The sequence below is a fragment of the Ralstonia sp. 22086 genome, assembly GCF_052045975.1.
Taxonomy (GTDB): domain Bacteria; phylum Pseudomonadota; class Gammaproteobacteria; order Burkholderiales; family Burkholderiaceae; genus Ralstonia; species Ralstonia wenshanensis.
In genome coordinates this window covers 569743-681758 of record NZ_JBQEPZ010000001.1, presented here as the reverse complement: position 1 = coordinate 681758, position 112016 = coordinate 569743, and the positions used below count along the sequence as shown (strand labels likewise).

Annotated in this window: 111 protein-coding genes and 1 tRNA gene (1 of these 112 running past the window's edge); 68 read left to right on the top strand and 44 right to left on the bottom strand. The window is 63.9% G+C overall.

Annotated elements, in window-relative coordinates; translation table 11 throughout:
- The 4 genes from ACTJK6_RS03185 to ACTJK6_RS03170 form a co-directional block, all read right to left on the bottom strand.
- A protein-coding gene (locus ACTJK6_RS03185; RefSeq protein WP_440838335.1) for a DHA2 family efflux MFS transporter permease subunit crosses the window boundary here: on the bottom strand, positions 1 to 1054 show its 5' portion. Its footprint begins 503 nt before the window's first position; the window shows 1054 of its 1557 coding nt (coding positions 1–1054); it begins with the start codon at positions 1052 to 1054; the stop codon falls past the left edge of the window.
- Between the two features lie 3 nt (positions 1055 to 1057).
- On the bottom strand, positions 1058 to 2347 hold the full coding sequence (locus tag ACTJK6_RS03180; RefSeq protein ID WP_440838334.1) for an HlyD family secretion protein: 1290 nt from the start codon (positions 2345 to 2347) through the stop codon (positions 1058 to 1060).
- Positions 2348 to 2408: 61 nt separating this feature from the next.
- Positions 2409 to 3938 (bottom strand): AdeC/AdeK/OprM family multidrug efflux complex outer membrane factor, encoded by a 1530-nt coding sequence (locus ACTJK6_RS03175; RefSeq protein WP_440838333.1) that lies wholly within the window; start codon positions 3936 to 3938, stop codon positions 2409 to 2411.
- 74 nt (positions 3939 to 4012) lie between these two features.
- On the bottom strand, positions 4013 to 4531 hold the full coding sequence (locus ACTJK6_RS03170) for a MarR family winged helix-turn-helix transcriptional regulator (protein ID WP_232042559.1): 519 nt from the start codon (positions 4529 to 4531) through the stop codon (positions 4013 to 4015).
- Between the two features lie 250 nt (positions 4532 to 4781).
- On the opposite strand from ACTJK6_RS03170, the gene typA reads away from it, so the two are divergent.
- Positions 4782 to 6602: a translational GTPase TypA gene (typA, locus tag ACTJK6_RS03165; RefSeq protein WP_004626434.1), complete on the top strand. Its 1821-nt coding sequence runs from the start codon at positions 4782 to 4784 to the stop codon at positions 6600 to 6602.
- A gap of 72 nt (positions 6603 to 6674) precedes the next feature.
- Here the strand turns inward: typA and metC are convergent, their stop codons facing one another.
- The 7 genes from metC to ACTJK6_RS03130 form a co-directional block, all read right to left on the bottom strand.
- Complete coding sequence (metC, locus tag ACTJK6_RS03160) at positions 6675 to 7874, bottom strand: cystathionine beta-lyase (protein ID WP_440838332.1); 1200 nt, start codon at positions 7872 to 7874, stop codon at positions 6675 to 6677.
- 26 nt (positions 7875 to 7900) lie between these two features.
- Positions 7901 to 9490 carry a rhodanese-like domain-containing protein gene (locus ACTJK6_RS03155; protein ID WP_260802609.1) on the bottom strand — a complete coding sequence of 530 codons (1590 nt, stop codon included), beginning with the start codon at positions 9488 to 9490 and terminating at the stop codon, positions 7901 to 7903.
- A gap of 91 nt (positions 9491 to 9581) precedes the next feature.
- Positions 9582 to 10175 (bottom strand): hypothetical protein, encoded by a 594-nt coding sequence (locus ACTJK6_RS03150; RefSeq protein WP_440838331.1) that lies wholly within the window; start codon positions 10173 to 10175, stop codon positions 9582 to 9584.
- A 78-nt stretch (positions 10176 to 10253) separates the two neighbouring features.
- Positions 10254 to 11009 carry an amino acid ABC transporter ATP-binding protein gene (locus tag ACTJK6_RS03145; protein ID WP_440838330.1) on the bottom strand — a complete coding sequence of 252 codons (756 nt, stop codon included), beginning with the start codon at positions 11007 to 11009 and terminating at the stop codon, positions 10254 to 10256.
- A 29-nt stretch (positions 11010 to 11038) separates the two neighbouring features.
- Positions 11039 to 11731, bottom strand: a complete 693-nt coding sequence (locus tag ACTJK6_RS03140; protein WP_260802606.1) for an amino acid ABC transporter permease — start codon at positions 11729 to 11731, stop codon at positions 11039 to 11041.
- Positions 11732 to 11735: 4 nt separating this feature from the next.
- Positions 11736 to 12428: an amino acid ABC transporter permease gene (locus ACTJK6_RS03135; protein WP_440476675.1), complete on the bottom strand. Its 693-nt coding sequence runs from the start codon at positions 12426 to 12428 to the stop codon at positions 11736 to 11738.
- A gap of 16 nt (positions 12429 to 12444) precedes the next feature.
- On the bottom strand, positions 12445 to 13281 hold the full coding sequence (locus ACTJK6_RS03130; protein WP_440838329.1) for a transporter substrate-binding domain-containing protein: 837 nt from the start codon (positions 13279 to 13281) through the stop codon (positions 12445 to 12447).
- A 186-nt stretch (positions 13282 to 13467) separates the two neighbouring features.
- Here ACTJK6_RS03130 and ACTJK6_RS03125 point away from each other — a divergent pair, with 186 nt between their 5' ends.
- Entirely contained in the window at positions 13468 to 14337 is an 870-nt protein-coding gene (locus ACTJK6_RS03125; RefSeq protein WP_012435357.1) for a LysR substrate-binding domain-containing protein, read from the top strand.
- Here the strand turns inward: ACTJK6_RS03125 and ACTJK6_RS03120 are convergent.
- Positions 14330 to 15235: a sterol desaturase family protein gene (locus ACTJK6_RS03120; protein ID WP_433866897.1), complete on the bottom strand. Its 906-nt coding sequence runs from the start codon at positions 15233 to 15235 to the stop codon at positions 14330 to 14332. The two genes, ACTJK6_RS03125 and ACTJK6_RS03120, sit on opposite strands and share 8 nt — an antisense overlap.
- Positions 15236 to 15381: 146 nt before the next feature.
- Between ACTJK6_RS03120 and ACTJK6_RS03115 the strand changes: the two genes are divergently transcribed.
- From ACTJK6_RS03115 to ACTJK6_RS03105, 3 genes are all read left to right on the top strand, one after another.
- Entirely contained in the window at positions 15382 to 16491 is a 1110-nt protein-coding gene (locus ACTJK6_RS03115) for an enoyl-CoA hydratase/isomerase family protein (RefSeq protein ID WP_440838328.1), read from the top strand.
- Positions 16492 to 16534: 43 nt separating this feature from the next.
- A complete protein-coding gene (gene dusA, locus ACTJK6_RS03110; RefSeq protein WP_440838327.1) occupies positions 16535 to 17569 on the top strand; it encodes a tRNA dihydrouridine(20/20a) synthase DusA in 1035 nt (344 codons plus the stop codon).
- A gap of 88 nt (positions 17570 to 17657) precedes the next feature.
- Positions 17658 to 17733, top strand: a tRNA-His gene (locus tag ACTJK6_RS03105).
- A gap of 36 nt (positions 17734 to 17769) precedes the next feature.
- Here ACTJK6_RS03105 and ACTJK6_RS03100 read toward each other — a convergent pair.
- On the bottom strand, positions 17770 to 18168 hold the full coding sequence (locus ACTJK6_RS03100) for a nuclear transport factor 2 family protein (RefSeq protein ID WP_232042627.1): 399 nt from the start codon (positions 18166 to 18168) through the stop codon (positions 17770 to 17772).
- Positions 18169 to 18300: 132 nt separating this feature from the next.
- Between ACTJK6_RS03100 and ACTJK6_RS03095 the strand changes: the two genes are divergently transcribed.
- A complete protein-coding gene (locus ACTJK6_RS03095; protein ID WP_440838326.1) occupies positions 18301 to 20031 on the top strand; it encodes a dipeptidase in 1731 nt (576 codons plus the stop codon).
- A gap of 15 nt (positions 20032 to 20046) precedes the next feature.
- Positions 20047 to 20358 (top strand): cupin, encoded by a 312-nt coding sequence (locus ACTJK6_RS03090; RefSeq protein ID WP_232042629.1) that lies wholly within the window; start codon positions 20047 to 20049, stop codon positions 20356 to 20358.
- 340 nt (positions 20359 to 20698) lie between these two features.
- On the opposite strand, the gene ACTJK6_RS03085 is transcribed toward ACTJK6_RS03090, so the two are convergent.
- Both ACTJK6_RS03085 and lexA read right to left on the bottom strand, forming a co-directional pair.
- On the bottom strand, positions 20699 to 20884 hold the full coding sequence (locus tag ACTJK6_RS03085) for a hypothetical protein (RefSeq protein ID WP_232042630.1): 186 nt from the start codon (positions 20882 to 20884) through the stop codon (positions 20699 to 20701).
- A gap of 119 nt (positions 20885 to 21003) precedes the next feature.
- Positions 21004 to 21654, bottom strand: coding sequence for a transcriptional repressor LexA (gene lexA, locus ACTJK6_RS03080; RefSeq protein ID WP_232042631.1), 651 nt, complete (start codon positions 21652 to 21654; stop codon positions 21004 to 21006).
- Positions 21655 to 21907: 253 nt separating this feature from the next.
- On the opposite strand from lexA, the gene ACTJK6_RS03075 reads away from it, so the two are divergent.
- The 9 genes from ACTJK6_RS03075 (at position 21908) to ACTJK6_RS03035 (ending at position 28743) form a co-directional block, all read left to right on the top strand.
- Positions 21908 to 22684 carry a ferredoxin--NADP reductase gene (locus tag ACTJK6_RS03075; protein WP_045204191.1) on the top strand — a complete coding sequence of 259 codons (777 nt, stop codon included), beginning with the start codon at positions 21908 to 21910 and terminating at the stop codon, positions 22682 to 22684.
- Between the two features lie 136 nt (positions 22685 to 22820).
- Positions 22821 to 23813, top strand: a complete 993-nt coding sequence (locus ACTJK6_RS03070) for an asparaginase (protein ID WP_260802599.1) — start codon at positions 22821 to 22823, stop codon at positions 23811 to 23813.
- A 93-nt stretch (positions 23814 to 23906) separates the two neighbouring features.
- Complete coding sequence (gene rpsF / locus ACTJK6_RS03065) at positions 23907 to 24275, top strand: 30S ribosomal protein S6 (RefSeq protein WP_027677553.1); 369 nt, start codon at positions 23907 to 23909, stop codon at positions 24273 to 24275.
- A gap of 41 nt (positions 24276 to 24316) precedes the next feature.
- The gene (gene priB, locus ACTJK6_RS03060; RefSeq protein ID WP_260802598.1) at positions 24317 to 24643 is read left to right on the top strand and encodes a primosomal replication protein N; all 327 of its coding nucleotides are present in this window, start codon (positions 24317 to 24319) and stop codon (positions 24641 to 24643) included.
- A 12-nt stretch (positions 24644 to 24655) separates the two neighbouring features.
- Positions 24656 to 24934: a 30S ribosomal protein S18 gene (rpsR, locus tag ACTJK6_RS03055; protein WP_037022304.1), complete on the top strand. Its 279-nt coding sequence runs from the start codon at positions 24656 to 24658 to the stop codon at positions 24932 to 24934.
- A gap of 24 nt (positions 24935 to 24958) precedes the next feature.
- Positions 24959 to 25411, top strand: a complete 453-nt coding sequence (gene rplI, locus ACTJK6_RS03050) for a 50S ribosomal protein L9 (RefSeq protein WP_232042635.1) — start codon at positions 24959 to 24961, stop codon at positions 25409 to 25411.
- A 142-nt stretch (positions 25412 to 25553) separates the two neighbouring features.
- Positions 25554 to 26942 carry a replicative DNA helicase gene (locus ACTJK6_RS03045; RefSeq protein WP_027677550.1) on the top strand — a complete coding sequence of 463 codons (1389 nt, stop codon included), beginning with the start codon at positions 25554 to 25556 and terminating at the stop codon, positions 26940 to 26942.
- 149 nt (positions 26943 to 27091) lie between these two features.
- Positions 27092 to 27718 (top strand): DUF47 domain-containing protein, encoded by a 627-nt coding sequence (locus ACTJK6_RS03040; protein ID WP_232042636.1) that lies wholly within the window; start codon positions 27092 to 27094, stop codon positions 27716 to 27718.
- 14 nt (positions 27719 to 27732) lie between these two features.
- Complete coding sequence (locus ACTJK6_RS03035) at positions 27733 to 28743, top strand: inorganic phosphate transporter (protein WP_232042637.1); 1011 nt, start codon at positions 27733 to 27735, stop codon at positions 28741 to 28743.
- Positions 28744 to 28820: 77 nt separating this feature from the next.
- Here the strand turns inward: ACTJK6_RS03035 and ACTJK6_RS03030 are convergent, their stop codons facing one another.
- From ACTJK6_RS03030 to ACTJK6_RS02975, 12 genes are all read right to left on the bottom strand, one after another.
- A complete protein-coding gene (locus ACTJK6_RS03030; protein WP_440838325.1) occupies positions 28821 to 29570 on the bottom strand; it encodes a C40 family peptidase in 750 nt (249 codons plus the stop codon).
- A 141-nt stretch (positions 29571 to 29711) separates the two neighbouring features.
- Positions 29712 to 30137 carry a hypothetical protein gene (locus tag ACTJK6_RS03025; RefSeq protein WP_322016904.1) on the bottom strand — a complete coding sequence of 142 codons (426 nt, stop codon included), beginning with the start codon at positions 30135 to 30137 and terminating at the stop codon, positions 29712 to 29714.
- A 119-nt stretch (positions 30138 to 30256) separates the two neighbouring features.
- A complete protein-coding gene (locus ACTJK6_RS03020; RefSeq protein WP_232042639.1) occupies positions 30257 to 31984 on the bottom strand; it encodes a PhoH family protein in 1728 nt (575 codons plus the stop codon).
- A gap of 467 nt (positions 31985 to 32451) precedes the next feature.
- Complete coding sequence (locus tag ACTJK6_RS03015; RefSeq protein WP_232042640.1) at positions 32452 to 32916, bottom strand: peroxiredoxin; 465 nt, start codon at positions 32914 to 32916, stop codon at positions 32452 to 32454.
- A 96-nt stretch (positions 32917 to 33012) separates the two neighbouring features.
- Positions 33013 to 33906, bottom strand: a complete 894-nt coding sequence (locus tag ACTJK6_RS03010) for a 4-deoxy-4-formamido-L-arabinose-phosphoundecaprenol deformylase (protein ID WP_440838324.1) — start codon at positions 33904 to 33906, stop codon at positions 33013 to 33015.
- A 35-nt stretch (positions 33907 to 33941) separates the two neighbouring features.
- Positions 33942 to 35000 carry a bifunctional UDP-4-keto-pentose/UDP-xylose synthase gene (locus ACTJK6_RS03005; RefSeq protein WP_102067067.1) on the bottom strand — a complete coding sequence of 353 codons (1059 nt, stop codon included), beginning with the start codon at positions 34998 to 35000 and terminating at the stop codon, positions 33942 to 33944.
- A 16-nt stretch (positions 35001 to 35016) separates the two neighbouring features.
- Positions 35017 to 35958, bottom strand: coding sequence for a formyltransferase (locus tag ACTJK6_RS03000; RefSeq protein ID WP_440838323.1), 942 nt, complete (start codon positions 35956 to 35958; stop codon positions 35017 to 35019).
- The gene (locus tag ACTJK6_RS02995) at positions 35955 to 36950 is read right to left on the bottom strand and encodes a glycosyltransferase (RefSeq protein WP_232042643.1); all 996 of its coding nucleotides are present in this window, start codon (positions 36948 to 36950) and stop codon (positions 35955 to 35957) included. Before ACTJK6_RS02995 ends, ACTJK6_RS03000 begins: the two co-directional genes overlap by 4 nt.
- A 7-nt stretch (positions 36951 to 36957) precedes the next feature.
- A complete protein-coding gene (locus ACTJK6_RS02990) occupies positions 36958 to 38118 on the bottom strand; it encodes a DegT/DnrJ/EryC1/StrS family aminotransferase (RefSeq protein ID WP_232042644.1) in 1161 nt (386 codons plus the stop codon).
- 40 nt (positions 38119 to 38158) lie between these two features.
- Complete coding sequence (locus ACTJK6_RS02985) at positions 38159 to 38530, bottom strand: SMR family transporter (protein WP_440838322.1); 372 nt, start codon at positions 38528 to 38530, stop codon at positions 38159 to 38161.
- A gap of 126 nt (positions 38531 to 38656) precedes the next feature.
- The gene (locus tag ACTJK6_RS02980) at positions 38657 to 40327 is read right to left on the bottom strand and encodes a glycosyltransferase family 39 protein (protein ID WP_440838321.1); all 1671 of its coding nucleotides are present in this window, start codon (positions 40325 to 40327) and stop codon (positions 38657 to 38659) included.
- Positions 40328 to 40331: 4 nt separating this feature from the next.
- Positions 40332 to 40712 (bottom strand): Mth938-like domain-containing protein, encoded by a 381-nt coding sequence (locus ACTJK6_RS02975; RefSeq protein WP_232042647.1) that lies wholly within the window; start codon positions 40710 to 40712, stop codon positions 40332 to 40334.
- 296 nt (positions 40713 to 41008) lie between these two features.
- Here ACTJK6_RS02975 and ACTJK6_RS02970 point away from each other — a divergent pair, with 296 nt between their 5' ends.
- From ACTJK6_RS02970 to aceA, 32 genes are all read left to right on the top strand, one after another.
- The gene (locus tag ACTJK6_RS02970) at positions 41009 to 42250 is read left to right on the top strand and encodes a pyridoxal phosphate-dependent aminotransferase (protein WP_045204177.1); all 1242 of its coding nucleotides are present in this window, start codon (positions 41009 to 41011) and stop codon (positions 42248 to 42250) included.
- A gap of 100 nt (positions 42251 to 42350) precedes the next feature.
- Entirely contained in the window at positions 42351 to 43670 is a 1320-nt protein-coding gene (locus ACTJK6_RS02965; protein WP_440838320.1) for a homoserine dehydrogenase, read from the top strand.
- Between the two features lie 15 nt (positions 43671 to 43685).
- Entirely contained in the window at positions 43686 to 45131 is a 1446-nt protein-coding gene (gene thrC, locus ACTJK6_RS02960) for a threonine synthase (protein WP_440838319.1), read from the top strand.
- Positions 45132 to 45135: 4 nt separating this feature from the next.
- On the top strand, positions 45136 to 45753 hold the full coding sequence (locus ACTJK6_RS02955) for a uracil-DNA glycosylase family protein (RefSeq protein ID WP_440838318.1): 618 nt from the start codon (positions 45136 to 45138) through the stop codon (positions 45751 to 45753).
- Positions 45754 to 45834: 81 nt separating this feature from the next.
- Positions 45835 to 47094 (top strand): molybdopterin molybdotransferase MoeA, encoded by a 1260-nt coding sequence (locus ACTJK6_RS02950; RefSeq protein WP_440838317.1) that lies wholly within the window; start codon positions 45835 to 45837, stop codon positions 47092 to 47094.
- Between the two features lie 12 nt (positions 47095 to 47106).
- Positions 47107 to 47364 (top strand): molybdopterin converting factor subunit 1, encoded by a 258-nt coding sequence (moaD, locus tag ACTJK6_RS02945; RefSeq protein ID WP_009238308.1) that lies wholly within the window; start codon positions 47107 to 47109, stop codon positions 47362 to 47364.
- A gap of 16 nt (positions 47365 to 47380) precedes the next feature.
- The gene (locus tag ACTJK6_RS02940; protein WP_316672412.1) at positions 47381 to 47902 is read left to right on the top strand and encodes a molybdenum cofactor biosynthesis protein MoaE; all 522 of its coding nucleotides are present in this window, start codon (positions 47381 to 47383) and stop codon (positions 47900 to 47902) included.
- A gap of 15 nt (positions 47903 to 47917) precedes the next feature.
- Positions 47918 to 48298 carry a fluoride efflux transporter CrcB gene (gene crcB, locus ACTJK6_RS02935; protein ID WP_440838316.1) on the top strand — a complete coding sequence of 127 codons (381 nt, stop codon included), beginning with the start codon at positions 47918 to 47920 and terminating at the stop codon, positions 48296 to 48298.
- A 167-nt stretch (positions 48299 to 48465) separates the two neighbouring features.
- Positions 48466 to 50643, top strand: coding sequence for a 3-hydroxybutyrate oligomer hydrolase family protein (locus ACTJK6_RS02930; RefSeq protein WP_440838315.1), 2178 nt, complete (start codon positions 48466 to 48468; stop codon positions 50641 to 50643).
- 170 nt (positions 50644 to 50813) lie between these two features.
- A complete protein-coding gene (gene clpB, locus ACTJK6_RS02925; protein WP_440838314.1) occupies positions 50814 to 53402 on the top strand; it encodes an ATP-dependent chaperone ClpB in 2589 nt (862 codons plus the stop codon).
- Positions 53403 to 54558: 1156 nt separating this feature from the next.
- Positions 54559 to 55578: a sulfate ABC transporter substrate-binding protein gene (locus ACTJK6_RS02920; RefSeq protein WP_440838313.1), complete on the top strand. Its 1020-nt coding sequence runs from the start codon at positions 54559 to 54561 to the stop codon at positions 55576 to 55578.
- A gap of 37 nt (positions 55579 to 55615) precedes the next feature.
- Positions 55616 to 56260 (top strand): NADPH-dependent FMN reductase, encoded by a 645-nt coding sequence (gene ssuE, locus ACTJK6_RS02915; protein ID WP_440838312.1) that lies wholly within the window; start codon positions 55616 to 55618, stop codon positions 56258 to 56260.
- 115 nt (positions 56261 to 56375) lie between these two features.
- Positions 56376 to 57368, top strand: coding sequence for a sulfonate ABC transporter substrate-binding protein (locus ACTJK6_RS02910; RefSeq protein ID WP_440838311.1), 993 nt, complete (start codon positions 56376 to 56378; stop codon positions 57366 to 57368).
- Positions 57369 to 57373: 5 nt separating this feature from the next.
- Complete coding sequence (locus ACTJK6_RS02905) at positions 57374 to 58405, top strand: aliphatic sulfonate ABC transporter substrate-binding protein (RefSeq protein ID WP_440838310.1); 1032 nt, start codon at positions 57374 to 57376, stop codon at positions 58403 to 58405.
- Between the two features lie 43 nt (positions 58406 to 58448).
- Positions 58449 to 59612 carry an FMNH2-dependent alkanesulfonate monooxygenase gene (ssuD, locus tag ACTJK6_RS02900; RefSeq protein ID WP_440838309.1) on the top strand — a complete coding sequence of 388 codons (1164 nt, stop codon included), beginning with the start codon at positions 58449 to 58451 and terminating at the stop codon, positions 59610 to 59612.
- 17 nt (positions 59613 to 59629) lie between these two features.
- A complete protein-coding gene (gene ssuC, locus ACTJK6_RS02895) occupies positions 59630 to 60436 on the top strand; it encodes an aliphatic sulfonate ABC transporter permease SsuC (protein WP_440838308.1) in 807 nt (268 codons plus the stop codon).
- 19 nt (positions 60437 to 60455) lie between these two features.
- Complete coding sequence (locus ACTJK6_RS02890) at positions 60456 to 61295, top strand: ATP-binding cassette domain-containing protein (RefSeq protein WP_232042663.1); 840 nt, start codon at positions 60456 to 60458, stop codon at positions 61293 to 61295.
- A 70-nt stretch (positions 61296 to 61365) separates the two neighbouring features.
- Positions 61366 to 61581 carry a TOBE domain-containing protein gene (locus ACTJK6_RS02885; protein WP_024975856.1) on the top strand — a complete coding sequence of 72 codons (216 nt, stop codon included), beginning with the start codon at positions 61366 to 61368 and terminating at the stop codon, positions 61579 to 61581.
- A gap of 40 nt (positions 61582 to 61621) precedes the next feature.
- On the top strand, positions 61622 to 62506 hold the full coding sequence (locus ACTJK6_RS02880; protein ID WP_414560567.1) for an EAL domain-containing protein: 885 nt from the start codon (positions 61622 to 61624) through the stop codon (positions 62504 to 62506).
- Positions 62507 to 62513: 7 nt separating this feature from the next.
- Positions 62514 to 63188 carry an RBBP9/YdeN family alpha/beta hydrolase gene (locus ACTJK6_RS02875; RefSeq protein ID WP_440838307.1) on the top strand — a complete coding sequence of 225 codons (675 nt, stop codon included), beginning with the start codon at positions 62514 to 62516 and terminating at the stop codon, positions 63186 to 63188.
- A 117-nt stretch (positions 63189 to 63305) separates the two neighbouring features.
- Complete coding sequence (cysT, locus tag ACTJK6_RS02870; protein WP_440838306.1) at positions 63306 to 64220, top strand: sulfate ABC transporter permease subunit CysT; 915 nt, start codon at positions 63306 to 63308, stop codon at positions 64218 to 64220.
- 1 nt (position 64221) lies between these two features.
- Entirely contained in the window at positions 64222 to 65202 is a 981-nt protein-coding gene (cysW, locus tag ACTJK6_RS02865; protein ID WP_440838305.1) for a sulfate ABC transporter permease subunit CysW, read from the top strand.
- Positions 65199 to 66308 (top strand): sulfate/molybdate ABC transporter ATP-binding protein, encoded by a 1110-nt coding sequence (locus ACTJK6_RS02860; RefSeq protein ID WP_440838304.1) that lies wholly within the window; start codon positions 65199 to 65201, stop codon positions 66306 to 66308. The genes cysW and ACTJK6_RS02860 overlap by 4 nt, the downstream gene beginning before the upstream one ends.
- 41 nt (positions 66309 to 66349) lie before the next feature.
- On the top strand, positions 66350 to 67309 hold the full coding sequence (locus ACTJK6_RS02855; protein ID WP_232042669.1) for a CysB family HTH-type transcriptional regulator: 960 nt from the start codon (positions 66350 to 66352) through the stop codon (positions 67307 to 67309).
- 126 nt (positions 67310 to 67435) lie between these two features.
- Positions 67436 to 67747 carry a 2TM domain-containing protein gene (locus tag ACTJK6_RS02850; protein ID WP_440838303.1) on the top strand — a complete coding sequence of 104 codons (312 nt, stop codon included), beginning with the start codon at positions 67436 to 67438 and terminating at the stop codon, positions 67745 to 67747.
- Entirely contained in the window at positions 67747 to 69009 is a 1263-nt protein-coding gene (locus ACTJK6_RS02845; protein ID WP_440838302.1) for a sensor histidine kinase, read from the top strand. The genes ACTJK6_RS02850 and ACTJK6_RS02845 overlap by 1 nt, the downstream gene beginning before the upstream one ends.
- 3 nt (positions 69010 to 69012) lie before the next feature.
- On the top strand, positions 69013 to 69849 hold the full coding sequence (locus ACTJK6_RS02840) for a LytR/AlgR family response regulator transcription factor (protein ID WP_260802569.1): 837 nt from the start codon (positions 69013 to 69015) through the stop codon (positions 69847 to 69849).
- A 69-nt stretch (positions 69850 to 69918) separates the two neighbouring features.
- Positions 69919 to 71634 carry a thiamine pyrophosphate-binding protein gene (locus tag ACTJK6_RS02835; protein ID WP_440838301.1) on the top strand — a complete coding sequence of 572 codons (1716 nt, stop codon included), beginning with the start codon at positions 69919 to 69921 and terminating at the stop codon, positions 71632 to 71634.
- A gap of 49 nt (positions 71635 to 71683) precedes the next feature.
- Entirely contained in the window at positions 71684 to 72181 is a 498-nt protein-coding gene (gene rraA / locus ACTJK6_RS02830; RefSeq protein WP_027677514.1) for a ribonuclease E activity regulator RraA, read from the top strand.
- Positions 72178 to 72597, top strand: a complete 420-nt coding sequence (locus ACTJK6_RS02825) for a gamma-glutamylcyclotransferase family protein (RefSeq protein WP_316881254.1) — start codon at positions 72178 to 72180, stop codon at positions 72595 to 72597. Before rraA ends, ACTJK6_RS02825 begins: the two co-directional genes overlap by 4 nt.
- A 344-nt stretch (positions 72598 to 72941) precedes the next feature.
- Positions 72942 to 73145: a hypothetical protein gene (locus tag ACTJK6_RS02820; RefSeq protein WP_440838300.1), complete on the top strand. Its 204-nt coding sequence runs from the start codon at positions 72942 to 72944 to the stop codon at positions 73143 to 73145.
- A gap of 458 nt (positions 73146 to 73603) precedes the next feature.
- Complete coding sequence (gene aceA, locus ACTJK6_RS02815) at positions 73604 to 74908, top strand: isocitrate lyase (protein ID WP_004626576.1); 1305 nt, start codon at positions 73604 to 73606, stop codon at positions 74906 to 74908.
- Positions 74909 to 75058: 150 nt separating this feature from the next.
- Here the strand turns inward: aceA and ACTJK6_RS02810 are convergent, their stop codons facing one another.
- From ACTJK6_RS02810 to ACTJK6_RS02790, 5 genes are all read right to left on the bottom strand, one after another.
- Entirely contained in the window at positions 75059 to 75799 is a 741-nt protein-coding gene (locus tag ACTJK6_RS02810) for a GntR family transcriptional regulator (RefSeq protein WP_433867198.1), read from the bottom strand.
- A gap of 28 nt (positions 75800 to 75827) precedes the next feature.
- Complete coding sequence (locus ACTJK6_RS02805) at positions 75828 to 76562, bottom strand: aspartate/glutamate racemase family protein (RefSeq protein WP_260802565.1); 735 nt, start codon at positions 76560 to 76562, stop codon at positions 75828 to 75830.
- 25 nt (positions 76563 to 76587) lie between these two features.
- Positions 76588 to 78078, bottom strand: a complete 1491-nt coding sequence (locus ACTJK6_RS02800) for an NCS1 family nucleobase:cation symporter-1 (protein WP_232042678.1) — start codon at positions 78076 to 78078, stop codon at positions 76588 to 76590.
- A 174-nt stretch (positions 78079 to 78252) separates the two neighbouring features.
- Complete coding sequence (locus ACTJK6_RS02795) at positions 78253 to 78687, bottom strand: universal stress protein (protein WP_048932252.1); 435 nt, start codon at positions 78685 to 78687, stop codon at positions 78253 to 78255.
- A gap of 82 nt (positions 78688 to 78769) precedes the next feature.
- Positions 78770 to 79699: a LysR family transcriptional regulator gene (locus tag ACTJK6_RS02790; RefSeq protein WP_232042679.1), complete on the bottom strand. Its 930-nt coding sequence runs from the start codon at positions 79697 to 79699 to the stop codon at positions 78770 to 78772.
- A gap of 218 nt (positions 79700 to 79917) precedes the next feature.
- Between ACTJK6_RS02790 and ACTJK6_RS02785 the strand changes: the two genes are divergently transcribed.
- From ACTJK6_RS02785 to ACTJK6_RS02770, 4 genes are all read left to right on the top strand, one after another.
- Positions 79918 to 80616, top strand: a complete 699-nt coding sequence (locus ACTJK6_RS02785) for a haloacid dehalogenase type II (RefSeq protein ID WP_004626582.1) — start codon at positions 79918 to 79920, stop codon at positions 80614 to 80616.
- Positions 80617 to 80701: 85 nt separating this feature from the next.
- The gene (gene aceB / locus ACTJK6_RS02780) at positions 80702 to 82282 is read left to right on the top strand and encodes a malate synthase A (protein ID WP_440838299.1); all 1581 of its coding nucleotides are present in this window, start codon (positions 80702 to 80704) and stop codon (positions 82280 to 82282) included.
- 122 nt (positions 82283 to 82404) lie between these two features.
- Positions 82405 to 82875: an SRPBCC family protein gene (locus ACTJK6_RS02775; protein ID WP_232042998.1), complete on the top strand. Its 471-nt coding sequence runs from the start codon at positions 82405 to 82407 to the stop codon at positions 82873 to 82875.
- Positions 82876 to 82963: 88 nt separating this feature from the next.
- On the top strand, positions 82964 to 84421 hold the full coding sequence (locus ACTJK6_RS02770; RefSeq protein ID WP_440838298.1) for a DHA2 family efflux MFS transporter permease subunit: 1458 nt from the start codon (positions 82964 to 82966) through the stop codon (positions 84419 to 84421).
- Positions 84422 to 84465: 44 nt separating this feature from the next.
- Here the strand turns inward: ACTJK6_RS02770 and ACTJK6_RS02765 are convergent, their stop codons facing one another.
- Entirely contained in the window at positions 84466 to 84735 is a 270-nt protein-coding gene (locus tag ACTJK6_RS02765; RefSeq protein WP_004626591.1) for an acyl-CoA-binding protein, read from the bottom strand.
- 173 nt (positions 84736 to 84908) lie between these two features.
- Here ACTJK6_RS02765 and tsaB point away from each other — a divergent pair, with 173 nt between their 5' ends.
- Genes tsaB through ACTJK6_RS02750 form a run of 3 tightly spaced genes read left to right on the top strand, consistent with a single transcriptional unit; the run spans position 84909 to position 86964 of the window.
- Entirely contained in the window at positions 84909 to 85649 is a 741-nt protein-coding gene (tsaB, locus tag ACTJK6_RS02760; protein WP_232042682.1) for a tRNA (adenosine(37)-N6)-threonylcarbamoyltransferase complex dimerization subunit type 1 TsaB, read from the top strand.
- Positions 85646 to 86173, top strand: a complete 528-nt coding sequence (gene rimI, locus ACTJK6_RS02755) for a ribosomal protein S18-alanine N-acetyltransferase (RefSeq protein ID WP_322016621.1) — start codon at positions 85646 to 85648, stop codon at positions 86171 to 86173. Before tsaB ends, rimI begins: the two co-directional genes overlap by 4 nt.
- Positions 86170 to 86964, top strand: a complete 795-nt coding sequence (locus ACTJK6_RS02750; protein WP_440818313.1) for a uracil-DNA glycosylase — start codon at positions 86170 to 86172, stop codon at positions 86962 to 86964. The genes rimI and ACTJK6_RS02750 overlap by 4 nt, the downstream gene beginning before the upstream one ends.
- Before the next feature lie 27 nt (positions 86965 to 86991).
- Here the strand turns inward: ACTJK6_RS02750 and lplT are convergent, their stop codons facing one another.
- Positions 86992 to 88308: a lysophospholipid transporter LplT gene (gene lplT / locus ACTJK6_RS02745; protein WP_440476702.1), complete on the bottom strand. Its 1317-nt coding sequence runs from the start codon at positions 88306 to 88308 to the stop codon at positions 86992 to 86994.
- Positions 88309 to 88952: 644 nt separating this feature from the next.
- On the opposite strand from lplT, the gene alr reads away from it, so the two are divergent.
- The 4 genes from alr (at position 88953) to ACTJK6_RS02725 (ending at position 92642) form a co-directional block, all read left to right on the top strand.
- The gene (gene alr / locus ACTJK6_RS02740) at positions 88953 to 90077 is read left to right on the top strand and encodes an alanine racemase (protein ID WP_440838297.1); all 1125 of its coding nucleotides are present in this window, start codon (positions 88953 to 88955) and stop codon (positions 90075 to 90077) included.
- Between the two features lie 68 nt (positions 90078 to 90145).
- Entirely contained in the window at positions 90146 to 91516 is a 1371-nt protein-coding gene (gene radA / locus ACTJK6_RS02735) for a DNA repair protein RadA (RefSeq protein WP_024975828.1), read from the top strand.
- Between the two features lie 111 nt (positions 91517 to 91627).
- On the top strand, positions 91628 to 92107 hold the full coding sequence (locus ACTJK6_RS02730; protein ID WP_232042687.1) for a disulfide bond formation protein B: 480 nt from the start codon (positions 91628 to 91630) through the stop codon (positions 92105 to 92107).
- 16 nt (positions 92108 to 92123) lie between these two features.
- Positions 92124 to 92642, top strand: coding sequence for a DUF523 domain-containing protein (locus tag ACTJK6_RS02725; protein ID WP_316868904.1), 519 nt, complete (start codon positions 92124 to 92126; stop codon positions 92640 to 92642).
- On the opposite strand, the gene ACTJK6_RS02720 is transcribed toward ACTJK6_RS02725, so the two are convergent.
- Both ACTJK6_RS02720 and ACTJK6_RS02715 read right to left on the bottom strand, forming a co-directional pair.
- Complete coding sequence (locus tag ACTJK6_RS02720; protein WP_440838296.1) at positions 92625 to 93731, bottom strand: CaiB/BaiF CoA transferase family protein; 1107 nt, start codon at positions 93729 to 93731, stop codon at positions 92625 to 92627. The genes ACTJK6_RS02725 and ACTJK6_RS02720 overlap by 18 nt on opposite strands.
- A gap of 31 nt (positions 93732 to 93762) precedes the next feature.
- A complete protein-coding gene (locus tag ACTJK6_RS02715) occupies positions 93763 to 95700 on the bottom strand; it encodes an ATP-binding cassette domain-containing protein (protein ID WP_440838295.1) in 1938 nt (645 codons plus the stop codon).
- 240 nt (positions 95701 to 95940) lie between these two features.
- Here ACTJK6_RS02715 and ACTJK6_RS02710 point away from each other — a divergent pair, with 240 nt between their 5' ends.
- From ACTJK6_RS02710 to ACTJK6_RS02670, 9 genes are all read left to right on the top strand, one after another.
- Positions 95941 to 96930: a MurR/RpiR family transcriptional regulator gene (locus ACTJK6_RS02710; protein ID WP_322016625.1), complete on the top strand. Its 990-nt coding sequence runs from the start codon at positions 95941 to 95943 to the stop codon at positions 96928 to 96930.
- Positions 96931 to 96947: 17 nt separating this feature from the next.
- Positions 96948 to 97910: an isoaspartyl peptidase/L-asparaginase family protein gene (locus tag ACTJK6_RS02705; RefSeq protein WP_440838294.1), complete on the top strand. Its 963-nt coding sequence runs from the start codon at positions 96948 to 96950 to the stop codon at positions 97908 to 97910.
- A gap of 81 nt (positions 97911 to 97991) precedes the next feature.
- Positions 97992 to 99839, top strand: coding sequence for a dipeptide ABC transporter ATP-binding protein (locus ACTJK6_RS02700; RefSeq protein WP_440838772.1), 1848 nt, complete (start codon positions 97992 to 97994; stop codon positions 99837 to 99839).
- Between the two features lie 37 nt (positions 99840 to 99876).
- Entirely contained in the window at positions 99877 to 101442 is a 1566-nt protein-coding gene (gene gsiB, locus ACTJK6_RS02695; RefSeq protein ID WP_260802555.1) for a glutathione ABC transporter substrate-binding protein GsiB, read from the top strand.
- A gap of 70 nt (positions 101443 to 101512) precedes the next feature.
- The gene (gsiC, locus tag ACTJK6_RS02690) at positions 101513 to 102436 is read left to right on the top strand and encodes a glutathione ABC transporter permease GsiC (protein WP_440838293.1); all 924 of its coding nucleotides are present in this window, start codon (positions 101513 to 101515) and stop codon (positions 102434 to 102436) included.
- A 10-nt stretch (positions 102437 to 102446) separates the two neighbouring features.
- A complete protein-coding gene (gsiD, locus tag ACTJK6_RS02685) occupies positions 102447 to 103346 on the top strand; it encodes a glutathione ABC transporter permease GsiD (protein WP_232042696.1) in 900 nt (299 codons plus the stop codon).
- A gap of 1 nt (position 103347) precedes the next feature.
- Complete coding sequence (locus ACTJK6_RS02680; protein ID WP_440838292.1) at positions 103348 to 104376, top strand: DmpA family aminopeptidase; 1029 nt, start codon at positions 103348 to 103350, stop codon at positions 104374 to 104376.
- 9 nt (positions 104377 to 104385) lie between these two features.
- Positions 104386 to 105201, top strand: a complete 816-nt coding sequence (locus ACTJK6_RS02675; protein WP_232042698.1) for a M55 family metallopeptidase — start codon at positions 104386 to 104388, stop codon at positions 105199 to 105201.
- A gap of 319 nt (positions 105202 to 105520) precedes the next feature.
- Entirely contained in the window at positions 105521 to 105880 is a 360-nt protein-coding gene (locus tag ACTJK6_RS02670; protein WP_232042699.1) for a chitin-binding domain-containing protein, read from the top strand.
- Between the two features lie 50 nt (positions 105881 to 105930).
- On the opposite strand, the gene ACTJK6_RS02665 is transcribed toward ACTJK6_RS02670, so the two are convergent.
- From ACTJK6_RS02665 to dapD, 8 genes are all read right to left on the bottom strand, one after another.
- The gene (locus tag ACTJK6_RS02665) at positions 105931 to 106722 is read right to left on the bottom strand and encodes a DUF2182 domain-containing protein (protein WP_440838291.1); all 792 of its coding nucleotides are present in this window, start codon (positions 106720 to 106722) and stop codon (positions 105931 to 105933) included.
- Positions 106719 to 107363: a DUF1326 domain-containing protein gene (locus tag ACTJK6_RS02660; protein ID WP_232042701.1), complete on the bottom strand. Its 645-nt coding sequence runs from the start codon at positions 107361 to 107363 to the stop codon at positions 106719 to 106721. The genes ACTJK6_RS02665 and ACTJK6_RS02660 overlap by 4 nt, the downstream gene beginning before the upstream one ends.
- Before the next feature lie 328 nt (positions 107364 to 107691).
- Complete coding sequence (prmB, locus tag ACTJK6_RS02655) at positions 107692 to 108594, bottom strand: 50S ribosomal protein L3 N(5)-glutamine methyltransferase (protein WP_440838290.1); 903 nt, start codon at positions 108592 to 108594, stop codon at positions 107692 to 107694.
- A gap of 16 nt (positions 108595 to 108610) precedes the next feature.
- The gene (locus ACTJK6_RS02650; protein WP_322016632.1) at positions 108611 to 109129 is read right to left on the bottom strand and encodes a class IV adenylate cyclase; all 519 of its coding nucleotides are present in this window, start codon (positions 109127 to 109129) and stop codon (positions 108611 to 108613) included.
- A 10-nt stretch (positions 109130 to 109139) separates the two neighbouring features.
- Entirely contained in the window at positions 109140 to 110291 is a 1152-nt protein-coding gene (gene dapE / locus ACTJK6_RS02645; RefSeq protein WP_322016905.1) for a succinyl-diaminopimelate desuccinylase, read from the bottom strand.
- 37 nt (positions 110292 to 110328) lie between these two features.
- Positions 110329 to 110673: an arsenate reductase gene (locus ACTJK6_RS02640; protein ID WP_232042704.1), complete on the bottom strand. Its 345-nt coding sequence runs from the start codon at positions 110671 to 110673 to the stop codon at positions 110329 to 110331.
- A gap of 14 nt (positions 110674 to 110687) precedes the next feature.
- On the bottom strand, positions 110688 to 111101 hold the full coding sequence (locus ACTJK6_RS02635; protein ID WP_440838289.1) for a hypothetical protein: 414 nt from the start codon (positions 111099 to 111101) through the stop codon (positions 110688 to 110690).
- Between the two features lie 60 nt (positions 111102 to 111161).
- Positions 111162 to 111989 carry a 2,3,4,5-tetrahydropyridine-2,6-dicarboxylate N-succinyltransferase gene (gene dapD, locus ACTJK6_RS02630; protein ID WP_024975807.1) on the bottom strand — a complete coding sequence of 276 codons (828 nt, stop codon included), beginning with the start codon at positions 111987 to 111989 and terminating at the stop codon, positions 111162 to 111164.
- Positions 111990 to 112016 lie beyond the last annotated feature (27 nt).

Below are 112016 nucleotides of genomic sequence, written 5' to 3'. Positions count from 1 at the left end.
CAAGTGCGAAGGTCATGAACGCCGTGGTCGCGACCCAGCGTGCGTCCATCTTGGGCAGGTTCTTGCCGATGACGGGCGAGAGGATGATGGCGAAGATGCCCACTGGCGCCATGATCAGGCCCGCATCCGTGGCGGTGTAGCCGACGATGGTCTGCAGCCACAGCGGCAGGATCACGAGGTTGCCGAAGAACAACCCGTATGCCACCGAGATGGCCACGACCCCGGCGCTGAAGTTGCGGCCCTTGAACAGCGTCAGGTCCACGACGGGGTGATCTTCGGTCAGCTCCCACACCAGGAAGAACGCGAAGCCCACGATTGCAATGACCGTCAGCACCACGACCTCGGTCGAGTTGAACCAGTCGAGTTCCTTGCCGCGATCGAGCATCAACTGAAGCGAGCCCACCCACAGGATCAATAGCGCCAGGCCGATCTTGTCGATCGGGAGTGCGCGTGTCGGCGATTCACGATCCTTGTAGATGACCCATGTCGCGTACGCTGCGAGGACGCCCACCGGGATATTGATGTAGAAAATCCACGGCCAGCTCATGTTGTCAGAGATCCAGCCGCCGAAGATCGGCCCCATGATTGGCGCGACCAGCGTTGTCATGCCCCATAGGGCCAACGCCATTGAGCTTTTGGCGGGCGGATATGTCGACAGCAGCAGCGATTGCGACAGTGGAATCATCGGACCTGCGACAGCGCCCTGGATGATCCGGGCCGCGATCAGCATGCCCATATTGGGCGCCAGCCCGCACGCCCACGACGACAGCACGAACAGCAGAATGGACGTGACGAACAGGCGCACCTGCCCGAAACGCTGCGTCAGCCACCCCGTGAGCGGCACCGAGATGGCGTTGGCTACCGCAAACGAGGTGATGACCCACGTGCCCTGGTTTGGGGCCACGCCCAGGTCGCCCGAAATTGCCGGGATCGACACGTTGGCGATGGACGAATCCAGCACGTTCATGAAGGTGGCCAGCGACAGCGCGACCGTACCGATCGCCAGTTTGGCGCCGGTCAGTGGCTGTAGCGGCTTGGGCGCGGCGGTTGCCATGCGTCAGACCTTGGGTGCGGGTTGCGAAGTGCGCGGAGCCGTTGCAGCCGGCACGTTGGTGGCGGCCGGTGCCGAAGCGCCGCCGCGGCCGGCGTTGGCCGTGATGATGCTGGCAATGACCTGATCGGCGTCTTTTCCGGCCTGGTCGTACACCGTCGTTTGCAGCGGCGAGGCTGTCGGGGCGGTGGCCAGGCTTTGGCCGCCTTCATCGTGGATGTCGACCTTGGCTTCCATCGACAGGCCCACGCGCAGCGGGTGGTCCTTCAGGTCCTTCGGGTCGAGCGACACGCGTACCGGCAGGCGTTGCACCACCTTGATCCAGTTGCCCGTGGCGTTCTGTGCCGGCAGCAGCGAGAACGCCGAGCCCGTGCCCGCCGAGAAACCGACCACCTTGCCGTGATACGTCACGCTGCTGCCATATACGTCGGCCACCAGTTCAACCGGCTGGCCCACGCGCATATGGCGCACCTGGACTTCCTTGAAGTTGGCGTCCACCCAGAGCTGGTCCAGCGGCACGATGGCCATCAGCGGCGTGCCCGGAGCGACGCGCTGGCCGACCTGCACCGAACGCTTGGCCACATAGCCCGTCACCGAAGCCGGCAGGCTCGTACGCGCATAGGCCAGGTAAGCCTCACGCACCTTGGCAGCAGCCTGCAATACGTTCGGGTGACGCTCCAGCGTGGTCTGCTCGGTCAGCACACGGTTGCCTTGCAACTGTTCCTTGGCGGCTTCCAGTGCGGATTGCGCAGCCTGAACAGCGGTTTGTGCGTGCGAGATTTCTTCTTGCGACACGGCACCCGTGCCGGCGATCTGCTTGCGCCGTGCCAGGTCGTCCTTCGCTTTGGCGAGATCGCTTTCGCGCATGGCCAACGTGGCGGTGAACGCGCTGGTGTTCGAATACAGCGTGCGCACTTGGCGCACCGTCTGCGCGAGCGCCGCTTCGGCCTGCTCCAGAGCGACGCGTGCATCGGCACGGTCCAGTTCGATCAGAGGCTGGCCTGAGGTGACGAGCTGCGTGTCATCGGCGCGAATGGCGACCACGGTGCCCGCCACCTGCGGCGTCACCTGGACCACGTTGCCTTGCACGTATGCATCGTCGGTCGACTCGAACCAGCGGCCGTACAGGCCCCAGTAGAGGCCGTAGCCGACGCCGGCAACCACCAGTGCGGCGGCCAGCGTGGTCAGCATGCGCTTGCGCTTTCCGTTGGCATTGCCGTTGCCGGCGGGCGTTGCCGCGGGGGCTGAGGGTGCGGGGGCAGCGGACGGTGCGGCTTGGGGCTTGTTGTCACTCATGATGTTGGCTCGAAAGAATGCGGTGGAACGGTCGGTTCAGTTCAGTTCAATTCAGTACAGCTCAGCCATGCGAGGCGGTGGCCTCGGGCTTGGCGCCCGGCAGGTCTTCTGTTGTATAGCCACCGCCGAGGGCCTTGATGAGGGCCATCTGCGCGTCGAGCCGGCGTGCCTGCAGATCGGTCGCGAGCTTGCGTTGCTGCAGCACGGTCGTCTCGGCGTTCAGCACAACCAGTTGTGTGCCAAGGCCGGCGCTGTAGCGGGTGCGGGCGAGGCTGTAGGCGCGCTCAGCTTCGCTCAAGGCGGTGCGCTGGATGGTGATCTGCGAGTCAATGCTGTGCAGCGTGGTGATCTGGTCAGCGGTGTCGTGCAGGGCTTCGGTGAGCGTCTGGTTGTAGCTCGCGACAGCGGCGTCATAGTTGGCGTACTTGCCGCGCAGGTTGGCGCGCAGCTTGCCGCCCTGGAAGATCGGCAGCTTGAGCGCCGGGCCGATACCGAGCTGACGCGATGCGCCAAGCAGCAGGTTTTCCGGCGCAATCGAGGCCAGCCCCAGGAATGCAGTCAGGCTGATATCCGGCAGGAACTGCGCCTTGGCGACGTCGATATCCTTCGACGCGGCTTCTACGCGCCAGCGCGCAGCCACGAGATCCGGGCGACGGCCGATCAGGTCGATGGTCAGGTTGTTCGGCAGCTTGGGCGTGGTTTGCGCGAGCAGCGTCGGGCGTGTGATTGCGAGTCCGCGGTCGGGGCCCTTGCCCAGCAGCGCGGCCAACTGGTTGCGTGCCAGCGCGATCTGCTCGTCGACTTGTTCAAGTTCCGTTTGTGCAGCGGCCACATTGGCGCGGGCCTGCGTGGTTTCAACTTGCGTATCAAGACCCGCACGCACGCGTTGGCCTGCAAGGTTGGTCAGATCCTTGCGCTGCACGATCGCACGTTCGGCCACGTCGCGCTGCGCGTAGAGCGCCGCGAGCTTGGCGTAGGTGCGTGCCACCGTGGTCGACAGCATCAGACGCGAAGCCTGGCTTTCCGCTTCCATCGATTTGTCATCGGACAGCGCAGCTTCCAGCGCGGAGCGATTCTTGCCCCAGAAATCCAGGTCGTAACTCACGCCCAGCTGGATCTTCGATTCCGTGAACCACCGGCCAGCCAGCGGCGTGCCTTCAAACATGTCGTATTCCGACAGGCGCTGGCGCGTCATGTCGGCATCGAGCCCCACGCTCGGATACAGGTTGCCGCGCACCACATCGGCCATCGCACGCGACGCGCGCACGCGGGCAAAGGCGACTTGCAGGTTCGGGTTGTCCTTGATGGCCTCATCTACCAGTGCGCGCAGTTGCGGATCGTTGAACTGATCGACCCAGTTCTGCGACGGCCACTGGCCGCCTTGCGAGGGCAACGATTGCGTGCTCGCCAACTGGCTCGGCGTGGTCAGAGTCTGTGTGCTGTGCGAATTGCCGAGGTTCGCGCAACCGGCCAGCACGGCCAGCGTCACGGCGGAAAGCGCCACACCCAGGCGTGCCGGCCATTGCGCGCGCGTACTGCCGGCGCGGCTTAGGGGCGAAAGTGCCTGAGGGGCGGAGTTCAAGGCGTTCATGTTGTTTGATGGGTCAAGCGATCAAGGGGGCGGGAAGCGTCCGGTGCTGCGTGTGCAATTCGGGCAAAGCGGCGTCAGTGACCGGCGGGGCGCACGCGATGCGCCTCCGTTGCGGCGCCGTTGTCGAGAATGCGCTTGAGAAGTCCGCGCAGCGTATCGACGTCGCCCGGCGTGAAGCCAGCAAAGAAACGGTTCAGCACGTGCGTATAGATGGCCGGCATGCGGTCGGCCAAGTCGCGGCCGGCCTGGGTCACCTCCAGATGCACGACACGGCGGTCGGACTCGCTGCGCACGCGCTCGATCAGGCCACGCTTTTCCATGCGGCTGAGCATGCGCGTGAGTGAGCCGATGTCGGTATTCAGCTCGCGGCCGAGATCGGTAGCGGTTTGGCATCGGCCGTTGGCGAGCAGCACCAGGCAGCTGGCCTGCGAGTGCGTCACATCCATCGCGGCAACCTCCTGCTCGATGGCCATGGACAGCGCCGTCTTGGCGCGCCCCACGAGGTAGCCCACGCTTTCGCACATGCGGTAGTCCTCCACCCGGAAGAGGGTTCCGGCAGCAATTTCGGTGGCGGGTCTTGTTTGTTCGGACATCTTATGTATGCACAATCATTGTCCGGACAAATATACGAATCGGCGCAGCAAACAGCAAGGTACTGAATGCGCGATTCCACTTTTAGAAATAATTGGTGATCTAGTGCGCACGCAATCTGTGCTCCTTCATCGATTCGTCAAGGAGTGTCATGTCTTGCGCATCGCAGCATGCTAGAATGTCAGGTTATTCCGCGAGCTGAATTTGGGTACTGTCCCGGGCTCGTGTCACGTCTTTTCGAGTTCACATCCCATGCGCGCGCTTCGCAACATCGCCATCATTGCCCACGTTGACCACGGCAAAACCACGCTGGTCGACCAGCTCCTTCGCCAAGCCGGCACGTTCCGCGAGAACGAGCAGATCGCCGAGCGCGTGATGGATTCGAACGACATCGAAAAAGAACGTGGCATCACGATCCTGGCCAAAAACTGCGCGGTCGAATACAACGGCACGCACATCAACATCGTCGACACGCCGGGGCACGCCGACTTCGGCGGTGAAGTGGAGCGTGTGCTGTCGATGGTCGATGGCGTGCTGCTGCTGGTCGATGCCGTGGAAGGCCCGATGCCGCAAACGCGTTTTGTGACGCGCAAGGCGCTGGCCCTGGGCCTGAAGCCGATCGTCGTGATCAACAAGGTGGACCGTCCGGGCGCGCGTCCGGAGTGGGTGATCAACCAGACCTTCGATTTGTTCGACAAGCTGGGCGCCAACGACGACCAGCTCGACTTCCCGGTCGTGTACGCCTCGGGCCTGAACGGTTACGCCGGCCTGACTGACGACGTGCGCGAAGGCGACATGAAGCCGCTGTTCGAGACCATTCTCGACAAGGTGCCGCAGCGTAACGACGACCCGAACGGCCCGTTCCAGCTGCAGATCATCTCGCTGGACTATTCCAGCTACGTCGGCAAGATCGGCGTGGGCCGCATCACGCGTGGCCGCGTGCGTCCGCTGCAGGACGTGGTGGTCAAGTTCGGCCCGGAAGGCAACCCGATCAAGGGCCGTATCAACCAGGTGCTGAAGTTCCGCGGCCTGGAGCGCGAGCTGGTGCAGGAAGCCGAAGCCGGCGACATCGTGCTGATCAACGGTATTGAAGAACTGGGCATCGGCTGCACCGTGTGCGCCCCGGACGCTCAGGAAGCGCTGCCGATGCTGAAGGTGGACGAGCCGACGCTGACGATGAACTTCTGCGTCAACACCTCGCCCCTGGCTGGCCGCGAAGGCAAGTTCGTGACGAGCCGCCAACTGCGCGATCGTCTGGACCGCGAGCTGAAGTCCAACGTGGCCCTGCGCGTGAAGGACACCGGCGACGACACGATCTTCGAAGTGTCGGGCCGTGGCGAATTGCATCTGACGATTCTGGTGGAAAACATGCGCCGTGAAGGCTACGAGCTGGCCGTGTCGCGCCCGCGCGTGGTGTTCAAGGAAATCGACGGCGTGAAGTGCGAGCCGTTCGAGCGCCTGACCGTGGACGTGGAAGACGGCCACCAGGGCGGCGTGATGGAAGAGCTGGGCCGCCGTAAGGGCGAACTGCTCGACATGGCGTCGGACGGCAAGGGCCGTACGCGTCTGGAATACCGCATTCCGGCCCGTGGCCTGATCGGCTTCCAAGGTGAATTCCTGACGCTGACGCGCGGCACCGGCCTGATCAGCCACATCTTCGACGATTACTCGCCGGTCAAGGAAGGCGACCTGGGCGAGCGCCACAACGGCGTGCTGATATCGCAGGACGACGGCGCCGCCGTGGCCTACGCGCTGTGGAAACTGCAGGATCGCGGCCGCATGTTCGTGTCGCCTGGCGATGCGCTGTACGAAGGCATGATCATCGGGATCCATAGCCGCGACAACGACTTGGTCGTCAACCCGATCAAGGGCAAGCAGCTGACCAACGTGCGTGCGTCGGGCACCGATGAAGCCGTTCGCCTGGTGCCGCCGATCCAGATGTCGCTGGAATACGCGGTCGAATTCATCGCCGACGACGAACTGGTGGAAGTCACGCCGAAGAGCATCCGCCTGCGCAAGCGTCACCTGAAGGAACATGAGCGCAAGCGCGCCTCGCGTGAAGAAGCAGTCTGATCGCCAGTCGATCTGCCAGAAAAGCGCCCCGAGATTTCGGGGCGTTTTTTTCGTCTGGCGATCCCGGTGGCGTTATGCCTCGATGCGCACAAAGGCTTGTGCCAGATCCTCGATCAAGTCTTGCGGGTCTTCCAGTCCGATATGCAGGCGCACGATCGGGCCCGCTCTGGACCAATCCGTGCAGGTGCGTGTGCCCGCTACATTGCTGACCGTCGCAAGACTCTCGAACCCGCCCCACGAGGCGCCGATGCCGAACAGCATGAGGGCATCGACGAAGCGCCCGGCGGTTTGCGCATCTGCTTGGGCGAATTCGAACGAGAGTAGTCCGTTGGTGCCGCTGCAGTCGCGTTGCCACAATGCGTGGCCGCGGTCTTCGGGAAGCGCGGGGCAAAAGACACGTGCCACTTCCGGGCGCGACACAAGCCAGTGCGCAATCTCCAGCGCGTTACGTTCATGCATGGCGAGGCGCGCGGCCAGCGTGCGGGTGCCGCGCAGCACGAGATAGGCGTCGTCGGGGCTGACGGCCACGCCTTGCGCGTCGCACATCGTGGCGAGCGTTTGCCAGCACGCTTGTGTGGTGGTCACCGTGCCCATCATCACGTCGGAGTGGCCGCTTAGGTACTTGGTTGCTGCCATGATCGATACGTCGGCGCCCAGTGTGAGCGGGCGGTATTGCATACCCGAGCCCCATGTGTTGTCGGCGACGACAAGCGCCCCATGGCGATGCGCGATCTCGGCCAGCGCAGGCAGGTCGCACATTTCGTAGACGAGCGAGCCCGGGCATTCCACGTAGACGATCTTGGTGGTCGGCCTGAGTTGCTGTGCGACATCAGTGCCGTCGGCGCGGAAGTACGTCACCTCCACGCCCCAGGGGCGCAGAAACGTATCGACGAAATGGCGCAGCGGCTGGTAGACGCAATCGGCAATCAATACGTGATCCCCTGGGCGGGCGAAGGCCAGGAAGATCATCGAAATGGCGGCCAGGCCGGTTGGGAAGAGCCGCGTACGATGACCGCCTTCGAGTTGCGCGACAACGTCTTCCAGCGCAAAGCCCGTCGGGTTGCCGCGCGCACCGTAGGTGAACATGCGTTCGGTGCCGCGACGGCGGCGCGCGTCGTTCATCTCGTCCATCGAATCGAACAGCACGGTGGAGGCGCGCACGACGGGCGGGTTGACTGCTCGGCCGCCTTCAAAGGTGGGTGAGGTGCCGCCCTTAACGAGGCGAGTCGCGAGCCGGGTCGCCTGTCGTGGATCGGTTTTCTGCGATGACATGGTGCGTGGGCCTTGATGGTTGAGCGTCATGACTGCGCGGAACCAGCGCCCACGCGAAAGGCGCCAAGCTCCTGCGCGTCGAGCAGGGCGAGCAGGCCGGTTTCCCAGGCCAGGTATTGCCTTGCCGCAGCCTTGTTGCCGTCATGCCGATCATGCACGAAGAAGAGATAGTCGATGCAATCGGCGTCGGGCGGGACGTTCTCGGAAGCTTCGGTGGCGTAGCCGGCAGCGGTCCACGCGGCGACGCCTCCGGCAAGCTGTTTCAGGTGTGATGCGGCCTGCGGTGCGCCCATGCCCCAATCTGCCGCCGCGAGTGCTGCGATGCGCGGATCGTCGGCAACCAGCACGGTATCGCAATCAGCCACCAGGGTCGGCAAGCGCGGACGTATGGCCCATGTGGCGCCAGGCACGTGGGCGTGGCGGAAGCTCATGCTGGGGCGCAGGTCGATCACTTGTGCGGTGCCGGCCGCGAGCGCGGTGGAGAGCGCTTGCGGGCTGATCTCGGGTAACGGTTGCGGCAACGCGGTTGTGGGCACCGGCAGGCTCGCATTGCTGTTCAACCCGTCGCGCAGCACATAGGCATCGTGGCCGAGTTGCCGCAGCCAGCTGGCAACGATTGGCGCCCGCACACCGTCGGCGTCGAAGAGCACCAGGCGGGCATGACGCACGCCGACGTACTGATCGGTTGCCTGGATCAACTGCCCCCCCGGCGCATGCTGCGCTCCCGGCAGGCTGCCGCTGGCGAATTCCTCGGGGGTGCGGACATCGCACAGGAAGAGGCTGTGTTCGCCTTGTGCAACCCAGCGTGCGAGCGTTGCCGCATCCACCTCGGGCACGGCAAAGCGTGTGGCGAGTTGCTGGCTGGCCTCGCGCATGTCTTTCACGGTAGCGGGCGCAACGACATCGGGATAACGGCGCGTGCTGCCGTGCTCCAGCGGAAGGTCTTCGAGGTACCAGCCTTGCGTTCCGTTTTCAAGCGCCATCACCGGGTTCGGGATGCCCAGGTTGATCAGCGTCTGCGCACCGATGATGCTGCGTGTGCGGCCCGCGCAGTTGACGACGATCGGCGTGGTCGCATCGGGTACAAGCTCGCGGATGCGCAGCCCCAGTTCGCCGTTCGGGCAGCAGATCGATGATGGGATCGTCATCTTCAGATATTCACTGACGGGGCGACCGTCGACGATGACGACGTTGTCGCCGCGTTCGCGCATGGCCGCAAGTTCACGCGCCGTGACGCGTGGCGTGTGGTACGCCATCTCGACGAGTTCACCGAAAGTTTTGGATGGCACGTTGACGCCGGCAAACAGCGTGAAGCCTGCGTGCGTCCAGCCTTGTGCGCCGCCTTGCAGCACGTGCACGTTGGTGTAGCCGATGGCGCTCAGGCGTTTGGCCGCGCGGTCGGCAACGCCATCGTTGTCGTCATAGACGACCATCCGCACCGCGCGGCGTGGCGCGAGGCGCGAGACATCGATCTCAAGACGGCTGTACGGCAGCGGGATGGCGTAGAAGAGGTGGGCTTCGCCGTACTGGCCGTGCTCGCGCACGTCGAACAGTGCGATTTCGGCGCCGTCGTGCAGCCACGCTTTCAGGGTCTGGGCGGTAACGAACGATGTCATATCGATGCGAAACGAATCAAAAGGGTGAGCGCGCCCCTCCGCGCACGCGGCGCGGATTGCAGGCAACGCGATTCGGGTTGCAGCTGGCCGGTTAGCGGCGCGTCTTCACGCCGATGCCCATGGTCTGGTAGCGGCCGGTCGCCAGGTCGAACGTGATGCGCTCGGTCAGCGTTTCGAGCGCGCGTCCGTACATGTGCAGATGGCGGATGGGTGCCTCGCCCTTGATCTCGACGGCGTGGATGTCTTCGGCGGCCAGCGCGATGCCGGTACCGGGTTCGACGACGACCGTGTCGGTCATTTCCAGCGTCCCGACGCCGGGCGAGGCGCGGTCGTCGGTGCGGCGGTAGACGTAGTTGTATTCCGTGCCGTCCACGGCGGCGATGCAGGCCCACGTGGTGTGGTTGTGCGGCATGATCTTCTTGCCCGGGCGCATGACGTTCAGGTACAGCGCGTAGGTCTGGTCAGCATCTTCGTGGATCAGGTAGCGGGCTTGCAGCTCACCGTCGCCGGGGGGAGGGAAGTCGGTTTCTTGCCAAAACTCCGTGCGCGCGGCGAGGCCTTTGACCTGTTCGAGCACGTCCGCTAGTGCGGGGCGCGTTTCACCTTCGGTCGCGAGTGCGGCTTTCATGGCGGCAATCGCATCGTTTACCGCCGCTTGGCGTTGCTGAGGAAGAGATGTAGACATGGATGGATTCTCCTGAGGTATTGGGGCGCCTTGTTGTATTGCGTGGCGTTGTTGTCGTTGTCGTTGTCGTTGTCGGTGTCAGGCGACGAGTTCGGCAATGCGCGGGGCAGGGCGCAAGACGTCTTGCAGAAAGCGCTGCGCACGTGCGTGCTTCGGTCGGCTGAAGAACTGGTCAGGCTGCGAGTCCTCCAGCAACTCGCCCTGGTCCATGAACCAGACACGGCTGGACACATCGCGCGCGAAGCCCATCTCGTGGGTGACGATCATCATCGTGAGGCCGTCGTCTGCCAGCTCGCGCATCACGTGCAGCACCTCTTGCACCATCTCGGGGTCGAGCGCGCTGGTTGGCTCGTCGAACAGCATCAGCGGCGGCTTCATCGCCAGCGCCCGCGCAATGGCCACGCGCTGCTGCTGGCCGCCCGAGAGGTTCGCGGGCATCGCGTCGATCTTGTGGGCAAGGCCGACCTTGGCAAGCAGCGCTTCGGCCTGCGCCGTCGCTTCGTCGCGCGACAGACCGAGCACCTTGGTCGGCCCGAGAATCAGGTTCTGCCGCACCGACAGGTTCTGGAACAGGTTGAAGTTCTGGAACACGAAGCCGATGCGCGCACGTAATTGGTTGACGCGCACATCGCGTGCCTGGACATCGCGCCCTTCAAAGCGGATGCATCCGCCGTGGATGCCCTCCAGCCGCGTGACCGTGCGGATCAGCGTGGATTTGCCTGAGCCCGAGGGCCCGCACACCACGACGACTTCACCGCGTTCGATGGTGGCGTTAATGCCTTTGAGCGCGTGGTAGTCGTCGTAGTACTTGTCGACGTTTTCAAATGCCAGCATGGGACGTTGTCTCCGGCAAGGGTTTGTTCCTAGGCAAGCCCAGCGCGATGGCGGGCAATGCGGCGCTCCAGCTGCCCGGCAAAGCGTGAGATCGCGAAGCAGAGAGCGAAGTAGAAGGCTGCCAGCACGAGAAAGGTCTCCAGTGGCTTGGTCAGCGTGATGGTGTTGACCTGCGCGGCCGAGTACGTCAGCTCCGGCACGCCAATCACATAGGCCAGCGACGTTGCCTTGATAATCGACACGAACTGGTTGACGATCGACGGCAGCATGTTGGTCAGCGCTTGCGGCAGTTGCACGTAGCGCATGCTCTGCAGCCATGACAGGCCATTCGAGCGCGCGGCTTCCATCTGCCCGCGCGGCAGGCCTTCGAGCCCGGCGCGCACGATCTGCGAGAGGAATGCGCTTTCGTAGACGATGATTGCGCAGACCGCCGTGGTGAACGCCGACACCTCCTTGCCCACCAGCAGCGGCACCGCAAAGTACGCCCAGAAGATGATCATCAGCAGCGGAATGCCGCGCACCAGACGCGACCACACACCGGCAACACGACGCAGCCAGCGCCAAGGGCTCACGTGTGCCAGGCCGATCAGCACAGCAATCGGGAACGACATCACCAAGCCCAGCACCGATAGCACCAGCGTCACCGCCACGCCGCCGAGCGGTCCGTTGGGCCACGAACCGACCAGGAACAACGCCAGATAGTCATGCAGGATTTCAAGCATGGCGTCAGACTCCCAGTGGCGCCGTACGACGCTTAGCAACGTGATCCGACAGTGCCATCAACGCGAGCGTGCCGAGCAGGTACAGCAGCGTGGCGACGAGGAAAACGTCAAACGTGCGGAAGGTCAGGTTGTCGATCTGCCGCGTGCGGTAAAGCAATTCGTGCACGCCGATGGCCATTGCGAGCGAGCTGTTCTTGAACAACAGCAGCGCCTGGTTAAGCAGCGCGGGCAGCGCCACGCGAATCCCTTGCGGCAGGATCACGTAACGCAGCGCCTGCAGATGCGTCAGCCCGATCGACCACGCCGCCTCCTGCTGCGTATGCGGGATCGCACGCAGGCCCGAGCGCAGGTCTTCCGAGATGAACGCGCCGGAGTTCAGCGCCAGGGCAATCGCCGCGAAGAAGAACTCGGTGTTGCCGGCGTTGATCCAGGTTTTGAGCGACTCCGGCAGCAACTGCGGCACGCCGAAATACCACACCAGGATCTGCACCAGCATCGGCACGTTGCGGTGGTATTCGACAACCACGATGACGAACGCCTTGAACACGCGCACCGGCAGCGCCCGCAGCGTTGCCAGCGACACCCCGACGGCGATGGCCAGCAGGCCAGAGACGACAAACAGACGCAGCGTGGTCAGGATGCCGTCTCGGAAGAGGCGCAGGTAGCCGTCTTCGAGCAGGAACGAGAGATCGAACATGTCGGCCGCCCCGGGCTTACTGGGGCTTGATCGGTTCGACCTTGTAGTCGCGCGCGAACTTGTAGACCGACTTGGCACCGAGCCACTTGTCGAAGCTCGTCTGCAGTCCGCTGGACTGGTCGTAATCCGCCAGCACCTTGTTGACTGCCGCCATGAGCGCGGGCTCGTTCTTGTTCATCACCACGCCCCAGCGCTCTTCATAAACCGGCGCGCTCAGCAGGCGATATTGCTGGCCGCCTTTCTGCGCCGCCTCGTTGGCAAAGCGGGCCAGCACCAGTTGCCCCGCCACCAGCCCATCGACCTTGCCTTGCTGCAACGCCAGATACGCCGACGAAATATCATGAAAGGTCAGCAGACGCGAATCCGGCAGGCGCGTGACCGACACCGCCGCCGAGCTGGAACCTTCCGAGGCGGCGATCTTCTTGTTGGCGAGCTGATCGAGCGTCTGGATGGGCGAGTCCGCGCGCACCAGCACGCGGATCGGCGCAACAAAATATTGGTTGCTGAAATCGACCTGCGCCGCGCGCGCCGGCATCCACGCCACGGCGGCGGCCAGCACATCCACGCGATGCGTCTTCAGTTCTGGAATGCGGGCATCGGTCGACAGCGCGCGGTGCTCCAGCTTGACGCCCAGGCCCTTGGCCAACGCGCTGCACACATCCACGTCAAAGCCGACGATCTGCCGTGTCGCGGCGTCGGGAAAGGCGTAAGGCTCGCTGGCGTTCTGGGTGCCGCAGACGAGCGTGCCGCGCGACTTGATGTCCGTCAGCGCGTCGGCGTGCGCCGCACCTGCCACGCCCAGCGTGCCCAAGGCGAGGGTCGCCGCGGCTTGTGCCCATTTCCATACCCACATGGTGTTCCTCCTTTGTATGAAACCGATTCACTGTCGGACCGCGCTTCCCCGCGGCTCGGGTGTCTGCCTGAACGTATTGTTCGTTCAGTGTTATTTGTATTTCCGGCAGGTTATCGGCCAGAATTGCGCAGAACAATTTAATTTTTGGCCGGAACTAATTAGGATTTCTGAAGTATCGGGATTGAGATGCGAAATCTGGACATCGATTTGCTGCGCACGTTCGTGGCGATTGCACAGCACGAAACGTTTGCCGCGGCAGCGGCACGGGTGGGGCGCACGCAGTCTGCGGTCACGCAGCAAATGCAGCGACTGGAGGAGGAAATGGGCTGCGCGCTGTTCGAAAAGCGCGGCCGCCACAAGATGATGACGCCCGATGGCGTGCGGCTTGTCGCCTATGCGCACAAGATCCTGGCGCTGAATGACCAGGCCGTGCAGGTGATCCAGACGGGCGGCCCGATCGAGAAAATCCGCATCGGCTCACCGCATGACGTTGCCGATTCGATCCTGCCGAATCTGCTGCGGCGGCTGTCCAAGCTGTCGCCGGAATTGCAGATGGAAATCAACGTTGGTCGCAGCCCGTTCCTGATGGACGCGTTGCGCGACAAGACGCTCGATCTGGCGATTTCTACGCGCTATGACGATGCGTTTCCCGGCATCAAGCTGCGCACGTCGCCGATGGTATGGATCTGCGCGGAAGATTTCATCTTCAACCCCGCCGCGCCGGTGCCACTGGTCATGGCCGACGAACTGAGCCTGTTCCGTCAGTTGTCGATTGAATGCCTGGATGCGCACCACATTCCGTGGCGCACGAGTTATCTGTCGCCCACGCTGACGGGCATCAAGGCTGCGATCAGCGCGGGGCTGGGCGTGACGGCGCGCACGACGGAATTGCTCGACGCAAACATGCGCGTGCTTACCGAAGCAGATGGCTTGCCGCGACTGCCGGAGGTAGCCTTCTACCTGTATGTGCAGCCGACGTGCACGAGCGCCGTGCTGCGCGATCTGTTCGACTCCACCGACCGCGTCGCCACGCGCTTCGGGCCGCCGTTCATGTGAGGGGCATCGCCTCGGCCGTTCCCGCAGCACGCGGGCTGCGCCACTCGGGTGGTTTCCACAGGTAGCGAATATCCCGATCGCGGAACACGTCGGCCCACATGTCGCGCCATTCGTGGAAGGTGAGGGTGATCGGGTTGTGCGTGTGGATCTGCCGCGTGATGCCAAAGACGGGCGCGTCTTTCTCGGGCACGAAGCTGCCGAACATGCGATCCCAGATGGTCAGCACACCGGCGTAGTTTCGGTCGATGTACTGGGGGTTCTTGGCGTGGTGCACGCGGTGCACCGACGGCGTATTCACGTATTGCCCGAGCCACCGCCAGAAGCCGGCGTAGCGTGAATCCAGCGCACCCAGCCGCGTATGGACGAAGAACTGGAATGCCAGGTTCAGACCCACGGCCAGGATCACCCAGTCCGGCGTAAAGCCGATCCACGCAAGCGGAATCCAGAACAGCCACATGCCAGAAATCGGATAGGTCAGGCTCTGGCGGAACGCCGTCGAAAAATTCATGCCTTCCGACGAATGGTGCGTCACATGCGAGGCCCACATCCAGCGCACGCGGTGGCTGGCGCGATGGAAGAAGTAGTACAGAAAATCCTGCAACAGCAGGAGCAGCACGAACGACCACCATGTCTCCGGCACCGCGCGCAGACCGTGGCTGTACGTCCACGCGTACACGGTCTTGATCATCAGCCACAGGAAGAACGCGTCCGACGCCTGGTGCATGAGCGCGAGGCACGCGTTTGAAACGGTGTCCTTGAGGCTGTAGACGGACGGATCGCGCTTGCGCCAGTACCACGCCTCCGCGCCGATGGTCAGCAGGAAGACCGGCGCAAAGGCCAGCAGAATCAGGCCTGGGTCGAAACCGGACGCGCCCGGGGTGGCGTTGGCAGGGTTCATTGGATTGTTGTGATGTGTGTCGTCTCCAACTGGCAGGTATACGCCCAACACCCGCGCTGCGAAAGGGGGCAGGCTAGAGCCATTCCTCGCTTCAATACGCTGTCGTGTACAGTGCGAGCCGTTATTCCCACAACAACATCCGAGACATGCAATCCACCGTTTCCATCGCGCCGCAGGCTGAAGTTCAACCCAACGTGATCGCTGAAGTCCGCGGCGGCATCGGCTGGCTGACGCTGAACCGGCCGCAGGCGCTCAACGCGCTGTCGCTGGAGATGATCCGCGCGATGTCGCATGCGCTGCTGGCCTGGCAGCACGATCCGGAAGTCCACGCCGTCATCCTGCGCGGCGAAGGCGGCAAGGCCCTGTGCGCAGGCGGCGACATCCGCTTCTTCCACCGCGCAGCCACGGCCAACGACCCGCAACTCATCACCTTTTTCACCGAGGAATACCGTCTCAATCACCTGATTTTCAGCTATGCCAAGCCCTACATCGCGCTGATGGACGGTGTGGTCATGGGCGGTGGCATGGGCATCTCGCAAGGCGCATCGCTGCGCGTGGTGACCGAGCGCACCAAGATGGCCATGCCCGAAACCAATATCGGCCTGTTCCCAGACGTGGGCGGTGGCTGGTTCTTGGCGCGCGTGCCCGGCAATGTGGGCGAATATCTGGGTGTGACGGGGCAGATGATCGAAGCGGCGGACGCGTTGTCGGTGGGCCTTGCCGATTGCCACGTCACCACCGAGGCGCTGTCGGCCATCGCCCAGCGCCTGCACGACGGCAACTGGAGCAGCGCCGAGCAGATCGCCGCGTGTTTTACCGAAGCCGCTTCGGCGCCCGATGATGCCAAGGCCATCATCGCACCGCACCGCGAGGCCATCGATGACTGCTTCAGCCAAGGCAGCGTGCAAGGCATCTTCGCCGATCTGGCCGGCAGCACGGACACCGAATGGGCCGCACAGACCGCCGCGCACATGGCCAAGCGCTCGCCGTTGATGATGGCGGTGACACTGGAGCTGATCCGCCGTGGCCGCCATACCACCTTGGCCGACGAGCTGCGCCGCGAACTCGACATGATGACGCACGTGTTTGCCGAAGGCGACGGTATCGAGGGCATTCGCGCGCTCGCGGTCGACAAGGACCATGCGCCCAAGTGGAAGCACACCAGCATCGACGCCGTGCGTGACGATGAAGTGACTGCGTTCTTTGTCTCGCCGTGGCGCCATGAGCAGCATCCGCTGCTGGGGCTGTCGGACTAGAACCGGTAAACTGCGCGCCTGGATTTTGAATCGTTGACTTGCTGTGACCGCTGAACGCCCCACGCCGAACCCCCGCCGCTTGTCGGTCGCGCCCATGATGGATTGGACGGACCGCCATTGCCGCTTTTTCCATCGCCAGATCTCGCGCCACACCTGGCTCTACACGGAAATGGTGACCACCGGCGCGCTGCTGCACGGCGACGTCCCGCGTCACCTCGATTTCGATGAGGTCGAGCATCCCGTGGCGCTCCAGCTGGGGGGCAGCGAACCTGATGATCTGGCACAGGCCGCGCGCCTCGGCCAGCAATGGGGCTACAAAGAGATCAACCTCAACTGCGGCTGCCCGTCTGAGCGCGTGCAACGTGGAGCATTCGGCGCATGTCTCATGGCCGAGCCCAAGCTGGTGGCGCAGGGCGTCAAGGCGATGCGCGATGCGGTGTCGATTCCGGTCACGGTCAAGCACCGCATCGGCATCGACGCCATCGAGACCTACGATTTCGTGCGCGATTTCGTCGGCACCATCGCCGAGGCGGGTTGCGAGACCTTCATCGTCCACGCGCGCAACGCCATCCTGAAAGGCCTGAGCCCCAAGGAAAACCGCGAGATTCCGCCGCTGCGGTATGAAGTCGTCTACCAGCTCAAGCGCGATTTTCCGCATCTGGAAATCCTCCTCAACGGCGGGGTGCAGACGCTGGAGCAGGTCGACGCGCATCTTGCGCATGTGGATGGCGTCATGACCGGCCGCGAGGCGTATCACCATCCGCACCTGATGGCTGCGTTCGATGCGCGGTACTACGGCGCAGCTACGGAGGCCCCCACGCGCGCAGCGGTGGAAGAGGCGATGATCGGCTACGTGGGCCGCTGGGTGGAGCGCGGCGGCTACGCGGGGGCGGCGGTGCGGCACATGCTCGGACTGTATCGCGGTGTGGCGGGTGCCCGCGGCTGGCGGCGCGTGCTGTCGGATTCCAAGGCGCTGGGTCGCGTCAAGACGCTGGCCGACGCCCACGCGCTCTTCGACGAGGCGCGGGCGCACCTGCGGCGCGGCGAAGAATCAGGCGAGGAGGCGGTCGCCGCATAAATTGCGCGACCCCCTAGGCACGCAGAAAGAATGTTTGTATAATTTCGTTTTTCGCCGAGCAGTTGTCAGTTTTGCTGTTCGCACGATGGTGGCTGTAGCTCAGTTGGTAGAGTCCCAGATTGTGATTCTGGTTGTCGTGGGTTCGAATCCCATCAGTCACCCCAAAGCTTCAATAAAAAAGCCCGCTTCTGCGGGCTTTTTTACGTCTGCGCGTCGGCTACCACCGTACCCTGGTGATACACCACCTTCCAGCCATCGGCCGTCCGCCGCCATAATGTCGCCCGGCGCGTCGTCCGGTTCGATTGCACCAAGGTGTACGTCAGCAAGTAGTTGTCGGGCGCGATCTCCTGGCAGCGGAAATCGCGCGTTTGCCAGAAATCCTCGCCGATATGGCCGTGCCGGGCATCGAGAACGCCGAGCACATAGCTGCGGCTATAACGTTGGCCTGACGCACCGGTTTCCCAGAAATCTTCCGTAGTCATGCGCTCGAAGTCTTCGCGGCGCGTGCCCAATTCGGGGCGATGGAAGATGGGTTCGCGCCGGCGCAGTTCTTCCAGCACGCTCAGCAGAGCTGGGGCGGTATCCAGAGACGGTTCCATGTGGCAAGCCTCCTTGGAAAACTCCAAGCATACTGCGCAGCGTGCGTAGCTCAGCGTTTTTCGCGCCGCACAATGCGGGGCCTGCGCTTCGCCCCTATGATGGCGCCTTCGCCTTTTCCGGAAACCACTTCGATGCAACGCACTGCCCGTATTGGCCTGTCTTCGCTGACGATCGCACTGTCGCTGGCTTGCGGCACCGGCGCCTTTGCCGCCACGCTTCAGAAACCCCAGCTCGATGCGTTGCTCGCCGCTGAACAATCCTCGGCGTCGGCTGACCTGAACAGCTTTCTCGCGGCAGTCGCCAAGGCAGATCCGCAAGTTGCAGGCAGTGTCGCCGCATATCAGAAGAAGGCCGTGCTCACTGGCGACGACCTCGTCAACATTGGGCGTCTGCTGGGTCTGTACAATCGCCTGCACAATCAGCAGGCCGTGATCGCCTCGATCGAGAGGATGGTCGCGCTGCCGACGGTGCGTGACGACAAAATTCCGCAATACGAGAACCCCGCCATCGTGGCGTTCGGCAAGCTGGTCGAGGGCATGGCGCGCGACTTCGGCCTGAAATACCGCAACGTCGACAATCGCGTCTTCGAAGTCACGCTGCCGGGCACAGGCTCTGACGAATTCGGCATCCTGACCCACGCCGACGTTGTGCCCGCCAAGGCGGAAGAATGGGTGCTCGGCGACGGCACCAAGCTCGATCCGTTCAAGGTCACGCGCGTCGGCAATCTGCTGTACGGCCGCGGCACGATTGACGACAAGGGGTCCATTGCTACCGCGATGTACGCCATGAAAACGGTCAAGGACAGCGGCGTGCCGCTCGCGCGCACGATCCGCCTGATGATCGAAACCACCGAAGAAACCGGTGGCGATGGCATGAAGTACTACCGTGAACACACGCAATTGCCGGCGTACAACATCGTGCTCGACAGCAAGTACCCGGCCGTCGTTGCGGAGAAAGGCACCGGCGCATTGAAGGTGTTTTTCCCTGCGCAGGCCGGTGATGCGACGCACACGGCCATCGTTTCGATGACGGGCGCGGCGTCGGCCAGCTCCATCCCACAAACGGCCACCGCTACCCTCAAGGGCGGGGATCTGGGCGTGGCGGCCGCCGCGCTCGAAGCCAAACGCGATGCGTTTGTGAGTAGCTTGGCCGCACAGGGCAAGTTTGCAATTGACATCACGCACACCGCGGACAGCATCGTCGTGAAGGTGACCGGCACCTCCGCACACGGTTCGCGCCCGGAAGAGGGCGTGAACCCGCTGCCGCGCTTGGCGCTCTTCCTGCGTGCAACTGATCTCGGCTTGGCAGACAACGCCTACGCCCACGCCGTGCGGTATCTGGCCGACGTTTACGGCACCGATTACCTCGGCAACACCATGGGCGTGGCCTACAAGGATGACTTCATGGGCCCGCTCACCATCTCGCCTACGGTGATCGGCGACAAGAACGGCCGCGTGGAGGTGACCGCCAACGTGCGCATGCCGCGCGGCAAAACGCCCGATGCGCTGCGTGGCGAGATCGCCGGCAAGATCAACGCATGGGCCACCGCCAACCATGTCGCCCTGGAGATCAATCATGACCAGGGCAACTGGATGGCGCGCGATCCGAAGGGCGCGTGGTTGTCGACGCTGCTCAAGATCTACGGCGACACGACGGGCCTCGATGCCAAGCCTGTCCCGACGGCCGGCAGCACGACCGCCAAGCTGATGCCGAATGCCATCAACTTCGGCCCGGCGATGCCCGGCAAGAAGTACACCGCGCACAACGCCAACGAGTACAAGGAAGTGCCGGACCTGGACCTCGATATGCAGATGTTCACCGAGATGCTGGTGCGCATTGGCAATCTGCCTTACATGCAGTAACCGCCGGGAACCGCCATGAACATCATCCGCGCCAAGTCGTTTACTGCTGAGCATGCCTGGGGCGCGCTCGACATTGCCAACATGAGCGGCATTACCACGCGCTTGCATTGGACCGACCAGCCTTATCGCTGGCATGTGAACGATGGCGAGGAGGTGTTCGTGGTGCTCGACGGCACGGTCGACATGCATTACCGCGAAGCCGGCGAAGAGAAGGTCGCAGTGCTGGAGCCCGGTGACATCTTCTTCGCCGGTGTCGGCTGCGAGCACGTGGCGCACCCGCGCGGCGAGGCAAGAATTCTCGTTGTCGAGAAAGCGGGGAGCGTGTAGCGGATCGCCAGCCGGTTGCGGCGAAAAAAAAGCCCGCAATGTGCGGGCTTCGAATTCAGCGATCTCATTGCCCCTGAGGGCATTGGCAATACTACTGTCACGTACGCCAAACAACATCGGGGTAAACGTCCGTTTTGCTGAGGGAACATCGTTGAATGTGCCGCTGCAGTAACTTGCGAACAAAAAAACAGCCCGCTCAAGCGGCGGGCCGAAAATCAGTTGAAGAAAGCCCTGTCCTCAGGGCAGGGCAAGTGTATGAAATCAGTTGCGGCGGCAGCATTGGGGTATGCCCTGATCGGCTGCGGTAGCGCCATGCAAAGCCCTTCATCGTCGTCTTCCCTTAGCAGCTTTCGGCGCCAGCAGCACGTGAACCCGCCGGAATCGCATCCAGCATGCGGCAGATGGCGGCCATGCTGCCGACCATCGTACGGCGCTGCTCCCCCTGATAAATGCGCACGCCCTGGGTTTGGCGGAAGGGCACCGGCTGTACCGGACGGCGGCGGGAAGACATCGATCCGAGTCGCATGGCAGACCTCGTGAGTTCGGGTGGAAAAGCGAGTGGCAAGACTCCGCCCTGGCGGGCCGATGGCTCACCTCCAGGTTGGATCAAACGGCGAAGGTTTGGCGCTGAGATGCGTCGGAGACTTACGGAGCAGCGGGCCGGATCAGACCGACGGCCAGGCCCTCCAGGTGGAACTCATCACGATCCAGATCAACGTGGATCGGTTCGAAATCCGGATTCTCTGCAATCAGTTCGACATGGCGGCCTTTGCGCTGGAAGCGCTTGACCGTGACGTCGTCGCCCAATCGAGCAACAACGATCTTGCCGTTGGTGGCTTCGGCAGCGCGCTGCACGGCCAGCAGATCACCGTCCAGAATGCCGGCGTCGCGCATGCTCATGCCACGCACCTTCAGCAGAAAATCGGGCTGCGCAGAAAACAGCGACGGATCGACCTGATACTGGCGATCAATGTGCTCTGCAGCCAGGATCGGACTGCCGGCAGCCACACGGCCCACCAACGGCAGCGTCAATTGCATCAACCCCATCGACGGCAGCGAGAACTGATGCTGCGCCGTGTCGCCGGCCGCCCGCAGCCGAATGCCGCGCGAGGCGCCAGGCGTCAGTTCGATCACGCCCTTGCGTGCCAGCGCGCGCAGGTGTTCCTCGGCCGCATTGGGCGATGAAAAACCGAACTCTGCGGCAATCTCGGCGCGTGTGGGCGGGAAGCCCGTGCGCTGGATCGCCTGACGGATCAAGTCGTAAATCTGCTGTTGGCGAGGGGTGAGGGCGGCCATTGGCGTACTGTATATTTGAACAGGTGCTGTGATTTTATACAGTGACGCGGGAAGCGCAAGTGATTTTGTTGTGTTGTGTTGCGTGAGCACCCGGCCCTTATGACCGGCGTCAAAACCTATGCGACTGGTTAGAAGCTTATGCGCAATCCATGCAGGCGCGGCCGCGGCGAATCGCATAAAATCAAGGCCTTGACCGATTTTTGCATCGCCACATAGCCCGATTGAGCCTCGTTGGGCTGGCCCGAACGTCACCATGTCCGCCTTCAATCAAGAGACCGTTCTGAGCGTCCATCACTGGAACGACTCGCTGTTCAGCTTCAAGACCACGCGCGATCAGGCGCTGCGCTTCCATAACGGCCACTTCGTCATGATTGGGCTGGAGGTCGAGGGCAAGCCGCTGATGCGCGCCTACAGCATCGCCAGCCCGAACTATGAAGAGCACCTCGAGTTCTTCAGCATCAAGGTGCAGAACGGCCCGCTGACGTCGCGTCTGCAGCATCTGAAGGTGGGCGACAAGCTGCTGGTGAGCAAGAAGCCGGTCGGCACGCTCGTGCTGGATGACCTGCTGCCCGGCAAGAACCTGTATCTGTTCGGTACTGGCACCGGCCTCGCGCCCTTCATGAGCATCATCCAAGACCCGGACACTTACGAGCGCTTCGAGAAGGTCGTGCTGCTGCACGGCGTGCGCCAAGTGAGCGAGCTGGCCTATGCCGACTTCATCACCCGCGAATTGCCGAATAACGAGTTCTTCGGCGATCAGGTGCGCGAGAAGCTGATCTACTACCCGACCGTCACGCGCGAGCCGTTCCGCAACATGGGCCGCCTGACCGACCTCGTCGATAACGGCAAGCTTTCTGCCGACATCGGCCTGCCCCCGATGGACCCGGCTGTCGATCGGGCGATGATTTGCGGCAGCCCGGCCATGCTGGAAGACACCTGCAAGCTGCTTGATGCCCGCGGTTTCAAGATTTCGCCGCGTATGGGCGAAGCCGGTGACTACGTGATCGAGCGCGCCTTCGTCGAGAAATAATCGACACGGCTCCTGCTGCAAACGCCGGCCTGTGTGCCGGCGTTTTGTTTTCTGGGCGCACAGGGCAATCCCGCGTCGGCAAAGGCGGGGCGGGCGGATACAATGCGCGCCTTGCCCACAACGCATGTCTGCAACGATGTCCTTGCCTACCATCGCCATCCTCGCCACCGGCGGCACAATCGCCGGCTCTGCTGACGACGCTGGCTCCGCCGCACGCTATCGCGCTGGCGCCGTCCCCATCGATCAACTGCTTGCGGCCAGCAAGCTCGGTTTGGAGCGCCTTGCCAATGTGCGCGCCGAACAGGTCGCCCAGATCGATAGCAAGGACCTGACGTTTGACGTGTGGGAAAAACTGGTGGCGCGGATCCGTCACTGGATCGATGTCGAGCGTGTGGACGGCGTGGTCATCACGCACGGCACCGACACGCTGGAAGAAACCGCGATGCTGCTGCACCTGACGCAGCAGACCGATACGCCGATCGTCCTGACGGCAGCGATGCGGCCGTCGACGTCGCTGTCGGCGGATGGGCCGTTGAATCTGCTGAATGCGGTGCGGCTGGCCGCCAGTCCATCGGCGCGCGGGCGCGGCGTGCTGGTCGCGCTCAACCAGCGCGTGCATGCCGCTCGCGATGTGCAGAAGGGACACACTTACGCGGTCGAGGCGTTTGTCTCGCCGGACACGGGCCCGCTGGGTTTTGTGCTCGACGCGCAAGTACAGTTTCAGCGTGCAGCTCAGCGTGTAGCCGCAACCGACGTGCTGCCGATGCCGCCCGCAGGCCAGTGGCCGTGGGTTGAGGTTGTGGCGAGCTATGCGCAGCCCGATGCGCGCTTGGTTGATGCCCTGGTCGCCGCTGGCGTGAAGGGGCTGGTCGTTGCCGCAACCGGCGCGGGCTCCATCCATGCGAATCTTGAGGCGGCGCTGAACCGAGCGAGTCAGCAGGGCGTTTTCGTGCTGCGTTCCACGCGTACCGGTGCCGGCGTGGTGCCCGCGCAGCCGGGCGGAGAGCGCTGGGCATCGAGCGGCTCGCTGAACCCCTATAAGGCGCGTGTGCTGCTGACGTTGCTTCTGGCCTCGGGCCGCGCCCAGGCAGAAGTTGCCTCCCTGCAGCAAGTCATTGATCGATATTGAAAAAATCACCAAGGCCTGCGTATAATGGCAGGCTAACCAACCTTGCTGCACCGGAGTGTGACGCCCGGGCGGCTTAATCCACAAGGAGCGTCAATGCGTCATTACGAAATCGTATTCATCGTCCATCCGGACCAGAGCGAGCAAGTGCCCGCGATGATCGAGCGCTACAAGAGCACGGTCACCACGCAAGGCGGCCAAGTGCACCGCGTCGAGGACTGGGGCCGTCGTCAACTGGCCTACATGATCCAGAAGCTCGCGAAGGCTCACTACGTGTGCCTGAACATCGAGTGCGGCAAGGAAACCCTGGCTGAGCTCGAGCACGCGTTCAAGTTCAACGACGCCGTGCTGCGTCACCTCATCGTTCAGACCAAGAAGGCTGAAACGGCGCCGTCGCCGATGATGAAGGAAGTCGCACGCGAAGAGGCCAAGAAGGCCGCCGCTCAGACCGAACAGGCCGCCTGATGCCGCGTGGTGCTGCGCAAGCCTGATCGCGCATCGCCAGCATGAACGAAACCTACGGGGACAACGCCATCAACCGCCTGCAGCTCGTTGCCACTCTGGTCGAGCGCGAGGTGATGCGATACACCCCGGCCGGCGTGCCGATCGTCAACTGTCTGCTGGCATACAGCGGGCAGGCGGTCGAAGCGCAGACAGTGCGGCAGATCGAGTTTTCGATGGAAGCACTGGCAGCCGGCAAGATGGCTTCCGTTCTGGATCGCATCGCTCCGGGCACCGTCCTGGATTGCGTAGGATTCCTGGCTCGCAAGCACCGCAGCAGTAAGGCACTGGTCTTTCACATCTCCGGATGTAACGTATTCGTAAAGGATTGAATCATGGCATTCATGAACAAGAAGCAGCGCGACGCGAAGAACAAGAAGCGCTTCCAGCAGCAAAACCCGTTGTTCAAGCGCAAGAAGTTCTGCCGCTTCACCGTGGCCGGCGTTGAGCAGATCGACTACAAGGATCTGGACACGCTCAAGGACTTCATCGGCGAGAACGGCAAGATCACCCCGGCCCGCCTGACCGGCACGCGCGCGATCTATCAGCGCCAGCTGGACACGGCCATCAAGCGCGCACGTTTCCTCGCGCTGATGCCGTACACCGATCAGCACAAGCACTAATCAGCGGGATAAGGAGAACTCACAATGCAAATTATTCTGCTCGAGAAGGTCGTCAACCTGGGTAACCTGGGCGACGTGGTGCGTGTGAAGGACGGTTACGCTCGTAACTTCCTGATCCCGAACAAGCAAGCCCGCCGCGCCACGGATTCCGCCATCAAGGAATTCGAAGCCCGCCGCGCTGAGCTGGAAAAGCTGGCAGCTGAAAAGCTGGCTGCTGCGCAAGCCGAAGGCGAGAAGCTGAATGGCCTGACGCTGCAACTGTCGCAAAAGGCTGGTGTGGACGGCCGCCTGTTTGGCTCCGTCACCAACCACGACATCGCTGATGCACTGGTTGCTCAAGGGTTCAAGGTCGAGAAGGCGCAAGTGCGTCTGCCGAACGGCCCGCTGAAGACCGTGGGCGACCACCCGGTCGTCGTGTCGCTTCACACCGATGTGGCAGTTGACGTGAACGTGTCGGTGCTGGGCGAATCGGCCTAAGCGCGCATGCAGTACCTCGCGGCGCACGGGTCACCGAGCGACGCGAGTCAAGAAGGCAGGGACGAAAGTCTCTGCCTTTTTTTGTTGTCCTTTGTGTCAGGGGTTCAGATTGAAGACCGAGCAGCGCCGCTATAATCCCGCCATGAACGCGCCCTCCGATCCCCAGCTCGATTCCCTCAAGGTACCCCCGCATTCCATCGAGGCCGAACAGTCGGTGCTCGGCGGGTTGCTACTGGATAACGCCGCTTGGGATCGCATTGCCGATTTCATCAACGAGCACGATTTCTATCGCTACGACCACCGGCTGATCTTCCACAACATCGGCAAGCTGATCTCGCAGGCCAAGCCTGCGGACGTGATCACGGTGTACGAGCAGTTGCAGGCCGCTGGCAAGGCGGAAGAGGTGGGTGGCCTGGCCTACCTGAACGCGCTGGCGCAGAACACGCCGAGCGCTGCCAACATCCGTCGCTATGCGGAAATCGTGCGCGACCGCGGCGTGCTGCGCCAACTCGTGACGATCGCCGACGAGATTTCCGCCGGAGCCTTCAACCCGCAGGGCCGCGATGTGCGCCAGCTGCTGGACGAGGCTGAATCCAAGGTGTTCGCGATTGCCGAAGAAGGCTCGCGCGGGCAGAAGGGCTTCCTGGAAATCCAGCCGCTGCTGACGCAGGTGGTCGAGCGCATCGACGAGCTGTACCACCGCGATAACCAGAGCGACATTACGGGCGTACCGACCGGCTTCGTTGATCTCGACCGCATGACGAGCGGTATGCAGGGCGGTGATCTGATCATCGTGGCCGGCCGCCCATCGATGGGTAAGACGGCATTCTCGCTGAACATCGGCGAACACGTAGCGGTGGAACAGGGCCTGCCGGTGGCCGTATTCTCGATGGAAATGGCGGGCACGCAGCTCGCCATGCGTATGCTGGGTTCGGTTGGGCGATTGGATCAGCACCGGCTGCGTACCGGCCGTCTGCTCGACGAGGACTGGCCGCGCCTGACGCACGCCATCCAGAAGATGAATGACGCGCAGCTCTTCATTGACGAAACGCCCGCGCTGAACCCGATGGAGCTGCGTGCGCGTTCGCGCCGGCTTGCACGGCAGTGCGGGCAGCTCGGTCTGATCGTCATCGATTACCTGCAGCTGATGTCGGGCTCGGGCGGCGGTGAGAACCGCGCGACCGAAATTTCGGAAATCTCGCGATCGCTGAAGGGCTTGGCGAAAGAACTCAACTGCCCGGTGATTGCGTTGTCGCAGTTGAACCGAAGCCTGGAACAGCGTCCGAACAAGCGTCCTGTGATGTCGGACTTGCGTGAATCCGGCGCTATCGAACAGGATGCCGACGTGATCCTGTTCATCTATCGCGATCAGGTCTACAACCCCGATTCTCCGGACAAGGGTACGGCCGAAATTATCATCGGTAAGCAGCGTAACGGCCCGATTGGTACGGTTCGTCTCACGTTCCTGGGCGAATACACGAAGTTCGACAACTTCACCGGAGGCAATGCCTTCTTCGACAACGACACGTAACGTGTAATTCGTGTCGGCCCGCCACAACGTGCCACGTATGTCGCGAGGCGGGTTCCGGTAAAATATTGCGTTTTAATGACAGCGCCGGCGGTGATCCCGTCCGGCGTTGTTTTTACGACTCCTGCTTTTTTCCGTTCCCAAGGATCATCATGTTCGGTCGCTTCATGCCCACCGAAGGCAAGTTTTTTGAGTACTTCAACCAGCACGCCGAGTGCGCCGTCAAGGCGGCCCATGCACTCAAGGAGTTGGTCAATGACTTGCCCAATGCCGAAATGCATGCACGCAACGTGCAGAACTTTGAAAAGAAGGCCGATCGCATCACGCATGACACGATCGAGCTGCTGCACAAGACCTTCATCACCCCGCTCGATCGCGACGAGATCCACAAGCTGATCACGACGATGGACGACATCCTCGACCTGATGGAAGACGTGTCGCTCACCATCTCGTTGTATGACGTGACCAACCTGACGGACGAATCGCGCCAGCTCGCGATGATCTGCGTGGCTTGCTGCGAGGAAGTCCGCAAGGCTGTAGCGCTGCTCAACGACATGAACAACGGCCGCCAGATCCTCACCATCGCCCAGGAAATCGACCGACTTGAGTCGGAAGCCGATCGCGTGATGCGCGCAGCCATGGCCAAGCTGTTCCGCACCGAGAACGATATCAAGCTGCTGATCAAGCTCAAGGCGATCTACGAGCAACTGGAGAGCGTCACCGACCGTTGCGAGGATGTTGCCAACATCATCGAAGGCATCGTGCTCGAAAACGCCTGACGAGACGACGCCTCATGCATACGCTTCAGATCAGTCTCTGGGTGGTCGTTCTGCTGGTGGCACTGGCCATCGTGTTCGACTTCATGAATGGCTTCCACGACGCGGCCAACTCCATTGCGACGGTGGTGTCGACGGGCGTGCTCAAGCCGCAGCAGGCAGTGGCGATGGCCGCAGCCTGCAACGTGATCGCCATTTTCATCTTCCACCTCAAGGTGGCCACCACGGTGGGGCGGGACACGATCGATCCGTCCATCGTCGATCACTATGTCATCTTTGGGGCGTTGGTCGGCGCCATCGCGTGGAACATCATCACGTGGTACTACGGCATTCCGTCGAGCTCTTCGCATGCGCTGATCGGTGGTTTGGTGGGGGCAGCTGTGGCCAAGTCTGGCACGGGCTCGCTGGTGGCGAGTGGCTTGCTCAAGACCGTGGCGTTCATTCTGATTTCGCCGTTGCTTGGCTTTATCCTCGGCTCGCTGCTGATGGTGGCGGTGTCCTGGCTGTTCTTCCGAACGCCGCCATCCAAGGTGGACCGATGGTTCCGGCGCCTGCAGCTGCTATCGGCCTCGCTGTACAGTCTGGGCCACGGCGGCAACGATGCGCAGAAGACCATCGGTATCATCTGGATGCTGCTGATCGCGGGCGGCTACGCGTCGGCCACGTCAACTGAACCGCCGATCTGGGTCATCGTCTGCTGCTATGTGGCGATCGGTCTGGGTACGCTGCTGGGCGGCTGGCGGATCGTGCGGACGATGGGTCAGAAGATCACCAAGCTCAAGCCGGTTGGCGGTTTCTGCGCTGAAACCGGTGGGGCCATGACGCTGTTCTTGGCGTCGGCGTTGGGTGTGCCGGTCTCGACCACGCATACCATCACGGGCGCCATCGTCGGAGTGGGATCTGCGCAGAAGGCGTCCGCAGTGCGCTGGGGTGTGGCCGGCAACATCGTTTGGGCGTGGGTTCTGACGATTCCCGCATCAGCGTTCATGGCAGCGATTGCTTGGTGGATTGGCCGACACGTGCTGTAAGTCGACCGCCGGTCGACTCCGAAAAAACGAAACGCCCACCAAATCGGTGGGCGTTTTGCATTGGGGTGAGCGATGTGTTACTGCGTGGCAAATCGGGCAATGGGGTCGTCATCCGCCGACGGGATTGCCGCCGCAGGTGCACGCGTCGACATCAGGCTGTCGGCTTGAGCGTCGCGTGAGCGGGCGAGGGTTCCCAGTGGATCATCGTCGATCGGATGGGCTGGGCTGGCGGGTGCCGGAGCCGTCGGTGCAATGGTCGGCGCTGGCATATCGGGCAGATTGCTCACGGCCACCACGCGGCGCGCGCCCATGTAGCGGCTTGCCCAGTAAGACTTGGTCATGTCTTCCAGACGCACGGTGCCACCCGTGGCGGGTGCATGGACAAACCGGTTCTGGCCCACATAGATGCCGACGTGCGAATTCGGCTGGCCGGTCGTGTTGAAGAAGACGAGGTCGCCCGATGCAACGTCGCGGCGGTCCAATGACGTGCCGCGGCGGCCCATTTCGGCAGCGGTGCGTGGCAGGTTCACAGACGCAGCGCGCTGCACGACGTAGCGCACAAGCCCGCTGCAATCGAAGCCACTATCGGGAGTATTGCCGCCGTAGCGGTATGGCGTGCCGACCAGCGCCATCGCCTCGATGGAGATTTCTTCCAGGCCAGCGCTTGGATCGTGGATTGGGGCACCGCGCGTGCGCAGACCCGCGTCGCGCGAGGCGGTGGAGCGGGTGGGTGTCGACGAGCAGGCAGACAGCAAGCACGCCAGCGCCAACAGGCCGGCGCCTGCCAGTCGCGTATTTCCGTGGAGAAAGCTGTGCTGCGCGAGCATGCGCCATCAGGAGAGTCCGGATAGCAAGCATGCTATGCGCGCCGCGTCAGAAAGCCAAACTGCGTGTTGGCGAGGCGCAACGCCAAGCGGGGCGCGGGTCTGCGGATTTTGCCCAGATGGCGCCGCGCTTTGCGGGCAGTTTTACCAGCGCAGTTGGACGCTGCGTGTGCTGCCGGTCTGCACCGTCGCGCGCTTGGTGGTGCCCTGGTACGTGGCGATGACGTTATAGCTTGCCGGCGGGGCTTTGATCAGACAGCGCGGGCCGTCAGCGCGAAAGCTTGCGACCTCCTTGCCGTGCCGTGTGAGTTGTACGTCGACGTCGGCCAGATATTCGCCACGTGCGCCTTGGGTGAATAGCAAAGACAGGTTGTAGTTGCGTGCCTCGCTGTTCAGCGCCTGCTGCTCGTCTTGTGCAACGCCGCCGCAGACGTAGCTGATTTGGCCGGCGGTCTTCGGCGTGAGGTTGTCGGCGAGCGCAATGGAGGCGCTGGCGGACAGCATCATCGCCAGCGCAGCCGACGTCAGGGTCAAGAGCGATCGGGTCTGCAGGTTCTGCTGCATGGGCATCATTGGCCTCCATCAAGGAAAAAGAGAGGTGCCCGACAAGCAGCAAAAAAAAGGCCACGCAACTGCGTGGCCTGATGGAACAACGGTTTGCGGCAGACAAATATGTTGCTGCGTGATTTCTACAGCACGTCTGACGCGTGATCTGCGAGCCGCGAGCGCTCGCCGCGCGCCAGCGTGATGTGCCCGCTGTGGCTCCATCCCTTGAATCGATCCACCACATAAGTCAGGCCCGACGAGCCTTCCGTCAGGTACGGCGTGTCGATCTGCGCGATGTTCCCCAGACAGACGATCTTGGTGCCCGGGCCCGCCCGCGTGACGAGCGTCTTCATCTGCTTGGGCGTCAGGTTCTGCGCCTCGTCGATGATCAGGAACTTGTTGACGAAGGTGCGGCCGCGCATGAAGTTCATGCTCTTGACCTTGATGCGCGAACGGATCAGCTCCTGCGTGGCAGCGCGGCCCCATTCACCGGCATTGTCGTCGGACTTTTGCAGCACTTCGAGATTGTCGTCGAAGGCGCCCATCCACGGCTGCATCTTTTCTTCCTCCGTGCCGGGCAGGAAGCCGATGTCTTCACCCACGGGCACCGTGGCCCGCGTGATGATGATCTCGTTGTAGAGCTTCTGATCCAGCACTTGCTCCAGGCCTGCCGCCAGTGCCAGCAGCGTCTTGCCCGTGCCGGCCTGACCGAGCAGCGACACGAAATCGACTTCCGGATGCATCAGCAGGTTCAGCGCGAAGTTCTGCTCGCGGTTGCGCGCGGTCACGCCCCAGACGTTGTTCTTCTGGTGCGTGTAGTCCTTGAGCGTCTGCAGCACGGCAGTCTTGCCATTCAGCTCCTTGACCTGCGCATACAGCGGCAAGCTACCGTCATTCGGCTCCAGGAAGACAAACTGGTTGACGAGGAACGATGGCACCAGCGGGCCGGACAGGCGGTAGAACGTCGTGCCCGTCTTGGGGTCCTGCCAACTCTCGATGTTCTTGCCGTGCTTCTGCCAGAAGTCTGCCGGCAGGGCCATGATGCCGCTGTAGAGCAGGTCGGTGTCTTCCAGCACGCGGTCGTTGAAGTAGTCCTCCGCCGGCAGGCCGAGGGCGCGCGCCTTGATCCGCATGTTGATGTCCTTGGACACCAGCACGACCGATCGGTCTGGACGCTGCTGCTGCAACGCGGCCACCACGCCAAGGATCTGATTGTCAGCCTTGCCCTGCGGCAGCCCATCAGGCAGCTTGATGTCGTTCAGACGCGTCTGGAAGAAGAGGCGCCCCTGCGCATCGCGGTTGCCGAGCTTGGCAAGCGGCAGGCCGTCATCCATTGCTCCATCGGTGCCGGCCACAAGCTGGTCGAGCGTGCGGCTGACCGTGCGCGCATTGCGCGCGACTTCGCTCATGCCCTTCTTGTGATTGTCCAGCTCTTCCAACGTCATCATCGGCAGATAGACGTCGTGTTCTTCAAAACGGAAGAGCGATGTCGGATCGTGCATCAGCACGTTGGTGTCGAGCACGAACAGCTTGGCGGGGCCTTCGTCGCGGCGGGTGCGGCGGCGGGCGGCAGTTTCGGTCGATTTGCCCGTCGCGCTTACTTTGTCGACGGCCTTGGCCAGAATGCCCGCATGTTCGCGCGAACTGTCTTTCGCCATGGGAGACGCTTCGCCCGAGCGGGCGCGGGCCGTGCTGGCTGCATTGCGTTTGGGTTGTGCACGGCCGGTTTCTGACAACGCCTCGCGCTCGAGCGCTGGCACCGGTTTTCGAGGTTCCTGACCCGCCTTCGGCTTTCCGGCTTTGCCGAAAGGCTTGAATTCAGCCGGGTCAAGCAATTGGGCTGGCTGGGTGGGCATGGTCGGCAGCGGCATGCTTCGATTACCTCTCTGGGTGGAACAACGACGAAACACCGTCCGCGCACATGGCGAGGCGGTGCTGGCGGGAAACGCTGGAAAACGGACGGGCGCGTCGCAGCAGTTGATGCATGGACGACGGCCACAAAAAAGCCGCCATGACCTGCGAGAGGTGGGGCGGCCTAGGTGAACGCCACGACAAGCTGCACGTTTCGGACGTTCTGCCCGGCCTGCTTGCCGGGAAAAACGCAGAAGCGGTATCAGGCCAACTTGGCCGCCGGTACCGTCGTGGGCTATCGGAATGGCATCCGGATTTCGTACTCATCGGTTCCGACTGTATCGGAAGCTTTTGTGATTTGCAATCGCTCACATGTGACCTGTGGTGCGTCGCAAACTGGCCACGACAGACGATGCGAAATCGACGGGAGAATCAGCCGCCAGGATGTCCTGCACGGCACTTTCCCGACCGCTGGCTCCCCGTGCGGTTACAGCGCGCGTACCGCCGCGAGGACATCATCCACATGGTTGGGCACTTTCACGCCGCGCCATTCCTTGCGCAGCACGCCCTTGCTGTCGATCAGGAATGTGCTGCGCTCGATGCCACGCACGTCCTTGCCGTACATCTTCTTCATCTTGATCGTGTCAAAGATGTTGCACACGGCTTCGTCGGCGTCGGAAATCAGCTCGAACGGCATCTCCAGTTTCGCCTTGAAGTTTTCGTGCGATTTCAGGCTGTCGCGCGAGATGCCGAACACCACGGCGCCGGCGGCTTCAAAGGCCTCATACTGGTCGCGGAAGTTCATCGCCTCCGTGGTGCAGCCAGGGGTGTTGTCCTTCGGATAGAAATACAGCACGACGATCTTGCCGCGCTGCGATGCCGGCGAGAACGTAATACCGCTGGTTGCCGGTGCGGAGAAATCGGGAAGAGGCTGGTCGATCGTGACGGGCATGGTGTGTTCCGGAAAACCGCGAGGAGAGAGATGGAGAAGCTCGTGGACGGGCAAATCTGAGATACCGCGCCCGACGCCAACCGGAGATCGGAAAGATCAGGCCGGCTGAACGATCAGGCTGCCGCTGCGGCCGGCAACTTCGCCCCATGTGACGGGCTGCACGGGCAGGGTACTGCGATCGAGCGTCGCGTAGTAATCGCCCATCGACCCTAGCCGATGGCCTTGGGCGCGCCAGCCTCGCAGCAACTCCCGGAAGATCGGGGCGAGTTTCTGCCCTTCAAGTTCTGCATGCAAGGTAAATACCTGGTCGCGGTCGGACTCCGTCATCTTCAGGATATGCCGGGCGACGTTATCGAGAGTGATGTTTTCCACGCCGATCAGTTCGTCCAGCGTGGGCAGCGTCGTCGGCAATTGCACGTGGTTCAGCGCTTTGCCATCAATGCTCGGGATGTACGGATGCGTGCCCCGGCCGTCGGAGGCGTAGGCCATGCCCCAGTTGTCGATCTGGCGGAACGCGTGGTCGTTCATCTGCCAGCCGGCGGCGCCGTGCGTCACGGGTGGCCGGCCGAACACCTGGATGAAACGTGCGTGTGCGGCGGTCATCTGGCGGGCCGTCCAGCTGGCATCGCGCTGGCGAACATTGTCTTGCCAGAGCACGTGGTCCCACGTGTGGATGCCGGTCTCGAAACCTGCCTCGGCGATGGCGCGCATTTCGGCAGCGGCTTTGCGGCCGATGTCGGGGCCTGGCAGCAACACGCCGTACATCAGCGTGCGAAGGCCGTAATGCTCGACGACTGACGTGCGGGAAACCTTTTTGAGGAAGCCGGGGCGGAAGGCGCGGCGCAGCGCCCAGCCGGTGTGATCGGGGCCGAGGCTGAAGAGGAAGGTCGCGCCAGCGTCGTGCTCGCGCAGCATGCGCGCGAGGTTGGGCACGCCTTCGCGGGTGCCGCGCAGGGTGTCGACGTCGATCTTGAGAACGATGAGAGCCATGAACCTGCGCGGAAGGTGCGACTGAGATGCGGCTTTTACTTGTTGCCGTTGCCGTCTTCGACCAGGCTGCGGGCTTCAGCCACGTGCGTGCGATACGCTTCGAAGATGTTCGCCAGCGCGTCCTTCATCACCGTGGTCGGCTTCCAGCCGAGGTCTTCCATGGTGTTGGCGATCTTCGGTACGCGGTTCTGCACGTCCTGGTAGCCGGTGCCGTAGTAGGCGCCGGAGGTCGTTTCCACCAGTTGGACCTGCTTGGCAGTGTCTTTGTACTCGTCGATCTGGGCGGCCTGTTCCAACATCATGTTGGCCAGTTCACGCACCGAGTAGTTGTTCGACGGGTTACCGATGTTGTAGATCTTGCCCGAGGCCACGCCGTCCTTGTTGGCAATGATGCGTACCAGCGCGTCGATGCCGTCATCGATATACGTGAAGGCGCGCTTCTGGCTGCCGCCGTCGACGAGCTTGATGTTCTCGCCGCGCACGATATGGCCGAGGAACTGCGTCACAACGCGCGACGAACCTTCCTTCGGGGTGTAGATCGAGTCGAGGCCCGGGCCGATCCAGTTGAACGGACGGAACAGCGTGAAGTTCAGGCCTTCCATGCCGTAACCCCAGATCACGCGGTCCATCAACTGCTTCGAGCACGCGTAGATCCAGCGCGGCTTGTTGATCGGGCCGTAGATCAGCGGCGAGGCTTCCGGATCGAATTCGGAATCGCTGCACATGCCGTAGACCTCGGAGGTCGACGGGAAGACCAGGTGCTTGCCGTACTTGGCAGCCGAGCGAACGATCGGCAGGTTGGCTTCAAAGTCCAGCTCGAACACACGCAGCGGGTCTTTGACGTAGGTCGACGGCGTGGCAATGGCCACCAGCGGCAGGATCACGTCGCACTTCTTCACGTGATACTCGACCCACTCCTTGTTGATGGTGATGTCACCCTCGAAGAAGTGCATGCGCGGGTGGTTGACCAGGTCGCCCAGACGCTCGGTCTGCATGTCCATGCCATAGACCTCCCAATCGGTGGTCTCCAGGATGCGCTTGGACAGGTGGTGGCCGATGAAGCCGTTGACGCCGAGGATCAGTACTTTTTTCATGAAGGCAAACTCAAGATCAGGAGAGGGCGAGCTGGCTGGCGAGCTGCTGCGCGGTCACGACAGATGTTCCGCTGGCAGCTTGGGGATCGACGCGCCAGAGCTCGTGAATGGCGATGGCTCCCCCATCGCCGCACACGCCGAACATCGCATTATCCACGACGTGCAAGCCCGGCGGCAAATTCGTAAAGGTTTGGTGCGCCAGACGGGCCCGCGCGACAACGTAGCGTTCGCTGCCCGCGTCCGTAAAGGCACCGGGGTAGGGCGGCGCCACTGCACGGATCAGGTTATAGACCTGCTGGGCCGGTTTGGACCAGTCGATGCGGCCGTCTTCGGGTTTGCGGCCGCCGAAATAGCTACCGTTGGCCAGCACGTTCGGGTGCTGCGGAATGTGCCCGGCAATCATCGCGGGAAGCGCACGCCACAGGGTTTGCTCTGCCGCAACAGTGGCCTTTTCGAACACTTCGTGCGAGGTGTCGTCTGGCAGGATCGGCACGATAGTCTGGTCGACGATGTAGCCCGCATCCGGCTTTTCGACCATTTCGTGCAGGGTGGCGCCGGTTTCGGTCTCGCCGTGCAGCACCGCCCAGTTGATGGGCACGCGGCCGCGGTACTTGGGGAGCAGCGAACCGTGCATGTTGAACGCGCCGAATTTGGCGAGGCTCAACAGGCGCATCGGGATCATGTGCCGGTAATAGAACGAAAAGATGAAGTCCGGCGCAATCGCGGCGATCCGGGCGTGCAGATCTTCGCCGTTTGCATTGTCCGGCGTGATGTACGGGATACCCAGTTCCTGTGCGGTGGCGCGCACGCTGCCGAACCAGATGTTCTCGGCGGCGTTGTCCTCGTGCGTGACAACGAGTTCGACCTGAATGCCACGCGCTGCCAGCACGCGCAGGCAGCGTACGCCGACGTTGTGATACGCGAAAACGACGGCGCGCCGCTTGAGCTGCGAACTCATGCAACACCCCGCTGCGAGCCAGTCTTCATATCGGCGGCGCCGGCTTCATGCAGGTGGGGCGTTTCTTCCAGCACACCCTGCACCAGATAGCGCGGGCGCTCACGCACCTGTTGATAGATGCGGCCAATGTATTCGCCCAGCAGGCCAATGCCAAACAACAGCACGCCCATCAGGAAGAACGTGATGGCGAACAGGGTGAACACGCCCTGGACTTCCGCGCCCAGGATGAAGCGCCGCACCACCAGCAGGATGAACAAAACCGCCGACGCCAGCGACAGCAGCATCCCGATCGCCGAGAACCATTGCAGCGGCACGACCGAGAAGCCCGTCACCAGGTCGAAGTTCAAGCGCACTAGCTTGTACAGCGAGTACTTCGACTCGCCGGCGAAGCGCTCTTCGTGGTCGACTTCGATTTCGGTCGGGTTCTTGCTGAACGTGTAGGCCAGTGCCGGGATGAAGGTGTTGACTTCGCGGCAGCGGTTGATGGTATCAACGATGGTCCGGCTGTAGGCCCGCAGCATGCAGCCTTGGTCGGTCATCTTGATGTGCGTGATGCGTTCGCGCAGCGAATTCATGGCACGCGACGCGGTGCGGCGGAACCAGCTGTCCTGGCGCACGCGCCGGATGGTGCCGACGTAGTCGTAGCCTTCGTCGAGCTTTTCGACCAGGCGGCCGATTTCTTCCGGCGGGTTCTGCAGGTCGGCATCTAGCGTAACGACGCGTTCGCCACGCGCATGTTCGAAGCCGGCCAGGATGGCCATGTGCTGGCCGTAGTTGCCGTTGAACAGCACGACGCGCGTGCTGTCCGGGCGCGCCCGGAATTGCTCGGCCAGCATGGCGGCGGAGCGGTCGCGGCTGCCGTCATTGACGAACACGACTTCATACGAAATGCCGAGCGCGTCGAGTGCGGGATACAGGCGCGCAAACAGCGCGGCGAGCCCGTCTTCTTCGTTGTAAACCGGAATGACGACCGAGAGAGCGGGTGTCTTCATTATTGGATTATTGGTACTGGGCGCAAAGTTGGCGGACCGCGCTGACCACGCGATCCACATCGGAATCTTCCATGCCGGCAAACATCGGCAGCGTAACGATGGCACGGCCAATGCGTTCGGCCACCGGAAACATGCCCGGCTTCCAGCCGAGTTCGCGATAGAGCTTGAACAGGTGGATGGGCGGGTAGTGCACGCCCGCGCCAATGCCTAGCGCCTTCAGGCCAGCCATGAACCCGGCGCGATCGACCTTCAGGCGATCCAGTGGCAGCACGATCTGGAACATGTGCCAGTTGGTGTGCGTGAAGTCCTCTACCGGCAGTTCAACGCCGAACGACTCGATGTCTGCGGCGCGCATGCCGGCAAAGTAACGGCGGGCCAGGGCAGCGCGGCGTGCAGTCACGGCTTCAAGCTGAGCGAACTGGCCCAGGCCAATCGCGGCATTCACGTCGGTCAGGTTGAACTTGCCGCCCACCAAGTCGACTTCCATGCCGTCGAAGCCAGTGCGCACGACGCCTTGCAGGCGATATTTCTCGGCCAGCACGGCTTCTTCTGGCGTATTGAGCACCAGCGCGCCGCCTTCAATGGTCGTGATGTTCTTGTTGGCTTGGAAGCTGAAGCTGACGAGGTCGCCGATCTCGCCGATGCGCTTGTCGCCCCAGCGCGAACCAATGGCCTGTGCGGCGTCTTCCACTACGCGCAGCTTGTGGCGGCGGGCGATGTCGTACAGACGGTCCATGTCGACGGGCAGCCCCGACAGATAGACTGGAATGATCGCCTTGGTGCGCGGCGTGATGGCGGCCTCGACCTTGTCCAGATCGATGTTGCGTGTCACTGGGTCGATGTCGACGAAGACCGGCTTGGCGCCGACGGTCAGGACCACGTTGGATGTGGCGACCCACGAGATCGGCGTGGTGATCACCTCATCGCCTGGGCCGATGCCGGCAATGCGCAGCGCGACTTCCATCGTGGCCGTGCCGTTGGCGAATGTGCGGACGATGCGGCCACCGAAGTACTCCGACAGCGCGGCTTCGAATGCGGCGACCTTGGGGCCCGAGGTGATCCAACCCGAGCGCAGCACGTCGGCCACGGCGGCGATGGTCGCCTCGTCAATGGTCGGGCGTACGAAGGGCAGAAACGGCAATTCGGCAGTGGCGGTGGTTTGCGTCATGACTTGAATGAAGTTGGGTGCTGGGCGCGGGCACATCGGCTCACGAGCGGGCCAGCACAAGTACGCCGACGAGGATGATGGCGATGCCGATCAGGCGCTGTACAGACAGCACTTCGCCAAACAGATACCACGCCAGGAAGGCGTTGACCACGTAGCCCAGGGAGAGCATCGGATACGCGATGGTCACATCCACGCGCGACAGGCCGAGAATCCACACCACCACCGAGATGACGTAGCACGACAGCCCGCCAATGATGGGCCACTGCGTTGCAAGCTTGATGCCGATCGGCAGAATGTTGTCGGCCGAAAACGCAAAGCGGCCGATGTTGTTGACGCCCGCCTTGAGTAGCAACTGAGCGCTGGCATTGAGCATGACGCCCGTCAGGATCAGCCCGAAAGTGACCAGATTCATGTGTTCTTTTGATGTTTTGCAGACTGCGGCGGTTTCCCCGTGCGAATGTTCTCAATCCCGCCGCCGGGGCGCATGTTACGACAATTCCGCTTGCACGCCCCTTTCGGCAATCCGTAGCGGTGAAACCTAGTGGCGCCGGACGATCACACGGCGGGCATCGCGGGCGATCACGATCATCGGTACGCCCTCGGCTGCCAGCCGGTCATAGGTGCCCGGACCCATCATGGCGACGGCCTGACCGCCGGCTTTCCAGCGCGCCACGAAGGCTTCGGTGGTCGGCACCCACTTGGCCGGCTCCTGTTTGACGCCAAATGCCAGTTCATCGGGCTCCTGCACCATGATGGTGGGCCGGCCGAGGTAAAACGGCATTGTATGGTCCAGGCGCTCCACCGCATAGAACGGCACGTCGGGCTTGAGCCACGGCCTGACCGCGGCCACGAGATCGATACCCGACATGGAGCGCCCGAAGGCTTCGTGACCCAGCGTGGCCGCTGTAAACGTCAAGAACCACGCGCAAGCAAACGCGGCCACGCTTTCGAAGCGCCTGCCTGCCAAGCGAAGTGCCAGCCACGTGAAGCCTGCTCCAGCCGCGAACGCCACGGCCAGGAACATCGCAAATCGAGAAAACACGGCGTTCGGGTACATGTCCGACGACATGGTTGCCACGTAACCGCTGGCCGCGAGACCGACCACCGCCAGCGCCAGGAAGGCCTTGAGCTGCCAGCGCCATGCGCGCTCGCTGGTGTGCTCCAGCACCAGGGCTGCCAGAATCGCCAGCGCGGGGATGATCGGGAAGATATAGCCCGGCAGCTTCGAATCCGAAATGCTGAAAAACGCGAAGATGAGGATGGCCCACAGGCCTAGCATGAGCGTGGGGCGGAAACCATTCCTGGCGGTTTCACCACGTGCAAGGGTCAGGCGTGCGGCACCGGGCAATTGAGCAAGCCACGGCAGGAAGCCGGCCATCAGCAATGGCACGAAGTACCAAAGCGGCGCATTTCGGTTATGCACGGTCGACGTGAAACGCTGGAAATGCTCGTGCACGAAGAAAAACCACGCGAATTCCGGGTTGCGTATGGAGATCAGGACGAACCACGGCGCACCGACGGCAAAGAAGATGATCAGCCCGCTCACCAGATGCAATCGTTTCCACAGAGCCCAGTCGCGCGCGACCAACGTGTATACCACCAGCACAAAACCCGGCAGGACCACGCCGATGAGGCCCTTGCTCAGCACAGCCAGCGCCATGGATGCCCAGCAGGCCCACATCCAGCCGCGTTGTTGAGCGCGTGTGGCATCCGGATGCTGCGCGAGCAGTAGCGCACCCAACGCCATCGTCATACAGCCGGCCACGCCCATGTCGAGCGAATTGAAGTGCGAGCCTACGTTCCACAGAGGCGCGCTCACGAGCACTAGCCCGCTGATGACGGCCGTCCGTTTGCCCCACCAACGCGCCGCCGCCAGCATCGTGAAAACAATGCCGACGATGCCGGAGAACGCCGTGAACAGCCGCGCCTGCCAGTCGCCGATGCCGAAGAGCGTGTAGGCGAGTGCGGTGCCCCACATCTGCAGTGGCGGCTTCTCAAAATATTTCAGGGCGTTGTACCGGATGGTCACCCAGTCACCGGAGACGAACATCTCGCGCGCGATTTCAGCGTAGCGGCCTTCGTCGGTGGGGATCAGGTGCCGGTAGCCCAGCGTGCCGAGCCAGACGGCCAGGAACGCAGCAGCCAGGAGCCAAAGGGAGGCGTCGCGCCAGGGCAGGGTGGGCGCTTGAGCGGTGCGGTCGATCGGCATGCGGTCAGGCGCGCTCGATCAGTAGGGCGGCGGCCACTTTACGGCCTTCCAGCATCAGGATGTTGTACGTGCGGCCGGCGGCCTGCAGGTCCATGGCGTCCACGCCGATGCGCTTTTCGGTAAGCGGCACCGTCAGCCGCGGGTGCGGGAAGCGCAGCTTGTTGCCCGTCCCGAAGATCACCACTTCGGCCCCCAGTTCGAGCACGCGCGCGAAATGCTCGGGCGTCAGATCCTCAAAGCGCGACACATCCCACGGCACCACGGCGCCCTCGGGCATCACCAGCACGGAGTGCTCGTAGCGCACCTTGTTGATTTCGATATAGCCGTCGCCATAGCCGGTAACGGTATTGAGAATGGTCGACGAATCGGATGAATGGAGCTTCAAGGCGGGAATCCCATCGGGCGCCATGGCGGCGGCGCATGGTGCGGCACGCTGGCTAGGGCGCTAGGTTTCAGACTGCGGGCAGGTTTCGCTGCGTTGCAAAAATGCCCGCCTAAGTCTGTCATAATGGGCTAAATTATATCTTTTTCTCTCCTTCGCCCGCCGCGCCATAAGCGATGTCCGGCAAGGAATAGCGTAGCGGCGCCTGCCGCTGTGTGGCGTTACCGTCGCCGCTTTGCTGCGCCACAGAATGCCCCGTAGTTCCAGCCCGTTCAACGTCGCCCATCGCCACCTTGCCCGTGAAAACGATCCAGAAATCCGCCAAGCTCAACAACGTCTGCTATGACATTCGGGGCCCCGTGCTCGAGAAGGCCAAGCAGATGGAAGAAGAGGGCCACAAGATCATCAAGCTGAATATCGGCAACCTGGCCGTGTTCGGTTTCGATGCGCCTGAAGAGATCCAGCAGGACATGATCCGCAACCTGCCGAATTCGGCGGCGTATTCGGATTCCAAGGGCATCTTCGCGGCGCGCAAGGCGGTGATGCACTACACGCAAGAGCAGGGCATCAAGAACGTCACGCTGGAAGACATCTATCTGGGCAATGGCGCGTCGGAGCTGATTTCGCTGGCCACCAACGCGCTGCTCGACGCTGGCGACGAGCTGCTGCTGCCGGCGCCCGACTACCCGTTGTGGACCGCCGTGACCAGCCTCTCGGGCGGCACGCCGGTGCACTACATCTGCGACGAAGCCAACGGCTGGATGCCAGACCTGGACGACATCCGCGCCAAGATCACGCCCAATACCAAGGGCATCGTCGTCATCAACCCGAACAACCCGACCGGCGCGCTGTATTCGGACGAACTGCTGCTGGGCATTGTTGCCATTGCGCGCGAACACGGCCTGGTGATCTTCGCCGATGAGGTGTACGACAAGGTTCTGTTCGACGACAACAAGCACACCGCGATCGGCTCGCTGTCGGAAGACGTGCTGACCGTGACGTTCAACAGCCTGTCGAAGAGCTACCGTTCGTGCGGTTACCGCGCGGGCTGGATGGTCGTATCCGGCGACAAGCGCCCGGCCAAGGACTACATCGAAGGCCTGAACATGCTGTCTTCGATGCGCCTGTGCGCCAACGTGCCGGGGCAGTGGGCCATTCAAACCGCGCTGGGCGGCTATCAAAGCATTAAAGACCTGGTGGCGCCGGGCGGCCGCATGCGTCGCCAGCGCGACCTAGCGCATGAGTTGATCACAGCGATCCCCGGCGTGACCTGCGTCAAGCCCAAGGCTGCGCTCTATATGTTCCCGCGCCTGGACCCGGCGGTGTATCCCATCGAAGACGACCAGACCTTCATCCGCCAACTGCTGGAAGAGGAGCGTGTGCTGCTGGTGCAGGGCACAGGCTTCAACTGGCACTCGCCGGACCACTTCCGCATCGTCTTCCTGCCCCACGAAGACGATCTTCGCGAAGCGATTGGCCGAATTTCGCGCTTCCTGGAGCGGTACCGTCAGCGTCACGGTACTGGCATCCGGGCCGCATAAACTCGGTCTTCCGCCAGATCAGTAATTGCGGGGCAGACCGAAGTGTCTGCCCTGTGTGTTTTTTGCTTCTCCGCTTTTTCGTTTCTTTACGACACGTCTCATGAATCCCATCAAGATCGGCCTGCTCGGGCTCGGTACCGTCGGTGGCGGTACCCTCAAGGTTCTGCAACGGAACCAGGAAGAAATCCGCCGTCGCGCGGGTCGCGGCATTGAAGTCGCCATGATTGCCGTGCGCAATGTCGACCGTGCCCGCGCCATCGTGCAGGAAGCCGGTGCGACCGTGCCGGTGGTGAACGACCCGTTTGCGATTGTGGATTCGCCCGAGATCGACATCGTCGTGGAGCTGATTGGCGGTTACGACCTGACGCGCGAGCTGGTGCTGCGCGCCATCGCCAATGGCAAGCACGTGGTCACCGCCAACAAGGCGCTGCTGGCGGTGCATGGCAACGAGATCTTCAAGGCCGCGCAGGACAAGGGTGTGATGGTGGCGTTCGAGGCGGCCGTGGCCGGCGGCATTCCGATCATCAAGGCGCTGCGCGAGGGCCTGACGGCCAACCGCATCGAGTGGATCGCCGGCATCATCAACGGCACCACGAACTTCATCCTGACCGAGATGCGCGACAAGGGCCTGGACTTCGACACAGTCCTGAAAGAAGCCCAACGCCTGGGCTACGCCGAGGCCGATCCGACATTCGACATCGAAGGCTTTGACGCCGCGCACAAGCTCACGCTCATGAGCGCCATCGCCTTTGGCGTGCCAGTGCAGTTCGAGCGCGCCTACGTGGAAGGCATCACGAAGCTGGAAGCCGTCGACATCCGCTACGCAGAAGAACTTGGCTACCGCATCAAGCTGCTGGGCATCACGCGCCGTGTCGAAGCAGGCATTGAGCTGCGCGTGCACCCGACGCTGGTGCCGTCCAAGCGCCTGATCGCCAATGTCGAAGGCGCGATGAACGCCGTGGTCGTCAATGGCGATGCCGTGGGCCCGACGCTGTACTACGGCAAGGGCGCGGGCGCCGAGCCGACCGCTTCGGCCGTCGTCGCCGATCTGGTGGACGTGACGCGCCTGCACACGGCCGATCCGGAACACCGCGTGCCGCATCTGGCATTCCAGCCCGATGCGCTGTCCGATACGCCCGTGCTGCCGATCGACGAAGTGCGTTCGAGCTACTACCTGCGCATGCGCGTGGCGGACGAAACCGGCGTGCTGGCCGACATCACGCGCATCCTGGCCGAAGGCGGTATTTCGATCGACGCCATGCTGCAGAAGGAATCGCGCGAAGGCGAGCCGCAGACCGACATCATCATGCTGTCGCACGTGACGGTGGAAAAGCGCGTGAACGCCGCCATCGCCGCCATCGAAGCGCTGCCGACCGTGCTGTCGAAGGTCACGCGCATCCGCATGGAAGAACTGAACTAAGCGCAGGACACGAGCATGCAATACCGATCGACCCGCGGCCACGCAGAGCCGCAAAGTTTCTCCCGCATCCTGCTGGGCGGCTTGGCGCCGGACGGCGGCCTGTACCTGCCCGAGCAGTACCCACAAGTCAGCGTTGAAGAGCTGACCCGCTGGCGCGACCTGCCTTACGCCGACCTCGCGTTCGAAATCCTGCGTAAGTTCGCCACCGACATTCCCGAAGACGACCTGCGTGCCCTGACCCGCCGCACCTATACGCCCGAGGTCTACTGCAACGCGCGCGCCGGCGACAACACCGCCGACATCACCCCGCTGCACAAGCTGGGCGAGGAGGGCGGCACGTCGCTGTCGCTGCTGTGCCTGTCGAACGGCCCGACGCTGGCCTTCAAGGACATGGCGATGCAGTTGCTGGGCAACCTGTTCGAATACGCGCTCGACCGTGAGCACGCCGAGCTGAACATCCTGGGCGCCACCTCTGGCGACACGGGCAGCGCCGCCGAATACGCCATGCGCGGCAAGCGCGGCGTGCGTGTGTTCATGCTGAGCCCGCACCGCAAGATGAGCGCGTTCCAGACTGCGCAGATGTTCAGCCTGCAAGACAAGAACATCTTCAACATCGCCATCGAAGGCGTGTTCGACGACGCGCAGGACATCGTCAAGGCGGTGTCGAACGATCTCGACTACAAGGCCCGCCAGAAGATCGGTACGGTCAATTCGATCAATTGGGCGCGTGTCGTCGCTCAGGTCGTCTACTACTTCAAGGGCTACCTGCTGGCGGCCCCGAAGATTGGCGACAAGGTGTCGTTCTGCGTGCCGTCGGGCAACTTCGGCAACGTCTGCGCCGGCCACATCGCGCGCATGATGGGTTTGCCGATCGACAAGCTGGTCGTGGCCACCAACGAGAACGATGTGCTGGACGAGTTCTTCCGCACCGGCACATACCGCGTGCGGTCGGCCGCGCAGACGTATCACACCTCCAGCCCCAGCATGGACATCAGCAAGGCATCGAACTTCGAGCGCTTCGTGTTCGATCTGCTGGATCGTGATCCGGCGCGCCTCGCCCAGCTCTTCCGGGACGTGGACGAAAAGGGCGGCTTCTCGATGACGGGCAAGCCGGAGTTCGACCGTATCGCCGAGTTCGGCTTTGTCTCGGGCCGCAGCTCGCACGCAGACCGCGTCGATACGATCCGCGACGTGTATGCCACCTACGGCACGATGATCGACACCCACACCGCCGACGGCGTGAAGGTGGCGCGCGAGAACCTCACGCCGGGCGTGCCGATGGTGGTGTTGGAAACGGCACTGCCGGCCAAGTTCGGTGACACCATTCGCGAAGCGCTGGACCGCGAGCCGGAGCGTCCGGCTGGCTACGCTGACATCGAATCGCTGCCGCAGCGCTTCGAGGTCATGCCGGCAGACGCTGACCGCATCAAGGGCTACATCGCCCAGCACACCGGCCTCTAAAACGATGGAAGCAGTGCCGGATGACGTCGCCGGGGCAGCCTTCGAGCGCTGCCTGCACGACATCCGCGCCTGCCGCGAGTGCCAGGGCGCATTGGCGCACGAGCCTCGCCCGGTGGTCGTGGCGGACCGCCGCGCCCGTGTCCTGATCATCGGGCAGGCACCAGGTCGCATCGTCCACGAGACCGGCATCCCCTGGAACGACCGCTCGGGCGACCGCCTGCGCCAGTGGCTGCAAATCCCGTACGACGATTTCTACGCCGACCGGCGCATCGCCGTGGTGCCGATGGGTTTCTGCTTTCCTGGCACCGGCGCGAATGGCGATTTGCCGCCCCGCCCGGAATGCGCGCCCAAATGGCACCGGCCGCTGCTCACGGCCATGCCCGATGTGCGGCTCGCGCTGCTGGTGGGCACCTTTGCCCAGCGCAACTACCTCGACGTGCCGCGCGACTGGTCGCTGACCGACGTGGTGCGCAACGGGCCCGTGCAGGACGCCGACGGCCGCATGCTGTTTCCCCTGCCGCATCCGAGTCCGCGCAATCTGGCCTGGTTCAAACGCAATCCATGGTTTGACGCGCACATCGTGCCGGCACTGCGTGCCGCGCTGGCCGACGCATTCGCTTGATACGCCTGGGCTGATGCATGGCATCGGCCTGGAACCGATACAATCGAAATCTCCCTTTCGATTCCGCTTTCCCATTCCCGCATGTCCGCCAACGATGCTCCCGCCGTCAAACCGTCCTTGCTGACGCTCGATGCGGCGCTGTCGCAACTGCTTGCCGCAGTGCGCGTTTTGCACGAGACCGAAACCGTGTCGACGTTGCACGCCAACGGGCGCGTCCTCGCCGAGGCCGTCCGCAGCAGCTTGAATGTGCCGCCCGCCGACAACACGCAGATGGACGGATACGCCGTGCGCGCCGCCGACATCACCGCGCCGGGCACGCGCCTGAAAGTGGCGCAGCGCATTCCCGCCGGCCATGTCGGCCAGCCGCTGAATGCGGGCGAGGCGGCGCGCATTTTTACCGGTGCGCTGATCCCGCCGGGCGCCGATGCGGTGGTCATGCAGGAGCAATGCAAGGCGGACCCGGATACGGGTACCGTCACCATCGGCCACGTGCCGGAATCCGGCGAGTGGATCCGTCGTGCAGGCGAGGACATTGCCGACGGCGCCGAGATCCTGCCGCGCGGCGCGCGTCTCGGTCCGCAGCAACTGGGCCTGGCGGCTTCGGTCGGCTGCGCCAATCTGCACGTGGTGCGCCGTCCGCGCGTGGCCGTGTTCTTTACCGGCGATGAACTGGCCATGCCCGGCGAGCCGCTCAAGCCCGGCGCCATTTACAACTCCAACCGCTTCACGCTGCGCGCGCTGCTGGAAAACCTCGGCTGCGACATCACCGATTTCGGCATCGTGCCCGACACGCTGCAAGCCACGCGCGACACGCTGCGCGAAGCGGCCGAGGAGCACGACCTCATCATCACCTCCGGCGGCGTGTCGGTGGGCGAGGAAGACCATATCAAGCCCGCGGTGGAAGCCGAAGGGCGCCTGAACCTCTGGCAGATCGCCATCAAGCCGGGCAAGCCCCTGGCCTTTGGCGAGGTGCGCCGCCCCGAAGGCATGGTGGGCGGCCCGACCGCATTTTTCATTGGCCTGCCGGGTAATCCGGTGTCGAGCTTCGTGACGTTCCTGCTGTTTGTGCGGCCGTTCATCCTGCGCCTGCAGGGCGTGGCCGACGTGGCACCGAAGCGCATTCCCATGCGCGCCGACTTTGCGCTGCCCAAAGGCGATCGCCGCAACGAGTTCCTGCGTGCGCGCATCAACGCGGGCGGTGGGCTGGACCTGTTCCCGAATCAAAGTTCCGGCGTGCTGACCTCCACGGTGTGGGGCGATGGCCTGATCGACAACCCGCCCAACCAGCCGATCGCGCCGGGCGATGTGGTCAGCTTCCTGCCGTTTGCAGGCTTGGTTTAAGGAGCGATGGACATGCAGATCGAGCTTCGTTTCTTTGCCAGCGTGCGTGAACAACTCGGGACTTCGCAGGAGCAGGTGGTCGTGCCGGAGGCCGTGCGCACCGTAGGCGATGTGCGCCGCTGGCTTGCGCAGCGCGGCCCGGTCTGGGGCGAAACGCTGGCCGAAGGCCGTGCGCTGCGCATGGCGGTGGACCACCAGATCGTGCCCGCCGATACCGCCGTGCACGACGGCTGCGAAGTCGCTTTCTTCCCGCCCGTGACCGGTGGTTGAGCGCAGGAGACCGACCATGTCCGTCCGCGTGCAGGAAGCCGACTTTGACCTCGGCGCCGAGATTGCAGCGCTCCGTGCTGGCCGCCCGAACATTGGCGCGGTGGCCAGCTTCATCGGCACCGTGCGCGATATCAACGACGGCACCGGCGTGTCGGAGATGGAGCTGGAGCACTATCCCGGCATGACCGAAAAGGCGCTCGCCGACATCGTGAGCGCGGCCATGCAGCGCTGGGAATTGATCGACGCGCTCGTCATCCACCGCGTTGGCAAACTCAAGCCGCAAGACCAGATCGTGCTGGTGGCGGTGGCGTCCAAGCACCGCGGCGAGTCCTTTGCCGCGTGCGAATTCATCATGGATTACCTCAAGAGCGAGGCGCCGTTCTGGAAAAAGGAACAGACGCCTGAAGGCGCACGCTGGGTCGATGCACGCGTTACGGACGACAAGGCGCTCGCCCGCTGGGGCATTGCCACCTCCAACGCCGCGACAAGCACGGCTGATCAGCCTGGCGCATCGGCGCAACCCAACGACTACGAATAACAAGGACGCGACCGCATGAGCGGAATGGGCTTTCTGGCAGTTGGGGTGGGCGCTGCGCTGGGAGCCTGGTTGCGCTGGGCGTTCGCCATCTTGTGGAACGCCATCAATCCGGCCTTGCCGTACGGCACGCTGGCAGCCAATCTGGTGGGGGGCTATCTGATCGGCGTTGCGGTGGGTTTTTTCGATACGCACGCGGGGCTGCCGCCTGAATGGCGTTTGCTGGTCATCACCGGTTTTCTGGGCGGGCTGACGACGTTCTCGACGTTTTCCAGCGAGGTTGTCGGCAACATCCTGGCTGGCGACCACCTGATGGGCACGCTGCACATCGTGGCGCACCTGGGCGGCTCGCTGTTCCTCACCATGCTTGGGCTCTGGACGGTGCGCACGTTCAGTTGATCGCAAGGCCAGTCGCGCAAATTGAGTTGCGAATGAGAAGTTGGGTTCACATACTGGTAGTGCCTGCGGTGGCTTAGGGACGTCCGGACGTCCAGTAGGGACGTGCAGTATCGAAGGCCGCCGCGGGTTGCTTTGTGTTGTTCCATCCATAACGAGAAGGAGACGCAATGAAACCAACCCGAACGGCGCGCCTGCGACGGCACGTCTCGCCAAGCAACCTCATCGCCGCCGGCGCCGTGCTGCTGGCCGGCTGCGGCGTACTGAGCGCCTGCGGCGGCAGCAATGACGGCAACAACGTGCCGGGCAATACCAAACCGGCCTTTGCCGGCAAGGTGTCCGTCACGCGGTACGACGGCGTATCGGACGACCTGCTGACCGCCGGCCTGGGCGCAAGCGGCTTGGCTTCTGCCACCGCGCCGACCATCGCCAACCCCACCGCGCCTACCGCAGCCGAGCTGCGCCGCCTGGCGATCTACGCCAACTACCGCGCGCTGGTCGACACCGCGGCCAAGGGTGGCTACGGCACGCTCTATGGCCCGAACGTCGATGCCAGCGGCAACGTCACGCAGGGCTCCGGCATGATCCCCGGCACCGAATACGTGACGTACTCCGACGACGGCACTGGCCAGCAGAACGTGGTGCTGCTCGTGCAGATCCCGGACAGCTTCGACGTCAGCAACCCCTGCATCATCACCGCTACCTCGTCGGGCTCGCGCGGCATCTACGGCGCGATTTCCACCGGCGAATGGGGTCTCAAGCGCAAGTGCGCCGTTGCCTACACCGACAAGGGCACCGGCGCCGGCCCGCACGACCTGGCCACCGACACCGTCGCCCTGCAGGACGGCACGCGCACCACGCGCAGCGCAGCCGGGTCCAACGCGCACTTTGCCGCGCCGCTCACCAGCAGCCAGCTCGCTGCCTTCAACACGGCCACGCCGAACCGGTTGGCGTTCAAGCACGCGCATTCGCAGCGTAACCCCGAGAAGGATTGGGGCCTGTTCACGCTGCAGGCCGTGCAGTTCGCGTTCTGGGCGATCAACGACAAGGTGTCGGGGACGAGCGGTGCGTTGGTCGGCAGCGCGCTGCCGGTGCGTCCGGACAACACCATCGTCATCGCGTCGAGCATCTCCAACGGCGGCGGTGCGGCCATCGCAGCGGCCGAGCAGGACACCGGCGGGTGGATCGACGGTGTGGCCGTCGGCGAGCCCGGCCTGAACCTGCCGCCCAACACCGGTGTGCAGGTGGTGCGCGGCGGCACGACGCTGCCGACGACCGGCAAACCGCTGTTCGACTACGTGAGCTATGCCAACGTGTTCCGGCTGTGCGCGGCGTCGTCTGCGAGCGTTGCCACGGCACCGGCGCAGGCGTTCTTTGCCAGCCTCACGACGTTTCCGGCAGGTGCGCAGGCCAACCGCTGCGCAGCGCTCAAAGCGGCCGGGCTGCTGACGTCCACCACGGCAGCTGCCCAGGCTGACGAAGCCCTGCAGAAGATGCGTGCCTATGGCTGGGAGCCCGAATCGGACCTCGTGCACGCGTCGATGTCGTTCTACGAGATCGACCCATCGGTGGCGACCACGTTTGGCAATGCACTCGCGCGCGCCAGCGTGACCGACAACCTGTGCGGGCTAAGCTTCGCGGCAACTGACGCGTCGTTCCATCCGACGGCGGTGAACGCCACGGCGCTCGCGCAGATGGCGGCGCTTGGCAACGGCATTCCGCCCACCTCTGGCGTGCAGCTCGTCAACAACAACGCGCAGGGCGGGCCGACGCGCAGCAACCAGTCGGTGGACTCGACCGGCACGCAGGCCGCCAACCTCGACGGCGCGCTGTGCCTGCGGAGCCTGCTGACAGGCGCCAATGCGGCTTCGCAATCGCTGCAGACCGGCATCAGCCAGACGCTTCGCACGGGCAACCTGCAGGGCAAGCCGGCGCTGATCGTGCAGGGCCGCAATGACGCGCTGCTGCCAGTCAACCATGGCTCGCGGCCGTACCTGGGGCTGAACGCCAAGGTGGAGGGCGGCTCGAGCAAGCTGTCGTATATCGAGGTGATGAACGCGCAGCATTTCGACGGCTTTATCGACCTTGTGCCCGGCTACGACACGCTGTTCGTGCCGCTGGTGCTGTATGAGCAGCGCGCGCTGGACGCCATGTACGCCAACCTGAAGAACGGCACGCCGTTGCCGCCGTCGCAGGTGGTGCGCACGACCCCGCGCGGTGGCACGCCCGGTGCTGCACCTGCCATCAACGCGGCAAACGTGCCGAACTTCACGAGCACGCCGGCCGTGGCCGACCGCATCTCGGTGAGCGTGTCGGGCGGTGTGGCGACGGTATCGGTGCCCAACTGATGCGATAGCCAGGACGATTTTGAAGCACTTGGGACGGCGGCGTGGCCAGCAGGCGCGCCGCCGTTTGTTCTGGCGCAAATCTGCATCAAAACCCGCGTTTCTACGCTTGAAATGCCACCGAAGCTCCCTATCTTTCGGAGCAGTGAAACATTTTCCGCAAGGGGTTTTTAATGCGTTTGGACAAACTGACCACCCGCTTCCAGGAAGCGCTGGCCGACGCGCAGAGCCTGGCGCTGGGCAACGACAATCCGTACATCGAACCCGTCCACCTGCTGCTGGCCATGCTGCGCCAGCCGGACGGCGCGACCAAGAACCTGCTCGCCCGCGCGGGCGTGAACACGGGGGCCCTCGACACGGCGCTGGACCGCGCCATCAAGCACCTGCCGCAGGTGCAGGGTGGTGAGCAGGTACAGGTCGGCCGTGATCTGGGCAACCTGCTGCAGCAAACCGAGAAGGAAGGCATCAAGCGTGGCGACCAGTTCATCGCCAGCGAGCTGTTCCTGCTGGCCGCCGCTGACGACAAGGGCGAGGCCGGCCGCATTGCGCGCGAGCACGGCCTGTCGCGCAAGCCGCTGGAGGCCGCCATCGACGCCGTGCGCGGCGGCCAGACCGTCGGCAGCGCCGAGGCCGAAAGCCAGCGTGAAGCGCTCAAGAAGTACACCATCGACCTGACCGAGATGGCCCGGATCGGCAAGCTTGACCCCGTCATCGGCCGCGATGATGAAATCCGCCGTGCCATCCAGATCCTGCAGCGCCGCACCAAGAACAACCCGGTGCTGATCGGCGAGCCGGGCGTAGGCAAGACGGCCATCGTCGAAGGCTTGGCGCAGCGCATCATCAACGGCGAAGTGCCTGAGAGCCTGAAGAACAAGCGCGTGCTGGTGCTCGACATGGCAGGCCTGCTGGCCGGTGCCAAGTACCGCGGCGAGTTCGAAGAACGCCTGAAGGCCGTGCTGAACGACATCGCCAAGGAAGAGGGCCAGACCATCCTCTTCATCGACGAGATCCACACCATGGTGGGCGCGGGCAAGGCCGAAGGCGCGATGGACGCCGGCAACATGCTCAAGCCGGCGCTGGCGCGTGGCGAGCTGCATTGCATCGGCGCGACCACGCTGGATGAATACCGCAAGTACATCGAGAAGGACGCCGCGCTGGAGCGCCGCTTCCAGAAGGTGCTCGTGGGCGAGCCGAGCGTGGAGGCGACCATCGCCATCCTGCGCGGCCTGCAGGAGAAGTACGAGCTGCACCACGGCGTGGAGATCACCGATCCGGCGATCGTGGCCGCGGCTGAACTCAGCCACCGCTACATCACCGACCGCTTCCTGCCGGACAAGGCCATCGACCTGATCGACGAAGCTGCGGCGCGCATCAAGATGGAAATCGACTCGAAGCCCGAGGCGATGGACAAGCTCGACCGCCGCCTGATCCAGCTCAAGATCGAACGCGAGGCCGTGAAGAAGGAAACCGACGAAGCGTCGCAGAAGCGCCTGGACCTGATCGAGCAGGAAATCGAACGCCTGCAGAAGGAATACGCTGATCTGGACGAGATCTGGAAGGCCGAGAAGGGCGCTGCGCAAGGTGCGGCCGCGCTCAAGGAAGAGATCGAGAAGATCAAGCTTGAGATCACCAAGCTGCAGCGCGAAGGCAAGCTCGAGAAGGTGGCCGAACTGCAATACGGCAGGCTGCCCGAGCTGGAAGGCAAGCTGAAGGCCGCCACCGCCGCCGAGTCGGCCGGCCAGAAGCAGCCGAACAAGCTGCTGCGCACGCAGGTAGGTGCCGAAGAGATTGCCGAAGTCGTCAGCCGCGCCACGGGCATCCCCGTGTCGAAGATGATGACCGGCGAGCGCGAGAAGCTGCTGAAGATGGAAGACCGCCTGCACGAACGCGTGGTCGGTCAGGACGAGGCCGTGCGTCTGGTGTCGGATGCCATCCGTCGCTCACGCGCCGGCATTGCGGACGAGAACAAGCCTTATGGCTCGTTCCTGTTCCTCGGGCCCACGGGCGTCGGCAAGACCGAGCTGTGCAAGGCGCTGGCCGGCTTCCTGTTCGATTCGGAAGAGCACCTCATCCGCATCGACATGAGCGAGTTCATGGAGAAGCATTCCGTGAGCCGCCTGATCGGCGCGCCGCCGGGCTATGTCGGCTACGAGGAAGGCGGCTACCTGACCGAAGCCGTGCGCCGCAAGCCGTACAGCGTGGTGCTGCTCGATGAAGTGGAGAAGGCGCACCCGGACGTCTTCAACGTGCTGCTGCAGGTGCTGGACGACGGGCGCCTGACCGACGGCCAGGGCCGCACGGTCGACTTCAAGAACACGGTGATCGTGATGACGTCGAACCTTGGCTCGCAGCTCATCCAGCAGATGGCGACCGAACCGGCGGACGTGATCAAGGGTGCCGTGTGGCAGGAAGTGAAGACGCATTTCCGCCCCGAGTTCCTGAACCGGATCGACGAGGTGGTGGTGTTCCACGCGCTGGACCAACGCAACATCGAATCGATCGCGCGGATTCAGCTCAAGCGTCTGTCGGCACGCCTGGCGCAGATGGACCTGGCGCTGGAGATTAGCGACGAGGCAGTGGCCAAGCTGGCATCAGCGGGTTACGACCCGGTGTTTGGGGCACGGCCGTTGAAGCGGGCGATCCAGCAGCAGCTTGAGAATCCGGTGGCACGGATGATTCTGGAGGGCAAGTTCGCGCCCAAGGATGTGGTGCCGGTGGATTATCGGGATGGGCAGTTCTCGTTTGATCGGGTTGTGCACTGAGGCTGTGTTGTCGTGCGTTAAAAAGCCGCTCCGGAGGGTTCCGGAGCGGCTTTTTTGTTTTTGGCTTTTTGTTTTTGTTGGTGGTGCATCTCTGTTTCACCCCCTGCCGGGGGCGACTCACTTTCTTTGTCTTGCCAAAGAAAGTAAGCAAAGAAAGGCGCGCCCGAGATGGCGAAAGACTCCTTCAATTTTCGCAACCGGGCGGAGACGGGGAAAACTCGCTGCGCTCAGACAGTTCCCCGCCTTTTTTCCGCCCGCTTGCGAAAATTGAAGGCGCCATCAAGGGCAGGAACGTCAACGGCCAAACCGGTGGCTTGCGTGTCCTGTCGGAGTTTCGTTTGTTGCGGTGTGCTGCTTCGCTTCGCTCGCTATCTCAACCTGTTCTTACTGCTTTGCCTCGCGTCTTGCCGCGCATCTACGACTGCGGTTGTGCTTCGATGGTGTGGCCGTACCCTGCCCTAGATGGCGCCTTGAATTTCTGTTGCAGAGAGGAAAAAGGAAGGGAAACTGTTTGAGCGCAGCGAGTTTTTCCCTTCCCCTCTCTGCGACAGAAATTCAAGGGATGGGTCGCCATCTCGGGCGCGCCTTTCTTTGCTTACTTTCTTTGGCAAGACAAAGAAAGTGAGTCAGCCCCGGCAGGGGATGAAACAAGGGATGCACCACCAACAAAAATCCGCCGCCAGGCAAGGCTCCCCACACACGCCACCACAAAACCCAACCCCGAAATCCCTGACAGCCCCAAACCGCGCCACGACTCCAAAACGCTCAAGTCCCACCCGAAAACCCTCAAGCTCCACCGTCCAAGACTCGAACTTCACCCGAAAACCCTCAAGCTCCACCGTCCAAGACTCGAACTTCACCCGAAAACTCTCAAGCTCCACCGTCCAAGGCTTGAATTCCACCCAAAACCCCCGGAGTCCCGCTGTCCAAGGCCCAAGCTCGGCTCTCCAACACCCAAAGCCGAGGGTTTGACCCTCAAGCGCCACGCCTGCACCCCCGCTCACAGCCCTTGGCCCCGCATCCACGCAGCCCCAATCCCCGCCTTTATGCAAAAACCGATGAACATTCCCTGAAACCATTCGTTCCCCGTACAAGACCCGCTCGGTAGTCTTGCTCCTATTCCAAATCCATCAGAGATCAGAAACGGAGCTGCAAGATGATTCGCAAGTTTGTTTTCAACACGCTTGTACGTGCTACGGCGTCTGCCATCGTGGCGGGGGGAACCGTGGGTGCGCATGCGGCAACGACACTGTTGAATGTGTCGTACGACCCGACGCGCGAGCTGTACAAGGAAATCAACACCGAATTCGCCAAGAAGTGGAAGGCCGAAACGGGTGAGGACATCACCCTGCGCGCTTCGCATGGCGGTTCGGGCAAGCAGGCCCGCTCCGTGATCGACGGGCTGGATGCCGATGTGGTGACGCTGGCGCTGGGCTATGACATCGACGCGATCGCCGAGCGCGGCCTGACGGCCAAGGACTGGCAGAAGCGCCTGCCGCACAACGCCTCGCCGTACACGTCGACCATCGTTTTCCTTGTTCGCAAGGGCAACCCGAAGGGCATCAAGGACTGGAATGACCTGGTCAAGCCCGGCATCGCCGTCATCACGCCCAACCCGAAGACCTCCGGCGGTGCGCGCTGGAATTACCTGGCCGCCTGGGCCTACGCCCTGAAGCAGCCGGGCGGTTCGGACGCCACCGCCAAGGACTTCGTGCAGAAGCTCTACAAGAACGTGCCGGTGCTCGATTCGGGCGCGCGCGGTGCGACCACCACCTTTACCGAGCGCGGTATCGGCGATGTGCTGATCGCGTGGGAAGACGAGGCGCTGCTGGCCTCGCGCGTGGAAGGCAAGGACAAGTTTGACGTGGTAGTGCCGTCGATTTCCATCCTGGCCGAGCCGCCCGTGGCGGTGGTGGACAAGGTGGCCGACAAGAAGGGCACGCGCAAGGCCGCGGAGGCGTATCTCAAGTTCCTGTACACGCCGCAAGGGCAGGAGATCGGAGCGAAGAACTTCTATCGCCCGACCGACCCGGCCGTGGCCAAGAAGCACGAGGGCGAATTCCCGAAGGTGAAGCTCGTGACCATCGACGACACGTTCGGCGGCTGGCAAAAGGCGCAGAAGACGCACTTTGCCGATGGCGGGCAGTTTGACCAGCTCTATCAACCGGGCAAGTAACGCCCACACGACGTAACGACATCGGGTGATCCGCATCATGCAAATCCTGACGATTTCCGGCAGCCCTTCGGCGCAATCGCGATCCGCGCGCCTGCTGGGCCACGTGCGTGCGCAGCTCCAACGCGCCGGCGAGCAGGCGGACCACCTGGACCTGCGCAGCCTGCCGGCCGATGCGCTGCTCGGCGCGCAGGTGTCCGACCCCGCCATCGCCGATGCGGTGGCGCGGGTGGAAGCGGCGGGCGTGGTGATTCTTGCCACGCCGGTCTACAAGGCGGCCTACAGCGGGCTGCTCAAGACGTTTCTCGATCTGCTGCCGCAGAGCGGGCTGCGCGACAAGGTCGTGCTGCCGATTGCCACCGGCGGCAGCCTCGCCCACACGCTGGCGATCGACTACGCGCTGCGCCCCGTGCTGACGGCGCTGGCGGCGCGCTCGATCCTGCCGGGCATCTTTGCAGTCGACTCGCAGATCGTTGTGGCGAATGACGGCGTGAGCGTCGACCCATCGCTGCAGCAGCGCCTGGATGACGGCGTGGAGCGCGTGCATCAGGCGCTGGCGCTCGCAAGGCATCCGGCCGTGGCGCAGGTCATCGTTTCAAGCCGCAGCGCGGTGCGTGCCGCAACGCTCGCGCATACGCAGGCCAACACGCACGCCGACATCGAGCGAATGCGATGTCTGGCGTGATGCGCTGACCGCGCCGCCTTACACACAGGCTCACTGCTTTCCCGTTGTTGTCACGTCGCGCAGCCGCTGCGCGCGGATCGTGCCGTCCATACATCCCGCATCGAACGAACTTGCCATGAAAACCCACTCGCCCCTGCGCAGGACTTTGACCATTGCCGCCACGCTGCTCGCCACGCTCGGCGCCCCCGCCGCATTTGCCAACAGCGATGCGCCGCCCCCGACTGCTGCCAAGCAACTGCGCATCGGCTATCAGAAATACGGCACGCTGACGGTGCTCAAAGCACGCGGCACGCTGGAAAAGCGCCTTGCCGTCCAGGGCATCGAAGTGAAGTGGACCGAGTTTCCGGCGGGCCCGCAGTTGCTGGAAGGGCTGAACGTGGGCGCCATCGATTTCGGTACCACGGGTGAAGCGCCAACGATCTTCGCGTTGGCTGCTGGCGCGCACCTCGTCTATGTCGGCAACCAGCCGCCCGCGCCGGGCGGCGAGGCGATCATCGTGCCGAAGACTTCGCCGCTCAAGAGCGTGGCTGATCTCAAAGGCAAGCGCGTCGCCTTCAACAAGGGTTCGAACGTGCATTACCTGCTGGTGAAGCTGCTGGAAAAAGCCAACTTGCCTTACAGCGATATTCAGCCCGTGTACCTCACGCCCGCCGACGCACGTGCCGCCTTCGAGCGCGGCGCCATCGACGCCTGGGTGATCTGGGACCCGTTCTTTGCCGCAGCCGAACAGCAACTGGGCGCGCGCGTGCTGGCCGACGGCACCGGCGTGGTGAACAACTCACAGTATTTCCTGGCATCGAAGGGCTATGCAGGCGCGCGGCCCGATGTGCTGAACATCGTTCTGGATGAACTGAAGAAGACCGACACGTGGGCCGCTGCCAATCCGAGGGACGTGACGAACATCCTCGGCCCGCAGCTCGGCCTGGAGCCGGCCGTGGTGGCACGTTCGGTGTCGCGCATTGCCTATGGCATCCAGCCCGTCGGCGCAGAAGCCCTGGCTGATCAGCAGCGCATTGCCGATACGTTCCACGCACTGAAGCTGATTCCGCGTCCGGTGAAGGTGGCCGACTCTGCGTGGCAGCCGACGACGCAACAAGCTGCGCGCTGATTGCCATGACCATCGACATCCAACGTCGCCGCCTGCTGAGTGCCACCGTGGCAGGCGCATCGCTCGCCACGCTTGGGCCAGTCGCGCATGCTGCCAATGCCGCAACCGCGGCCCCGGCGGCTGCCGGCCTGCCCAAGGTGACGGCGCCCGCGCAACTACGCATCGGGTTCCAGAAGAGCGCGGTCAACCTCGTCATCGTGAAAGAGAACCGGGCGCTGGAGCAGCGCTTTCCGGGCACGAAGATCAGTTGGCTGGAGTTTCCGGCCGGGCCGCAGCAACTCGAAGCGCTATCTGCGGGCAGTCTCGATCTCGCCATCACGGGCGATACGCCGCCGGTGTTCGCGCAGGCTGCCGGCAAGGATTTGCGCTACGTCGGCGTGGAGCCGCCCAAGCCGGACAGCTCGGCCATCCTCGTGCAGCAGGATTCGACGCTCAAGACGCTGGCCGACCTGAAGGGCAAGCGCGTGGCGCTGCAGAAGGGTTCGAGCGCGCATTTCCTGATCGTGCGGGGCCTGCAGAAGGGCGGTCTGAGCTTTGCCGACATCCAGCCCGTGTACCTGACGCCGGCCGATGCGCGTGCCGCCTTCGAGCGCGGCAGCGTCGACGCCTGGGGCATCTGGGATCCGTACTACGCCGCCACGGAACTGGCCATCAAACCGCGCGTGCTGGCCACCGGGCGCACGCTGTCGTCCAACAACTCGTTCTACTTCGCGCCGACGGCCTTTACGGAAAAGCACGGCGACACCATCGCCGCCATCTTTGCGGAGCTGTCGCGCGCCGATCGCCTCGTGCAGGAGAACCGCAAGGAAGCCGCGCAGCGCATTGCAGATTTCTCGGGGCTGTCGCTGGCAACGGTGCATCTGTTCCTGTCGCGCCGGCCGCCTTCGCCCGTGCGGCCGGTCACGCCCGAAGCGGTGGCCGAGCAGCAGCGCGTGGCCGATGCCTTCCACGGGCTGGGGCTGATTCCGCGCCCGGTCAAGCCGATCGAACTGGTCTGGCACCCGACCCCGGCGCAACTGGCCATCGCCCGCGCTTGAGTTGTTGAGTTGATCTGAGAACAACACAGTCCAAGGAGCTGTCATGCAAGTTTTCTGGTTCATCCCGACGCACGGCGACAGCCGCTATCTCGGCACCGCCGAGGGCGCACGCCAGGTCGATCACACCTATCTGCAGCAGGTGGCCGTGGCTGCCGATACGCTCGGCTACGAGGGCGTGCTCATTCCCACCGGCCGCTCGTGCGAAGACCCGTGGATCGTGGCGGCGAGCCTGATTCCGGTCACGAAGCGTCTGCGTTTCCTTGTGGCGGTGCGCCCGGGGCTAATGGCGCCGACGCTGGCGGCGCGCATGGCGGCGACGTACGACCGTTTGTCGAATGGCAGATTGCTGGTGAACCTCGTCACGGGTGGTGACCCGTCGGAGCTGGCAGGCGATGGCCTGTTCCTGGACCACGCGCAACGCTACGAAGCCTCGGAAGAATTCATCCGCATCTGGCGTGAAACGCTGGCGGCCAGCCACGAAGGCGCTGTGTTGGATTACACCGGCAAGCACCTCAGCGTGAAGGGTGCGAAGGTGCTGTATCCGCCGGTGCAGCGGCCGCATCCGCCGGTGTATTTCGGCGGGTCGTCGGAAGCGGCGCACGAACTGGCAGCGGAGCAGGTCGACACGTATCTCACCTGGGGCGAACCGCCTGCCGCCGTGGCCGAAAAGCTGGCCGACGTGCGGGCGCGCGCTGCCAAGCATGGCCGCACCGTGCGCTTCGGTATCCGCCTGCACGTGATCGTGCGCGAGACGGACGATGAAGCATGGGCTGCCGCCGACAAGCTCATCAGCAAGCTCGACGACGACACCGTTGCTCGCGCCCAAGAGGCCTTCCGCAAGATGGATTCGGCCGGCCAGCAACGCATGGCTGCGCTGCATGCCAATGGCGTCAAGCGCACGCGCGCCGATCTGGAAATCAGCCCGAACCTGTGGGCCGGTGTGGGCCTGGTGCGCGGCGGTGCCGGCACGGCGCTGGTGGGCGATCCGCAAACCGTGGCCGCACGCATGCAGGAATACGCCGAGCTGGGCATCGATACGTTCGTGCTCTCCGGCTATCCGCATCTGGAAGAGGCCTACCGTTTTGCCGAACTGGTGTTCCCGCTGTTGCCGCGCTCGGTGCGCGACAAGCTGCCGGGCAACGTGCTGAACGGCCCGTTTGGCGAAGTGATTGCCACCGGCATCGTGCCGCGCGTGGCGGCAAGCTGAGCCCGGGGGACACAGTAATGGCATCCGAATCGAAACCGAAGGCGAACACCTTCCTGCGTACCGTCCAGCAGCGACTGGCGCCGTGGATCGTGCCACTGGTGCTGCTGGTGCTGTGGCAGGCCTCGGCCCAATGGGGCTGGCTGTCGAACCGCATCCTGCCGGCACCACTGGACGTGGCAAAGGCCGCTATTGCGCTGGCACGCTCCGGCGAGCTGTGGACGCATGTGGCCGTGAGCACGTGGCGCGCGCTGCTGGGCTTTGCGATCGGTGGTTCGCTGGGGCTGGCGCTGGGCTTGCTGACCGGCACCTTTCGCACCGCCGAGACCCTGCTCGACACCACGCTGCAGATGGTCCGCAACATCCCGGTGCTCGCGCTGATTCCGCTGGTGATCCTGTGGTTCGGCATCGACGAGTCGGCCAAGCTATTTCTTGTCTCGCTGGGCGTGTTCTTTCCGATCTACCTGAACACGTATCACGGCATCCGCTCGGTCGATCCGGCCCTGGTGGAGATGGCCCGCAGCTACGGCCTGTCGCGTGCGCAGCTGTATCGCGAGGTGATCCTGCCAGGCGCGCTGCCGCAGATCCTGGTGGGCGTGCGCTTCTCGCTCGGCCTGATGTGGGTGACGCTGATCGTGGCGGAGACGGTGTCTGCGCAGGCCGGCATCGGCTACATGACGATGAACGCCCGCGAGTTCCTGCAGACCGACGTGGTGCTGCTGGGCATCCTGCTGTACGCGCTGCTCGGCAAGCTGGCGGATTGGCTGTCGCGTGCGCTGGAGCGCTTCTGGCTGCGCTGGCACCCCGGTTATCAAGCCGCGGCCTGAGGCTGAATTGGAGAGACGCATGCAAAGCAACGCCACTGAACACGCCGCGCTGGCCGGCACCGCATTGCACATCGAGCACGTCGTCAAACGCTATGGCGACCGTGAAGTGCTGCACGGCATCGATCTGGACATCACGCCGGGCGAGTTTGTCGTCATCGTCGGGCGCAGCGGCTGCGGCAAGAGCACGCTGCTGCGGCTGATTGCCGGGCTGGAAGGTATCGACGATGGCCACCTGCGTCGCGACGGCGACGCCGAAGATGGCCTGCACGACGACGCTCGCGTGATGTTCCAGGATGCGCGCCTGCTGCCGTGGAAGAAGGTGCTCGACAACGTCGCGCTCGGCCTGCCGAAAACGCAACGCGCGCAGGCCGCTGAAGTGCTCGCGCAAGTCGGTCTGGCCGAGCGGGCAGGGGAATGGCCCGCGCGCCTGTCGGGCGGGCAGCGCCAGCGTGTGGCATTGGCGCGCGCGCTCGTGCATCGACCGCGCCTGCTGCTGCTGGACGAACCGCTGGGCGCGCTCGACGCGCTCACCCGCATCGACATGCAGAACCTGATCGAAGGCCTGTGGCAACGCCTCGGCTTTACCGCCGTGCTTGTTACGCACGATGTGGCCGAGGCGGTGGCGCTGGCCGACCGCGTGGTGCTGATTGAAGACGGTCGCATTGCGCTGGACGAACGCATTGATCTGCCGCGTCCGCGCCATCGTGGTTCGCCCGCGTTTGCGCGTCTGGAAGAAGCGATCCTCAACCGCGTGATGCAGCGCAAGATCGATCCGAATGAAGTGACCGATGTGCGTTCGCACACGGCGTGGGCATCACCCTTTGACGTGTCGGCCACCGCCGTGCGCTGGGCCGTGTAAGGCGCTGCAAACCTTTCTCCTGAAAACATTCATTGGCACGTAGTGCCGTTGTCACCTAAGAAGGAACATCATGAGCATTCAAGCGATTAACGTACGCAACCAGTTTCGCGGGCAGATCAAGGAGATCATCCGGGGCGACGTGCTCTCGGAGATCGACGTGGAGACCCCGGCCGGCATCGTCACCTCGGTCATCACCACGCGCTCGGTCGACAACCTGGGCCTCAAGATCGGTAGCGAAGTGGTTGCGCTGGTGAAGGCGACTGAAGTCTCGATCGCCAAACTGTAAGGACGGGGAGGAGACGGCGACCCAACAAGGAGCCTCACCCATGAGCCTGATGCACGCCACCGCACTCGCACAATTTCTCGGCACGCTGCCCAGCGCCCCGACGCCGGACCGCCACTTGTGGCGCGACGCCGCCGGCCGCGTGCAGGGCCAGTTCTTCCACTGCGCGCTGACGAGCCTGTTTGAACCGGTCTGGCAGCTTGCCGCCGAAGGCGCGCTCGCACCCGCCGGCCACGAAGCGCTGATGCGCACCTGGACGCGCGACGGAGATCTCGGCCTGAACCCGTGGAAGGTGTTTTCGCTGGCGTCGGATGACGGCACGCTGGTCGAGCTGGACCGCCTGTGCCGGCTGGTGCATACGCTCAACTATTTTTCCCGCACCGATGCGCAGCGGCTCGTTGTGAATGTGCATGGCCGGTTGCTGGCCGCGGTGGCGGCCGACCACGGCAAGGCGTTCCACCGTGCGGTGACGGCGCTGGGGCTGCATCCCGAGCAGTTTGTCATCCAGGTGCCGTCCACGGCCAATGACGATCTGGGGCTGTTGCTGTTCGTGGTGGACAACTACCGGCGCAACGGTTTTGCCGTGGCCGTGCAGGCATCGGACCCGGCGGAAGCGGGCGCGCTGCTCGTGCATGCCAGGCCGGCTTATCTGAAGCTCGATGCGCGGCGTGATTGGCGTACGCGTAACGTGGTGTCGCTGGCCGATTCGGCGCGTGAGCTGGGCGTGACGCTGGCATTGCGGCGTTGCGAACGCCCGAGCGATCTGGAGCTGGCACGGGCGGCCGGTATCGCCTATGTGCAGGGCAGCATCCTGCCCGGCGCGGAACCCGAGCCGGAGGCTGCACCCGCGCCCCTGGTGGTACCGATGGCGCAGGCGCCGCTGGTGCAACAGCAGCAATGCGCGGCCAGCCTTTCTTTGACGCAATGAGCACGACATGGCACGCAGCGCACCCGCAACCGCATCGGACGCATCCGCCTGGCAGTGGCCGGCAGACGCCGTCATCCTGACCGTTCCTGGCTTGCATGGCAGCGGCCCCGGCCACTGGCAGACGCGCTGGGAGCAGCGCTTCCCGGCGTGGCGTCGCGTGGAACAGAACGACTGGTCAACGCCAGATCTGCCGCGCTGGTCTGCCCGTGTGGGCGAAGCGGTGGATGCGGCAGTCGCCGAGCGTCCGCCGACGCGCAGCCGGCGCCCGGTGATCCTGGTGGCACATAGCTTCGGCTGCCTGGCGTCATTGCATTGGGCAGTGCAGGCCAAGGAGGCGGTGGCGGCGGTGCTGCTCGTCGCGCCGGCCGATCCGGACAAGTTCGGCGTGCGGGATCTGTTGCCCGGCCATACGCTGCCATTCCCGGCCACGGTCGTCGCCAGCCGTAACGATCCGTGGATGCCGCAAGGCAGTGCCATCGACTGGGCCGCGCGGTGGGGCACGGAATTCGTCGACGCCGGCGAGGCCGGCCATATCAACGCCGATTCCAACCTCGGCGAATGGGACGCCGGCCTGGACTTGCTCGACCGCCTGATCGGCCGGGCAAGTGCACAGGACACCACCCGCGACGGCGCCGACTGGCAAGCGCAGTGGGATGTCTTACCCAGTACTCCTTATATCTAAAACGATGATGCACATGCGCAAATATTCGTTTTCGTCATAAGAACGGTCCGCCACAATCGGTTCATCTGCATATCGGCCGCAGTGTTTTGCCCTGCGGCCTTTTTTATCGGTGCGCTGATGAGCCTGTCTTCTGCGTTTTCTTTGTCCAGGCGGCCTAAGCCCGCCAATGTGCTGCCCGGCTTCGGGCTGGCGCTGGGCTTCTCGCTCCTGTATCTCGCGCTGATCGTCCTGATCCCGCTGTCGGCAACGGTCCTCAAGACGTTCACCATGACGTGGGATGCGTTCTGGACGACCGTCACCGCGCCGCGTGTGGTGGCGTCGTACAAGCTGACGTTCGGTGCCTCATTGATTGCCGCGGTGATCAACCTCGTGTTCGGGCTGATCGTGGCGTGGGTGCTGGTGCGCTATCGCTTTCCGGGCAAGCGGTTGATCGATGCGCTGGTGGATCTGCCATTTGCGCTGCCGACTGCGGTGGCCGGCATTGCGCTCACCGCGTTGTACGCGCCGAATGGCTGGATCGGCTCGCGGCTGGAACCGCTGGGGTTGAAGGTCGCATTCACGCCGCTGGGCATCGTGGTGGCGCTGACGTTCATCGGCCTGCCGTTTGTCGTGCGCACGGTGCAGCCGGTGCTCGAAGACCTGGAGGCCGAACTGGAAGAGGCGGCTGCCAGCCTGGGCGCCACGCGCTGGCAGACCTTCGTTCGCGTGATTCTGCCGACCTTGCTGCCCGCATTGCTGACCGGTTTTGCGCTGGCGTTTGCGCGTGCCACCGGCGAGTACGGCTCGGTCATCTTCATCGCCGGCAACATGCCGATGGTTTCCGAGATCACGCCGCTGATGATCTATTCCAAGCTGGAGCAATTCGATTACGCAGGCGCCACGGCCATTGCTGTCGTCATGCTCGGTATCTCGTTCACGTTGCTGCTGGTGATCAACTTGCTGCAAGCGTGGACGCGCCGCCGTGGCAATCGCAATGTCGCCATCGAGCGTGCCCCCGAACCCCCGACCGCCCATGCGGCAGCAGGAGCCTGACATGGCCGGTACTGTCTCCCGTCAACTTGGTCAGGCGCCCGCTGTGGGCCGCCGTGGCGCCACCGCAGAATCTGCGTGGGTGCGCGCAACGCTGATCCTCGTTTCGTTCGTGTTCCTGGCGCTGTTCCTGTTCGTGCCGCTGGCCAGCGTGTTTGTCGAGGCGTTCAAGAAGGGCGTCGACGTGTATCTCGAAGCGCTCGTGGAGCCGGATGCGCTCTCGGCAATCGGCCTCACGCTCACGATTGCGGCGATTGCCGTGCCGCTGAACGTGGTGTTTGGCGTGGCGGCGGCGTGGGCAATCGCCAAGTTCGAGTTTCGCGGCAAGAACCTGCTGCTGACGTTGATCGACTTGCCGTTCTCGGTGTCGCCCGTCATTGCCGGGTTGATCTACGTGCTGCTGTTCGGCGCGCAGGGGTGGTTCGGGCCTTACCTGTCCGATCACGATTTCAAGGTCATCTTTGCTGTACCGGGCATTGTGCTCGCGACCGTGTTCGTCACGTTTCCGTTTGTGGCCCGCGAGCTGATTCCGCTCATGCAGGCGCAGGGCAGCGAAGAGGAAGAGGCCGCCATCGTGCTCGGCTCATCGGGCTGGCAGACGTTCTTTCGCGTGACGCTGCCGAACATCAAGTGGGGCCTGTTGTACGGTGTGATCCTCTGCAACGCGCGGGCGATGGGCGAATTTGGCGCAGTGTCGGTGGTGTCGGGTCACATTCGCGGGCTGACGAACACGATGCCGTTGCACGTGGAAATTCTCTACAACGAATACAACTTTGCGGCCGCGTTTGCCGTGGCGTCGCTGCTGACATTGTTGGCGCTTGTGACGCTGGCGCTGAAGACGCTGGTGGAATGGCGCAGCCGCCGGGAGCTGGCTGATGCGGATGCCGGCGTGGGCGAAGGCCCGGGGCAGCGCGTGGCACCAAAGACACCCAATTCGAACTCGCACATCTCCGTGCAATCTCCGCTGGAAGGGAGCGCAGCATGAGCATTCAGGTTCAACACATCACCAAGCGCTTTGGTAACTTCGTGGCCCTCAACGATGTCTCGCTCGACTTCAAGCAGGGCGAACTGACTGCGCTGCTGGGCCCGTCAGGCTGCGGCAAGACCACGCTGCTGCGCATCATCGCGGGGCTGGAGCATGCGGATTCGGGCAGCATCCATCTGAACGGCGAAGACGCATCGGACCAGCATGTGCGCGAGCGCCAGGTCGGCTTCGTATTCCAGCATTACGCGCTGTTCAAGCACATGACGGTGTTCGAGAACGTGGCGTTCGGCCTGCGTGTGAAACCGCGCGCGCAGCGGCCGGGCGAAGCGCAGATCCGCGCGAAGGTGAAGGAACTGCTGGAACTCGTGCAGCTGGATTGGCTGGCCGATCGTTACCCGCCGCAGTTGTCTGGCGGACAGCGCCAGCGGATTGCCCTGGCACGCGCGCTGGCGGTGGAGCCGCGCGTGCTGCTGCTCGACGAGCCTTTCGGCGCGCTCGACGCCAAGGTGCGCAAGGAACTGCGCCGCTGGCTGCGCCGCCTGCATGACGATCTGCATGTCACGAGCCTGTTCGTCACGCACGATCAGGAAGAGGCGCTGGAAGTGGCCGACAACGTGGTGCTGATGAACCGCGGCCAGGTGGAGCAGGTCGGCAGCCCTGATGCGGTCTACAACACGCCGGCCACGCCGTTCGTCTACGGCTTCCTGGGCAACGTGAACCTGTTCCACGGCCGCCTGGAAGAAGGCGAGGGTGGTAGCGTCCTGCATGTGGGCGATTCGGCCATCGCTGTGCCGTCGGGCGGCGTGGATTCGTCGCGCGTCGATCAGGCCGTGGCCTTCGTGCGCCCGCACGAGATCGACCTGGAGCGCTATGCGCCGGGCGCCGAGGGCATTCCCGTGACGCTGCGCCGTGCGCTCACGCTGGGCGCCATCGCACAGCTGGAGCTGGAGCGCGAAGACACTGACGACATCATTGAAGTCTCCCTGCCCATCGAGCGCTTCCGCATCGAGGGCTTCCGTGAAGGCGAAACGCTGGTGGTGCGCCCGCGCGCGATCCGCGTGTTCGCGCAAGGCAATGCACGGCCCGTCGCGCAGGCCGCCGTGTAACACGACGCTCCGACGACAACCCATACGAGAGGACACGAGCCATGAACTTCCAGCAACTGCGTTCCATCCGCGAGGCGGTGCGCCGCCAGTTCAACCTGACCGAAGTTGCCAACGCGCTGTACACGTCGCAGCCCGGTGTGTCGCGCCAGATTCGCGAGCTGGAGGATGAGCTTGGCGTGGAGATTTTCGAGCGCTACGGCAAGCGGCTGACGGGCCTGACCGAGCCGGGCCGCGAGATCGTCCGCATTGTCGAGCGCCTGCTGCTCGAAGCCGAAAACCTGCGCCAGGCCGGCGAGGAGTTCTCCGGCCGACAATCTGGCCGCCTGACCGTGGCGACCACGCACACGCAGGCCCGCTATGCGTTGCCGAAGGTGGTGCAGTCGTTCCGCAAGGAATACCCGCACGTCACGCTGGCGCTGCAGGAGGCATCGCCCTCGCACATCGTCGAGCTGCTGCTGACGGGGCAGGCCGATATCGGTATCGCCACCGAGGCCGTGGCCAACGAGCCGGGGCTGACGTCGTTCGAGGCGTACCGCTGGCGTCACGTGCTGGTAGTCAGCCCCGACCATCCGCTGACGAAGAACCCGCTGCCCACGTTGGAAGACGTGGCGCAGTATCCGCTCATCACGTACGACGCGGGTTTCACGGGCCGCCGCAACATCGACGCGGCATTTGCCGGCGCCGGCCTGCACCCCGAAATCGTGCTGACCGCCATGGACGCCGACGTGATCAAGACCTACGTGGCGCTGGATGTGGGTGTGGGCATCATCGCGTCGATGGCGTATGACGGGCGCAAGGACGACAACCTCGTCTGCATCGGGGCAGATCACTTGTTCGAGCCGAACACCACGCGTGTCGCGGTGCGCCGCGGGGCGTATCTGCGGGGCTACGCGCACGACTTCATCGGCATGTTCGCGCCACACCTCTCCCGCGAGACAGTGGCGGAGGCAGTGGCTTCCACGGTGGTGGCGCAATCCGCGCGGGAGGCACTGGCGGCGTAAACGTCCCGCGGGCGGCGGGCTGCGAACCGTTCATCCGTCCAATCCCGCCGTTCGTCGCATCCGCATGGCGCCTGCCCAGGCGCCATTCCTATACTGCGGGCATCCTCGGTTCCACCAGAGACCGCCATGTCCGCCGTGCCTTACACCCCAATTTCGCAATCCGTTGAATCCGACGACGTGCTGCTGCGCCGCGCTCGCCACCGCGCCGGCGCTCGCCTGGGGTTCCGCATTCACCTGCTGTCGTTCTTGGCCGTGAACGCCGGGTTGGCGGCGATTGCGCTATCGCACGGGCAGTTCTGGTTTGTGTGGCCGCTGCTGGGCTGGGGGTTGGGCCTGGCTGCGCACGGCCTGAGCTTGGCCTGGAGCCAGGGCAACGGCTACCAGCGCATGGTCGATCAGGAACTCGCCCGTCTGCGCGAGCAGGCCGGCCGCCGTTAATGCGGGAAACCCCAAGCTTCAACCCCGGAGAACCGTCCGGTAAGATCGCCCGCATGTTCGCCAATGTGTCGCTCCCTTCGCTTGCAGACTGCCTGCACCTTGCCCGGCGCTGGGTGATCCGCTATGCGGTCATCATCGTCATCAATACGCTGATTGCGGCCGTGCTTGCGTTCGGTATCCGGCCAGAAGAGACCTTCTGGAAAGACTTCGTATTCAGCCAGGCGATCGGGCTGTCGATGTTCTCGTTGATCGGCATACCGCGCCACGTGCTCTGGGGTGACGGGCCGCCCAACAAAAAGGTGTTCCCGTGGATCATCGTGGGCGCTGTGCTGATCGGCGTGCCGTTTGGCCAGTGGATCGCGCGGACGATCCTGTGCTTGCACAACCCGAACCCGGAACCCTGGCGCGCCGACAGCCTGCGTATGAGCTTCATCATCGCCATGCTGGCCGCGCTGGGCGCCACGTATTACTACTGGTCGCGCGGCAAGCTGGCGGCATTGCAGCGCCAGGCCGCGCTGGATGCGCTGGAGCGCGAAGAGGCCGAGAAGCAGGTCGTGCGCGCGCAGTTGATGGCGCTGCAGGCGCAGATCGAGCCCCACTTCCTGTTCAATTCACTGGCCCACGTCGATGTGCTGATTGCGCGGGACCCGGCCGGCGCGCGGCGCCTGCTGCAGCATCTGATCGGCTTTCTGCGCAGCTCGCTCTCGCACGCGCGCGCCGAGCAGTGCACGCTGGCTCAGGAATTTGCGCTGCTGCGCGCGTATCTCGACATCCAGGCGTTGCGCTTTGGCAATCGCCTGCGTTTCTCCTTGGCGCTGGACGATGCCATCGCCAACATCGTCATCCCGCCGATGCTGATTCAGCCGCTGGTGGAAAACGCCGTGGTGCACGGCATCGAACCTGCGCGCGAGGGCGGGGAGATCGCCCTGTCTGCTCGCTTGGCTGCAGGCAGCGAGGGCGAGCGCCTCGTGCTGGAAGTGCGCGACACGGGCGTCGGTTTCGGCAACGACGGCGCCACGGGCTCGGGGCTGGGCCTTACGCACGTGCGCGAACGCCTGTCGCGCCTGTTTGACGGCGATGCGCGCCTGACCATCACCGAGACCGTGCCGCACGGCGTGACGATCATCGTCGAATTGCCGCTGGCGCACGAAACGTCGCCTGCACCGTCTCAACCCGACGCGCCGGAATGGCGCTGCCGCTTCTCGCGCTCAACCGCCAACGCCACCGGCGCGCTCTCATCGCGCGCATCCGCCGGAACCTGATCGATGCCTGCTTCCCCACGCGTGCTCATTGCCGACGACGAACCGGCACTGGCTGAAAACCTCGTCGCTGAGCTGACGGCGCTCTGGCCCGATGCCACGCTGCTGCCGGCCGTGCACGACGGCCAATCCGTGCTCGACGTGATCGACGATGCGGCCGACGGGCAGGCGCCCGATGTGGTCTTTCTCGACATCCGCATGCCGGGGTTGTCGGGCATTGACGTAGCGCGCGAGCTGTCGCAGCGGGAAATGCGTCCGCTGGTGGCGTTCGTGACCGCATATGACCAGTTCGCGCTCGACGCCTTTGAGCAAGCCGCGGTCGACTACGTGCTCAAGCCCGTTCAGACCGAGCGCCTGGCCGAGACCGTCAAGCGGCTGAAGGACCGGCTCGGCGCGCGCCCGAACGGCAACGCCGGCGCCACTGCCGCCACGGACCCAGCGCAGACGCTGGCTGAACTCGTCGAGCGCCTTGCCGGGCTGCAGGGCGCTGCCCAAACGCGTGCCACCCCGCAGGGCGGCTATCTGCGCTTCATCAAGGCGCTGGTCGGGCAGGAGGTGCGCTTCATCCCCGTGGATGACGTGATCTACTTGGAAGCGACCGACAAGTACGTCAACGTGGTGGCCGGCAGTGGCGAATCCCTTATTCGTACCAGCCTGCGCGATTTGCTGACCCAGTTGGACCCCGAGCACTTCTGGCAGGTGCATCGCGGCACGGTGGTCAACGTGGCGCATGTGTCGAGTGCCGTGCATCTGTCGCTGGGCCGCCTGGGGCTGAAGATACGCGGGCGCGCGGAGACGCTGCCGGTGGCGCGGCAATACGCGCATTTGTTCCGGCAGATGTAGTCGCCGCAGGGGCGGGTCCGCTATGATCCTTCGTGTCGTCAACGGATCGAGAGAGCGAGAGCACCCGCCATGGAGACACCAGCCGCACGCCCCGCCAGCCACGTTGCCGAGCCACGCCACGGCGGCCAGATTCTTGTTGATGCACTGGTGGCCCACGGCGTCGATGTGGCCTTCGGCGTGCCCGGCGAGAGCTACCTCTCGGTGCTCGAAGGCTTCTACCAGCGCCGCGACCGCGCACGCTTCATCGTCTGCCGGCAAGAGGGCGGCGCCGCCAACATGGCGGATGCCTACGGCAAGCTCACCGGCCGCCCCGGCATCGTCTTCTGCACACGCGGGCCGGGCGCCGCCAACGCCAGCATTGGCGTCCACACAGCGTTTCAAGACTCCACGCCGCTGATCCTCTTCATCGGCCAGGTCGGCCGCGATTTCGTCGATCGCGAAGCGTTCCAGGAAATCGACTACCGCCGCATGTTCGGGCAGATGGCCAAGTGGATCGCGCAGATCGATAGCGTCGAGCGCATCCCCGAATACATCGCACGCGCTTTCCAGACCGCCACCGCGGGCCGCCCCGGCCCGGTTGTGCTGGCGCTGCCCGAAGACATGCTGACCGACGTCGCCACCGTGGCCGATGTGCCGCCAATGCCTCGCGCGATGGCGTGGCCCGGCCCGCATGACCTTGCGCAACTGAAGACGCTGTTGCAGAACGCCGAGCGGCCGATGCTGCTGCTGGGCGGTTCCGGCTGGACGCCGCAAGCAGCCGCGCGCATGCAAGCCTTTGCCGAGCGCTGGAATCTGCCCGCAGGCTGCGTGTTCCGCCGGCAAGACCTGTTCGACAACCGCCACCCGAATTACGCCGGAGATGTCGGTATCGCCATCAACCCGAAGCTCGCGGCGCGCGTCAAAGACGCCGACTTGGTACTCGCCATCGGCACACGCCTGGGCGAGATGACAACCTCGGGCTATACGCTCTTCGAGGTGCCACGTCCGAAGCAGACGCTTATTCATGTGCATGCCGGCGCGGAAGAGTTGGGACGCGTCTACCAGGCCGACCTGATGATCCACGCGTCGATGCCCGCGATGGCCGAAGCGCTGGATAGTATGTCGCCTGATGCGCCGCCGCGGTGGTCCGACTGGACAGAAGCCGCCAACGCCGACTACCGCGCCAACATCGCGCCGCCGCCGTTCGGTGGCAAGGGCATCGATATGGCCCGTGCCATGCAATGGCTGCGCGAGCGCCTTCCGCACAACAGCATTCTGACCAACGGCGCGGGCAACTACGCCACCTGGCTGCATCGCTTCTATCAATATGGTGCGCTGGCGTCGGGCTCGCGTACGCAGCTCGCGCCGACGAGCGGGGCGATGGGCTATGGAGCGCCCGCCGCAGTGGCGGCAAAAATCATCTGCCCTGACACGCCCGTCATCTGCATGGCTGGCGACGGTTGCTTCCTGATGAACGGCCAGGAGCTGGCGACCGCCATGCAGTACAACGCGCCGGTGATCTTTATCGTGGTCAACAACGGCATGTACGGCACCATCCGCATGCACCAGGAGCGCGAGTACCCCGAGCACGTGAGCGGGACCGAGCTGCGCAACCCCGACTTTGCCGCGCTCGCCAGAGCCTACGGCGCCCAGGGGCATACGGTACGTTCGCTCGAAGGCTTTCAGTCGGCGGTGGAAACCGCGCTGGCGGCAAGCGTTGCGTCCGTCATTGAGGTGCAGACCGATCCGAACATCATCAGCCCGCGCGCGACGATCGATTCGTTGCGTGCACAGTCGCGCAGTTGATTCCGCTTTTCGCTTTTCTGTTTTTGCTAACGCCAAACCATCCATTGCCATGACGATGATTCCCGTGACTGATTTGTGCGACATGCACGAAGACAAGCTGGTGTACGGCAGCCTGCGTGTGCTTACGCCGGTGTTCCGCAGCTTTGGCAAGCGCGCCGCGTTTGCCGGCCCGGCTTCCACGCTCAAGGTGTTTGAAGACAACGGCCTGGTACGCGCCGCGCTGGAAGAGCAGGGCGCTGGCCGCGTGCTGGTGATTGACGGCGGCGGCTCGCTGCGCTGCGCGCTGGTGGGCGGCAACCTCGGCAAGCTGGCCGAAGAGAACGGCTGGGAGGGCATTCTGCTCAACGGCTGCGTGCGCGATACGCGCGAGCTGGCCGAATGCAACGTCGGCATCCACGCACTGGCGGTGCACCCACGCAAGAGCATCAAAAAGAACGCCGGGCAGCGCGAAGTGGGCGTGCAGATGCCGGGCGCGTACATCCAGTCTGGCGAGTGGGTCTATGCCGACGAAGACGGCGTGCTGGTCTCGCAGGACATGCTGGAATGATCCGCGCCAACGCCATCCACGTGTTCGTCTACGGCACGCTGCGTGCCGGCGAGGCGAACGATCTGCGGGTTGCCGCGGCCAAGCGCGGCATTCCCGAGCCGGAGCTGCTCGGTACTGCCATGTTGCATGGCCGACTGTATGACTTTGGCGCGTATCCCGGGCTCGTGCTCGATCCGACTGGCACCGCCGTGCGCGGCGATGTGTATCGCATCGATGCGGCGCTCGTCCCCGTGCTGGACGAGATCGAAGAGGTCTACCCCGGCGGCGATGCGCTGTTCCTGCGCGAGAACCACGCCGTCATGCTGGGTAGCGAACCGGTCGATTGCATTGTCTATCCGGTTAGCCCGCAGCACATTGCCGGGCGGCCCGCCATCACCGGTGGAGACTGGGTGGCGCATCGCCTGTCTCGAGGTTGATTCCGATTTGGAGGGGGAGGGGCGCACGATATAATTCGCGCGCTGTTCGTTCGAGCAGCCGGGTTTAGCAGCCCACAAGATGTGCCATCTAGACGGACAATGTCCGGTGCTTGTGCACGCCTATCCTTTATGGCGGGCCGGGCGGTGAGACCTTCGGGTCTGCCGGTTTCTAGATGGCCGGTCTGCTAACGCCGTCGTCAGGCCCGCCACCCTCGTTTAGCAGCGAGCGGCTGGCCTCTTCATCTAGGAGACGTCATGTCTTTCGCAGCAAGCGGGCATCGCCCCGCGTCTTACCCCTCGCCACCGCCCTGCATCTCCCGGCATCCGTTTTCCGGAGGTGCACATTGAGCGCGCTACGCCATTACCAATCGGGTGCCCTGGCAGCCAAGGATTTCCTCTGTCGCACGCACATCGAAGCGCGTGCCGGCCGGCGCTTCGTGGCCATGCGGTTGCGCTCGAAGATCGACGGCATCACGCACGCGCTGCCCCGCGAGTTCCGCGCCGGTTTCATCGATGCGATCTATCTGTTCGTAGCCGCGGCCCTGTAGGGCAAGGCGCCAGATGTTCTGCAGTGGGCCGTTTTGGCCGAAATAGAGCGGGCGTCCTGAGTCCACACACTCAATCATCGCCATTCTGAACGCCGCATCTGCGGCGTTTTTTGTGCCCCGGTGATGTGACGGACAGATGCCCCCGATTTTTCACAATGCGGAAAGGGGTTTTGGTCCGCAAAAATTCTGCATCGCACAGCACCATCATGTTCTTTCATGATAGAAAAAATCTTTCCGCATCATGAAACACGGTGAGTAAGTCATTGAAAGATATGAGGTAAAAACTTCAATTCCTGCGCATGTTCTCCTTGTTGCGCTGCACCGGCCATTTCTACACTCTTATATAAGACATATGACCTGAGCCACCTGGCTGCGCCCCAAGAAGGTGCGAGCGGCTCAAGGCGCAGAGTGAGTTACCCGGTTTTTATTTGATGGATGCGATCAAACAGGAGAGTGCGATGTCACGCGAACTCGAAGTGCAAAAGCTGCAGAAGGAATGGGATACCAACCCGCGTTGGAAGGGCATCAAGCGTGGTTACACCGCTGAAGATGTCGTGCGCCTGCGCGGTTCGCTGCAGATCGAACACACGCTGGCCAAGCGTGGTGCCGAAAAGCTGTGGAACCTGATCAACAATGAGCCCTTCGTCAACGCGCTGGGCGCGCTCACGGGCAACCAGGCCATGCAGCAGGTCAAGGCTGGCCTGAAGGCGATCTATCTGTCGGGCTGGCAGGTGGCGGGCGATGCCAACAGCAACGGCGAGATGTATCCGGACCAGTCGCTGTACTCGGTGGATTCGGTGCCCAAGGTCGTCAAGAAGATCAACAACACGTTCCAGCGCGCTGATCAGATCCAGTGGTCGGAAGGCAAGGACGACATCGACTTCTTCGCACCGATCGTGGCGGATGCGGAAGCCGGTTTCGGCGGCGTGCTGAACGCGTTCGAACTGATGAAGGCCATGATCGAGGCCGGTGCCGCCGGCGTGCACTTTGAGGACCAACTGGCCGCCGTGAAGAAGTGCGGGCACATGGGCGGCAAGGTGCTGGTGCCGACGCGTGAGGCCGTGAGCAAGCTCGTGGCCGCGCGTCTGGCTGCTGACGTGATGGGCGTGCCGACTGTGCTGATCGCCCGCACCGACGCAGAAGCTGCCGACCTGCTGACCACCGATGTGGACGAGAACGACAAGCCGTTCTGCACCGGCGAGCGCACCGTCGAAGGTTTCTACCGCACCAAGCCGGGTCTGCAGCAGGCCATTTCGCGCGGTCTGGCGTATGCGGAAGTGGCCGACCTCGTGTGGTGCGAAACCGGTAAGCCCGATCTGGAATACGCCAAGAAGTTTGCCGAGGCCATCCACGCCAAGTTCCCTGGCAAGATGCTGGCCTACAACTGCTCGCCGTCGTTCAACTGGAAGAAGAACCTGGACGACGTGACGATCGCCCGCTTCCAGAAGGAACTCGGCGCGATGGGCTACAAGTTCCAGTTCATCACGCTGGCGGGTTTCCATGCCCTGAACTACTCGATGTTCAACCTGGCCTACGGCTATGCCCGCAACCAGATGAGCGCGTTCGTGGAGCTGCAAGAGGCCGAGTTCAAGGCGGCGGAAAAGGGCTTCACGGCGGTGAAGCACCAGCGCGAAGTCGGCACGGGCTACTTCGATGCCGTGACGCAGACCATCGAGCGCGAGGCGTCGACCACGGCGCTGAAGGGCTCGACGGAAGACGAACAATTCTTCGAAGAAACGGCGCAAGCCAAGAAGGTGGCCTGAGGTTGCCGACGCATCCGGCATCCAGGCTCCCGGGCCGGCCGTGCTGACCACACACCGGCCTCTCGAACCGCGCTTCCTCAACGGCGCGGTTTTTTTTCGTCTGTGCGATTGCGGCTCTTAGTGCGGTGCGTTGCGGTGCGGCGTGGCCGATCAGGCGCGCTTGAAAATCGATTCCAGATCCAGCGCCGATGTGGGAGTCGCGTGCAGGTCGAGCGAGTGCTCGATGTGCTCCAGATGCTCGCGCATCAGGTCGTGCGCGCGCGCGGCATCGCCGGTGGCAATCGCTTCGGTCAGGGTGTCGTGCTCGTGCTCGGGGCAGGCGGGCAGGCCGGGGCGGTCATAGAGCGTGATGATCAGGCACGTGCGCGACACCGCTTCGCGCGTGAGCCGTTCCAGCACATGGTTGCCGGCCATCTCGGCAATCAGGACGTGATATTCGCCGGATAGACGGATGGTGGCCGCGCGGTCGCCGCGTTCGCGTGCCGCGTGTTCCGCCGCAATGTGTTCGCGCAGGCGTTTGGCTTTTGCCGGCGTGCATGCGTTTGCCAGCATGCTGGCCAGTTCGGGTTCGATGATGCGGCGGGTCTGGAAAACGTCGCGCGCCTCTTTTACGGAAGGCTGCGCGACGAACGCGCCCTTGTTGGGCACGAGGGTCACCAGATGCTCATGCGCCAGCCGGGCCAGCACCTGGCGGATGCGCGGCCGGCCCGCGCCGGTGGCTTCGCACAGCCGCTCTTCGACCAGCTTGGTGCCGGCCGGCAGTCGGTGCTCCATGATGGCCGTCAGCAGGCCCTGGTAGATCGGTTCGGCAGCCGGTTGGCTGTCGGCAGGTTCCCGTGCGGGTGCGGGCATGGCAGGTGGCGGTGCAGAAGAAAAAGCGGAATGGTGCATGGTAGCAAATGCGCCACTCCGCCTTGCACTACGCCAGTGCAAACGGAGCAAGCATTCCGGTATAGGGTTTCGGAAGCGGCCGCGCCCAGTCGCCGCGCTTGCTGGTGGAAAGCCGCATGCCGACCAGCGCCTCGACCAGCTTTACCGCAGCCACCACGCCGTCGATGACAGGCACGCGCAGCTCGGCGCTCAGGTCTTCACACAGGTCTGCCATGCCGGCACAGCCGAGCACGATGCAGTCGCTGCGGTCTTGCGCAAGCGCGCTGCGGCAGGCGTCGAGGATGATCTGGCGTGCGTTGGAGCCGGGCTTCTCCAGGTCCAGCACGGGCAGGTCGCTTGCGTGGACGTTGCGGCACGCATGCCGCATGCCGTAGCGCTCTGCCAGGTGCCACGCCATGCCGACGGTGCGCTCCAGCGTCGTCACGACGCTGAAGCTGTTGCCGATCAGGCTGGCCATGTGCATGGCGGCTTCAGCAATGCCGATCACGGGGCCGTGCGCGAGTTCACGTGCGGCGTAGAGGCCCGGGTCGCCAAAGCAGGCGATGACGTAGGCGTCGGCGCCATCGCATTCGCCGTGGCGGATTTCTTCCAGGATGCCGGGCACCGAGAGCGCCTCGTCGTAATGGCTTTCAATGGAAGCCGGGCCCATCTTCGGGCTCACCGCCGTGATGCGCGTGCCCGATGCGGCCGCGGCTTGCGCGCAGCGGCCGATGAGCGCGGTCATGCTCGTCGTGGTGTTGGGGTTGATGATGCGGATGTCCATGTTCTTGACGCGTGGATGATTCGGATTAGCGGGTGAGGGTGCCTTGCTTGCGGCTGAGCACGGTGTAGAGCACCAGCGCGATGCCCACGCCGATGAACCAGCTGTAGTTGGCCAGCGCGTGCAGCCGTTCGAAGACCACGCAGGCCATCGGGATCAGCGCGGACGGGATCAGCGTCAAAACGGCAGCCGGGTTGTAGCCGTTGCGGTACCAGTAGCGGCCGGTGGGGCGCAGCGTGTAGAGATCGTCGACATGCACCTGCTGCCGGTGCACGAAGTAGTAGTCCGCGATCAGGATGCCGAACAGCGGGCCGATGAACGCGCCCAGCACGTCGATCGTGTAGTGGATCACCTCGGGGTTGTTGTAGAGGTTCCAGGGCGTGATGAAGATCGACGCGACCGCCGCAATCATGCCGCCCGTGCGCCAGCTGATGTGTTGCGGCGCCACGTTGGAAAAGTCGAACGCCGGCGACACGAAGTTGGCGACGATGTTGATGCCGATGGTCGCGATCATGAACGTGAGCGCGCCCAGCACCACGGCCGTGATGTTGTCGATGCGGGCAACGACGGCGACGGGGTCGGAGATCATCTCGCCAAACACCGGCAGCGTGGCCGACGTGGTGATGACAGTCAGCAGCGCGAAGCCGAGGAAGTTGACCGGCAGCCCCCAGAAGTTGCCGCGTTTGACTGAGGTGAAATCCTTGCCGTAGCGTGAGAAGTCACCGAAGTTCAGCATCGGGCCAGAGAAGTACGACACCACCAGCGCGATCCCGCCCAGCACCACTGGCACCGCATCCCAGCCCTCGTATTTGAGGAAGGAAAGCGTGAGGTTGATGTTGTTCCAGCCGGCCTTGTGCACGAGCCATGCGGCCAGCGCGATCATCACCACGTACACCGCCGGGCCCGCCCAGTCGATGAACTTGCGGATCGATTCCATGCCGTGCCAGAACACGAACGCCTGCAGCACCCACAACAGCATGAACGCCGCCCAACCGAGCGTCGACAGGCCCACAAAGCCATGCTGCGCCACGTCGGCATACGGTGCGAGTTGCGGCATGAACTTCAGCGCCAGCACCAGGAACGCGCTCGATGCCAGATAGGTCTGGATGCCGTACCACGCCACCGCGATCAACCCGCGGATGATGGCCGGAATGTTTGCGCCCAGCACACCGAACGACGCGCGGCAGATCACCGGATACGGCGTGCCGGTCGCCTGGCTGGGTTTGGCGACGAGGTTGCAGAACACCTGCACGATGACGATGCCCACCAGCAGCGCGAACAGCACCTGCAGGCTCGACAGGCCCAGCGAGAACAGGCTCGCTGCCGTCAGATAACCGCCCACGCTGTGCACGTCGGACATCCAGAACGCGAAGATGTTGTAGGTGCCCCAGGTCTGCTTGCGTAGCGGGGCGAGGTCTTCGTTGGTAAGCCGCGGGTCGTAATGCGGTTTGATGACGACGTTGGGATGCGCGTGTGGCGAATCAACCGCCTGCGCCGCCGAAGCGGTGGTGCTGGTCATGCTGTCTCCTTTGGTTTTGCCGGTTTCCAAGCCGTTCAGGCGTTGTGCGCAAAAATGTACACAACATGTTTTTGTTTTGTGTACAAAGTTGTATGCGCCAGCAAGACAAGAGTCAAGGAGAAAAAAAAAGCCGCCTCAAAAGGCGGCTATTTATCGTGCGGGCAGGGTGAGACTTCAGCGATAGACAATCACTGGAATCTCGGTGTGCGTGAGCACCTTCTGCGTTTCGCTGCCGAGCAGCAGCCCGGCCAGCCCGCGCCGGCCGTGGGATGCCATGAAGATGACGTCGCAGCCATGGCGCTCGGCCGCGTCGATGATGCCCATGTAAGGCACGGCAAAGCAGCTCATGTCGGTGTCGCAGTTGATGCCGGCGCTGCGGGCGGCATCTTCAACGTCCTTGAGCACCACGCGCGCCTGTGCTTCGACGCGCTCCTTGAACGCCTGGGGCGTCTCCACGACGATCTCGGAGAACGGTGTGTACGGGTATTCCTCAAGGCAGGTGTAGGCCGTCAGACGCGCGCCCAGCGTCTTGGCAAAGTCGAGCGCGCCCGCCACCGCCTTGCGCGACAGCTCGGAACCATCGGTGGGGATGAGGATGTGCTGGAACATGCGGCCTCCTGAGTGGGATGCGGAAGACGTTCTTGTCCTGATTGTAGGCCGCACGCGGTGTTTCACCCACTCGGGGTGATTGCTAATCCATTCCGATGATGGCGTCTGCCCGGCGCCAATAGGCCGGGTTGCCATACGTGTTCTTGAGGAAATCGATAAAGAGGCGCACGCGCAGCGGCAGATGCTTGCGCTGCGGAAACACCGCGTGGATGCCGATCGGCGGCGCTTCAAAGGCATCGAGCACCGTCACCAGCTTGCCCGTGGCAATGTCGTGCCCGACCTCCCACCAGGAGCGCCACGCCAGGCCATAGCCTTGCAGGCACCACTCGCGCAGCACGGCGCCGTCCGTGCATTCCATCGTGCCGGACACCTTGACGGTGACGGCCTTGCCGCCTTGCTGGAAGACCCAGCCGCGCTGCACGTTGGCGCTGGCGCCGAAGGCCAGGCAGTTGTGCGTCGAAAGCTGCTCAACCTGCGTCGGAACGCCGCGGCGCTCGAGATATGACGGTGCGGCCACCACCACGCGGCGGTTTTCCCACAGGCGGATCGACACGAGGCTCGAATCGGGCAGATCGCCCAGGCGGATCGCGCAATCGAAGCCTTCGTTGACGAGGTCGACCACCCGGTCGCCCAGGTCCAGCGTCATCGAAACATCCGGGTGGGCCTCGATAAAGTCCGGCACCATGGGCGCGACATGGCGGCGGCCAAAACCGGCGGGGGCGGTCACACGCAGGTGCCCGCTGGCTTTTACGCCACCGGCAGAGACGCTTGCCTCGGCGTTGTGCAGGTCGTTGAGAATCCGCTGGCAATCCTCCAGGAATGCCGAACCCTCGAACGTGAGGGTGATGCGCCGCGTGGTGCGCACCAGGAGCTTGACGCCCAGGCGTTCTTCCAGCGCGTCGATGCGGCGCCCGATGATGGCAGGCGCCACGCCCTCAGCGGCGGCGGCGGCGGATAGGCTGCCGCGTGTTGCGACGGCGACAAAGGTTTCGAGCTGCTTGAAATGATCCATGCCTGATGTATACCGTGGCAACCGAGGTCTGCGGGATTGTGACGAATATAAAGGTTATCACTCGTCATTCCATCAGTAAAAGTCAAAGATCAAGTGACCATTGGCGTCTTTGTGCGGTGCGTCAGCTTTTCTACAATGGCCCTCGTTGCGAAGGTCGGCAAGGCGTTCTGCGTGATGGAACGCCCAATTGCGGGGCCTTCGGGTCCGTGGAGCTTCAGATGCGTTCGATTCGCGCGGTGGTCTTCGATGCCTATGGCACGTTGTTTGACGTGTACTCCGTGGCCGCGCGTGCCGAGCAACTGTTTGCCGGCAAGGGCGAGGCGCTGTCGGTGCTGTGGCGCGACAAGCAGATCGATTACACGCGCATCCGCTCGCTGGCCGGTCCCTCGGGCGAACACTACAAGCCGTTCTGGGACATCACCGTCGATGCGCTGCGCTATGCCGCGGCACGCCTGGGCGTCGAGCTTTCCGCCCACGACGAGGCCACGCTGATGCGCGAATATGCGTGCCTGTCTGCGTTTCCCGAGAACGTGCCCGCGCTGCGCCGCCTGCGTGAGATGGGCTTGCCGCTGGGCATCCTCTCCAACGGCAACCCGCAGATGCTCGACATTGCCGTGAAGAGTGCGGGGATGTCCGGGCTGTTCGATCACGTGCTGTCGGTCGATGCGGTCAAGCTCTACAAGACTGCGCCGCAAGCCTATGCGCTGGCGCCACAGGCGTTTGGTGTGCCGGCGGAACAGATTCTGTTTGTCTCGTCCAATGGTTGGGATGCCTGCGGCGCGACGTGGTACGGCTTCACAACGTTCTGGATCAACCGCCTGGGGCATCCGCCCGAGGCGCTCGACGTGGCGCCCACCGCGGCCGGCCACGACATGCGCGATCTGCTGCAGTTCGTGCAGGCAACACAAGCGACTTAAGGCATTGCATTCAATCGGTCCAGCCATAGGACCAAAGTAAGACCAAAACGCGTTCAACCCTCACATCATCCTCTGGAGAACAACCATGGCGCTCACGCTGCCCCAAGGCATGGAGATCAAGGCCGAGATTCTGCCGGCCTACGAAGACATTCTGACCCCCGAAGCGCTGGCGCTGGTTGCCAAGCTGCATCGTGCCTTCCAGCCGCGTCGTAAAGAGCTGCTGGCTGCCCGTGTCGAGCGCGCCAAGCGCCTGGACGCCGGCGAGCGCCCGGATTTCCTGCCGGAAACGAAGGCTGTGCGTGAAGGCGACTGGAAGGTCGCCCCGATTCCGCCGGCACTGCACTGCCGCCGTGTGGAAATCACTGGCCCGGTCGATGCCAAGATGGTCATCAACGCGTTCAACTCGGGCGCGGACAGCTACATGACCGACTTCGAAGATTCGAACTCGCCGAGCTGGCATAACCAGATCCAGGGCCAGGTCAACCTGAAGGCCGCCATTCGCCGCACGCTCACGCTGGAGCAGAACGGCAAGACCTACAAGCTCAACGACAAGATCGCCACGCTGCAAGTGCGTCCGCGCGGCTGGCACCTGGACGAGAAGCATGTGCTGATCGACGGCGAGCGCGTTTCCGGCGGCATCTTCGACTTTGCGCTGTTCCTGTTCCACAACGCCCGCGAGCAGATCGCTCGTGGCGCCGGCCCGTTCTTCTACCTGCCGAAGATGGAAAGCCATCTGGAAGCGCGCCTGTGGAACGACATCTTCGTGATGGCGCAGAACGAGATCGGTCTGCCGCAAGGCACGATCAAGGCCACCGTGCTGATCGAAACCATCCTCGCCGCGTTCGAGATGGAAGAAATCCTGTACGAACTGCGCGAGCACAGCGCTGGCCTGAACGCTGGCCGTTGGGACTACATCTTTTCGTGCATCAAGAAGTTCAAGGTCGACAAGAACTTCTGCCTGGCCGACCGCGCCAAGGTGACGATGACCTCGCCGTTCATGCGCGCCTACGCGCTGCTGCTGCTCAAGACCTGCCACAAGCGTGGTGCGCCCGCCATCGGCGGCATGAGCGCGCTGATCCCGATCAAGAACGATCCGGAGAAAAACGCCGTGGCCATGGCCGGCATCATCGGCGACAAGAAGCGCGACGCGACCGACGGCTACGATGGTGGCTGGGTGGCGCACCCGGGTCTGGTCGAGCCAGCCATGAAGGAATTCGTGGCAGTGCTGGGCGACAAGCCGAACCAGTTCGAGAAGCAACGCCCGGACGTGGACGTGAAGGCAGCCGACCTGCTGGACTTCCAGCCGGAAACGCCGATCACCGAAGCCGGCCTGCGCATGAACATCAACGTCGGCATCCACTACCTGGGCGCCTGGCTGGCCGGCAACGGTTGCGTGCCGATCCACAACCTGATGGAAGATGCCGCCACGGCCGAGATCTCGCGCTCGCAAGTGTGGCAATGGATTCGCTCGCCCAAGGGCAAGCTGGAAGACGGCACCAAGGTCACGGCTGAACTGGTGCGCAAGCTGATCCCGGAAGAATTGGCCAAGGTGAAGGAGACGGGCGCGGTGGGCCACTTTGACCGCGCTGCAGAAATCTTCGAACAAATGTCGACGTCGGAAGACTTTGCAGAATTCCTGACGCTGCCGCTGTACGAAGAAATCTGAAGGCAAGCGACGCTTAAAGCGCGCAGAGGAAACGCCGGCCGGGGCAACCCGCCGGCGTTTTTCTTTTGCCGCAAGGCCGGTCAAGCCGCGCGATAATGTCACGAAATCTTTCGGAGGCCGCTTTGCGCTTTGAACACCTGGTGGAAGTCAACGATCCACTGAACCCCCTCATCGACACGCTGACCCTGAACCAGATCTGGCAAGGCCTGGTATTGCGCGTGCGCGAGCAAACCGAATTTGTCGAAAGCCTGGACGAATGCATCATCACCGCTGAGGGCGACGGCTGGGTCGAACGCGAGCTCGTTTTCGGCAAGGCGCGCATCCAGGATCGCGTGACGCTCGAGCCGCACAAGCGCGTGACCTACACCACCGCGGCCACCGGCGAACACGCTGGTGGGTCGCTGACCATGACGATCGAGAGCAACGAAGCCAACGCCGCGTTCATCCGTTTCGTCTACGACACCACGCTGCCCAACGCCGACGAAACTGGCGACACGCGCTACGCCGAGATCGTCAAATCCGCCTATCGCGAATCCGACATCGACACCGTGCGCCGCATCCGCGAGATTGCCGCCACCGGCCGCCTCGGCTGACGTGTCCCGCTCAGCCGGCGCTGGAGGAGGCGCCGGCCGGGTTGCTTTGCTTGCCTTTGGTCGTCTCACACATCACAACAACGAGACCATGACGACATTCACGCCCACCCTGGAGGCCCTGCGCGCACGTTACGGCGAGCGCTTCAAGTGGCTCGTTCTCTTCACGCTGATGGTGGGGGCGGTGTCCTCCGTCATCTCGGCCACCATCGTCAACGTGGCGATTCCCGATCTGAGCCGGCATTTCGTGCTCGGGCAGGAACGCGCGCAATGGGTGTCGGCCAGCTTCATGGTGGCGATGACCTTGTCGATGCTGCTGACGCCCTGGCTGCTGCTGCGCTTCGGGCTGCGTCGCACGTTCATCGGTGCGTTGCTGCTGCTGGGTGTGGGCGGACTGGCGGGCGGTCTGTCTCCCAACTACGAAGTGATGATCGCCATGCGGGTCGTGGAAGGCATTGCGGCAGGCATCATGCAGCCGCTGCCCAACATCCTGATCCTGCGTGTGTTTCCCGAACGGGAGCAAGGCAAGGCGTTCGGCCTGTTCGGCTTTGGCGTTGTGCTGGCCCCAGCCGTGGGCCCGAGCGTGGGCGGTTTCCTGGTGGAGTTGTTCGGCTGGCGCTCGATCTTCTTCGTGGTGATGCCGTTTACGTTGATTGGGTGGGCGATGGCGCGGCGCTTCATGGCCGTCAACTCGTCGATGGCGGGCGAGCCCAAACCGCTTGATTGGCGCGGCCTGCTGCTCATCGGCGGTGCAACCGTCACGCTGCTCAACGGCCTGGTCGCGCTGCATGGCAATGCGACGCACGGCATCGTGCTGATGGTCGTGTCGGCTGTGTGTGTCGGGGGCTTCGTATTCTGGCAGCGGCGGGTGGAGTCGCCGTTGTTGAACCTGCGGCTCTTCAGCTATCGGCAGTTTGCGATGGGGGCGGTGGTGGCCTTCATCTACGGGGCGGGGCTGTACGGTTCGACGTACCTGGTGCCGGTGTATATGCAGGTGGCGCTGGCCTATGCGCCGTCGCGCGCGGGGTTGGTGCTGCTGCCCGCAGGCCTGGTGCTGGCCGTGACGATCATGCTGGCGGGGCGGCTGACCAATCGAATCGAGCCATTCCGGCTGGTGTCGTTTGGGCTGGCAGCGCTGGCGCTCTCGTTCTTCCTGATGGCGACCAACACGCGGGCAACAAGCTATCTGCTGCTGATCGCCATCGCCGTCATTGGGCGGATCGGGCTTGGCTTCGTGCTGCCATCGCTGAGCCTTGGCGCCATGCGTGGTGTCGATTTCACGTTGATTGCGCAAGGCTCCAGCGCTGTCAATTTCCTGCGCCAGTTGGGTGGGGCGATCGGCGTGTCGGCCACGGGGATTTTTCTGCAATGGCGGCTCGCCGTGCGCGGTATCGAAACCGTGCATGGTCAGGCGGTCGACCCCGAGGCACGCATCCTGGCTTTCGACGAGACGTTCATCTTTCTCGGCACGCTGTGCGCGCTGGCCTTGCTGGCCGCGTGGCGCATGCGCCGCCGAGAGCTGCCATCCGCCATTCCTGCGGCGCAATAAAAAACCGGGCGCGGGGCCCGGTTCTTCCTTTAGCGATTCGACGCTCAGGTCGTTGCGCCGCTCTTCAGTTCTTCGACGAGGTCGATGTACTTTTGCTTGGCTTCGTCCTGCGACGTGCCTTTCAGGCCTTCCCAGGCCTCAAACTTGTAGCGGCCGACGATGTCGGTAAAGCCCGGCTTGTCGCCGTGTGCGTCACCTTCGGCGCCTTGCTTGTACAGCGCATACAGGCGCAGCAACGTCATGTTGGCGGGGCGCTCGGAGAGGCCCTTTACGTCGATTTGGGCTTGGTCGAAACGGGCTTGCAAGTCGCTCATGATGATTCCCGGCTGAAAACAATGGTCTGGCGATGATAGCGCCGGGGTTGTATGGCTGGGCCGTTTGAATTCGAGGCCGGCTTCGGTTTTTTGCGCAACTTTTGGCCCGGTTTCCCGAGGCGCAGCCACGGGTTTGCGCCTTCGGGCGCCACACCAGCCGGTACAATGCCGCCATGCCCTGGATTCTTGCTTTCGATACCTCCACCGAGTTCTGTTCCGTCGCCCTTGGTGACGGCACGCGCACGCTGTTCCGTCATGAACACACCGGTCCGCGCTCCAGTAGCCGCGTGCTGCCGGCGGCATCCGAGTTGCTGGCCGAGGCGGGCATCGCCCTGGCTGATTGTGCGGCGATTGCCTTTGGCGCCGGCCCTGGTTCGTTCACCGGTTTGCGCACGGCATGCGGCGTCGCGCAGGGTTTGGCGTTTGGTGCGGACTTGCCCGTCGTGCCGGTCAATTCCCTCGTCGCTTGCGCAGAACAGACGCGCGCAACGCTGCCGGCCGGCACGGCCGTGACCATCGCCCTCGATGCGCGCATGGAAGAGTGCTACTGGGCCAGCTTCGTACCCGCCGATGCGGCCCAGGACGCCTCGGGCTGGCATGCACTTTCGCCCATCCAGGTAAGCGGGCCGCATAGCGTTGCCGCGCCGCCGCAAGCGTACTGGCTGGCGGGCAATGCCGCAGCAGTGTTCGGCGAACAGTTGAGCATTGCGGCAGGCGCTGCCGCTGTGTTGCCGGAAGTCGCGCCGCACGCCCGCGAGATCATCGCCGTGGGTCTGCGCCTTTTGGCTGCCGGCCATACGGTGCGGCCCGAAGATGCGGCGCCGCTGTATGTGCGTGACAAGGTCGCGCTCACCATTGAAGAGCGGCAGGCTGTGCAACAGGCTAAGGCTGCCGCAGCGGGTGCACAGCCATGAGCCTGATCGAGAACACGCTGGCCGGCGTTATCGCGCAAGCGCCGTTGCCTGCGGGCTGGCGTGCGGAGCGCATGACCGCACGCGATCTGGCTGGCGTCGCGGCGGTCGAGCAGGCGGCGTTCACGTTTCCCTGGTCCCGCGGCAACTTTGAGGATTCGCTCAAGTCCGGTCACCTCGGCATTGTCCTGCGGGATGGCGGCAACGAGGTCGCGGGCTATTTGATCCTCATGCCGGTGGTCGACGAGATGCACCTGCTCAACGTGACCGTGGCGCCGGCGTGGCAGCGGCAAGGGCTGGGCCGTTGGCTGCTGCGTCTGGCAACGGCGCTCACGTTGGTGCATGGTTTCGGCAGCCTGCTGCTGGAGGTACGCCCCTCCAACATCGGCGCGATTGCGCTGTATCACCGTGTCGGGTTTGCCGAGATCGGTCGGCGCAAGCGCTATTACCCGGCTGAAAACAACACGCGCGAAGATGCGCTCGTCATGCGCATGGTGTGTGAAGCGAGCGGGGTGGAGGCTGCATGAATCGTCGATCCCGAATGCTGGAAGCGCTGGGCGTTTCGACCGAATGGACATTGCGCGGGGCTGAGCCGGCTGCGGACGAGGCCGTCGAGGTGGCCGTTGCAGAGCCGGTTGCCGCGGAGGCTGAAGCCCCCGTGTTTGCGGCTGCAGAGCCTGCGGCTGCGCGAGTCGAGCCGCCTGTCATCGAGGCGCCGCCGGATTCGGCTGCCCCGCGCGCCCAGCGCATCGCCGCATTCGATTGGGCGCAGCTCGAAGCCGCCGTTTCCAACTGCACGTCGTGCAAGCTGTGCGAGCGCCGCACAAACACCGTATTCGGCGTTGGTGACCGTCAGGCCGAATGGATGCTGATCGGTGAAGCGCCGGGCGAGCAGGAAGACAAGCAGGGCGAACCGTTCGTCGGCCAGGCCGGCAAGCTGCTCGACAGCATGCTGCGATCGATCGGCCTGTCGCGCGAAAAAGGCGTGTTCATTGCCAACGTGCTCAAGTGCCGCCCACCCGGCAATCGGGATCCGGAGCCGGACGAAGCAGCGATGTGCGATCCGTATCTCAAACGTCAGATTGCGCTGGTCAAGCCGCGCATCATCGTCGTGCTGGGTCGCATTGCTGCGCAGAACCTGCTGCAGACGCAAACGCCTGTCGGCAAGCTGCGCGGCAAGGTGCATGAAGTGGAAGGCGTGCCCGTGGTGGTGACCTATCACCCGGCCTATCTGCTGCGGACGCTGACAGACAAGGCGCGTGCATGGGAAGACCTGTGTCTGGCGCGCAAGATCTACGCGGAGCGCGGCGGCCAGTAAGCCCCGTCCGGCGGGGCGGGCACTGCGTCAGTGGTGCTTGTCTTCGCCGATGAGCGCGGCGGTGTGGAACAGCTTTTCGTTGACGCGATGCCGGCGCATGACCAGCGCCATCGTCAGGCAGACGAAGATGCCGAACGATACGATCACCACGCCCACCGACACGTTCAGCTTGATGAGCAGCGCGTACAGGCACAGCATCAGCAGCACAGACACGTTCTCGTTGAAGTTCTGCACCGCAATCGAGTGCCCGGCAGAGAGCAACACATGCCCGCGGTGCTGCAGCAGCGCGTTCATCGGCACCACGAAAAAGCCCGACATGGCGCCCACCAGCATCAGGAACAAGTAGGCAATCATCATGTACAGCGGCAGCTTCATCCCGCCGATGTGGAACGTGATTTCCGGGATCGTGTGCTTCGTGTAGAACGCCATCAGCATGACCACCGCGCCCATTGCCACGCCCACCGGCAGCACGTCGAGCGAGCGGCGCAGCGGGATTTTGACGGCGGCAGCCATGGCGCCGGCGGCCACCCCCACGGCCACGACGGCCTGCAGAATGGCGCCCTGCGAGAGGTTCAGTTCCAGCGATTGTTCAGCCCACTTCAGCACGATGAACTGCAGCGTGGCGCCAGCACCCCAGAACAGTGTCGTCACGGCCAGGGAGATCTGGCCCAGCTTGTCGTGCCACAGGGCGTTGAAGCAGTCGGCAAACTCTGAAACCAGACGTACCGGGTTCTTTTCCTGCTGCGGATAGCGTGCGCCGGTATCGGGAATGCGCGTGTTGAACAGTGCCGCGATCAGGTAGATCACCATGATCACCAGCATGGCCGCTTCGGCCGGGGTGTTGATGCGCTCCAGCCCAGGAATGTCGAACGACAGCAGCCACGCCGATACATGGTTCGAGATCAACGCGCCGCCTAGCACGGTGCCCAGGATGATCGAGCCGACGGTCAGGCCTTCGATCCACCCATTGGCGGCAACAAGTTTTTCAGGGGGAAGGAGTTCGGTAAGGATGCCGTACTTGGCCGGCGAATACGCCGCCGCACCGAAGCCGACCACACCGTAGGCGAGCAACGGGTGCAGGCCGGAAAGCATCACGCCACAACCAATCAGCTTGATGGCATTGGTGATGAGCATCACCTTGCCCTTGGGCCGGGAATCTGCAAACGCGCCCACGAAAGCGGCAAGTAGAACGTAAGAGAGCACGAAGAACAACTTGAGCAGCGGGGTCATCCACTGCGGCGCATGCATCTCTGTCAGAAGGGCGATGGCGGCAATAAGCAGCGCATTGTCGGCGAGCGACGAAAAAAATTGCGCCGCCATGATGGTGTAAAAGCCCTTCTTCATACCTTCGAATTCGTCCCCGTAGACCGCGGTGCCATGTTCGTCTTCACGTCGTGCCGGCAACGTGCCGGTACCGGGAAGCGCCCCCTCGAGGTGCCGGCCAGGCGATGCATCGGCTGACCCGCCGCGCAGCGCACAGGTGCGCGGTGGAGGCCTTGAAGCCAGCGCCCGCGCGGGCTCCCCGGATTGTGGTTCCCTTGGGCGGGGCCCGTCCGGTGCTGCAAAACATGCATCGCCGGGCAACCGCGGGAATCTTCACTGACAGGCGTTGGGGCCATGCGTTCCGCCCGCAGCTTGTTTTGGTCTCGCCTGTTTGCATGGTCAAACCGGATGTGACGCCATCGCGCAAAAAGAAGTGGCTGGTGCCCAACTTTCTCCATGCCGGCAGCGCATCACGACGGTTTCCCATGCCTAAATTGAACGGCTTTATATCACGAAACTTGTGCGCTCCCGGTGACGGCGGCGCACTTTCTTTTTTGGCAGGCTCATGACAGGCGCGAACCAGTTGGCGTCCTGTGGTCAAATAGAACGCTCACCGCGTGAGGCCGGGCGCACGGCCCGCTCACAGCCTATTTGCCTGTTGCATTGCAGCACCGACGCCGCGCCACGAGCGCGCCATCGCATTCACGTTTTGCAGGTTTGCCGTCATGCCAAGACCCATCCAGGCCGTCATCCACGGCCCAGCACTTGCCAATAATCTCCAGGTTGCCCGCCGCCATGCGCCCAATTCGCGCGTGTGGGCTGTCGTTAAAGCCAACGCGTATGGCCACGGCATCGAACGCGCGTATGAAGGTCTGCGCCAGACCGATGGTTTCGGTCTGCTCGATCTGGACGAGGCCGTCCGCCTGCGCCAACTCGGGTGGCAGGGGCCGGTTCTCTTGCTCGAAGGTTTTTTCAAGCCGGAAGATCTGGCCATCGTCGAGCAATACCGCCTGACCACCACCGTTCACTGCGAAGAGCAACTGCGCATGCTGGAACTGGCGCGCCTGAAGGGCCCCATCAGCGTGCAGCTCAAGATCAATACGGGCATGAGCCGCCTGGGCTTCGCGCCCGCCGCCTACCGCGCTGCATGGGAACGCGCCCGCGCCATTTCGGGCGTCGGCACGATCGTCCACATGACGCATTTTTCCGATGCCGACGGCCCGCGTGGCATCGAGCATCAACTTGTCGCGTTTGAGCAGGCTACGCAAGGTTTACCGGGCGAGGCGTCGCTTTCCAACTCCGCGGCCACGCTGTGGCATCCGAAGGCGCATCGCGACTGGGTGCGCCCGGGCGTGATCATGTACGGCGCATCGCCGACGGGCGTAGCGGCGGACATTGAGGGCACGGGCCTGATGCCCGCCATGTCGCTCAAGAGCGAGCTGATCGCCATCCAGGATCTGCAGCCGGGCGCGACGATCGGTTACGGCTCGCGCTTTACCGTGGAGCACCCGATGCGCATCGGCATCGTCGCGTGCGGTTATGCCGATGGTTACCCGCGCCATGCGCCGGGCTGGGACGGCAACCATACGCCGGTGCTGGTCGATGGTGTGCGCACGCACATCGTGGGCCGCGTGTCGATGGACATGATTACCGTTGACCTGACCGGCGTGCCCGAGGCGCGTGTCGGTACGCCCGTCACGCTGTGGGGCGAAGGTTTGCCGATCGACGACGTCGCACACGCTTCCGGCACTGTCGGTTATGAGCTGATGTGCGCACTGGCGCCGCGCGTGCCCGTGTCGGTCGAGCCGGTCAGCACGGCAGACGCCAGCGACCTGGGCAAGGCTGCCTGAGCGCGGCACCATCAATACAAAGATCAAGCGGCCGCCGCCCAGGCGCGGTGCCGCAAGCAGGGGGTTGTTTGGCCAAGAGCAAGACGGTCTATACGTGCACTGAATGTGGCGGTACGGCGCCGAAATGGGCGGGGCAGTGCCCGAATTGCCAGCAGTGGAACACGCTGGTGGAAACCGTCGCGCAACCGACGTCTGGCGCCGGCGCGCGCTTCCAGTCGCTGGCATCGAGCGCGACGGTGCGCAAGCTGTCGGACATCGACGCGGTGGACGTGCCGCGCTTCTCCAGCGGCATCGACGAATTTGACCGCGTACTGGGCGGTGGCCTGGTCAGCGGCGGTGTGGTGCTGATCGGCGGTGATCCGGGCATCGGCAAATCGACGCTGTTGCTGCAGGCGCTGTCCAACCTGTCGGCCGACCGGCGGGTGCTGTATGTGAGTGGCGAAGAGTCCGGCTCGCAGATCGCGCTGCGTGCGCGTCGCCTGGGCATCGAAAGCCCGAACCTTGCGCTCCTGGCGGAGATTCAGCTTGAACGCATCCAGGCGACTATCGAGGTGGAAAAACCCGAAGTGGTCGTCATCGATTCGATCCAGACGCTGTATTCGGAGGCGCTGACCTCGGCGCCGGGCTCCGTGGCGCAGGTACGCGAATGTGCTGCGCAGTTGACGCGCATTGCCAAGCGGCTGGATGTGACCACCATTCTGGTCGGCCATGTGACCAAGGAAGGCGCGCTGGCAGGCCCGCGCGTGCTCGAACACATCGTCGATACGGTGTTGTATTTCGAGGGCGACACGCATTCCGCCTACCGGCTGGTGCGGGCGTTCAAGAACCGTTTCGGCGCCGTCAACGAGCTGGGCGTGTTTGCGATGACCGAGCGCGGCCTGCGCGGCGTGGCCAATCCGTCGGCGCTGTTCCTCTCGCAGCACGAGCAGGTGGTGCCGGGCTCATGCGTGCTCGTCACGCAGGAGGGCACGCGGCCGCTGCTGGTGGAAATCCAGGCGCTGGTGGATACGGCCAACGTGCCGAACCCGCGTCGTCTGGCGGTGGGCCTGGAGCAGAACCGCCTGGCGATGTTGCTGGCGGTGCTGCACCGTCATGCGGGCATCGCGTGCTTTGACCAGGACGTGTTTCTGAACGCGGTGGGCGGCGTGAAGATTACCGAGCCCGCGGCCGATCTGGCGGTGCTGCTGGCGATTCATTCGTCGATGCGCAACAAGGCGCTGCCGCGTGGGCTGGTGGTGTTTGGCGAGATCGGCCTGGCCGGGGAAATCCGCCCGACACCGCGCGGCCAGGAGCGCCTCAAGGAAGCCGCCAAGCTGGGCTTCTCGATTGCCGTGATCCCGAAATCCAACGCCCCGAAGCAGGCGATCGACGGGCTGGAGGTCATTGCCGTTGAACGTATCGAGCAGGCCATCGACCGCGTGCGGGCGCTGGAGGCTTGATCGTTCAAAATTTCGCAACGGTATCGCTGATGCCATTTGAAAATGCGCGTGCCGTTGCGGTGCGATAATCCGCCAACTTTTCTCCACGACTTCCTCTGAACTGACGCCGCCATGCAAGCCAACTCGCGCGCCTTTTTCCTGCTGATTGCCGTGATCTCCTTCGGGTTGGTCGGCTATGCGCTGTACCTGCAGCACGTTGAGGGGCTGCAGCCGTGCCCGCTGTGCATCCTCCAGCGGTTTGCGTTCCTGGGCATTGGCGTGTTCTCGCTGCTGGCGGCGCTGTCGTCGGCCACGCGGCTGTTGTGGCACGGGCTCGGGATGCTCTCGGGCTTGGCGGGACTGTGCGTGGCGGGGTACCACGTCTCGCTGCTGCTGAATCCGAAGGCAACGTGCGGGATCGACCCGATCGAAAACTGGGTCAACGCGCTGCCGACTGCCAAATGGTTGCCGCAGGTGTTCGAAGCCGATGGCTTGTGCGTCGGGCCGATGCCGCCGGTGCTGGGCCTGTCGGTGCCGGTGTGGTCGTTGATCTGGCTGGTGATTCTGTCGCTGACGCTGGTGGTGGGGATGATCCGCCGCGAGCGCCGCTAAGCAAGGGACGCAAATCATGCAACGCGTGCTGGTGAGTGCCTGCCTGCTGGGCCAGCCGGTGCGCTATGACGGCGGCACGGTCGTCACCGAGGGCGGCATCCTGGCGCGCTGGCAGATGGAAGGGCGCATCGTGCCGATGTGCCCCGAGATGGCCGGCGGTTTGCCGGTGCCGCGTCTGCCCGCGGAAATTCACGGCGAAGGCGGTGGTGCGGCGGTGCTGCGCGGCGCAGCCCGTGTCGTCGAACACCACGGTCATGACGTCACCGAAGCGTTTGTACGGGGCGCGCAACGTGCTCTGGAGGCGGCGCAGGCAGCCGGCGTGCAAGTCGCTGTGCTCACCGAGCGCAGCCCGTCTTGCGGTTCTGCATTCCTCTACGACGGCACGTTTTCCAGCCAGTTGCAGCAAGGCGAGGGCGTCACCGCTGCGCTGCTGCGCCAGCACGGCATCCGCGTGTTCAGCCAGCACCAGCTGGAAGACGCCGCTCGCCTGCTCGATACGCTGGATCGCGCGGATTCGTCAGTCCGCAAACCGTAGCGGCAGGGCGAGCTGCACGGGCTCGCCGTTTTCCTTCACGACGCTGTTGCGCTCGGCAAAGAGCGGATGCTGCATTGCTTCTTCCATGCGCAGCACGGGCGTGACACAGCAATCGGCATCGGCAAAACGTTCGGTCCATTCGGCTTGCGTGGCGGTTAGGAACAGCGCAGCAAGTTCGTCGCGAACGGCCCGTGCCTCGTCGCCGCCGACGCGCTGGCCGAGCGCCCAGTGCCGGTCTTTCCATTCGGGCTTGCCGATGACGTCGCACATCACCTGCCAGAACTTCAATTCGAGTGCGCCGACGGCCATGAAGCGATCGTCCGCCGTGCGATATACGCCGTAGCACGGCACGCCGCCGTTGAGCAGATCGCTGCCGGCGGGGCTGGCCTTGCCGCGCGTGCCGACAGCAAAGAACGCCATCAGGTTATGCGCGAATACCGAGTCCGTCATGGAAACGTCGACATAGCGGCCGCGGCCGGTGGCGCGCGCGTCGACCAGCGCGGCCAGGATGCCGACCACCGCCGTGAGCGCACCGCCCAGCAGGTCGGCGATCTGCACGTTGGGGACGATGGGCGTGCCGTCCGCGCTGGCGAGCTGGTCGAGCATGCCCGCATAGCCGACGTAGTTGATGTCGTGGCCGGCGGCTTGTGCGAGCGGTCCGTCCTGGCCGTAGCCGCTGATGGAACACATGACGAGCGCCGGGTTGGCCGCACGCAGGGTGTCCCATCCGACACCGAGGCGCGCCATGACGCCAGGGCGGAAGCTTTCGATCAGCACATCGGCGTGGCGTACGAGTTCGATGAGCGCGTCGCGGTCTTCCGCACGTTTCAGGTCGAGACGCATTTCGGTCTTGCCGCGATTGAGCGAGCGGAAGAACAGGCTCGGGCGTTCAGCCGCGCGGTCAGCGGAGGTGCGCATCATGTCGCGCGCGTAGTCGCCGGGGCTGGGGTCTTCGATCTTGATGACTTCTGCGCCAAGGTCAGCCAAGTGGCGCGTGGCGGCCGGGCCAGGCAGCAAGCGCGTAAGGTCGAGCACGCGCACGCCGGTCAGTGGTTGATGCGTGGCGGTGTCCGGCGAGGGCGATGTCATCAACAGGTCTCCTTGGCCGGGCACGCCAGCCTCAATTGATTTGTTCGAGTTGTTCGTGCAGCTCGAGCCAGCGCTCTTCCAGCTCGTCGAGTTCGGCGTTCAGCTCGGCCTGGCGGCGCAGGCTTTCCATCATGCGTGCCTTGTTGGCTTCTTCATACGCAGCGCCGTCGGCGAGGAAGGCTTCGAGTTCGGCCTTTTCCTTCTGCAGCGGCGCCATGCGCTTTTCGATGGTGTCGACGTTCTTTTGCAGCGGCTTGCGCAGCGCATTCAGGCGCTGACGTTCAGCGGCTTCTTCGCGCTTCTGATCGCGGCGGTTTGTGGCCGGTGCGCCATCGGCGTCGGCCGGAGCAGCCTGTGCGCTGGCCGCTGCGCGCTTGGCCGCGGCCTGCTTGAGCAGCCAGTCGCGGTAGTCGTCCAGATCGCCATCGAACGGGGCGACGGTGCCCTGGCCAACGAGCAGGAACTGGTCGGTCGTGGCGCGCAGCAGATGCCGGTCGTGCGAGACGAGGATCAGCGTGCCGTCGAACTGGGCGAGTGCCATCGTCAACGCTTCGCGCGTGTCGAGATCCAGGTGGTTGGTCGGCTCATCAAGCAGCAGCAGGTTGGGGCGTTGCCAGACGATCAAGGCGAGCGCCAGGCGAGCCTTCTCGCCACCAGAAAATGGCTCGATGGGCGAGGTCGCCATGTCGCCGCGGAAGTTGAAGCTGCCGAGAAAGTCGCGCAGTTCCTGCTCGCGCACGTCGGGCGCCAGGCGAGCCAGATGCAGCAGCGGCGAGGCATGGTCGTCCAGCGTTTCGAGCTGGTGCTGGGCGAAGTAGCCGATCTGCAGGCCCTTTCCGCGCCGGATCGTGCCGGACAGCGGCGCCAGCGTTTCGGCCAGCGTTTTGACCAGCGTCGACTTGCCCTGGCCGTTGGCACCCAGCAGGCCAATGCGCTGGCCCGTCTGGATCGAGAACGTCAGGTGTTTGAGGATGGTGATGGGCTCATCAGCGCTGGGGCCCGGATAGCCGCAATCGACGCCTTCAAACGTGAGCATCGGGTTGGGCGCCGCCTCAGGTTCGCGAAATTCGAACGAGAAGCCCGCCGCCGCATGCACGGGCGCGAGGCGCTCCATGCGCTCCAGCGCCTTGACGCGGCTCTGCGCCTGCTTGGCCTTGCTGGCTTTGGCCTTGAAGCGCGTGATGAACGATTCGAGATGCGCAATCTGCTTCTGCTGCCGCGCGTACGACGCTTCCTGCAGCGCCATCTGCTGCAGGCGTTGCGTCTCGAACTGCGTGTAGTTGCCGCCGTAGCGTTTGAGCTTCTGGTTTTCGATATGCAGCGTGACGTTGCACACGCCGTCGAGGAATTCGCGGTCGTGCGAAATCATGACCAGCGTGCCGGCGTAGCGCGACAGCCAGTCTTCCAGCCAGACCACGGCGTCCAAATCCAGGTGGTTGGTCGGCTCATCGAGCAGCAGCAGGTCGGACGGACACATCAGCGCCTGGGCCAGATTCAGACGCATGCGCCAGCCGCCCGAAAAGCTCGTCACGGGTTGCGTGGTCTGCGCCATCGTGAAACCGAGGCCAAGCAGCAGCGCCTGCGCGCGCGCCGGTGCGGTGTAGCCGTCGGCATCGGCAAAGGCGGTGTGGGCTTCGGCCTGCGCATGGCCGTCGTGCGCGGCTTCGGCAGCGGCCAGGCGGCGTTCGATGTCACGCAAACGGGTGTCGCCGTCGAGCGTGTAGTCGAGCGCGCTGCGGTCGACGGCGGGGGTTTCCTGCGCCACGTGCGCGACCTGCCAGGTAGGCGGGATGGCGACTTCGCCGCCGTCGGCGTGCAGCTCGCCGCGCAGCATGGAAAACAGCGTGGATTTGCCGCTGCCGTTCACGCCGACAAGGCCGACCCGTTCACCGGGGTTGAGGGTGGCGGTGGCGTGGTCGAACAGCACCTTGGTGCCGCGCTGGAGGACGAGGTCGTCGAATCGGATCACGAAAAACTGCGCTTGAAGGCAAATCGGAGAAGGGTGCGATTGTAGCGTGCTGCGTCGCACGATCCTGGCGCACCGCCGGCGTTTGGACTGGTGCATTGCACCGTGGCGAGGCCGCGCTCGCCCGCAATCTGTGCGGCGGTATTGGACCTAGGGAAAACCATAGGCCTTCATGAAAGTTTTTTTCTTTACACGGTTGATTCGTGAAAATACATTTACACAAAATTTTCACGGCCCAGGAACATGGCGAAATCCACCAGCAAGCGCACGGATGTGTCGAAAGGCGCATTCGCTGCCGATGCGACGGTCTCCGAGCGCATTGGGGCGGCCCTGGCCACGCTCACGCCGGCGCACCAGCGCATGGCGGAATACGTGCTGGCGAACCCGTTCCGCGCGGCCACCATGCGCATCGACGAGTTTGCCGCCGCGGTGGACATGTCGATTGCCACGGCCAATCGCTTTGCGCTGGCGCTGGGCTTTGACGGCTATCCGCAGTTCCGTGCGGGGCTGCTGCGCGGCTTCGAAGCGACGCTCGCGCCGGTGGAAAAACTGCGCCACGAGCTGGCACGCCCGGCCACCAGCGCGGAGATCTTCGCCGCCTCACTCAACGAAGACATCGCCAACCTCGACGCTACGCGCCGCATGCTCGACCCCGCAGCGTGCGAACGCGCGGTCGACGCCATCCTCGGCGCACAGCGCATCTACGTGATGGGCTTTGGCGCCAGCGGCTATCTGGCGGGTCTGCTGCGCCATGGGCTCGATCTGTACTGCGACACGGTGATCTCCGTTTCGCAGCCGGGCGGCGCATCGGATGCGGCGCGCCAACTGCGCAAGATCGGGCCGAAGGATCTGCTGATCGCCATCGCATTCCCGCGCTATGCGGCCGACACCATCACGCTGGCCAAGCAGGCCGGCAAGCAAGGCTGCCAACTGCTGGCGCTGACCGACAGCCCCACATCGCCGCTCGCGCCGCTGGCCGACATTGCGTTGTATGCGCGGCCGGAGCGGCAGTTCTCAGCCACATCTGACACGGCTGCCGTGGCGCTGTTCGAAGCACTGTGCGGCGCGGTGGCGCATCGCTCTGCGCACTCTCTGGAATCGGCCGAGCGACTCACTGAATTCGTGTTGCCGTGGCTGCATACCGCCCCAGCGCCCCGCGCCAACGATGCCGCAGGCACCCCCGGCACCCCGACGACCACCCGACGCGGCCGCAAACGCACCGCTGAAAACTGATTGACATCGAGCCACGCATGACTACGCCCATCCTCGCCATCCACGGCGGCGCCGGCACCATCACCCGCACGGCCATGAGTGCCGACAAGGAAGCCGCTTACCAACAAGCGCTCCATGACATCCTGGCCGCTGGGCAGCGCATTCTCATGGACGGCGGCAGCGCGCCGGATGCCGTGACCGAGGCCGTGCGCCTGCTGGAAGAATGCCCGCTGTTCAACGCCGGTAAGGGCTCGGTGCTCACCAGCGCAGGCACGTACGAACTCGATGCGTCGATCATGGATGGCGCCACGCTGGCCGCTGGCGCAGTCACCTGCGTCAAGCGCCTGCGCAACCCGATTCTCGCGGCTCGAGCCGTGATGGAGCGCAGCGAACACGTGCTGTTCACCTCCGAAGGCGCCGAGGCCTTCGCACAGGCGCAGGGCCTGGAGTTTGTCGAGCCCGACTACTACTACACCGAAGCGCGCTACGCCCAATGGCAGCGCGCCCGCCAGCAGGACGGCATGGCGCTGCTCGATCACGATGCCGCGTCGCTCGTGGCCAAGGAAGCCGCACCCATCGACCCGGACAACAAGTTCGGCACCGTGGGCGCCGTGGCATGCGACGCGCAAGGGCGCCTGGCGGCCGCCACCTCCACGGGCGGCGTCACCAACAAGAAGGTCGGCCGCGTGGGCGATACGCCCATCGTTGGCGCGGGCTGCTTTGCCAACAACGTGGCGGCCGTGTCGTGCACGGGCACGGGCGAGATGTTCATGCGCGCCGTAGCTGCCTACGACGTTGCCGCGCAGATGGAATACGCCGGCAAGTCATTGGCCGATGCAACCGACGACGTGGTCATGCGCAAGCTGATGGCCATCAATGGCCGCGGTGGACTCATTGCCGTGGATGCGCAGGGCAACGTTGCGTTGCCGTTCAACACCGAAGGGATGTACCGCGGGTTCGCACGCGGCGCGCAAGTGCCCGTTGTGTCGATCTATCGGTAAGAAGCCGAACCCGCCAAGCCGGACAGCAGGAGATTTGTCGTGACAGCAACCAAACAGCCCAGTGCCAGCAGCGTCATTGCGATGCCCGATCAGCGCATCGTGCAGGTGCAAGACCTGAGCGTGCGCTTTGCCACTTCCGAGCGCGTGGTCGACGCGGTGCGCAACCTGTCGTTCCACGTCGACAGGGGTGAGACGCTGGCCGTGGTGGGCGAATCGGGCTCGGGCAAGTCGGTGACGTCGCTGGCGCTGATGCGGCTGGTAGAGCACGGTGGCGGCAAGATCGTCGGCGGGCAAATGCATCTGCGCCGCCGCAACGGCGAAGTGCTGGACCTGGCCAGCGCCAGCCCCGCTGCCATGCGCGGCGTGCGCGGCGCCGACATCGCGATGATCTTCCAGGAGCCGATGACCTCGCTCAACCCCGTGTTTACCGTGGGCGAGCAGATTGCCGAGTCGATCCGCCTGCACCAGGGCAAGACCGCCAGCGAAGCCAAGGCCGAGGCGCTGCGTATGCTGGAGCTGGTGCGCATTCCGGAAGCGCGCAATGTGCTGGGGCGCTACCCGCACCAGCTGTCGGGCGGCATGCGCCAGCGCGTGATGATTGCGATGGCGCTGTCATGCAAGCCGTCGCTGCTGATTGCGGATGAGCCGACCACCGCGCTGGACGTGACGATCCAGGCCGAAATCCTGCAACTGATCCGCGCGCTGCAGCAGGAGCTGCACATGGCCGTGGTGTTCATCACGCACGACATGGGTGTGGTGGCGGAAGTGGCCGACCGCGTGCTCGTGATGTACAAGGGCGACCGCGTGGAAGAGGGTCCGTCGGCCACGGTGTTTGCACAGCCGGCGCATCCGTATACGCGTGCGCTGCTGTCAGCGGTGCCGCGCCTTGGATCGATGCAGGGCACCGATGGCCCGGCGCGCTTTCCGCTGTTGCGTGTGGATGGCACGGCTGCTGCGGTGGATACGACACCGCAACCGGCGGCGTCGCACGATGTGCAACCCATTTTGCGTGTGCGGGATCTCGTCACGCGCTTTGACGTGCCCACGGGCATCTTTGGCCGCGTCACGCGCCGGGTGCATGCCGTGGAGCAGGTCAGTTTTGATCTCTACCCTGGTGAGACGCTGGCGCTGGTCGGCGAATCGGGCTGCGGCAAGTCGACGACGGGACGGTCGCTCTTGCGTCTGGTGGACAGCCAGAGCGGCAGCATCGAATTTGCCGGCCAGAACATCGGCGAGTTAAAGGGGCCCGCGCTCCAGACGCTGCGCCGAAACATCCAGTTCATCTTCCAGGACCCATTCGCCTCGCTGGACCCGCGCGTGCCGGTCGGCTACTCCATCATGGAGCCGCTGCTGGTGCACAAGGTGGCCTCCGGCAAAGAGGCGCAGCAACGCGTGGAATGGCTGCTCGACAAGGTGGGCCTGCAGGCCGCACATGCGTCGCGCTATCCGCACGAATTCTCGGGTGGCCAGCGCCAGCGCATCTGCATTGCGCGCGCGTTGGCGTTGAACCCGAAGGTGGTGATTGCCGATGAATCGGTGTCGGCGCTGGACGTGTCGATCCAGGCGCAGATCGTCAACCTGATGCTCGACCTGCAGAAGGAGTTTGGCGTTGCGTTCCTGTTCATCTCGCACGACATGGCGGTGGTGGAGCGCATCAGCCATCGCGTGGCGGTGATGTACCTCGGCCAGATCGTCGAGATCGGCCCGCGCCGCGCCATCTTCGAAAACCCGCAGCACGCCTATACGAAGAAGCTGATGTCAGCCGTGCCGATTGCGGACCCGGCCCGCCGTCACCTGAAGCGTGAACTCTCCACGCACGAAATTCCCAGCCCGATCCGTGCCATTGGCGACCTGCCGGTGGTGCAGCCGTTGGTGCAAGTGGCGCCAGACCACTTTGTTGCCCGCCATTCGATTGGCGGCGCTTATTGAATGCAGTGAGACGTCATCTTTGATGAGGAGGAAGGAAATGTTCAATCGCTTTGCCCACCGAGTCGCATTCGGCCCGCGCGCAGCCATGGTTGCCAGCGGCCTGGCGCTGGCGGCATTCACCATGCCGGCCTTTGCCGCCAAGGACGCCGTGATGGCGGTCTACTCGACCTTCACCACGATGGACCCGTACGACGCGAACGACACGCTGTCGTTCAGCGCCGCCAAGTCGTTCTATCAAGGCCTGTTCGGCTTCGACAAGGACATGAAGCTCGTCAACGTGCTGTGCGACAGCTACGAGGTGAGCAAGGACGGCCTGGTCTACACGTTCAAGCTGCACAAGGGTGTGAAGTTCCACGACGGCACCACGTTTGATGCCAACGCCGTCAAGGCCAACCTGGACCGCGTGACGGACCCGGCCAACAAGCTCAAGCGCTACACCCTGTTCAACCGTGTCGCCAAGACCGAAGTGGTGGACCCGTACACCGCGCGCGTGACGCTCAAGGAGCCGTTCTCGCCGTTCATCAACGTGCTGGCGCACCCGTCGGCCGCGATGATTTCGCCCACGGCACTCAAGAAGTACGGCAAGGACATTGCTTTCCACCCGGTCGGCACCGGCCCGTTCGAGTTTGTCGAGTGGAAGCAGACCGATGATCTGAAGGGCAAGAAATTCGCCGGCTACTGGAAGCACGGGCTGCCCAAGATCGACACCATCACCTGGAAGCCGGTGGTAGACAACAACACGCGCGCCACCGTCATGCAGACGGGCGAGGCGGATTTCGCGTTCAGCATTCCGTTCGAGCAGGCGGCCGTACTCAAGAACAGCCCGAAGGTGGACCTGATCGCCGCGCCTTCCATCATCCAGCGTTACGTGTCGTTCAACACGCGCGTCAAGCCGTTCGACAATCCGAAGGTGCGTCAGGCCATCAACTACGCCATCAACAAGGATGCGCTGACCAAGGTGGCGTTCTCGGGTTATGCCGTGCCAGCCGACGGCGTGGTGCCGCAGGGCGTGGATTACGCGGTCAAGCTGGGACCGTGGCCGTACAACCCGGCCAAGGCGAAAGAGCTGCTGAAGGAAGCGGGCTACCCGAACGGCTTCGAGACGCAACTGTGGTCGGCCTACAACCACACGACGGCGCAGAAGATCATCCAGTTCGTGCAGCAGCAGCTGGCCCAGGTCGGCATCAAGGCTCAGGTGCAGGCGCTGGAAGCCGGCCAGCGCGTCGAGCGCGTGGAAAGCGTGCCCAAGCCGGAAGACGCCGGCGTGCGCATGTACTACGCAGGCTGGTCGTCGTCGACGGGTGAATCGGATTGGGCACTCCGTCCGCTGCTGGCTTCGGAGTCGATGCCGCCCAAATCGTTGAACACGGCGTACTACAAGAACGACCAGGTCGATGCCGACATTGCCGGCGCACTGCGCACCACCGATCGTGCTGAAAAGTCGAAGCTCTACACCGATGCCCAGAAGCGTATCTGGGAAGACGCACCGTGGGCCTTCCTGGTGACCGAGAAGATCATCTACGCGCGTTCGAAGCGCCTCTCGGGTGCCTACGTGGCACCGGACGGCTCGTTCAGCTTCGACGATATCGACATCAAGCAGTAAGTCTCATTGCCGTACCGGCCCGCGCAGCCGTTGCGCGGGCCGTTGAATTGCCGCCTGCGGTGGATTTGCCATGCTGAACTACTTCATTAAACGTGTGCTGGGCGTGATCCCGACACTGCTGATCGTGGCAGTGCTGGTGTTCCTGTTCGTGCACCTGCTGCCGGGTGATCCGGCCCGGCTCGCGGCCGGCCCCGAGGCCGATGACGTGACCGTTGGCTTGGTGCGCAAAGACCTGGGCCTGGACAAGCCGATGCACGAGCAGTTCGTGCGCTTCTTCGCCAACGCCGTGCGCGGCGAGTTCGGCGACTCGATCCGTACCAAGCGTCCGGTGAGCGAAGAGATCGGAGATCGCTTCATGCCGACGCTGAACCTGACGATTGCGAGCATGGTGTGGGCGGTGATCTTCGGGATGGCCATCGGCATTGCTTCGGCCGTGTGGCGCAACAAGTGGCCGGATCGCCTGGGCATGACGCTGGCTGTGTCGGGGATTTCGTTTCCGGCTTTCGCGCTGGGCATGCTGCTGATGGAAGTGTTCTCGGTGCAGCTCGGTTGGCTGCCGTCCATCGGCGCCGAGAGCTGGAAACATTACATCCTGCCTTCGCTCACGCTGGGTGCTGCGGTGGCTGCCGTGATGGCGCGCTTCACTCGCGCTTCGTTTGTCGAAGTGCTGCAGGAAGATTTTGTGCGCACCGCCCGGGCCAAGGGCGTGCGCGAAACGGTGGTCGTCATCAAGCATTGCCTGCGCAACGCGATGATTCCCGTGGTGACCATGATGGGGCTGCAGTTCGGCTTCCTGCTGGGCGGCTCGATCGTGGTGGAGAAGGTGTTCAACTGGCCGGGCCTCGGTCGGCTGCTGGTGGATTCAGTGGAGATGCGCGATTACCCCGTCATCCAGGCCGAGGTGCTGCTGTTCTCGCTGGAATTCATCCTGATCAACCTGGTGGTGGACGTGCTCTACACGATCATCAATCCGACCATCCGCTACAAGAAGTAAGGAGACCGCCATGACACAGGCAACAAGCGTGGCGGTCGCGCCGCAAACCGCTGCAGAGCCCGTCCGTACGCCGTGGAGCGAGTTCTGGCGCAAGTTCCGCAAGCAGCATCTGGCGATGGGCGCCGGTGTGTTCGTGATCGCGCTGGTGGTAATCGCCATCCTCGCGCCGCACATCGTGCCGTTCGATCCGGAAAACTATTTCGACTACGACGCGCTCAACGCGGGGCCGTCGGCGCAGCATTGGTTCGGCGTCGATTCGCTGGGCCGCGACATCTTCAGCCGCATCCTGATGGGCACGCGCATCTCGCTGGAAGCGGGCTTCGTGTCGGTCATCATCGGCGCCATCGTGGGCACTGTGCTCGGCCTGCTGGCCGGCTACTACGAAGGCTGGTGGGACCGCATCGTCATGCGCATCTCCGACGTGCTGTTCGCCTTCCCGGGCATCCTGCTGGCGATCGGCATTGTGGCCATCCTGGGCAACGGCATGATGAACGTTGTTTTTGCCGTGGCGGTGTTCAGCATCCCGGCATTTGCGCGGCTGGTGCGCGGCAACACGCTCATGCTCAAGCACCTGACGTATGTGGAAGCTGCGCGCAGCATCGGCGCGTCGGACTGGACCATCATCATGCGGCACATCCTGCCGGGTACGATCTCGTCCATCGTCGTGTACTTCTCGATGCGGATCGGCACCTCGATCATCACCGCAGCCAGCCTCTCGTTCCTGGGCCTCGGCGCACAACCGCCCACGCCAGAGTGGGGCGCGATGCTCAACGAGGCGCGCGCCGACATGGTGACGGCACCGCACGTGGCCATCTTCCCGAGTTTGGCGATCTTCCTGACCGTGCTGGCATTCAACCTGCTGGGCGACGGACTGCGCGACGCGCTGGATCCGAAGATCGACCGTCGCTGAGATGACGCGCCTCACCATTCCACACATCGGCGCGCTGCCTGCCGGCACACGCAACAGCATCACCGACGTGGCCGGCGTCGCCGTCGGCCACGCCACCATTGCTGGCGGCGACATCCAGACCGGCGTGACGGTGGTGCGCCCACATGCGGGTGACCCGTTCCGCGACAAGGTGCCCGCGGCCAGCGTGGTGCTCAACGGCTTCGGCAAGAGCATCGGCCTGGTGCAGGTGGATGAGCTGGGCGTGCTGGAAACGCCGATCGCGCTGACCAACACGTTTGCCGTGGGCGCTGTGGCGCAGGCGCAGATCCGCCAAGCCGTTGCAGCCAACCCGCAGATCGGCCGCACATGGTCGACTGTCAACCCGCTCGTCTTCGAATGCAATGACGGCTATCTGAACGACCTGCAGGCGTTTGCCGTACAGGACGTGCACTACGACGCGGCCCACGCTGCGGCAGCCGAAGTGTTCGAGCAGGGCGCGGTCGGGGCAGGGCGTGGGATGTCGTCGTTTGGTGTGAAGGGCGGCATCGGTTCTGCGTCACGCGTGGTCACGCTTGTCGACGGCGCCAAACGTACGGTCGGCGCGCTGGTGCTGTCCAACTTTGGTGTGACGCAGAACCTGACACTTGCGGGACGCAGTGTCGGAGAGGAACTGGCGAAAGCGCTGGCCGCCGTTGCCCCAGAGCCCGAGAAAGGTTCGATCATCATGCTGCTCGCCACCGATGCGCCGCTGGACGCGCGCCAGTTGCGCCGCCTCGCCTTGCGCGCGGGCGCAGGCCTGGCGCGTACCGGCTCCGTCTTCGGCCATGGCAGCGGCGACATCGCGCTCGCGTTCTCCACCGCCTACACCGTGCCGCACGAAGGCACACGCGCCATGCCGGCCGTCGCCATGACCCACGAATCGCACCTCGACCCGCTGTTCCAGGCCGCCGCCGACAGCGTCGAACAAGCCATCGTGCACGCGCTGTTCCACGCGACCGCCGTCACCGGCCGAGACGGCAACACGCGCCGCGCCCTGACCGAATTGCTCTGACCTGACCTCATGCGCATCCTGATCTCCGCCGACATTGAAGGCGTGGCCAACGTGTTCCACCCCGAGCAAACGCGTGCCGGTAACGCTGAGTACGAACGCGCCCGCCGCTGGATGACTGCCGAAGCCGACGCAGCTGTTCGCGGCGCCTTCGATGGTGGCGCCACTGACGTGCTCGTCAACGATTCGCACGGGGGCTTCCGCAACCTCATCCCCGATTCCATCGACCGCCGCGCACGCTTCGTCCTCGGCAAACCGCGTTACCTGAGCATGATGGCCGGCGTGGACGGCTGCGATGCAGTCTGCATGATCGGCTACCACGCGCGCGCCGGCAGCCGCGGCGTGCTGGCACACACCATCAACAGCTTCGCGTTTGCGCGCGTCTGGTTCAACGAGCAGGAGCTGGGCGAAGCCGGCCTCTACGGCGCCCTCGCCGGCGAGCGCGGTGTGCCGGTGGCCGTTGCCAGCGGCGACGACGTGTTCATCAAGGAAACCAAGCCGCTGTTGCCGCACACCGCGTTTGTCGAGACTAAGCAGGCCGAAGGCCAGAACGCCGGCACGTCGCTCTCGCCTGAGCAATCGTGCGACGCCATCTACGCGGCGGTGAAGGCAACGGTACAGCGCGGGCACTTCAGCATGCCGCTGCGCCTCCAGGCACCGATCGTGTGCCGCCTGCAAACGCAAACGCCCGCACAGGCGGACCTGTTCTGCCAATGGCCCGCCTTGGAACGCGTCGACGGCACGATGCTGCGCTTCGCGGCCGATTCGGTCGAGCACGCCGTGCGCATGCTCAACAGCCTCTCTGCCATGTCAGCGATGCTCCGCTGAGAAAGGTGTGGCGCAAGTCATGGCGCCATCCCACGCACTCAGACGGTTTGGCCGTTGATGCCCTAGATGGCGCCTTGAATTTTTGTAAGCGGGCGGAAAAAAGACGGGGAACTGTCTGAGCGCAGCGAGTTTTCCCCGTCTCCGCCCGGTTACATAAATTCAAGGGGAAGTCGCCATCTCGGGCGCGCCTTTCTTTGCTTACTTTCTTTGGCAAGACAAAGAAAGTGAGTCGCCCCCGGCAGGGGGCGAAACAGGGATAGACCAAAAACGCACATCGCAGCGTAAACTTCAGGACACCCAACCCCGAAGGAGCCCCCCCATGACCCGCGCACTCACACTCGGCATGCTGCTGTGTGCGCTAGCACTAACGGCCTGCGACCGCCGCCCGTCCCCGGCCAATCCGCCCACGCCGCAGACGTCGAAGGCCGAGAAGGCCGCCGCCGCGCTCGCCAAGGCCGCCGCAGAATTCAAATGCCCCGCGCCATCGGGCCGCTTCATGATCGACGACGGTACCAACCGTGGTCCCAAGCAACCCGTGCGCACCAACTGCACCACCGCCTACGCGACCTGCGACGCCCAGTCGCAAGCCGTCTTCGACCACTGCCCGAGCGGTCAGGTGTTCGATAAGCGCTTTTCCATCTGCGTCGTGAAAGACGCATGTGATGAGGTGAAGTCCTGACGGCTGCCATGCGCGGTATCCGGACAATCCGCATTGCCGGCCGCACGGGATCAAACCAGCAGCGTGGCACCTGCCCAGGCAATCAGCACGGCGCCCAGCACGCGGCCGACGTGTTCGCCGCGGGGCAGGATCTTCTCCACAAAGACGACGAGCGACAGAGCGGCAATCCAGACGAGATTCATGACGCCGCCCACAAAGAGCAAGGCCATCAGCACCCAGCAGCAGCCTACGCAATACGCGCCGTGGCGCATGCCCAGCAAGAAGCTGCCTGCCGCGCCAGGGCGCCAATGCGCGGTCAGGAAGCCCACCGGCGAGCGGCACTGCGCCAGGCACGCGCGCTTGAGCGCAGAGAACTGATACGCCCCCGCCGCTGCCAGCACCGCTGCGGAGAGCCCCGCGCTCTTTGACCACAGCATCATTTCTGAAATGAGGCCCGTCGGTTGCAGCGCCATCTGCAGGGATGCCGCACCCAGGGAAAAAGCCAGCCACACAACCAGGTAACCGGCCAGAAGACTCACCGAAAGGATTACCGACCTGGCCTCGGCCGTGCCGTGGTGCCGCAGAACACGCAGATACAGCAAGATGAGCGGTGCCGCGCTGGGCGTCATCATCGCGGTCATCATCACCCACCACATCAGGGTCACGGTGGGCAACGATGCATCCATGCCGCCGATGCCGCCAGGCAATCGATGCGGAAACAGCGTGAACGCCGTCATGTCGAGTGCGGACATACCCATGCCTGCACCCGTCCACAGATACCACCAAGACAGCGTGACTACGGCAACGATGCCGAGTCCCGTGATGGCGCGCTCGCGTTGGAGGACGCTTTCGAGGCCGCTCATGCAGCGGTGCGATGCCGAATCGGTCCCTTGTTGTTCAGGTGCAGTCGCGCGAATTGCCCGTAAGAATTTTTGAGATCCAGCGCGATGTTGCCCTGTGAGTGGCTGGTGGCGGAGCCAACCTCGGCCAGTTCGTATTCGAAGCCGTGCGGCAGATCGATGCGGGCACGGTGTTCGGCGCCCGTCACCGGATTACGGATCGGTTCGCCAACGGTATCGAATATGCCATCGACATGAATCCGGCCGCGTCGGGCATCGACATCGACGTCGTAGTCGATCTGCGTAAAGATCGGATCGAATACCTGCTCAAACGTCGACGCGAATACCGAGAACATCGTCGCGAACGGTTCGGTATCTTGCCCTGCCATGATTTTCAGGATGGCTTCGCGTTGTGCCGGGGTGGCGCGCTCGTCGACGATCGGCTGACATCTGCCTTTGCCTTCGTGGATGGGGCCGGGCCAATGGAACAAGAGCGCGATCTTCACGCCGTCGAGTTGCACATCGCCGTGGTAGCCGCTGTCGATCGAGATCGCGCCCATTGCTTCGCAGATACCTTTGGTTGGCAGCGCGTTGAACTGACACGGGCAACCGTATGAGCAATTGCAGTTGATGAGCTCAGTCCCTTGGATTTCCCACGGAGTCATGGTGGTTCTCCTGCCTCTTGCAGGCGCGTGCGCGCCTGACGCGCGTCGTCGTAGGACGACGGATTGCGTGGGCTGAAACTGGGGCGGCTGGCTTAAGGCGTGCGCACCTTCCACGCATAATCAGACCCTAGTGCACGGCGAGGGGAAGTCAAGACGGGGATTGGACCGCATGGACAATGGGCCGGGGATGCATCTTGCGGCGCAACGCTCGATGCCCCGCGATGCCGAAGCGCAAAACCGTTGCGGCTGTTCTGGCTGCGGATGCTGCCTTGCCAGCGATACGGAACGCGCCTGCTGCAATGGCAGGAGGCGCGCTTGGCTCAGCGTCTTACAGCGCCTCGCGCGTGACCAGGAATACCTGGTCTTCGCCTGCGCTGGTCGGCAGCCAGACCAGATCAAGATCGGGGAACGCCGCTTCAACGTTTTCGCGCTCGTTGCCGATCTCGACAACCAGCACGCCGTGCGGCTTCAGATGGCGTGGCGCATCGGCCAGAATGCGACGCACGATGTCCATACCGTCGGTGCCGCCGGCCAGGGCCATGCGCGGCTCGGCGCGGTATTCGGGTGGCAGCGCCTGCATCGACGCCTCGTTCACGTACGGCGGGTTCGTCAGGATCACGTCGTAATGCACGCCCGGCGGCAGCGGCGCATACAGGTCGCCTTCGTGCAAGCGGATGCGCTCTTCCAGGTGGTAATCGGCGACATTGCGATTGGCCACCACCAGTGCATCCGGCGACAGGTCCACCGCGTCGATCGTCGCATTGGGCCATTGCAGCGCCGCCAGGATCGACAGGCAGCCCGAGCCGGTGCACAGCTCCAGCACATCGGTCGGGCCGTCCTCCTGGTCAATCCACGGTTCCAGTCCGTCTTCGAGCAGTTCTCCGATGAAGCTGCGCGGCACGATCACGCGCTCGTCCACGTAGAAGCGCATGCCGTGCATGAACGCCTCGTGCGTGATGTACGCGGCGGGCACGCGGTCGACGGCGCGGCGCTCGATCACCTTCAGCACAGCGGCCACTTCTTCGGGCAGCAAGCGCGCGTCCATGAACGGCTCCAGCGTGTCGATCGGCAGGTGCAGCGTGTGCAGGATCAGGTAAGCGGCTTCGTCGTAGGCGTTTTCGCTGCCATGGCCGAAAACAAGGCCGGCGGCGGTGAAGCGCGATACGGCGTAGCGCAGCAGATCGCGGACGGTGGTGAACGGGTGGGAGGCGGGGGGGGTAGGCGTGGTCATGGTTGACGGGTATGGCTCAGCGTTGGGTGGCAGCGAGCAGGTCGACGTAGGCCACGTCGAGCAGGTCGGATTCGGCAATGCCGAGGGCGTGCATCAGTTGGTGGGCGATCTTCACGCCGTCGTCTTCGGACTGCGTATCGTGCAGCACGACTTCGAGTTCGGCGAAATCGCCGAGGTCTTTCACTGCATCGACATGAATGCGCGTCTGGCCGGCGAGATAGAGCTGGCGCACCTTGATGACACGGCCGGCCGTGCCGATGGCGGCGGCCAGCGTGTCGCGCAGCGCGTCGGGCGCGCTGGTCGGAACGATGTGGTAGTCCGACACGCGCGGGCCGGCGCTGTTGGCGCGGAAGTAGTGGATCAGCTCCCCGCGCTCGGGCGAGAACTGCCGCAGCTTCAGGCGCCCGTTCGTACAGGCGAAGAACGTGTCGTCCTGCTCGATGCGTTCGGGGCCGGAATCCGCGATGGCAGCCGCGCGCTCGATGAGTGCCGCCACATCGCGCACACGCGCCTTGATCTCGACGTTGCGCGCCATCGGGGCAACCTCAGGCGATCAACGTTTCCAAGACGCGGCGATACACGTTTTTCAGCGGCTCGATAAACGCCACTTCAACGTGTTCGTCGATCTTGTGGATGCTCGCGTTCGGCGGGCCGAACTCAATCACCTGCGGGCAGATCTTGGCGATGAAGCGGCCGTCTGACGTGCCGCCCGTGGTCGACAGTTCGGTCGTCACGCCGCACTCGGCCTGGATGGCGGAGGACAGGGCTTCGGACAGGTCGCCGCGCTCGGTCAGGAAGGGCTCGCCGCCCAGCGTCCAGTCGAGCGTGTAGTCGAGGCCGTGCGCATCCAGAATGCTGTGCACGCGCGCCTTGAGGCCGTCCGGTGTGCTCGCGGTCGAGAAGCGGAAGTTGAAGTCGATCGTGACGTGGCCCGGAATGATATTCGTCGCGCCCGTGCCGCCGTGGATGTTCGACATCTGCCACGTGGTCGGCGGGAAGTAGGCGTTGCCGTCGTCCCACTTGGCGGCGGCCAGCTCAGCCAGCGCCGGGGCAGCCAGGTGGATCGGGTTCTTGGCCAGATGCGGGTAGGCGATGTGGCCCTGCACGCCATTCACCGTGAGCTTGCCCGACAGCGAACCGCGTCGCCCGTTCTTCACCATGTCGCCGAGTGTGGATACGGAGGTCGGCTCGCCGACCACGCAGTAGTCGAGGCGCTCGCCGCGTGCGCGCAGCAGGTCGCACACCTTGACGGTGCCGTCGTGCGCCGGGCCTTCCTCGTCGCTGGTGATGAGGAAGCCGATCGAGCCAGCGTGGTCCGGATGCTTGGCGACGAATTCTTCTGATGCGACCACGAAGCCCGCGATGGACGTCTTCATGTCGGCCGCGCCGCGGGCGTAGAGCTTGCCGTCACGGTGCGTGGGTTCGAACGGGTCGGAGTGCCATTGTTCCACGGGGCCGGTGGGCACCACATCGGTGTGGCCCGCGAAAACGAGCAGCTTGCCGTCGGTGCCGGCCCGGCCGCGCTTGACGGCCCACAGGTTGGTCACCCGAAAGTGGTCCGGGCCGCTGACCACGGTTTCGCATTCGAAGCCGGCGGCGGTCAGGCGTTCGATCAGCACGTCCTGGCAACCCTTGTCTTCGGGCGTGACGGAGCGGCGGCGGATCAGGTCTTCAGTGAGGGCAAGCGTGGGCTGCATGTTCGACATGACGACAGTCACGGTGATGTTGTTGTGGTTAGAACAGGGCGGCGTACTGATCCGCCGAGAAGCCGACGTTGACGCTCTTTTCGTGCGCGAGCACTGGCCGCTTGATCAGCGACGGGTTGGCCTGCATCAGCGCGATGGCGCCGGCTTCGTCTTCCGCGCGGGCCTTGTCGGCGTCAGACAGCGCGCGCCACGTGGTGCCCTTGCGGTTGAGCAGCGTGGTGAGCGGCACATGCTTGAGCCAGCCGGCCAGCATGTCGGCGCTCACGCCTTGCTTTTTGAAATCGTGAAAGGTGTAGGCAACGCCGTTCGATTCGAGCCACGTGCGGGCTTTCTTCACGGTGTCGCAATTGGGGATGCCATGCAGGGTCGTCATGGTGGGATTCGCAATCAGTGTCGAGAGGCTTGCAGGGCAAACGAGAGGGCAACAACGGCCAAGGCGAAGCCGATGGACGCCAGCCATGTCATGCGCTTGAGGCGGCGCTCCAGCCGCGCGGCTTCGTCGCGCAGCGCGTCGATGGTGATGGCGTGCTGCTCAGCCAGCAGCTTGACGGACTCAGCCTGCTGCAGGATCGCCGCTTCCAGCTCGGCGATGCGTGTATTCGGGTCGGGCGCGGCGCCTTCAGCGCGGGCAGCTTCGGTGCCGGTTTTCTTGCGGTTCTTGAACTTGTCGATGGTCTTGTTCGCCTGCTCCAGGATGGTGGGCAGCAGCGACAGGACAGTCCCGATGGTGTTTGGATCAAGACCCATGATGCGTTGGCGCAGCTTGCCGAAGCGGGAGCCGGTGGCATTGCGTTCGGACATGGCTGCGCTTGAAGTGGTTGGCATGCCCGCAAGACTAGCAGGCATGCCTTGCGCCGGTGCTTAATCGCCGCGCAGCAGCTCGTTCAGGCCAACCTTGGCGCGCGTCTTGGCGTCGACCTTCTTGACGATCACGGCGCAGTACAGGCTATGCGTGCCATCCTTCGACGGCAGGTTGCCCGCCACCACCACCGAGCCCGCCGGGATGCGGCCATAGCTGACTTCACCGGTTTCGCGGTCGTAGATCTTGGTCGACTGGCCCAGGTACACGCCCATCGAGATCACCGAGTTTTCTTCAACGATCACGCCTTCCACCACTTCCGAGCGGGCGCCGATGAAGCAGTTGTCTTCGATGATGACGGGGTTGGCCTGCAGCGGCTCCAGCACGCCGCCGATGCCCACGCCGCCCGACAAGTGAACGTTTTTGCCGATCTGTGCGCACGAACCGACGGTGGCCCACGTGTCGACCATTGTGCCTTCGTCAACGTAAGCGCCGATGTTCACGTACGACGGCATCAGCACCGCGTTCTTGGCGATGAACGAGCCACGGCGCGCCACAGCCGGCGGCACCACGCGGAAGCCACCCGCCGCGAAGTCTTCCGCCGTGTAGTTGGCGAACTTGCTCGGCACCTTGTCGTAGAACTGCGTGAAGCCACCGGCAGCCATCGGCGCGTTGTCTTCCAGGCGGAACGACAGCAGCACGGCCTTCTTGATCCACTGATTGACGATCCACTCGCCGTCCTTCTTCTCGGCCACGCGCAGCGCGCCACGGTCGAGCTGGCCGATCACGTTGGCGACGGCTTCACGGACATCGGCCGGAGCGGCCTTGGGCGACAGGTTGGCGCGGTCTTCCCACGCTTGATCGATCAGGGATTGCAGTTGTTGCGTCATGGCTGTGTTCGCTCTAGGAGAAATTCG

Bases quoted from the DNA above. Each gene is read 5' to 3' on its own strand.
- ACTJK6_RS03180 (WP_440838334.1), bottom strand. From the start codon at position 2,347: ATGAGTGACAACAAGCCCCAAGCCGCACCGTCCGCTGCCCCCGCACCC.
- ACTJK6_RS03175 (WP_440838333.1), bottom strand. From the start codon at position 3,938: ATGAACGCCTTGAACTCCGCCCCTCAGGCACTTTCGCCCCTAAGCCGC.
- ACTJK6_RS03170 (WP_232042559.1), bottom strand. From the start codon at position 4,531: ATGTCCGAACAAACAAGACCCGCCACCGAAATTGCTGCCGGAACCCTC.
- typA (WP_004626434.1), top strand. From the start codon at position 4,782: ATGCGCGCGCTTCGCAACATCGCCATCATTGCCCACGTTGACCACGGC.
- metC (WP_440838332.1), bottom strand. From the start codon at position 7,874: ATGTCATCGCAGAAAACCGATCCACGACAGGCGACCCGGCTCGCGACT.
- ACTJK6_RS03155 (WP_260802609.1), bottom strand. From the start codon at position 9,490: ATGACATCGTTCGTTACCGCCCAGACCCTGAAAGCGTGGCTGCACGAC.
- ACTJK6_RS03150 (WP_440838331.1), bottom strand. From the start codon at position 10,175: ATGTCTACATCTCTTCCTCAGCAACGCCAAGCGGCGGTAAACGATGCG.
- ACTJK6_RS03145 (WP_440838330.1), bottom strand. From the start codon at position 11,009: ATGCTGGCATTTGAAAACGTCGACAAGTACTACGACGACTACCACGCG.
- ACTJK6_RS03140 (WP_260802606.1), bottom strand. From the start codon at position 11,731: ATGCTTGAAATCCTGCATGACTATCTGGCGTTGTTCCTGGTCGGTTCG.
- ACTJK6_RS03135 (WP_440476675.1), bottom strand. From the start codon at position 12,428: ATGTTCGATCTCTCGTTCCTGCTCGAAGACGGCTACCTGCGCCTCTTC.
- ACTJK6_RS03130 (WP_440838329.1), bottom strand. From the start codon at position 13,281: ATGTGGGTATGGAAATGGGCACAAGCCGCGGCGACCCTCGCCTTGGGC.
- ACTJK6_RS03125 (WP_012435357.1), top strand. From the start codon at position 13,468: ATGCGAAATCTGGACATCGATTTGCTGCGCACGTTCGTGGCGATTGCA.
- ACTJK6_RS03120 (WP_433866897.1), bottom strand. From the start codon at position 15,235: ATGAACCCTGCCAACGCCACCCCGGGCGCGTCCGGTTTCGACCCAGGC.
- ACTJK6_RS03115 (WP_440838328.1), top strand. From the start codon at position 15,382: ATGCAATCCACCGTTTCCATCGCGCCGCAGGCTGAAGTTCAACCCAAC.
- ACTJK6_RS03100 (WP_232042627.1), bottom strand. From the start codon at position 18,168: ATGGAACCGTCTCTGGATACCGCCCCAGCTCTGCTGAGCGTGCTGGAA.
- ACTJK6_RS03095 (WP_440838326.1), top strand. From the start codon at position 18,301: ATGCAACGCACTGCCCGTATTGGCCTGTCTTCGCTGACGATCGCACTG.
- ACTJK6_RS03090 (WP_232042629.1), top strand. From the start codon at position 20,047: ATGAACATCATCCGCGCCAAGTCGTTTACTGCTGAGCATGCCTGGGGC.
- ACTJK6_RS03085 (WP_232042630.1), bottom strand. From the start codon at position 20,884: ATGCGACTCGGATCGATGTCTTCCCGCCGCCGTCCGGTACAGCCGGTG.
- lexA (WP_232042631.1), bottom strand. From the start codon at position 21,654: ATGGCCGCCCTCACCCCTCGCCAACAGCAGATTTACGACTTGATCCGT.
- ACTJK6_RS03075 (WP_045204191.1), top strand. From the start codon at position 21,908: ATGTCCGCCTTCAATCAAGAGACCGTTCTGAGCGTCCATCACTGGAAC.
- ACTJK6_RS03070 (WP_260802599.1), top strand. From the start codon at position 22,821: ATGTCCTTGCCTACCATCGCCATCCTCGCCACCGGCGGCACAATCGCC.
- rpsF (WP_027677553.1), top strand. From the start codon at position 23,907: ATGCGTCATTACGAAATCGTATTCATCGTCCATCCGGACCAGAGCGAG.
- priB (WP_260802598.1), top strand. From the start codon at position 24,317: ATGAACGAAACCTACGGGGACAACGCCATCAACCGCCTGCAGCTCGTT.
- rpsR (WP_037022304.1), top strand. From the start codon at position 24,656: ATGAACAAGAAGCAGCGCGACGCGAAGAACAAGAAGCGCTTCCAGCAG.
- rplI (WP_232042635.1), top strand. From the start codon at position 24,959: ATGCAAATTATTCTGCTCGAGAAGGTCGTCAACCTGGGTAACCTGGGC.
- ACTJK6_RS03045 (WP_027677550.1), top strand. From the start codon at position 25,554: ATGAACGCGCCCTCCGATCCCCAGCTCGATTCCCTCAAGGTACCCCCG.
- ACTJK6_RS03040 (WP_232042636.1), top strand. From the start codon at position 27,092: ATGTTCGGTCGCTTCATGCCCACCGAAGGCAAGTTTTTTGAGTACTTC.
- ACTJK6_RS03035 (WP_232042637.1), top strand. From the start codon at position 27,733: ATGCATACGCTTCAGATCAGTCTCTGGGTGGTCGTTCTGCTGGTGGCA.
- ACTJK6_RS03030 (WP_440838325.1), bottom strand. From the start codon at position 29,570: ATGCTCGCGCAGCACAGCTTTCTCCACGGAAATACGCGACTGGCAGGC.
- ACTJK6_RS03025 (WP_322016904.1), bottom strand. From the start codon at position 30,137: ATGCCCATGCAGCAGAACCTGCAGACCCGATCGCTCTTGACCCTGACG.
- ACTJK6_RS03020 (WP_232042639.1), bottom strand. From the start codon at position 31,984: ATGCCGCTGCCGACCATGCCCACCCAGCCAGCCCAATTGCTTGACCCG.
- ACTJK6_RS03015 (WP_232042640.1), bottom strand. From the start codon at position 32,916: ATGCCCGTCACGATCGACCAGCCTCTTCCCGATTTCTCCGCACCGGCA.
- ACTJK6_RS03010 (WP_440838324.1), bottom strand. From the start codon at position 33,906: ATGGCTCTCATCGTTCTCAAGATCGACGTCGACACCCTGCGCGGCACC.
- ACTJK6_RS03005 (WP_102067067.1), bottom strand. From the start codon at position 35,000: ATGAAAAAAGTACTGATCCTCGGCGTCAACGGCTTCATCGGCCACCAC.
- ACTJK6_RS03000 (WP_440838323.1), bottom strand. From the start codon at position 35,958: ATGAGTTCGCAGCTCAAGCGGCGCGCCGTCGTTTTCGCGTATCACAAC.
- ACTJK6_RS02995 (WP_232042643.1), bottom strand. From the start codon at position 36,950: ATGAAGACACCCGCTCTCTCGGTCGTCATTCCGGTTTACAACGAAGAA.
- ACTJK6_RS02990 (WP_232042644.1), bottom strand. From the start codon at position 38,118: ATGACGCAAACCACCGCCACTGCCGAATTGCCGTTTCTGCCCTTCGTA.
- ACTJK6_RS02985 (WP_440838322.1), bottom strand. From the start codon at position 38,530: ATGAATCTGGTCACTTTCGGGCTGATCCTGACGGGCGTCATGCTCAAT.
- ACTJK6_RS02980 (WP_440838321.1), bottom strand. From the start codon at position 40,327: ATGCCGATCGACCGCACCGCTCAAGCGCCCACCCTGCCCTGGCGCGAC.
- ACTJK6_RS02965 (WP_440838320.1), top strand. From the start codon at position 42,351: ATGAATCCCATCAAGATCGGCCTGCTCGGGCTCGGTACCGTCGGTGGC.
- thrC (WP_440838319.1), top strand. From the start codon at position 43,686: ATGCAATACCGATCGACCCGCGGCCACGCAGAGCCGCAAAGTTTCTCC.
- ACTJK6_RS02955 (WP_440838318.1), top strand. From the start codon at position 45,136: ATGGAAGCAGTGCCGGATGACGTCGCCGGGGCAGCCTTCGAGCGCTGC.
- ACTJK6_RS02950 (WP_440838317.1), top strand. From the start codon at position 45,835: ATGTCCGCCAACGATGCTCCCGCCGTCAAACCGTCCTTGCTGACGCTC.
- moaD (WP_009238308.1), top strand. From the start codon at position 47,107: ATGCAGATCGAGCTTCGTTTCTTTGCCAGCGTGCGTGAACAACTCGGG.
- ACTJK6_RS02940 (WP_316672412.1), top strand. From the start codon at position 47,381: ATGTCCGTCCGCGTGCAGGAAGCCGACTTTGACCTCGGCGCCGAGATT.
- crcB (WP_440838316.1), top strand. From the start codon at position 47,918: ATGAGCGGAATGGGCTTTCTGGCAGTTGGGGTGGGCGCTGCGCTGGGA.
- ACTJK6_RS02930 (WP_440838315.1), top strand. From the start codon at position 48,466: ATGAAACCAACCCGAACGGCGCGCCTGCGACGGCACGTCTCGCCAAGC.
- clpB (WP_440838314.1), top strand. From the start codon at position 50,814: ATGCGTTTGGACAAACTGACCACCCGCTTCCAGGAAGCGCTGGCCGAC.
- ACTJK6_RS02920 (WP_440838313.1), top strand. From the start codon at position 54,559: ATGATTCGCAAGTTTGTTTTCAACACGCTTGTACGTGCTACGGCGTCT.
- ssuE (WP_440838312.1), top strand. From the start codon at position 55,616: ATGCAAATCCTGACGATTTCCGGCAGCCCTTCGGCGCAATCGCGATCC.
- ACTJK6_RS02910 (WP_440838311.1), top strand. From the start codon at position 56,376: ATGAAAACCCACTCGCCCCTGCGCAGGACTTTGACCATTGCCGCCACG.
- ACTJK6_RS02905 (WP_440838310.1), top strand. From the start codon at position 57,374: ATGACCATCGACATCCAACGTCGCCGCCTGCTGAGTGCCACCGTGGCA.
- ssuD (WP_440838309.1), top strand. From the start codon at position 58,449: ATGCAAGTTTTCTGGTTCATCCCGACGCACGGCGACAGCCGCTATCTC.
- ssuC (WP_440838308.1), top strand. From the start codon at position 59,630: ATGGCATCCGAATCGAAACCGAAGGCGAACACCTTCCTGCGTACCGTC.
- ACTJK6_RS02890 (WP_232042663.1), top strand. From the start codon at position 60,456: ATGCAAAGCAACGCCACTGAACACGCCGCGCTGGCCGGCACCGCATTG.
- ACTJK6_RS02885 (WP_024975856.1), top strand. From the start codon at position 61,366: ATGAGCATTCAAGCGATTAACGTACGCAACCAGTTTCGCGGGCAGATC.
- ACTJK6_RS02880 (WP_414560567.1), top strand. From the start codon at position 61,622: ATGAGCCTGATGCACGCCACCGCACTCGCACAATTTCTCGGCACGCTG.
- ACTJK6_RS02875 (WP_440838307.1), top strand. From the start codon at position 62,514: ATGGCACGCAGCGCACCCGCAACCGCATCGGACGCATCCGCCTGGCAG.
- cysT (WP_440838306.1), top strand. From the start codon at position 63,306: ATGAGCCTGTCTTCTGCGTTTTCTTTGTCCAGGCGGCCTAAGCCCGCC.
- cysW (WP_440838305.1), top strand. From the start codon at position 64,222: ATGGCCGGTACTGTCTCCCGTCAACTTGGTCAGGCGCCCGCTGTGGGC.
- ACTJK6_RS02860 (WP_440838304.1), top strand. From the start codon at position 65,199: ATGAGCATTCAGGTTCAACACATCACCAAGCGCTTTGGTAACTTCGTG.
- ACTJK6_RS02855 (WP_232042669.1), top strand. From the start codon at position 66,350: ATGAACTTCCAGCAACTGCGTTCCATCCGCGAGGCGGTGCGCCGCCAG.
- ACTJK6_RS02850 (WP_440838303.1), top strand. From the start codon at position 67,436: ATGTCCGCCGTGCCTTACACCCCAATTTCGCAATCCGTTGAATCCGAC.
- ACTJK6_RS02845 (WP_440838302.1), top strand. From the start codon at position 67,747: ATGCGGGAAACCCCAAGCTTCAACCCCGGAGAACCGTCCGGTAAGATC.
- ACTJK6_RS02840 (WP_260802569.1), top strand. From the start codon at position 69,013: ATGCCTGCTTCCCCACGCGTGCTCATTGCCGACGACGAACCGGCACTG.
- ACTJK6_RS02835 (WP_440838301.1), top strand. From the start codon at position 69,919: ATGGAGACACCAGCCGCACGCCCCGCCAGCCACGTTGCCGAGCCACGC.
- rraA (WP_027677514.1), top strand. From the start codon at position 71,684: ATGACGATGATTCCCGTGACTGATTTGTGCGACATGCACGAAGACAAG.
- ACTJK6_RS02825 (WP_316881254.1), top strand. From the start codon at position 72,178: ATGATCCGCGCCAACGCCATCCACGTGTTCGTCTACGGCACGCTGCGT.
- aceA (WP_004626576.1), top strand. From the start codon at position 73,604: ATGTCACGCGAACTCGAAGTGCAAAAGCTGCAGAAGGAATGGGATACC.
- ACTJK6_RS02810 (WP_433867198.1), bottom strand. From the start codon at position 75,799: ATGCACCATTCCGCTTTTTCTTCTGCACCGCCACCTGCCATGCCCGCA.
- ACTJK6_RS02805 (WP_260802565.1), bottom strand. From the start codon at position 76,562: ATGGACATCCGCATCATCAACCCCAACACCACGACGAGCATGACCGCG.
- ACTJK6_RS02800 (WP_232042678.1), bottom strand. From the start codon at position 78,078: ATGACCAGCACCACCGCTTCGGCGGCGCAGGCGGTTGATTCGCCACAC.
- ACTJK6_RS02795 (WP_048932252.1), bottom strand. From the start codon at position 78,687: ATGTTCCAGCACATCCTCATCCCCACCGATGGTTCCGAGCTGTCGCGC.
- ACTJK6_RS02790 (WP_232042679.1), bottom strand. From the start codon at position 79,699: ATGGATCATTTCAAGCAGCTCGAAACCTTTGTCGCCGTCGCAACACGC.
- ACTJK6_RS02785 (WP_004626582.1), top strand. From the start codon at position 79,918: ATGCGTTCGATTCGCGCGGTGGTCTTCGATGCCTATGGCACGTTGTTT.
- aceB (WP_440838299.1), top strand. From the start codon at position 80,702: ATGGCGCTCACGCTGCCCCAAGGCATGGAGATCAAGGCCGAGATTCTG.
- ACTJK6_RS02770 (WP_440838298.1), top strand. From the start codon at position 82,964: ATGACGACATTCACGCCCACCCTGGAGGCCCTGCGCGCACGTTACGGC.
- ACTJK6_RS02765 (WP_004626591.1), bottom strand. From the start codon at position 84,735: ATGAGCGACTTGCAAGCCCGTTTCGACCAAGCCCAAATCGACGTAAAG.
- tsaB (WP_232042682.1), top strand. From the start codon at position 84,909: ATGCCCTGGATTCTTGCTTTCGATACCTCCACCGAGTTCTGTTCCGTC.
- rimI (WP_322016621.1), top strand. From the start codon at position 85,646: ATGAGCCTGATCGAGAACACGCTGGCCGGCGTTATCGCGCAAGCGCCG.
- ACTJK6_RS02750 (WP_440818313.1), top strand. From the start codon at position 86,170: ATGAATCGTCGATCCCGAATGCTGGAAGCGCTGGGCGTTTCGACCGAA.
- lplT (WP_440476702.1), bottom strand. From the start codon at position 88,308: ATGAAGAAGGGCTTTTACACCATCATGGCGGCGCAATTTTTTTCGTCG.
- alr (WP_440838297.1), top strand. From the start codon at position 88,953: ATGCCAAGACCCATCCAGGCCGTCATCCACGGCCCAGCACTTGCCAAT.
- ACTJK6_RS02730 (WP_232042687.1), top strand. From the start codon at position 91,628: ATGCAAGCCAACTCGCGCGCCTTTTTCCTGCTGATTGCCGTGATCTCC.
- ACTJK6_RS02725 (WP_316868904.1), top strand. From the start codon at position 92,124: ATGCAACGCGTGCTGGTGAGTGCCTGCCTGCTGGGCCAGCCGGTGCGC.
- ACTJK6_RS02720 (WP_440838296.1), bottom strand. From the start codon at position 93,731: ATGACATCGCCCTCGCCGGACACCGCCACGCATCAACCACTGACCGGC.
- ACTJK6_RS02710 (WP_322016625.1), top strand. From the start codon at position 95,941: ATGGCGAAATCCACCAGCAAGCGCACGGATGTGTCGAAAGGCGCATTC.
- ACTJK6_RS02705 (WP_440838294.1), top strand. From the start codon at position 96,948: ATGACTACGCCCATCCTCGCCATCCACGGCGGCGCCGGCACCATCACC.
- ACTJK6_RS02700 (WP_440838772.1), top strand. From the start codon at position 97,992: ATGCCCGATCAGCGCATCGTGCAGGTGCAAGACCTGAGCGTGCGCTTT.
- gsiB (WP_260802555.1), top strand. From the start codon at position 99,877: ATGTTCAATCGCTTTGCCCACCGAGTCGCATTCGGCCCGCGCGCAGCC.
- gsiC (WP_440838293.1), top strand. From the start codon at position 101,513: ATGCTGAACTACTTCATTAAACGTGTGCTGGGCGTGATCCCGACACTG.
- gsiD (WP_232042696.1), top strand. From the start codon at position 102,447: ATGACACAGGCAACAAGCGTGGCGGTCGCGCCGCAAACCGCTGCAGAG.
- ACTJK6_RS02680 (WP_440838292.1), top strand. From the start codon at position 103,348: ATGACGCGCCTCACCATTCCACACATCGGCGCGCTGCCTGCCGGCACA.
- ACTJK6_RS02675 (WP_232042698.1), top strand. From the start codon at position 104,386: ATGCGCATCCTGATCTCCGCCGACATTGAAGGCGTGGCCAACGTGTTC.
- ACTJK6_RS02670 (WP_232042699.1), top strand. From the start codon at position 105,521: ATGACCCGCGCACTCACACTCGGCATGCTGCTGTGTGCGCTAGCACTA.
- ACTJK6_RS02665 (WP_440838291.1), bottom strand. From the start codon at position 106,722: ATGAGCGGCCTCGAAAGCGTCCTCCAACGCGAGCGCGCCATCACGGGA.
- ACTJK6_RS02660 (WP_232042701.1), bottom strand. From the start codon at position 107,363: ATGACTCCGTGGGAAATCCAAGGGACTGAGCTCATCAACTGCAATTGC.
- prmB (WP_440838290.1), bottom strand. From the start codon at position 108,594: ATGACCACGCCTACCCCCCCCGCCTCCCACCCGTTCACCACCGTCCGC.
- ACTJK6_RS02650 (WP_322016632.1), bottom strand. From the start codon at position 109,129: ATGGCGCGCAACGTCGAGATCAAGGCGCGTGTGCGCGATGTGGCGGCA.
- dapE (WP_322016905.1), bottom strand. From the start codon at position 110,291: ATGCAGCCCACGCTTGCCCTCACTGAAGACCTGATCCGCCGCCGCTCC.
- ACTJK6_RS02640 (WP_232042704.1), bottom strand. From the start codon at position 110,673: ATGACGACCCTGCATGGCATCCCCAATTGCGACACCGTGAAGAAAGCC.
- ACTJK6_RS02635 (WP_440838289.1), bottom strand. From the start codon at position 111,101: ATGTCCGAACGCAATGCCACCGGCTCCCGCTTCGGCAAGCTGCGCCAA.
- dapD (WP_024975807.1), bottom strand. From the start codon at position 111,989: ATGACGCAACAACTGCAATCCCTGATCGATCAAGCGTGGGAAGACCGC.